Source organism: Enterocloster aldenensis, assembly GCF_003434055.1.
GTDB classification, from domain to species: domain Bacteria; phylum Bacillota; class Clostridia; order Lachnospirales; family Lachnospiraceae; genus Enterocloster; species Enterocloster aldenensis.
This window is the reverse complement of record NZ_QVEX01000005.1, coordinates 57672-173014: the sequence shown is the minus strand read 5'-3', so window position 1 is coordinate 173014 and position 115343 is coordinate 57672. Positions and strand designations below refer to the sequence as shown.

Below are 115343 nucleotides of genomic sequence, written 5' to 3'. Positions count from 1 at the left end.
GAGCGTTATGGCAGCGGGCATATTAATGATACATTTAAACTGGTGTGCGGCCGTCCCTATATCCTTCAGAGGATGAACGACGACATTTTTAAGGACCCCGTGTCCCTGATGAAGAACATTGAAGGGGTTACCACATTCTTAAGGCAGGAGGTTATCAGACATGGCGGGGACCCTGACCGGGAGACACTGAACCTGATAAAGACCAGGGACGGCGGTACATTCTATGTAGACAGCAAGGGGAATTACTGGAGGATGTACCTGTTCATCGAAGGCGCGACCTGCTATAACCTGGTGGAGAAGCCCGAAGATTTTTATCAGAGCGGAAAGGCTTTTGGCCACTTCCAGCGACTGCTGTCAAAGTATCCGGCCAGGGAACTGTCCGAGACCATCCCTGGTTTCCACGACACGCCAAAACGGTTTGAGCGGTTTAAGAAGGTGGTGGAGCAGGATATCTGCCACAGGGCGGCTGGGGTGCAGGAAGAAATCCGGTTTGTGATGGACCGGGGAGCCGACATGGGGCTGGCCATGGATATGTTGGAAAAAGGGGAACTGCCCATAAGGGTAACCCACAACGATACAAAGCTTAACAATATCATGATTGACGATAAGTCAGGCGAGGCAATCTGCATCATTGACCTGGATACGGTGATGCCCGGTCTTTCCATTTTTGATTTTGGCGACTCCATCCGGTTCGGCGCCAATACGGCAGAAGAGGACGAGACGGATTTAAGCAAGGTATCCCTGTCCCTGCCACTGTTTGAGATATATACAAAGGGATTCCTTGAAGGATGCGCGGGAAGCCTGACTGAGAAGGAGGTCAGGATGCTTCCCCAGGGCGCGCGGCTTATGACCCTGGAATGCGGGATGCGTTTCCTGACGGATTACCTTGAGGGCGACACCTACTTTAAGATTGCCAGGGAACAGCACAACCTGGACCGCTGCCGCACCCAGTTCGGCCTGGTGGAGGACATGGAGAAGAAGTGGACGGAGATGGGGCAGATTGTGGATTCCTTCTGCTGATGAAGCGGATTGTGTGGATAAAGCAGGATGTGCGGATGCAGCGGGATGCGCGGATAAAGCAGGATATGCGGATGAGACAGATCCTGCGGATGGACAGGATATGACAATTAAGGACGGCTGCCGGGACAATGGATGTGTGATTCCATCATCCCGGCAAGACCGTCTTTTTTTGTGTCATCACCCGGCCCATCACCCGGCCCATCACCCGTTCTCATCATCCGGCCCGGTAAGTTGCCGGCGTGATTCCCGTAAGCTTCTTAAACAGCACATAGAAGTACTTAATATTCGAGAACCCCACGTTCTGGGCAATCTCCTCCACCGACATGTCGGTCTGTCGCAGCAGGCGCATGCTTTCCTCCAGCCGGCAGGTATTGATATAGTCATTGATGGAACGGCCATAGGAATTTTTAAACATCCGTCCCAGATATGCGTTGTTCATCTGGATCATATCTGCAATGCGCTGGGAGTTAAGGCTGCTGTCATGGTAGTTCTCCTGGACAATGCCTTTAATCTGTTTTGCCAGTTCGGAGTATTTTTCCGCCTTTTTTTCACTATAATTCCCACAGATGGCCACAAATGCACGGTCAAATGCCTGGTCTATCACGTCCAGGTCCTTTATCTGCTCCAGGGACTCCGGCAGCAGTTTCTGGCTGTCCTTTAACAGGTCCGATGAAAATTCGTTTAATATACTGCAGATGGTATCCTCGGCCCGGTTAAGGACATACTGGAAGTCATCATACCTGTAGTTGACAATGGTGCTGCGGATTTCCTGCCATTTTGCCCTGCTTAAATCCAGGCTGCCGGACTTAAGACGCACAATCAGGTCCGTAAAATCCCGGGTGGTCACGGTGTTGGCCAAAGCCTTTGAGAAAAGCGCCTCCTCCGGGATTAGCCGCTCCTCCGGTCCCAGCACCAGGCTTAACCTGCGCAGTTCATGGAGGTTGGAGAAATGTAGCGGCAGGCTGTCAAAGTCCGTGAACAGGACGCTTTGAAACAGGCGGCAGTCCAGTGTTCCCGACAGGCATAGGGCCAGGCCGTGGTAATCCTCCTTGGACCGGTAGATGCCGATACACGCATAAATATGGGAGGATTTGGTGACTACCAGCTCAGGATGCTGCTTTTCCACCAGTCCATAGATGTCTTTTCTGTGAAGGGCATGTATCAGCATAAGGCCAAATGGGCCTTCCATATCCTTAAACAGCCGTGCAGAGGAAAGTGAGAGCTTACCGGCCAGCATGTCATAAAAAATCTGTTCCAGGCTGGTGCGCTCGGACTTGGACACCACGGCATCAATCTGCTCTTTCAGCGGAAGGGGAGGGGTGTCCGGGATATCCGCCTCATCCCCTTCCAGGAACTTGTTGATGGTGGTGATGGCATCCTTCATCTTCAGCATGGGCATCAGGGCGTAAATCAGGAGGACAAGCAGGGCACAGCCAAAGACAGAGATTAATGTAACCATAAAATACACAACAATCTGCCGGAAGTATAAAAGACGGGGCAGGGCCTTGGACAGGGAGGAGATCTTCATATAGGTGTGTCCGGTGGTCAGGGATTCATAATACATGCAGATTTCCTTTTTCTGCTTATTGATAAAATACCCGCTGTTTTTTTCCACTGTGATAAACGGATAATAGTCCAAATATTTTTCAAGGAGCGAATCACTTGCCGATACCAGCACATCCCCCCTTTTATTGATGACAATCAGGTCTGAGGCCGGATTGGAAGCCAGCAGGGCCCGTTTGTACCATTCGCTTTTTACGGTAATGATCAGGGTGCTGGGTTTGGGGGAGCCATCGGGATTGATTTCATAAAACATGAAGGTATAAAACTCCCGGCTTTCAGGTTCCTCCTCATGGCAGTAAATGGGTTTAAAACGGTTCTCATTGGTGCGGTTTGTCAGCAGTTCCCGGATCTGCGCGTTCCTGTAGGTATCAATGGACTGGTCCGGAAAGGACGGGTCCGTGGAGTAGACCCGGTTTGTATATCCGTTATGGATGATGATGGACCCGGCAAATTCCGTGGAACTCAGGGATGTATTCAAATCCCTGGTCATGTATACACGGTCCGTATTGGAAAATGAGGCAGCGCCCATCATGGTCTTAACTGCATTGGAATAGAAAAGCTGCATCCCATAGTTGACAATGGAGGAATTAATGGTCTCGGTCAGTGTATCAATCTGGATGGCAAAATCCCGGTTCAGGTCTGAAATGGAGTCATAGGTGATGCGCTCAAATATGCGGAACAAGGTAAAAAAGACAGCGGAAAGCATCACGATGAATCCTGTGCCAAAGGCCAGGATGCGGATTGCCTGTCTGACTTTTTTTGATTTAAACACCAATTTGTTCATATTTTTACCACTCTCAGTATAGTTTGATATTTGTAAGGTTTAAAAATTGTACATCGGTTGACTTCCGCATTTTTCATACTTTACATAGTTTAGCATAAAATTTACAATCAAATCAACTGCAAAACAAACAAATTGCACAAGGGAATGCACAAATTGTCCCAGATGCAAAAATTAAACGTATTGAGGGAGGTATTATCTATGAAGAAAAAATTAGCAGTTATCCTGGCATCAGCAATGGCAGTGTCACTGACAGCCTGCGGCGGTTCCAAAGCACCGGAGACAACGGCGGCAGCTGCAAAGACCGAGGCCCCGGCAGCGGATTCCAAAGCAGAAGACAAGGCAGAGGACACCCAGGCGGCCGGCGGGGATACCCAGGCTGCTTCTGAGGCATCCGGTAACGTCATGCTGTATTCCTCCATGCAGGAAGACCAGCTGATGGCCATTAAGGAAGGATTTGAAAAGAAGTATCCTAATATCAAGATGGATTATTATTTTGCAGGCACCGGCAAGGTCATCACCAAAATCGCAACCGAGCACCAGTCCGGGCAGGTGGCGGCAGACGTCATATGGGTAGGCGACCCCTCTGACTACATAGGGTTTAAGAATGAAGGCATACTTGAAAAATACTCCTCCCCGGAGGCATCCGCCATTGCTGATAAGTTTATTGATTCAGAAGGATATTACACCGGCGCCCGTATGATGAACATGTCCATTGGATACAACACATCCCTGGTCACGGAGGAGGAGGCCCCCAAGTCATGGAATGACCTGCTGGATGCAAAGTGGAACAACCAGATTGTCATGACAGACCCGTCTTCTGCCGGAACAACCAAGTACTTTGTAGGAGCGCTGCTTTCCAGCCCTGACTACGGCGAGGAGTATTTCCAGAAATTAAAAGACAACGGATGCGAGCTGGAGTCCGGCACAACCGCAACCCATAACCAGGTAGCGGCCGGGGCTTATAAGGTAGGCATCATGCTGGATTATGTGACGCAGAACCTGATGGATGAGGGTTCGCCTTTGGGCTTTACATATATAGATAAAGACCTGGTATCCATCTTCTCCCCCATCGGCCTGGTTGAAGGATGCGCCAATGAGACAAACGGAAAGCTGCTGTATGATTTCATCCTTTCCAAGGAAGGCCAGGAAATCCTGGTTGAGAACAACCTGCTCTCTGTAAGGGATGATGTTGACCAGAAGGGCGCAAGCGTGGAGGAGATTGCCAAGGCAGCCATGACCGTTGACCTTCAGTCCCTGTCCGATAACTCAGACCAGATCATCGAGACATTTGACAATATTTTCAAGTAAGGATTGGACCATGGATTCCGGCAGGGGTCCAGGTAAGGATTATAAGGGTATGGATGCGGGGCCGGAAGATGTTCCGGCCCTGTTAAAGTGTATTGGAATAGATTGGAATATAAGGGACAGGAGGGACTGGAATGGCCAGTATCAAATTTGACAACGTATCCTTTGCCTATGGGAACAATCAGATCTTAAGGAACTTTTCCCTGGAAGTGGATGACAGCCAGATCATGTGCCTGGTAGGACCGTCGGGATGTGGGAAGACCACATTGATCCGCTGCCTGCTGGGATTCAACAAGCCAAGTTCAGGAGAGATATGGATTGGGGACCGGTGTGTGTTCTCCCAGGCAAAACGTATTAACATTCCCCCGGAGCGCCGTGGCGTGGGCGTGGTGTTCCAGGATTATGCGGTATGGCCCCATATGACGGTCCTGGAAAATGTCTGCTACCCCATGAAAAAGCAAAGGATGTCCAAAGCTGAGATTAGGCAGAAGGCTGAAAATGCCTTAAAGCAGGTGCGCATGACAGAATATGCCAGTTACCTGCCCAGCCAGCTTTCCGGCGGGCAGCAGCAGCGGGTAGCCATTGCCAGGGCATTAGTGAGCTCGGATGCGGTCATTGTCATGGATGAGCCCATAACAAATCTGGACGCCAAACTTCGGGAGGAAATGCTGATTGAGATACGGCAGATCCAAAAGAACATAGGGACCACCATATTTTATATCACCCATGACCAGGAAGCGTCCCTGCAGCTGTGCGACAAGATGGCAATCATGGACCAGAATGGAAAACTGTGCCAGCTGGGGGCGGATGAGGACATCATCCTGAGGCCCTCCAACCGTTTTGTGTTTGAGTTCATCGGCGTGTCCAATTTCTTTACGCTGAGCAGACTGGGCGGTGACTGGTGCTTTGCAGGGAATAGGAATCTGGTGTTTGACGGGACGGTCCCGGCACAATTTGACAAGGCGGGGACGGTGGATATGGGCGTACGGCCCAACAACATTACCTTTGATCCAGCATCGCCTGTAAAAGCCAAGGTAAAGCGTTCCGTATTCCTGGGAAGTGAATACGATTATTTTGTAGAGTTTGACGGCAGGGAAGTCCGTGTCCAGAAAAATGCCTTTGACGCCATGCAGACAGGAGCAGTGGAGCAGGAGGGGGATACGGTGGGGCTTAAGTTCGTAGGTCCTGAATTTTATCCCACTGCAGGAAAGGAGGAAGCCGTATGATATTCAGGAGAAAACGTGCCATGACCAGCGGCTCGGAACTGGCTGCCATGGAGGGCAGGAAGTTCGGCCTGGACCAGGCCATGACAGGCCTGAGCTTTGTGCTGCTGCTCATCATTGTGGCAATTCCGATTTTCATGATTGTGTACAATGCATTTTTCTATGAGAATAAGTTTGATATCAGCCTGTTCGTCTCAGTCATAGGAAATGTAGATAACCTGAAGGCAATGTGGAATACCATTGTGATTGCCCTGGCAGTTACTTTGTTCGGCACCATTATGGGCCTGTTCTATGCATGGCTCCTGGGGCGGAGCGATATCCCGGCCAAAGGATTCATGAGGGCCATGTTCACGATTCCATATATGTTCCCCCCATTTTTCGGGGCCATGGCATGGGATCTGCTTTTTTCCGGCAGGGCCGGTTATGTGAATAAATGGCTGATGGCAACCTTCCATCTGGCCAATGCGCCCATTAACATTAACAGCATTGGCGGCATTATCTTTGTGGAGTGTTCCTATTACTTCCCATTTGTATTCATGCAGGTGGTCAGCGCGCTGGAGCGTATGGACCCCACGCTGGAGGAATCGGCCAGGATTGCGGGCGCAAAGCAGGGCCAGGTCATTGCGAAGATCACAATCCCCCTTGTAAAACCTGCCATATCCGCCGGCGCGCTGCTGATACTGATTTCCTCGCTGGCGCATTTCGGGGTGCCCTCCATTCTTGGCTTTTCAAAAAATATTTATACGCTTCCAACCATGATTTATGCCCTGATATATAAATCCTCGGGAAGCTTTGAGGGAATCCGCCAGGGCGCTGCCCTTTCCATCCTTCTGGTGGCGGTGGTGTCAGTGGCCCTGGTAATCCAGAAGCGGGTGTTAAGTTCCGGAAGCTACGATATCATCAAGGGTAAATCCATGCGGCCCACGCTGATTAAGCTGAGAGGCGCAAAATACCCCCTGCTGGCATTTGCCTGCCTGACATTGGTGGTGATCGTGGTGGTCCCGCTGGTGATGATATTCCTGGTAGCCCTTGTAAATGCATACGGACTGCCGCTTACACCGGAGAACTTCTCCCTGAAGAATTATCAGAAGGTACTGACCTCCCCGGCAACCCTGGATTCCATCAAGAACTCGCTGTTCCTGTCCGTAACGGCCGGAATCGTGTGTATGTTCCTGGGCGTTATGGTTGCATACGTAATCAACCGCATTAAGCCAAAGGGAAAAGGCGTCCTGGAGATCCTTTCCGTGCTTCCGTACTCAATACCAGGTACGGTGCTGGCAATCGGCGTCATCCTTTCCTGGTCCGGGTCCATTTTCGGAATCAAGCTTTACAATACCATCTGGATTATCCTGGTGGCATACATGGCAAGGTATCTGTCCTTTTCCATGAAGAGCGCGTCCGCCTCCCTGCAGCAGGTGAACTCGTCCCTGGAGGAGGCGTCCAGGGCCTGCGGCGCATCCCATACGGAATCCCTGAAGGACATCACGCTGCCCTTAATCCGGCCAGCCATGGTATCGGGCTTCTTCCTCATATTCCTTCCGGCCATGAGGGAGCTGACCACATCCATCCTCCTGTATGGGCCGTATACAAGGACGCTGGGCGTACAGATTTACTCCCTGCGTGACGCGGGCATGATACCCCAGGCATCGGCCCTGGCGTCACTGGCAATCTTAATCATTATCATATGTAATACAATTGTTACACAAATCACCAAGGACAGGAAGGGGGCGTAACGTCATGGCACAGGAACAGGTAATATTACAGCATGTTACAAAACGCTTCACAACCAGGACCATGGGCACGGTTACTGCGGTCGATGATTTTAACCTGGCCATTAAGGAAGGGGAGTGCTTCTCCTTCCTGGGGCCTTCCGGCTGCGGCAAGACCACTACGCTGCGTATGATAGCTGGATTTGAGGATCTGTCAGAAGGGGAAATCCATCTCTGCGGCAGACCGGTGTCGGTCAAATCCAGGAATCTGTATGTGCCGCCCGAGGAGAGGGGGCTGGGAATGGTGTTCCAGGCCTTTGCGGTGTGGCCTCATATGAATATATTTGACAACGTGGCATTTCCCCTTAAAATCCAGAAGGTCAATAAGACGGATATTGCAAAACGGGTGAAGGAGGCCCTGCACCACTGCAGCCTGGATGGGCTTGAGGAGGTTTATCCTTCCGACCTTTCCGGGGGACAGCAGCAGCGTATCGCCCTGGCCAGGGCCATTGTCACCAACCCCAAGGTCATGCTTTTGGATGAGCCCCTTTCCAATCTGGATCCCAAGCTTAGGGAGTCCATGCGTTTTGAGATTAAGGAACTCCAGAGGAAGTTTAACTTTACCATTATCTTTGTAACCCATGACCAGTCCGAGGCCATGGCCATCTCCGACCGGATGATGGTATGCGACATGGGACGGATCATGCAGATTGACACGCCTGAGAATCTTTACAGAAAACCAAACTCCAGGTTTGTCCACAGTTTCCTGGGCGAATCCACCTTTATGGACGTGGTCATAAAGGACGGCAGGGTGTATCCCAAGGGAGATTTTAGCCAGCCGCTTCACCTGGCTGTTCCGGCTGACGCGGCCAGCGAAATGGTGGTTGCCACAAGGCCCAACGCCATCCGGCTCACATCAGACCAGGGCTTTAGGACCCATGTGGAAAAAAGGATATTCCTGACGGACAGGACCGAGTACCTGGTGCCGGTGGGGGAACAGCTGGTGAAGGTGGAGACGCCTCACCGGGTGGTATTTTCCCCGGGCGAGGCCTGCTGTATTGATATCGCCGACCCCATGTGGTATCCGCTGGAAGATAAGAAAGCGGAGGAAGAGAGGATTAAGAGGCAGCTGGTATGATTTAATAATAAAGGCTGTACTGGTTCCGTCCTGCCTGTTTACGCCGGGCGGTACTAGGGGCTGTAAAATGCCGTCATGGGCCGCACCCTGTTTTGTATGGACAGGGTGCGGCTTATTTTGGTAGCCAAATGGTTTGTTAGGGGGTATAATGAGGAAAGACATTATAATTGCAGGAGGGGACAGATGACGGAAGATGATATGGTGGAATCCGTGCCCAGAAGGGTCAGGAAAACCGATTTAAAATTGCAGGTGGAAGAAGAACTTGTGCGTTTTATAAAACACATGGACCTGGCTGTTAACAGGAAGCTGCCAAGGGAGGAAGAACTGGCCCGGATGTTAGGCGTCAGCCGTATTACCCTGCGCAGTGTGCTGGATGATCTGTCTGCCAAGGGCATGATATTCCGCAAGCACGGGAAGGGCACGTTTGTCAACAGCAGCTTTTTTGAGATGAAGGCCAGCTTTAACCCGGTGATGCATTTTGCGGATATGATAAGGAACAGCGGCTATGAGCCAAGGGTGGAGATGATTGACCATCGGATCATGAAGGCGGACCGGGATGTGGCCGGGCATCTGGAGATAGAAGAGGGCAGTGACGCCCTGGTGTGCGACAAGATATTCTATGCGGACAAACAGATATGCGCGGTTACCAGGGACTTTATCCCTCTTTCATACCTGAAGGATGTGGATATGGCGGAACTGGACCATTATGTTAATTCCGTCTTCTATTTTATGTATAAGGCCAGCGGCAGGAAGCTGGAATGGGATAAGGTGGAGCTGAACGCAGTATACAGCCGGGATGACGCGCTGCTGGACCGGCTCTTAAAGGCTGCCGGGATTGCACCCAAGGCATTCCTGCTTCTTAAAGGGGTAAACTTTGACGAGGAAGGGACCGCGGCTGTGTATACATGGGAGTATGTGGATACGGAGATACTTAAATATAGCCAGATCCGTAAGAGGATTTTGCATTATGAGGATGTGTAGCGGAGAGGAGGTCATCAGATTCTGCATCTGATGACCCTTCTATTTTTCTTTTAAGTTAGGACTTGTTATTCCTGATTACCTGCGCCTGTTATCCGGGGTATGGGATACAGTGCTTATGTTTAAATCAACCTTTCAAGTCATAATTCCCACCCTGGTCTTCTTTATATATTCCCCAGGCATTTAATGCGGCCCCAAGTTCTTCATATTGCTTTCCGGCTTCTTCAAGGCCCTGTCCTGCCAGGACAGCATCAATACCCTGCCGGAATGCCCGGGCACCTGCTGCCGGGCCCATTGGGTGTCCGTGGATGGCACCACCGGCCGCAATGATTACATCATTTCCGAATTTATTCATAATATCTTCTATATGGCCCTGGGTGGTTCCGCCGCCAGGCATTGCAAAAATCGGTTTAATATTTCCCATAGGAATTGTCATGGCATATCCGCAGTCTATGAAGGTATCCATAAGCATTGGGAATTTGCCATATGGGCTCAGGGCAATGATCATATCCAATCCGGCCAGCCTTGGAAGCTTAGCGTTCATCAGTTTGGTAGATGTTCCGCACCATTCACATGCAGTACTGGCTCCCACATAATCTGAGTGCCCAAGAATTGGGACATCGATTTCCGGGTCTTCCGTAATCATTCTGGCAGCATCTAATCCAACTGTGGCATAATTCAGCATAAGGCAGTTAGCACCTGCTTCAAGTGCTTTGAGTGCATTTTCCTTAATGCGGTCGGCGCGGTCCGTGATGTTAAATGCAAATAAGGTCTTTTCGCCCTTTATCCTATCAGCATTCTGGATTGCCGGCATGACAGCTTTCACACGTTCTATCAGTGGACAATGGGGAGGATTGGCAACTAATTCGTCATCCTTAATGATATCTACACCACCCACAGCTGCCTGATAGGCAAGTTCAGCTGTCTTTTCCGGGCTGAGGCCTGTACATGGTTTAATCATGTTATTAAGGAGAGGTCTGTCATGTACCCCAAGAATACCACGGATTCCCTGAATCCCGAATTTAGGGCCCGGGAAGAACTTCAGGAACTCCTGTGGAAATTCAAGATCCAGCAGTTTAACTTTACCTGAACTGGAAATATTTCCAATAACAGTACTTAGCATCATAGAAAATTGAGGCCCGAAATTTTTCCAGGGATAAGCAATGCGGATGATGAAATGGCGTTCATTTACGTCATTGGGCATGGTTCCTTGATAGGATGGTGCCTCATATACGCCGACTACACGTCCCATGGTAAGTTCTCTGACTTCCGGGGTTTCTCCGGGAACTTTAATCCATGTACCGCAGGTCTGTTCCACAGCTAAGGCGGCTGCGAACTTTAGCATGTTGGTACTGCGCTTTGCGGCACAATAATAGGTTGCAATGATGAACCTCTCTTTTTCTAACCCTTCTGGTGCCTGTACTAAAATCGGATCAATATACATACTTTTAATCTCCTTTCAATGTTTATGAAGATAAATGAGTGGGTGATTTTGACATCATCATATACTTGATGCGGTTAGAGTACAATAAAGAAAGGTTTTTCAATATGGTATTTTGCTAAAAAACCATATTGAAAAAAATACCTATAACATATTTAGATTAATTCGGTCAGTCGTAATGCGAGGTCCTCACTGATTACCAGAACATTGGCAAGTCCGCCCTTTAAGGCGGCATTTAGGGTATAGGCTTTGTATTCACCGCTTGCAACAATGATTTTGCAGGGGATTTTTTTATAATCCTCAAAGGATATGGATAAAGTCCTATTTTTTAAACTTGTATTGCATTCCTCACCCTTTTCGTTAAAAAAACGCAGAAGAAGATCACCGTAAACATTTTCATCCTTTAGTTCCTGAAGTTCGTAGGCTGAAAGATAAGATGAATTGGCTAATGGGGATGTTGCCTCTGGATAAAAGGAACCTAATCCGCTTACGGTTATCGTAGTGCGGTCCAGCAGCTGGGATATTTTTACGATATCCGGTTTTTTATTAATGATATTTAAAATCTCTTCTGAGGCCTGCAGTCCGTCATGGTATAGTCCGGCTGTCTGACCTCCGCCAAATGCCATGGAGGCGCGGTGTACCAGGTTCTGGGCTTCAAGTTCTTCTAAATAATTTCCAAGGTTTCCATGTAACGTAACAAAAGAAGTACCTGCTTTTTGGCAGGGGTTTAAGTAATGGATTAAATAATACATGGTCCGGCCCCATGCCAATCCGAGTATATCATTATCTTTGATAATCCGCTGCAGGTAACGGGCTCCTTCCAGGGCAGTCAGCTGCTTTATGGACATGTTTTTATTGATTATATTCCTAAAATCCAGAGATACCACAATGACATCATTAAGGGAATATTGGTTCTTGATTTTATTCCCAAGAGTTAAAGCGGATTGGTATGCATCTGCAATGGAAAACTGGATGATTCCCAGGTCCTTTGCACGCTGAAGCATGCGTGAAACCGTTACGTTTGAGATGTTAAGTATAGATGCGATTTCTTTCTGTGACATGTTCTCCAGATAATATAGCTGGGCGGTTTTCAATGCCAGCCAGGTGGATGGCATATATGTTTCTCCTATCATAGTAATTCCTCCGTAAATAAAGAGACAAATTGGAATTGTCTGATGTTATGTTATCCATGTTGATATTTTATATAAGCAGTATATCAGGGCTTACTAAAAAGTATAAAAAATCCGCGCCTAAAAAGAATTATTGAAAATAATTTCTATACATATTATCAATAAAACGACTATTGAAATAAATTTCTTTATGGAAAAACCACAACTATTAAACTATGATTTTGGTAGACGCTTGTGCAGATGTACAAAAATATCAAGAGAGGGGGGAGGCTATAACACCAAAGAACTTTTAAGACCAGGGAACCTCTATGAATATTGCAACGTGGCACACAAATCCAGTAATTACGATTTGAAAGGATGATAGGTGAGGATATGAAAAAAATGTTATTAGTTTTGGTAAGCGCAGTAATGGTAGCGACAATGACAGCATGTTCTTCCGATAGCAAGACAACGGGCCAGCCACCACAGACAGAGAAACAGGTTCAGGCAGATTCGGATAATCAGGAAAAAGCCAAGGATACATCTGCGGCTGATACAGACGGAACAAAAGGAAGTGGCGCCAAGATAGATATAGCATTCTGTAACGTGGCCCCATCCAGCCATCCACAGAATATTGCATATAGGGCATTTGCAGATAAAGTAAAAACAGAGACAGATGGTAATATTACTATAACTGTTTATGACAATGCCCAGATGGGTAATATACTAGAATTATTTCAACAGACAATCGATGGTACAATCCAGATGTGTATTGTGCCAACATCTACATTGGGTTCATTTGATGAGGGACTGCTTGTCAGTGACCTGCCCTTTTTATGGCCGTCTGCCCAGATTGCCATTGATGTGCTGTTGGATGAATCCAATGGTATAGCAAAGGATCTGGTAGCGGATCTCTCTGCAAAAGGTACGGTATGCCTGGGGTGGCAGGACAATGGCTACAATTCATTCGCAAACAGCACCAGGCCGATTACATGTCCGGATGATATGAAAGGGCTGACAATGAGGGTGCCGGAGAACCAGTGTGACCTGGCCCTGGTGGAAGCCTGCGGCGCATCGCCTACTACAATGGCATCCAATGAGGTATATACGGCCCTGCAGACCGGAGTGGTGGATGGTCATGATTTTGGCGCAATTATTACAATGACCGGGGGATATGATGAGGTCACTAAATATTATACGGATGATAATCATCTGCTAAAATTAAATGCTGTTTTTGCAAATCAGTCCTGGTGGGATGGTCTTGATGCAGCGGATAGGGATTATCTTGCAGATGAGATATATACCATGTGCCGCCAGGCGGATAAAGGCTGCTGGGATTTGGAAGCCAGTATCCTGGATGAAATGGAAGCATCGGAAAGCATGGAACTGCATCGCCTGACAGATGAAGAGAGGCAGCAATTTGTTGATATTGGGGAATCCCTTTGGGATAAATTCAATGACAGGATTGATACGGACCTGCTAAAACGGATTCAAGATGAAATTGCTGAACGTAAATAGCAATGTATTGTAAGAAGGAAGGGGGATTACATGCAGCTATTACTAATGATATGCAGGATATTGGAAAGATTCATGAAGTTCTGTATAGGCTGGATGCTATTGTTCATGTCGGTTCTGGCTTTTACGGGTGTTCTTACAAGGTATTTCCTCTTTTATTCTATTACCTGGCTGGAAGAAGTGACACGCTATCTGATGGTTTGGATGACGTTTATTGTGGGGGCGCTGGCTGTTAACGATGAGTCTCATATTAATATTGATTTTGTTCCAAATCATTTAAATCATAAGTTTAAAAAATTTGACGCCAATATCATCTTAAATGTTTTTATATTGGCAGGAATGGCATGTTTTGCATACTATAACTTTTTTCAGATAAAAGCATCTATTAAAAGTGGGATGGTATCCCCTGTATTGCAGATACCCATGTGGATGATGTACTGTTCGACCATTGTCTGTGCCATCAGTTCTGTATTATTCTGTTCTAAAAATATAGCGGTTAAGGTTCAACGCTGCAGGAAAGGGGGAGATGAGTAATGGTACTGTTTGGTATATTCCTGGCTCTGGTGTTGCTGGGGCTTCCTGTAGCATTTTCATTTGTCGTGGGAGGATTGTTCTATCAAAGCTTCTTTACAGGGGTCAATCCCAATCTGATTGCTTCAACAACGTATGGAGGTATTGATTCATTTTCACTTTTAGCAATCCCCTTTTTTATCTTTGCCGGGGATATCATGCTTAAAGGCGGTGTCTCCAAACGTCTGGTGGACTTTGCAAAGCTGTTTTTTAAAGATTCTGTCAGTGCGTTTGGCACCATCTGTATTGTTGCCTGTGCATTCTTTGGGGCGATATCCGGATCGGCCGCAGCGGCAGTTGCGGCAATCGGAGGCCTGATGGTGCCTGAGATGATTAGGAATGGATATAAACGGGAATACGCCACAGCTTTGTCATCTGCTGCGGGATATCTGGGCATTTTAATACCGCCCAGTGTACCGATTGTATTGTACTGTGTCACGGCGAATGCATCGATAGGTAAAATGTTTATATCAGGTGTTGTACCGGGATTGCTGGCAACGGTAGCATTTGTCATATTAAATAAGATGCAGGTAAAAAAATGGTTAAATACAGCCGAAGAAATTGAAATGGAAGGAATAGAACCTGCCCAGGAGAACACAAAAACTCCGGTTCAGACTGTAATCAGCGTGATACCTGGTCTTATTATGCCGTTTATCATCCTGGGCGGAACCTATTCAGGTGTATTTACTCCTACGGAGGCAGCTGCAGTTGCCATTATCTATGGGGCTTTTGTAAGCATATTTATTTACCATGAGATAAAGTTCTCTGATCTTCCAAAGATAGCGGTTGGATCTGCCATGACGGCAGGAAAAATACTGGTAATAGTTGCTTTTGCAAGTTACTTTGGAAAGCTTCTTACATTGTTACAGATACCAGGGCAGATTTCGAGGGCCATTTTGGGCGTTTCGGATAATAAGTGGATAGTCCTTATGCTGATTGTAGTGTTGCTTCTTATCATGGGAATGCTGATGGACATGTCTGTATCCATTATACTTATGGTTCCAATCATGCTTCCAATTGCAACTATGCTTGGATTTGGGGAAACCCATTTTGGTATGATTGTTATCTTCTGTCTGGCAATTGGTCTTATTACCCCACCTATGGCATTGAATTTGTTCGTGGGATGTCAGATAGCAGACTGTCCCATGTCAAGAGTCATAAAGCCTATCATCCCCTTTGTGATTACAAGCATGGCTGTCCTGCTGATGATTATATTCATACCTGGGCTGTCTGTGTGGCTGCCATCAATGTTGGGATATAAATAAATATTGGGAGAAGGTGGATTATGGGAGAATGGGCAAATGTGGTATCAGAGAAGAATGTTCCGATGAGGCATACGCCATGGGGAGGGGAAATACATTGGCTGACTTTTCCTGCTGTAACGGATAGTCCGTATCTTACAAGTGGTATTTTAAAAATATATCCTGGACAGGGGCATGAACCGCACATCCATCAGGATTCAGAAGAAATCATTTTGATTCTGGAGGGGACGGGGATACACAGATATATCCTGGAAGATGGGGCGGAAAAGGCCTTTGAAGTTAATCCAGGGGATGTGTTATGGATGGACCGGGGGCAGCTACATTCCACAGGTAATTATTCCAATGGGATACTTAAAGTATTTGTTGTTTACACGCATCGGGATATTGAACCATTGTAGAAGGCAGGGGGAGATTTATGTACATATCAGAAAAGGCAGCCGAATTTGTCTGCCGTGACAGGCATTATGGCGAGGATATAATAAATGTTGCAATACGGTGTTTCCTGGATTCATTTGGCTGTATGCTTCTGGGATGTACGGAGCGTACTCCTCTCTCATCAATAAATTATGTAAGAAAGCTATCAGGTAAAAGCCAGTCTACTGTTTATTGCCGGGAGCCGTTTAAGGCAGATATGGAAAATGCTGCGTTTGCAAACGCCATATCAGCTCATGACTGTGATTTTGATGATATGGCTGCAGCGGGGGGAGGACATCCCAGCATACCGGTATTCCCGGTTATTTTATCGATAGGGGAAGCCATGCACAAATCAGGTGCTGAGATGCTTGATGCATATATTACAGGCATGGAGGTGTCTATGAGACTGGGATACGGCCTAGGCAGGGAAAATATGGGCCATGCCTGGAATCCAACCACTGTATTTGGAATATTTGGAGCCACAGCCGCCGCCGCAAGGCTGTTAAACCTGGATGTGGAGCGTACATGTTCGGCACTTGGGATTGCAAGCTGCGAAGCTGGCGGGACAAAAGGGAATTATGGGACAGGCGCAAAAAACATTACAACCGGACACCTGTGTATGAAAGGCATAAGATGTGCAGGTCTGGCCAAAGAAGGGATTATGTCTTCTCATGACGTTTTTGAATCCATGAATGGATTTGCCAGCTGTTTTACGAGGGAATTTAATGAGGATATGGTTTTAGGAGCTTTTGACTGTAAGGAAAGTTTCCTCCTTACACCAGGTATCATTCAAAAACCATATCCTACATGTAGAAGTAATCATAATGCGGTTGATGGTGCCATATGGATACACGGTATTCCGGGTTTTTCCCTTGATGATGTGGACTATGTGGAATGTTATGTGGATTCCGCGGCATGGAGGTTGGATGCTTACAGGATTCCGGAAAATACAGAACAGGCCAAATTCAGTACGGCTTACTGCGTCGCGCTTTCATTGATATATGGCGATATGAAAACTGAGTATTTCCTGGATGGGGCAGGGATAGATGTAACAGCCAGGAATTTTATAAACAGGATTTATATATATGAGAAAAGTGATTTCCATCCTGGCTCAAATTTTGCAAGTTGTCTGAAGGTATATTTTAAGGATGGTACTTATCAGGAATATATGGGGGAATATGCAAAGGGTGAGCGGGAGAAAACACTTTCACAATCAGAACAATATGCAAAGTTTTCAGAATGTCTGTCCCGCCTGTTTAATAAGAAAGAAATACAGGAGATTTATGATTGCCTTAGCAGACTCGGGGACTGTGCTGACTTTAATTCTGTTAAGGACATGTTTTGGGGGTATTTGGCTGTAGCCGAAAGGAGATAGGATGAAACCAGTTGTGGCAGTTTCGGGTATTTTAGATACAAAAGGAAAAGAGATTCAATATATGGCTGAAAGAATCCGTCTGTATGGCTGCGATACATTGGTTATTGAATTCAGCTTGGGAAAGCAGATTGACGAGCCATGGGTAGATATAAGCCTGTCGCGGCTTCTTGAGGAGGTGGGAAAGAAGCCGGAAGACATTTTTTCTTTAAGCAGGGGGGAGGCGGCCCTTGTTGTTACGAATGCAGCTGCAAAGCTGGTTGGCAATTTGTATAAGGATGGAAGGATACATGGATTTATATCATATTGCGGCGGGATGGGAAGTTCCATCTCGTCAAAGGTGATGCAAATACTGCCATTAGGCTTTCCCAAAATACTTTTATCAACCATGCTGCATAATTCTGCTGAGTACATAGGGGAAAAGGATGTTGCCATGATGTATCCGGTAACGGAATCCGGCCTGAACCGTGTATCCCGTCAGATTCTAAACACTGCTGCGGGTATTGTTGCTGGAGGTTCAAAAGCTTATTTTTCATATACGGATGAACAATCCAAACCATTGGTGGCCGTATCCATGCAGGGGGTTACGACTCCCTGTGCCCAATATATCATGAAACGTCTGGACGAGGATGGGGAAGTGGACGGTATGATTTTTCATGCAAATGGTGAGGGCGGAAAAACCATGGAAGCAATGATAAGCGAAGGATATTTTTCCGCTGTGGCGGATACAACGCTGGGTGAATGCAGCGCTCATCTTCTTGGAGGTATTAATAACGCTGGCCCAGGAAGGATGAGTTCGGCTGCGTCAAATGGGATACCCCAGATTATGTCTCCGGGAAGCGTTGATTTCTCCAGTTTCCGGAACCGGGGGGAAATGGGGGACAGGCTAAATAGTGAAATAGATGACGGCATACAGGGGAGAAGGGCACATTTTCATAATACATACTGTACGATATGTACAGTCACACCGGATGAAGCCTATGGACTTGGTATGAACTTTGCAAAGAAATTGAATTGTGCAACGGCCCCGGTATCCTTTTTCATACCCATGAGAGGCTGGAGTGCTTATGATATAGAAAAACCGGATATCAAGAAAGGCTGGGCCGGACCAGGTGCTGGGCCGTCCTGGATTCCATCAGAAAAAAACTCCAGATGGTCATTCCGGGCAGAACGGTTTACTGAGGGATTTCTTGGCAATTTGAAAAAGGACAATCAGAACATACAGGTGTATCAGGTGGATCTGCATATTAATGATCCGGATTTTAATGAACTTATGTACTGTGACCTAAGGGACATGCTTAAGGGAAAATGGCATAAGGGTAAATATGAAGCTGGAAATAAGATTAAAAGGATATTTTAGGGGGAGAAGGAATGGCTGAGATTTATACAAGGGATGAAGTGCTTGGCAGGTACTATGAAAAAATTTCTAAAAAGCAGTCCCTGTTGTTCTGCGGGGTTGGAACCGGGCTGATAGCCAGAATCTGTGACAGCAGCGGTGTGGATTTGATAGGCATATACAATTCAGGCCGGTTAAGGATGAATGGAATTGCCGCAATAGCAGGAAACCTTCCTGTAACAGACGCCAATGGGGTTGTTTTGGAAATGGGGGAGAAGGATATCCTTCCTCAGGTGAAGAACACCCCGGTCATAGCAGGGATATTTGGGGTTGACCCCACCAGGGATATGAGACGTTTTTTGCATAAACTGCGGGAGTTGGGCTTTTCTGGTGTCCAGGGATTTCCCACAGTTGGGAAGATTGGCGGTCAGCTCAGGGCGGAGCTGGAGCAGGTGGGACTGGGATTTAAAAAAGAATTATCTACATTGCAGATGGCCCGCGATATGGGAATGATTACAATGTCATATTGCTACAATGTTGAAGAAGCAAAGATGATTGCGGATGCAGGAATTGATATTATTGTATCACATATGGGTCTTACAAAAGGCGGCGATGTTGGTACCACAGAACAGAGTCCTTTGGATGTGGCTGCAGAAAAATCTGACCGGATTCTGCGTGCAGCAAAGGATATCAATCCGCGTATCATCACTATGTGCCATGGAGGTTCCATTACAAGCCCGGAAGATGCTGCGTATGTGATGGACCATTCAGCTGCCGTGGGCTTTGTAGGCGCATCATCTATAGAACGCATACCCACAGAGATAGCTATTAAACAGGTATGTAAGGATTATCTGTCAATTAAATTAAAGTAAACTGAGTTGCTTAGCAGATATGGATTTCAACATGTAAATCTGCTAAGCAAATTTTATAGGATACGATACCAGGTGAGGAGGGAAGATGGGTGAAGTGTAAAAGAATTGAGGTAAGAACTCTCAGAAGCAGATATATATCATTTCTGGCGGCAATTGCAGTATATCTTTTTATATTATATATACCTTTGAGCGATAGTGTTTTAAAAATAGACGGGGCGGCTCTGGATATGGCCGGGAGAAGGTCATTGGGGATTCTTGCATTTTGCCTGGTTTTATGGGTAAGAGAACCGGTTCCTTTCCATGTAACAGGATTTATTGGGATTCTCTTTATGTGCTTTGCCAGGGTTGATACATTTGCCAATCTAATAAGGCAGGGGTTTGGAAACGATACAATTGTGTTTTTTATTGGAGTATTGACACTATCTTCCGTGGTGACAAGGACAGGGATAGGAAAAAGGATTTCGGTTTACATTTTGTCAAAAACAGGAAACAGTACTTCCAGAATCCTGCTGGGATTTCTGATTGTGGGACCATTACTCTCCATGTGGATGACAGCCATGGCGGCGGCAGCTATTTTAATGCCATTGGCAGTTACCATTCTTCAGGAAGAAAAAATGGAACCGATGAAGAGTAATTTTGGCAAGGCTCTTATGATTGCGTGTGCATGGGGACCTCTTATTGGCGGTATCGGCACGCCGGCAGGAGCCGGCCCTAATCCCCTGGCCATAGGATTCATCAGTGACATAGCTGGCATAGATATTTCTTTTACACAGTGGATGATTTATGGGATTCCATCCGTTGTCCTTCTCATAATTCCTTCTTGGATTGTATTGCTTTTATTTTTCAGGCCTGAAAAAAAGTATTTAAATAAGTCTAAGGAGGATATGGAGAATGATTTTAGGAAACTGCCGCCAATTAGCAGGGATGAACGGCATACAATCATCATTTTTTTAATAACAGCATTTCTTTGGCTTGCTTCCGGGTGGCTGGGTGGAATCCTGGGGATTAAAATAGGCACCTCGGCTCCAGCGGTTCTTTGCCTTTGTCTGTTTCATCTTCCGGGTATAATTTCTATTTCGTGGAAGGAAATACAAAAGGAGATTTCCTGGGATGGAATCCTTTTGATTGCCTGCGGAATCTCCCTGGGACTGGCTGTATATAATACGGGAGCTGCTGAGTGGCTGGCCCTTCTTTTGTTAAAGGGAATTGTCCATATGCCTGTACTTGCGAGGATATTCATGATAATCTTTATTATCAGTATCCTAAAGGTTGGATTATCCAGCAATACGGTTACGGCATCCATCATTATCCCAATCATGATTGTTCTGGCTTCTACTTATAAACTTCCGGTTTTGGGAATTGTGATTCCTGCCTGTCTTACTTTATCCCTTGCTTTTATTCTGGTGACCTCAACTCCGACCAGCGTCATATCGTATTCATCAGGTTATTTCAGTATAGGGGATATGGCCAGGGCCGGTGTGATTATGACCATGGTTTCTTGTTTGATTTTAACATTTTCAATCTATTTTATAGGAATGTTAACAGGAATATATTAATGATTTGAATTAATTGTTACTAAATTGCCTGGGTTTCTGACAGGAAATAAGTGACTGCGGAAACTATTCCACCAATACGCTTGACATTTATTTAAGACAGATGTAGCATACAAGAAAGACAATTGTCTTAAAGGACCCGATTTTATGGAAAAAATAAAAAAACTGCCGGACGCAGAGTTTGACATCATGAAAGTGGTATGGGACAATGAGCCGCCCGTGACCACCACATTTGTTAAGGATCAGCTGGGAAAAGAAAAAGAGTGGAAGATACAGACCGTTGTTACCCTCATGCTCCGGCTTGTTGAGCGTGGTTTCCTGCGTTCTGAAAAACATGGAAAAGAGCGCACCTATTTCCCGCCTGTAAGTAAGGAAGATTACCTGAAGTTTGAAACCGGAAACTTTATGAAGCAGTATCACAACAGTTCTCTTTTTAACCTGATTAACACCTTGTATGATGGTGAGGCCCTTACTGACAAGGACATTGATGAGCTGTTAAAATGGGCCAAGGAACGGAGGGGATAATATGCAGGGTTTCCTGATTACGCTGGCGGCATGCTCTGTTACCATGTCGGCGCTTGCACCCAGGACCGCAGCCCCCAGGACCATTCGGAAGAGGCGGCGCAGGTTATGGCAGGCCAAACCAAATTTGGTTCATATCCCTCTTATGGTATTACTGTTTCGGCAGATAATCAGATATTATATTATAAGAACCAGCGTGTAAAGCTTTTTGCAGATGAACTCCCTGACGGTTCTTTTGAATCACTCTGGTATGACGAAGCCGGAACAGTCGGCTTATCAGCCATAAGGGACTCCGAAGGCAGGCTTACCGGCGTCAAGGGCGTCTCAGAAGAAACGGCGGAGGGATACCTTAAGAGGGCAGAGGCGGATAAACAGGATGTTTTGAGGGGACTGGATGAAAAGGTAGAAAACAGGATGAAGGAGTTATTTCCGGATGAATGATTGGTTGGGATGGGTTCGGAAATTGAGTTCCACCACGCCCCAGCGCTGTTCCGGTCCTGACAGAACCACAGGATAAAAAACAAAGGGGTTGCCGCAAAATGTATAATCTCAGCAAGATATGGTTTATGATTTACAAACCAGTACCATCTTGCACGAGAATCCATTTTGCGGCAGCCCCTTCTCATCAGTAATCTTCTGTTAAGGCAGCCGGATTTCCCATGGCGCCGCCTCTCTGTCCCTATTCAGTCCATACCTATGGCTGCCACCTGGAATATCCATATATCATAATCAGGATACTTACAACCAAAAGCGCATTTCCTGTGTTGATATAGACCGGATTCTCAGCCAGGCACCCCATAAAGGAACCAATTCCCATAATCACGGTGCCGATCAGCGCGCTTAATTTATATCTGTCCATCTGATATACCCCTTTCTATGCTTCTTCTGCCAGGTTGGTGGTTACGCGCTGTTTGCTTATGGCCATGAGCGCGGTATAGAGGACTGCCCCAAGTATGATTCCGTTTAAGGATGGAAGTCCAAAGGGAATCATGTACACCAGTGCAATGGAGATGGCCCAGGTAATCCATGGAACCGGATTCCATTTGCAGAAGCTGGCTTTATCGTAGGCAGCATAGTGGCCTTTATGTACCAGGAAGTAATCGGAAAGTATGATTCCTGATAAGGGAGGGACAACGGTTCCCAGTATGTTAAGGAAAGTGAACAGGAAGCCGATTTCATATGGCTTGGTCAGGGTTGCCAGTGCGGACAGTACCAGCAGGATTGCCAGCATTTTCTTGCGCTCCATCTTGAATGCATTGGAAAGGTTCAGGGAGGTGGAGTACAGGTTTGCCGCATTGGTGGTGAATATATTGGTTGTCATCAGGATAAGGCTTGGGATGACCAGGCCGAATCCCAGAAGGATGACCGTCAGGTCGCTGTTCTGCATGGCGATGGCTGCGATTGCGCCGCAGACAATCATCAGGATGTTGCCGCCCAGAAGCCCGGTAAGGGTGGCGGAGACAGCTGCCTTTGTGTCCTTGGCATAACGCATGATATCTGCAATACAGGTGGCGGTTGACAGGACCCATGTACCGATGACAGCCGTGATGCCTGTAAACAGAGGCATGTCAGAGGATGGAACGTAGGCAAACAGGGCCTCCATGCCGCCGATGACGCCCAGGGAGCGGATGGCAGTTGCAATGGACAGGAATACAATGGCCGGGATTGCAATGTAACCAAGGATGGTAATGGCGCCGATTCCGCACATGGCAAAGATTCCCATGACAATGGCGCTGACAGCCATGCAGATACCTTCTCCCACCTGTCCCATGTGGAACACCTGGGCCACAAAGTGACCATAGGTGGCAGCCTGGATGGTGTACCAGCCCAGGTTGACAACCGGCACAAAGATGGAAGCTGCCTTGGAACCGGTGGAGCCAAAGCTGTACCTGGTCAGCAGTGCAAAGGTAAGTCCTGTCTTACAGGCAATGATACTGATTAACACCGCAATGATGCTGAGGAAAATGTTGCCGCCCAGTGTGGCCAGTATGATATGTTTGAAATCCATGCCGGCCGCCAGCCCGCCGCCTGCCATCATACTGGTTATTACGAATACAAATCCGGTCCATACAATGGTAAGGCTGAAATAAGTCTTTCTCTGATTTAAAGGTACGGCGCAGCGGGAAAATTCCGTGTCCGCGGCCTGATTCTGATTCTGGTTCTGCTGTTCCATATCATGTCCTCCATTCCCAATCCATTATTTAATCTGCGGTCCTACCCTTAATTGTTCCAATATCCTTCATGTACGCCGGCAATCTCCTCCACCAGTTCCGGGAACGGCCCCACCACTTCAATCTTCTTCTGACCCCTTGCAAATACCTCACGGCAGGGCAGGTCAAAGGTTGGATTCTGGGGGTCGGCTCCTGTGTGCGCCAGCAGGTCCTTCTCAGACATGCCGTACACTACCCGGCCGATGCCGGCCCAATAAATGGCTCCGGCGCACATGGCGCAAGGCTCTGCCGTGGTGTAAAGGGTGCAGTCTTTTAAGAAATCCTTGGAATATTGCCGGGATGCCTTTTCTGCAACCTGTGTTTCTGCGTGTCCCGTGCATTTATTCTCAGTTATCTCCACATTCGGCTGTTCCAGCAGGATATTGCCTTCCTTGTCGGCAAGAAGTGCGCCGAAGGGAGTGTTGCCTCCTGCGCGTGACTGCCTGGAAATCTCGGCGCAGCGCTTTAAGTTCCTGATATCGATTGATTTGTCCATAGTATCCTCCATATTTCTCTTTTAGAGATAAAAGGTATTACCTCATATCTATTTACTGATATAAATTTATCATAATCTTATGGGGATGTAAATGTCTAATATGTATAAGGAAAATATAAAAAATTGTGCATTTTAGCCAAATGCCCATGGGCGCTGCGGATTTACATAGATTTTACAGAATCTATACCATACCTTGCTTTCAGCAAATGTAAAACTTTTGTATACTCCAAAATGTAAACGGAAATACAAAAAAGAAAATACGAAGATGACAGCGTATTTGAAATTCGCAGAAAAATCGGAGGCAGAGTATTATGAAGATGAACAGCAAAAAGATAATGGCACTTATGGGTTGCGCAATGCTTGTGATGGGGATGCTGGCAGGATGCAAAAGTTCTGCGGGAGAGCCAGCCACGGCGGCTTCCACCACTGCTGAAGGGGCGGCAGCAACAACCGGGGCGCCGGCCGGTACCAGTGAAGCGGCAGGCACATCCGCAGAAGACGGCTCCGGGGCAGCAGCAGACTTAAGCGGATCCATCAGCATGGTAGGTTCCACCTCCATGGAGAAATTCGCCAATGCACTGAGCGAATCCTTTATGGAAAAGTATCCGGATGTAACGGTCACGGCGGAGTTTGTAGGTTCCGGCGCAGGTGTTGAGGCGGTTTTGGGCGGCACGGCGGATATCGGTAATTCCTCCAGAAACTTAAAGGACGAGGAAAAAGCCAAGGGAGCTGCTGAGAACATCGTTGCAATCGACGGAATCGCGGTTGTGGTTGACCCGGCTAATACGGTAGGGGACCTGACCAAACAGCAGTTATCTGATATATATGAAGGAAAAGTGACAAACTGGAAGGATGTGGGCGGCAATGACGCGCCAATCGTGGTGGTGGGACGTGAGTCCGGCTCCGGTACAAGAAGCGCATTTGAAGAGCTGTTAAAGCTGGAGGACATCTGCAAATACAGCAATGAACTGGACAGCACAGGCGCTGTCATGGCAAAGGTTGCTTCCACACCAGGCGCCATTGGATACGTATCCCTGGACGTGCTGGATGATTCCGTAAAAGCCCTTAAGCTGGAAGGCGCTGAGCCTACAGAAGAAAACATCAAGGCAGGCAGCTATTTCTTAAGCCGTCCGTTCGTGATGGCGACCAAGGGTGAAATCAGTGAGCAGAACGACCTTGTAAAGGCCCTGTTTGACTATATTTACTCAGACGAAGGAACAGAAATCTTAAAGGCTGTGGGACTGATAGCAGTTGATAAATAAGAATGATGACAAATAAGGATGATGGATCATCTGGAATTGAAAGGAGACTTACCTGCATGAGAGCGGACACATTTTCCATACGTTCCCATCATAGCAGCAAGTCTGCCGTCGAAAAAGCAGCGCAGGCGATATTCACCGCCTGCGGCTTTTTCGCTGTGCTGGCTGTTGCTTCCATAACATTATATATGGTTATCAGCGGTACGCCTGCGCTGTTTAAGGTGGGTATACTGGAAATCCTGTTCGGGACAATATGGCAGCCGGCAGCGGCTTCCCCCAGCTTCGGCATCCTATATGTCATACTGACCTCCATTGCAGGAACCTTCCTGGCTATTTTAATCGGCGTTCCCATCGGGGTCATGACAGCCATTTTCCTGGCGGAGGTGGCGCCAAAGAGGGTGGCGGATATTGTACGGCCCGCAGTGGAACTGCTGGCAGGCATCCCGTCTGTCATCTACGGACTGCTGGGCATACTGATACTGAACCCCCTTATGTATAAACTGGAACTGATTATCTTCAAAGGTTCCGAAAGCCACCAGTTTACCGGGGGCGCCAACCTGATATCCGCGGTGCTGGTGCTGGCTCTGATGATTCTTCCTACCGTAATCAATATAAGCGAATCCTCCCTGCGGGCCGTGCCGGGCCATCTTAAGAGCGCGTCCCTGGCCCTTGGGGCAACAAGGATACAGACCATATTCCAGGTCATTGTGCCCGCGGCAAAATCCGGTATCATCACGGCAGTGGTGCTGGGAACCGGAAGGGCCATCGGCGAGGCCATGGCCATCAGCCTGGTGTCGGGAAGTTCGGTAAACCTTCCTCTGCCATTTAACTCCGTGCGTTTCCTTACAACCGCCATTGTGTCGGAGATGGGGTACGCGGCCGGACTTCACAGGCAGGTGCTGTTTACCATCGGCCTGGTCCTGTTCGGTTTTATCATGTTCATTAATATAAGCCTTACCAGGATTTTAAAGAAAGGAGACAGGAAAAATGACAGGTGACATAACTGGGAACATGGCTGGAAAAGCAGGGTCTGATATGGCGGTCCGGACCGGCCGCAGATCCGCGTCCCACGAAAGCATATACGGCAGGCGCGTGAGAAGCTCGGATGTGATCCTCACCGGAGTCATCTACGGGTGCGCAGCCTTTTCCATCCTGCTGCTGGCGGGAATCATGGGATATGTATTTGTGCGCGGGATACCCCATGTGACCTGGTCATTCCTGAGCACTGCGTCCAGCGCCACCAAAGGAACCTTCGGTATCCTGGGCAATATCATCAATACCCTTTATATCGTGACCATAACCCTGCTGATTGCAACACCCCTTGGAATCGGTTCGGCCGTATACTTAAACGAGTACGCCAGGCCCGGGAAAGCGGTGCGCCTGATTGAATTCACAACAGAGACATTGTCAGGTATCCCATCCATTATCTTCGGCCTTTTTGGAATGGTGTTTTTTGGAAATACCTTAGGCCTGGGATATTCCATCCTGACCGGCGCCCTTACCCTTACCCTGATGATCCTTCCGCTGATTACCAGGACCACCCAGGAGGCGCTTAAGACCGTGCCGGACAGCTACCGCCACGGCGCCCTTGGGATTGGCGCCACCAAATGGTACATGATACGCACCATACTCCTGCCAAGCGCCATGCCTGGGATCCTCACCGGGGTCATCCTGGCAATCGGCCGCATCGTGGGGGAATCCGCAGCCCTTTTGTTTACCGCGGGAAGCGGTTATTACCTGCCAAAGAGCCTGCTTGGGAAGATACTGGAATCAGGAGGGACCCTGACCATCCAGCTGTACCTGTTCATGCAGAAAGCAAAATATAATGAAGCCTTCGGCGTGGCCGTGGTCCTGCTTGTAATCGTGCTGGGAATCAACGGTCTGGCCAAATACCTGTCCCATAAGTTTAACGCGGAAAACCGTATCTGACAAAAGGATGCGGCGGGCGGCCGCGCAGAGGAGCAAAGGAGATAGATGATGGAAACAAAGACCAAGATATCCACCCAGAACCTGAACCTGTATTATGGTGAGAACCATGCCCTAAAGGATGTCAGCCTGGATTTGTATGAAAATAAGATAACCGCCTTTATAGGTCCCTCCGGGTGCGGCAAATCAACCTACTTAAAGACCCTGAACCGCATGAACGATTTGGTGCCGGGGGTGAAGATAGAGGGAAGCGTGCGCCTGGATGACGAGGATATCTACGATTCCCAGGTGGACACCACATTGCTCAGGAAGAAAATCGGCATGGTATTCCAGCAGCCCAATCCATTTCCCATGAGCATATACGACAATGTGGCATACGGCCCGCGGATCCACGGCATAAAAAACAAGGCGCAGCTGGATGCCATTGTGGAACAGAGCCTGAAAGGCGCGGCGCTGTGGGATGAGGTGTCGGACCGTCTGAAGAAGTCGGCCCTGGGCCTGTCCGGGGGGCAGCAGCAGCGTCTGTGCATTGCAAGGGCGCTGGCAGTGGAACCGGAGGTACTTTTGATGGATGAACCGACCTCGGCCCTGGATCCCATATCCACCCTGAAGATAGAGGACCTGATGGATGACCTTAAAAGCAGGTACACGGTTGCCATTGTCACCCACAACATGCAGCAGGCCGCCAGGATTGCGGATTACACTGCTTTCTTCCTGGTGGGGGAAGTGGTGGAATACGCTGCAACAGATGAACTGTTTACCATGCCAAAGGATAAGAGGACAGAGGACTATATCACGGGACGTTTTGGATGATTGCGCAGGACTGCCATTGCAGGGATTCATGCAATGCAGGATTGTGGGTGTGCATAGAAAGAAAGGAATCACAGATGAGTGTAAGGGTAACTTATGAACATGAGCTGGGAGAGCTTAAGCAGGATTTAAAGGAAATGGCCCACATGGTGGAAAGCGCCATTGAACAGACATTTACGGCATTTGAGGACCATGATTATATGATGGCGGAGGATGTAATCAAGGGCGACCGAACGGTTAATGACATGGAGCGGGCCATTGAGTCCAGATGCCTGTCCCTGATTCTCAGGCAGCAGCCGGTTGCCAGCGACCTGCGTCAGGTATCCACCGCCCTCAAAGTGGTGACGGACCTGGAACGCATCGGTGACCACGCATCGGATATCGCCGAGCTTATCCTGCGTATAAAAAGTGAACACGCATACCATATTGTAAAACACCTGCCGGTGATGGCGGCCTCGGCCCAGAAAATGGTCCATGATGCAATAGAGGCATTTATCGCCCAGGACCTGGAGTCCGCGCTGGAAATCATTGACCGGGACGATGAGGTGGATATGCTGTTCAATCAGGTAAAGACAGATGTCATCGAGCTGCTTAAATCAGCACCGGGCCAGGCAGACCAGGGAATTGACCTTTTAATGGTTGCAAAATACCTGGAGAGGATTGGCGACCATGCGGTGAATGTATGTGAGTGGACGCAGTTTTCCAAGACAGGGACGCTTAAGAATGTCAGGATCATGTAATGGATAAAAACACCCCTGGCCCTTCTTACACATGATGTGTGGGAAGGGCCAGGGGTGTTTTTTTAATCCGGAATCCCTATGTTTCATTAAGATTGTAATCTGCCAAATCCCACAATCCCGGCCCCGATAATCCCGTTTTCCGGCGAAGGCGCTGAAAAGAAAATCTGCAGATTATCTGCCGGGTAGGGTCTGCGCGCATTTTCCAGTATATATTGTACCAGTTTTTTCTTGGGGAAATCCTTCATCTGGACAATCCCGCCTCCAATGACAACCGCTTCCGGGTCCAGGATATTCACTTCCGCAACCACCGGCACGGACATATAATGGACAAATTCGTCCAATTCCCGGGTATCCCCCCACCTGGTAAACAGATCGGAGATATCCGTATCTGCAAAGCATGTTTTTTGCAGCTGTTCAAGGGCCTTGCCGCAGCAATACATCTCGATGCACCCCTGATTGCCGCAGCTGCAGGGGCGGCTGCTTAAACCTGTCTTTATGTGGCCCACTTCCGCGGCAGCCCCATTTTTGCCTGTAAAAGGCATTCCGTTTATATAGATTGCATTGCCCATTCCTGTGCCGAAATAAAAACCGGTTACGGCCCCGCTTAGAGGAAGCCGGAACTGGTGGATGTCATATGCCAGGAGGTAGTAGGCATCGTGGTCAATGATGGTTGGTATGCCCAGGTTTTTCTCCAGGAAGCCGACCATGTCCACGCCGTCAAGGCCGGGGAAATTGGTAGATGAATACAGGCGCCTTCTGCTTTTATCAACAACGGACGGGAAACCGGCCGCTATCATAAGGGGGCGTCCGCTGTCCGGATGCCGGTTTATGTAGCCCTCTATCACTGCGCTTAGGGCTTCAGGCGTATTATCTGACCGGTATACCTGTCTGGCAGGGATTACCTCCAGGCCGGACACGGACAGGGTTTCATCCACCAGGCCCATGCGCAGGTTGGTGCCGCCGATGTCCATACCGAGTATCTTTTTGTTTACCATAACCGCTCCTAATCCTTGGCAAGGATGTAATTGGCATGTTCTTTTAACAGTTCGGTCTCCTGTTCGGTTATGATTGTGCACTCAGACAGTTCCATGGCCTTGCACATGGTGCGTTTACCTGATTTGGAGCTGTCGGCCAGTACATATACTTCGGAGGAGTTTTCCTTGATGATCCTTTTTTTATTGGCTTCCCTGCTGTCAGGGGTGTTGATGCCGGACTGCAGGTCATATCCGGTTGCGCCGATAAACGCCTTGTCAAAAAACATGTCCTTTAAACTGTTATCCGTTATGCTGCCCACAATGGATGCTGTGGATTTTAATACATCCCCGCCAATCATGATTACATGAATATCTGTTTCCAAGATGCTGGGGACAACCATGGCATTGGTCGTAACAACGGTGATTCTTTTATTCTTAAGGTAAGAGATCATTTTCAGGCAGGTGGTCCCGGAATCAATGTATATGACTTCGCCGTCATGTACAAGTTTGGCCGCTGTCCTTGCAATTGCTTCTTTTTCTTTGATTTTATATAAGCCTCTGGAATGAATCGGGGTGTCGTAGGAGCCGGTTTTGATTTTGGCCGCGCCGCCCCTCAGAAGGACAATCTGACCTTCGCCCTCCAGAATTTTCAAATCCCTTCTTATTGTAGACTCAGATACGCCATGTAATGCCCTGGCAAAATCACTAAGGGTTACCATATCCTGTTTTTCTAATTCATTTAGCAATATCTGTCGTCTTTCGTATGGAATCATCAGACCCCTCCCCTGTATCATTCACGTAAATCTTCACTATAAAGTATACATGAAATGCCAAGATTGTCAATTTTACGATTGTTTCATTTTGAGTAGTTCCTGTAAAAATCCAGGACCGCCTGAATATCAGGCATGGAGTCCTGGGCGCCTGTGCCCTGGACCGTCAGTGCGCTGCAGCAGGTGGCGAAGTCCAGCATACTGCTTAAGTCCATATGATTCAGCACCCCGTATGCAAGCCCGCCCACAAAGGAGTCGCCGGCTCCTGTGGTTTCCACTGCTTTGACACAATAGGATTCCTTATAATGGAATCCACGGTCCCGGCATGCCATGGCTCCCTGTTTCCCCAGGGTGAAAATACATGTATTCCCCATTTTTCCTGCAAATTCAGTCAGTCCGGACCTGGCCGCAGGGACAGAGGTTAAGTCTTTTCCCGTATAAAACTGTGCTTCCACCTCATTCATGATAAGATAGTGGCACATTTTCATGTATGTCTCGTCAAACTCCATGGCAGGAGCCATGTTGAACAATATGGTGCACCCTGCGCCGGCAGCTGTCTGGATTGCATATTCAAGGACCTGTACCGGGATTTCCATCTGCAGGATCAGAACCGTATGTTCATCCAGAAGATGGGCTATTTCATCCACGTCCTTGTGCTTAAGTGTATGGTTCGCGCCCTTGGTTATGGTGGCAAAGACGCTTCCGTCCCGCAGGGTATGTACGATTCCCATGCCGCTGGCAGCAGATGTGCGTCTGACATAGGCGGTATCCACGCCGTATGCCTTAAGACCCTTTATCAATATATCCCCGTAGCAGTCATTTCCCACATGTCCGGCCATATAAGTGGGGATGCCTAATTTGGCACATTGTACTGCCTGGTTTCCGCCTTTTCCACCGCAGCAGCATTGTGAGCTTTCAGCGTTGTGGGTCTCACCCTTAAGCGGCATCCTGTCTGTTTTCAGGATTATGTCATAATTCAGGCTTCCTATAACAACAACCTTCCCATCCATTTGTCCTGTCTCCATTATCATGCTTGTGCCTTGGAAAATTTTGAGGACAGCTTGCTTTGGATTTCCTCAAAATAAGCGGCAATGACTATGATGATACCTGTTACGATATACTGCCAGAACGTACTTACGCCAGTGATGATCAGTCCGATTTTCAGCGCGGCAAGCAGCAGCGCCCCCAGAAAGGTCCCAAGGATACTGCCTTTGCCTCCGGCCATCCTGGTACCGCCAATGGCGGAAGCGGCAATGGCGTCCAGTTCATAACCCTGCCCGGTTGCCGGCTCCCCGGTCCCAAGGTTTGCCAGCATGATCATTCCTGCAAATGCAACACAGAACCCGCACATGGAATAGGCCAGGATTTTTGTCCGGTCCACATTGACGCCGGATAGTTTTGCGGCTTCTTCATTGCCGCCCACTGCAAATAAATAGTTTCCAAACCTTGTTTTCTTTAAGAGGATGTGGGCGATTACGGCAATTGCAAACAGTACGAATATGGAGATGGGGACATCGCCGATTACCTTTGCGCCAAGGGACTTCCTGTAGGCATCCGGTATGTTAAGGACCGGCCACCCGCCTGTGACCACATAGGCAATGCCGCGGAATACGCTCATGGTGCCCAGTGTTGCTATAAATGGCTGCAGTCTCATCTTGGTTACCAGCAGGCCGTTGATGGAGCCCATAAAAGTACCGAGAACGGCGCCTGCGGCAATGGCGGCCAGCGGAGGGATTCCCATAACCGTAAGCTGTCCAACCGCAACAATGACAATTGCAAAGGTGCTGCCCAGGGACAGGTCGATGCCGCCGGAAATGATTGCAAATGTAATGCCGATGGCCAGGATGCCGTTGATGGTTGCCTGCTTGACTATGTCCACAAAGTTCCCAACCGTCACATAGGAGGAATCAATCAATGCAAATATGATAACCATGATGATCAATGCAACGAAAACCCCTATTTCGCGGACAGCGCCGCCAAAATCCATGTGCGGCCGTGTCTTTTGCCGGTTATTATTTCCTTTCCCCATTGTCTTTTCCTCCCATCGCATAATTTAAGATTACCTGTTCTGCAAATTCTTCTTTCTGCAGTTCACCTGTCTTTTTGCCTTCACACATAATGACCATGCGGTCGCTGATTCCCATGACCTCAGGAAGTTCGGATGAGACAACGATGATGGATTTTCCGCTGTGGACAATGTCTTCCATCAGCCTGTATATTTCCGCCTTTGCAGCCACATCCACGCCTTTGGTGGGCTCGTCGAATATAAGGATATCCACGTTGGTGGACATCCATCGTGCCAGTATGATTTTCTGCTGGTTCCCGCCGGACATGTTCTGGGTCAGGTAATCCGGCTTCTTGGGGTTGATGTTCAGCTCATTTTCGTACTTTAGATAATTCTTCCGTTTTTTTCTGTCATCCACAAACCGGTTGGTAAGATATTTTTCAATGGACGACAGGGCAGTGTTGTCGATGTTGGTCATCATGTTCACGAAGCCCTGGGTTTTGCGCTCCTCGGGCAGAAGCCCGATTCCTAAGCGCAGGGCGTCCTGGGTGTTGCGTATGTTCACCTCTTTGCCCTTTAGGCAGATCGTGCCGGTATGTTTGGCATCCGCTCCAAAGATAGCCCTCATGACCTCGGTCCTGCCCGCGCCCACCAGACCGGCAAAACCTAATATCTCACCCTTTTTCAGTTCAAAGCTGATATCTTCAAATACTCCTTTACGGCCCAGGCCCTCTACCCTCAGCACCACCTCATCCTGTACACAGCTTTCCCTCATCCTGGATGCCACTGCATTTACATCGCGGCCCACCATGTGCCTGATAAGGGTCTCCCGGGTGATTTTCCCAACCTCCAGCGTGGTGATATAGGCGCCGTCCCTAAGAATGGTGGCCCGGTCACATATCTGGAATATTTCTTCCAGCCTGTGGCTTACATAGATGATCGTTATCCCGGATTCCTTAAGCTCCCGGATGATTTTAAACAGGGATGCGGTCTCGCCTGTTGTCAGGGAAGCCGTTGGCTCGTCCAGGGAGATGACCTGGGCGTTGTGGAAGAGCGCCTTGGCGATTGCCAGCATCTGCATTTCCCCCGCAGTCAGGCGGCTGGCCATGTCCTCGGCCCGGAAGCTGCATTTCAGCCGGTCAAGGATCTGATTCACGGACTGGTTAAGGGTGCGGTAGTCAACCATGATGCCACGGCGGGGTTCATAACCCAGGGTGATATTCTGCCCCACTGTCAGGTCGCGCACCACGTTCACTTCCTGGTGGACTTTTACGATATGGCCTTTCCGGATGGCCTCGTTGGGGTTCTTAAAGGATATCTGGTTCCCTCCCAGCCATATTTCACCTTCATATTCCTGATAGACGCCGTGAAGGATATTCAGCAGCGTGGATTTGCCGGCTCCGTTTTCCCCTAAAAGCGCATGTACCTCACCTTTTGCAACACAGAAGCTGATATCTTTTAACACCCGGACACCGGAAAATTGTTTGCCTATCTGTTTGAATTCTATGGAATTTTCCATTTGCATTCCTCCTTCGGCCATGGGGCCTTTGCAAAACCATAGTAAGCATTTTGCATCGGCCCCATGTTTGAATCCCTTATATTACTGTGCCTTATATTCGGTTGGAACCCAGTTGATGATTTCCTTTGCATCCATGTCCACGTTGGTGGAATCAATCAATGCCTGCGGTGTCCAGATGACTCTTGGAAGTTCCTGGCCCGCCAGTTCACGCAGCGCACATTCCAGGGCTATCTGTGCCTTATAGAATGGGAAGGAATCAATGGTGGCGCTTAATTCGCCCTTGCGGATGGAGTCATATGCCTCCCCGATTCCATCCACGCCTACAATCAGGATGTCCTTTCCTGATTCCTTTACAGCCTCCACAACGCCCAGCGCCATGCCGTCGTTGTTACAGAAGATGGCTTTTAAGTCAGGATAATTCTTAATCCATGTTTCTGTCAGCTCTTTTGCTTTGTTCCTATCCCAGTCCGCATTCTGTTTGGCAACAATCTCAATATCTGGTGAGTTGGCAGCCATCCAGTTTTCAAAGCCTTCGGTCCTCTGCCTTGCCGCAAATGCCTTTGGCATCCCGATTACAATCGCCACCTGCCCCTTGCCGTCCAGCTGCTTTGAAATCCACTCTGCGGCCAGTTCGCCGTTCTGGTCTGCCTTTGGTCCTACAAAGTTAGGCGCATTGGCAATCAGGCCGTCGTTTACGTTCAGTACGGGAATATTCTTCTCAACCGCGCTCTCCACGCCGGGAACCAGGTTGCCGTCAGAAATGGGGGACAAAAGTAAGACGGAGTATTTCTTATTAATCATGTTGTTGAGGATTGCCAGCTGGCCCTGTTCGTCGTTTTCATCCAGCGCTGCCTGGACATCCATCTTAATGTTAATCCCGGCTTCGGAAGCCAGCCTTGCGCCTTCTTCATAACCTTCCTTTAATGTACGCCAGTATTCGTTCTGGAACTGTTTTGCAACCGCGCCTGCAACAATTTCCTGGCTGCCATAGGGAACCTCGCTGCCGAACTGTTCACGTACGTCCTCAATGCTGACCCCGGCTTCCTTGTCCGGGTTAAAGCCTTCGCTGGTGACTGCCTCGGTTTCAGCTGCAGGGGTTTCCTGGGCGCTTTCCCCGGGTTTGGGATCCTGGGCTTTTGCGCTGTCTTCAACCGCGGCAGCGGGAGCTGCCGTGGTGGTTCCTTTGCTGCCGGAACCGCATCCCATTAACATGGTGCCTACAATTGCCGATGTGACTAAAATCCCCAATACCTTTTTTTTCATGTGTAACTCCTCCTTTTTATTAGTTGGTTTATATGTTCGAGAACATGTCCAGTATCAGCCGCTGGGCTTTTATACCGTCCTGTTCTTTCATGACATCCTCAATCCGGTCCATACCATACCTGTCAATGGCATCGGACAAGGCCATGAACGCCTGGATGTTGGCGCTGACCTCCTGGTCCGCTGCTTCGCGGATAGGAAATGAATCAAAGAATACAACCCCGTCATACTTATACTTTTTCAGGTAATACACAAACTCCAGGGCCTGCGGCAGGCTGACGGAAGCAAAGATCAGTCCGTTGTCCAGTTCCCCGTAACCGTCGTTCATGTGGAGACCGTACAGCTTGTTCTTGCGCGCGGCCAGCGCCAGTGAGTAAGCAGGATTCTCACGCTTCATGAGCATGTGGCAGAAGTCCAGGGTTACCCCGATATTGGGGCGGTCCACTTCATCAATCATCTGGAGGGTAAGTCCGATGCCGTCTATCATGGAAAATGCCCTGGGCTCGCATGGTTTATATTCAATGCTTACCTTTATGCCCTTTTCGCCGGCATAATCTGCGATTTCCTGAAAGGATCTGACTATTATATTCCAGTTTTTTTCATAGTCAACCTGGAACGGATAGTCGAATCCGTCAAATCCCAGCCATATGGTTATGACCTGGCCTCCCAGCGCCTGGCATGCATCTGCGGCTTCCTTACACAGCCGGACCGACTGCCGGCTTACAGCGCTGTCTGTTCCTGCAAATTCCCCCTCCATGAATTCATTTCCACGGAACCTGAGGGCAACGCCGTTGACTCCCAGGCTGCCCATATGCTGTCTCAGCTCTTTTAGGTCGTACCCCTTAAGATGCTCAGGATAGTTGAATTCCAGGTGGGTGATGCCGGGCAGGTTGCGGTAGGCGTCAATGGTCTGGAACAAATCATAGTTCCCTTTAAACATAAAGGAATTCATTCTTCCAGCAAATTTCAATTTCTGTCACCTTCTTTCATAATGTTAGTTTAAATATATATCTATTTTGAAAATTTGTCAATTATTTTAAAGTTTTTTCTTATTTTTTCATTTGTTTTCAAATACAACGGAGGAATATAAGGTGTATTGCCGTGTCCATAATAATGTGGACATATTTACAAAAGGCCCCCGCCTTAATTTTTCGCGGGCGCGTTGCTATAATTCTAATTAGTACATATGGATGGCAGGAATGGATTTTCAAACACGATCAAGGAGGAGGATGAATGAACAAAAGGCAGATATCATTTATGAATATGCTTTTATGCCATGACCAGGAGTTCCTGCCCATTGATTTTTACGCCGGTGAACTGGATACCTCGTCCAAGACACTGCGCCGGGATCTGGAACAGGTGCAGAAGTTCCTGGCCGGATTTGAGGCGGTCATAGATAAGAAAAGCGGTGTGGGCATCCGGCTCAGGATAGGAGGGGAACAGAAGGGGAGGCTGAATAACCATATTTCTTACCTGGCCTTTGCAGGACAGAATACGGGCGCACAGACCTGGGAAAAGGATTCCAGAAGGATGGATATTGCCCTGAACCTGCTTCTGTATTCAGATGAATATACGTCACTGGCATCCCTGGCCTATAAGTATTATGTCAGCAAGAGTACAATCCACAGTGATTTCATGCACCTGGAAAACATGTTCGGACATTTTTCGCTGCATATGAAGAAGACAATGGACGGAACCATTATCTCCGGTGAGGAGCGGGACATACGCCAGGCAATCGTGCACATCCTTTCCCGGATATTGAATCCCAACGCGGCCCTGGTAAGGAATGGGGAAATGACAGAAGACAGGAGCCTTCCCCACCCGGATACGCTGAGCACGATCCTGGATATATTCAGGGAGGACGACATCTGCTTTGTGAACCGGCTCCTTGGACGGATGGAGGAGGAACATGATTACAGGTTTGATGACAGTGAGTTTGTGCAAGTATCCTTAAATCTACTGGTGATGGTATACCGCCTGAAAAACAGCTGTGTCATGGAGCAGGACCCGGGGGGCATGGGCCCCGGGGACGGACTGGCCGGGCCCCTGGAAAATGAGGTGGAAGAGGTCTGTAACAGGATATGCGGGCATTATCACATGGAACTGCCTTTGGCGGAACGTGTCTGGCTTAAGAATATATTCCTTCTGACGCACCTGTTTGAGACGGCCGGTGAAGGCGGGAACGGGGATGAGGTATTCAGGCTGTTCTGTGAAGATTTCATTGATGCATTTACCACCATAACCAATATAAACTTAAGGGAAAACCCAAGCTTCTGCGAAAACGTGATTTCCCATATCAACCTTATGCTGAAGCGTCTGCTGGGCCGCACGCCTGCCAGCAACCCCCTTATGGAGCTTTTAATCAAGGATTATCAGAGCACCCTTAATGTGTGCAGGATCATCTGCTGCATACTGGCCAGGAAGTTCGGCCTTCCTGAGCTGAGTGTGGATGAGATTAGTTTTTTAATGTTATATATCCTGGGGGAAACCGTGAGGCAGTCCGAGCATGCCAGGGTGCTGTTTGTGACGGATATGACTAAAAGCATTGCAAACCTGACCAGACTCCGGCTGCAGCAGAGGTTCCCGCAGTGGAATTTTGATACCTGCGCCAGCAGCGGGTACCGTACGGCAAAACGGGAGTCATATGATTTCTGTATCTCCACGGCCATGCTGGATGGGGATGAGGGGTCCATACCCTATGTGTTTGTCTCACCCATACTGGAAAACAGGGACTTTAAGAACATCCAGGAATTATTCTGGAAGACCAGTGAGAGTACATCCGTGTACCACCTGGAGCTCATAAGGATCATCAATGACCTGCATGATATCGGGTGCCTCATCCGGGTTTCGGACAGCCCTTTTGATATTGCGGGCAATGAGCTGATCAGGATTTCCGCTTTAAAAGGAATCCAGTATATATATTCAGTGAATGAGCTGAAAAAGAATCACTGCGTCTTTGTCCTGGACAGCCCGGGTACCTGCATAAGGGAGGTACACATCGATATGTGCAATCTGGATTTCATGCTGTTTTCTTCAAAATTAGTGTATCTGCTGGACAACTGTCCAGATGATGTCATACCAGGTTTTATCAATTATTTAACGGGAGGAGAGGCAAATGTTTAAAATCATACTTTTCATGCATGGAAAGCTGGCAGAAGAATTCATAAGGGCATCTGCGCTGGTATTTGGTGAACAGAAGGAGATGGAGGCTTACGGCCTGGAACTTGGCTGTGATGTGGACGGGTTAAGGAACCGTATTAAAGAGTCTGTGCAGCAGTCGCAAACGCGGGGACAGGAGGTCCTTGTGCTGACCGACCTGATGAACGGGACACCCTTTAATACCATGATGCAGTTACAGGGAGAGTGCGCGTTCAGCCACTTCACGGGCGTGAATTTCCCCCTTCTGCTGGAGGTGCTTAACCGGAGGATGTCCCAGGACATGGCCGGAGCCGTAAAGGGGCTGGAGGATGTGGCAAAGGGCAGTATTTATGACTGTGACGCGTTCCTGCAGCAGATCGCGCTTTGATGCACGGCTGACGGAAAGCAATTTTCAGACACACCCTGTACTGCTTGTGAAAGGAGAAAGTTTATATGAAGAATATTTTAGTAACCAGGATTGACGACCGCTTAATCCACGGCCAGGTGGTGACGGCATGGATTAAACAGTATCCCATCAATAAGATCCTTATCATTGATGACGAGCTGTCCAGGAACAAGCTGATGGAGCGGATTTACAAGGCAGCTGCCCCTGTGGGGGTGGAGGTCATGATTATGGACCAGGAGCACGCGGAGATATTTTTAAAAGAGGCGCCCCTGGCCAAGGAACACATCATGGTACTTGTAAAGGTGCCGCAGGTGCTGGAACGCCTGCTTCAGTCAGGCGTGGGATTTGACAAGATCATCCTTGGAGGGATGGGGGCAAAGCCCGGCAGGAAGACATTTAATAAAAATGTTTCCGCCAATGAGGATGAGACGGAGTGCTTCAGGCGGATTATTGACAGCGGGGTGGAGATTTATTACCAGCTGGTGCCAAGTGAGAAGGAGGTTAACATCAGGAAACTCTTATCCTGAAGCAGGATGCCTGAAATGGGGGTCCGGACGTGGGATCCCTGATACTGAAAAATGGAAGGAGCAGATTATGAATGAATTTCCGGATTATTTAAAATCCTTTCCCAGAGAGGAATATGAAGCCCATATAAAAAAGCTTCAGGAGGAGATGGAGGCAGAGGGGCTTGATATGCTTCTGCTGTCATCGCCTGAAAATATATTTTATTCCACGGCTTACCGTTCATGGTATACCTCCAGCCTGTTCCGGCCTGTGCTGGTATTTGTCCCAAGAAAAGGGGAACCGGCTATTTCCTTACGTATACTGGAACAGTCAACAGTGAGGAATGTGGCGTGGTGTCCTGTCATTTATGCGGCAGGGACAAAATCCAGGGACCTGGGGCCCCTTAATTCCGAAGGACCCATTGATGCCATGAGACAGTTCATATCCGGTTTGGATTACCCGGTTAAGACAGTTGGGCTGGAAGCAGGGGACGGGCAGCATTATTTTTGGTCCCTTAATATTTTAAAGGAACTGGTGGATGCATTGGACGGCCTGCGCTTTGTGGATGGGACCGGGGCGATCCAGAAGGCCCGTATGGTTAAGACAAGTTGGGAGATTGACAGGATACGGACAGCCGGATATGTGACGGAACAGGCAATCCGGGATACCTTCAGCAAGATCCGTCCCGGCATCACAACGGAAAAGGAGATTGCAAGAGGCATAGCCAGCCGCATGACGGCTGGCGGGGTGGATAAGATTTCGTATCTCACCGTGAATTCAGGCAGGGATAAGTACCATACCTTTAACAGCTATGCCACGGACCGGATTGTTGATAACGGGGATGTCGTGCTTGTGGATATCAGCGGCCATATTGACGGTTACGCCTCTGACCTGACCCGGGTAATGTATCTGGGACATACGGCCCCGGGGCAGTATGTGGAGATGGCGGAAACAGCCAGGGAATGTGTGCATGCCGGTTTCCGCATTTTAAAGCCGGGAATTTTGGTATCTGATATTAATAAGGAAATAGAGGGGTATCTGAGAAAGTCCAGGTATGGAAGCCAGGTGGTGCATTCCAGCGGGCATTCCACTGGTCTGAACGTGACGGAGTATCCCAATATCAGTGATGACTGCTGCGAAACCGTGCGGCCGGGAATGGTCTTTGCCCTGGAAAACGGGGTTTATCCATATGATTTAGAAAAGGGGGCGGGAACGATATGGATATCCTTCCGTATGGAGGATGAGGCCCTGGTAACGGAACAGGGGGCAGAGTGGCTGTCCGGGCCGGGCAAGGCACTGTATACATTGGGAGATTTTTGCTGACAACAAAAGAAGGAGGTTACGAGTATGATCATTATCCAAGCTTTACTAATTGCTATTGCAGCCAACCTGGCCAGCGGCAGGGTCTGGAGCCCCATTACATGGCCCTTCTGTTATCCGCTTATCAACGGGACCGTGGTGGGACTGATACTGGGGGACCCGCTCCTGGGCCTTATGGCAGGAGCAACCATTAACCTGGCCTACATAGGCTGGATTTCCGCAGGCGGCACCATGCCGTCCAACATCGGTATCGCAGGTGTATACGGGACAGCCATCACCATACTGGCCAAGGCAACGCCGGAGCTGGCCATTACGCTGGCAATCCCCATCGGTCTTCTGGGCGTGCTGCTGTGGAACCTTCAGATGACACTGAATGTGTTCTGGGTACACCGTCTGGACGCCAATGCTGAAAAGGGTGAACTGAACAAGATATTCTTTAATGCATGGCTGTTTCCCCAGCTTACGTCCCTTGTGGTCAATGGCACCCCTGCTTTCATCCTTATGTTTTTGGGCGGGGATTTCTTCAACCGCCTGCTGGGCCGTATTCCCCAGGGCTTTGTCAATGCGCTGAGCGTGACCGGCAACCTGCTTCCCGCCCTTGGCGTTGCCATGCTGTTAAACTATCTGGGCAAGAAGAAAATGATTCCCTATTTCGTAATCGGGTTTTTCCTTACCACCTTCCTGGACCTTGGAATCATGGCAGTGGCCATCCTTGGGGCGTGTGTGGCTGTCATTGTCTACTATGCAGCAACGGAAAAAGCGGAAGAGGATTTTGTGGAGGCTGTGGAGGAAGCGCCAAAACAGGAATTGAAAATCAGGCTGCGCAAATCAGATCTGGTGAAGCACTGGCTTATCGGCCTTGGCGCTGAAGTTGGATACAACTATGAAAGGATGCAGGCATCCGGCAATGTGCTGGCCATGCTTCCTGTGATTAAACGGCTTTACACAGACCCTGAGGACATCAAGGCTGCATTAAAGCGTTACCTGGTATTCTTTAACACGGAACCGTCCTTTATCGGCAATGTGATTCCCGGCATCTGTGCTTCCCTTGAGGAAGAACGGGCCAATGGCGCGGACATATCGGATGAGATGATCAACGGACTGAGGACCGGCCTTATGGGACCGCTGGCCGGAGTCGGGGACAGCCTTGCAGGCGGCATCATCTATCCAATCGCGGTATCCCTTGGATGCGCCCTGGCCCTGAAGGGGAATTTTTCAGGCCCGATCCTGTTCTTTGTGATTTTTACAGGAATCATGCTGGTGCTAGGCTACAACCTGTATCAGATGGGATATAAGCAGGGAAGCGTGTCTGTCATGAATATCCTGGGTGAAGGATCCGGCTCCATCACACGGCTTACAGACGCATTCGGTATCCTTGGCCTGATGGTAATCGGCGCAATGGGCGCCCAGAAGGTATTGGTATATGTCCCTCTTCAGATTACCGTGGGACAGACAACGGTCATCTTCCAGGATGTACTGAACGGCCTGCTGCCCAATATGCTTCCCTTTGGCCTGATCATCGGCACCTGGATGCTGCTTAAGAAAAAGGTGTCTCCGGTCCTGGTTGTGCTGATACTCATGCTGGTGGGGATCATAGGATACTATATAGGGGTGCTTGGGATTGCGGCATAAGATATGTACTATAATAAAAGAAGGAATGGGGCGCAGGCATATCTCCTGCGTCACATTCCTTTGGCCTGTCAGTCTTTCCTTATTCCCCGAATACAGCCCTGTAATCAGCCTGGAACTTCTCAATACCCTGGTCTGTTAAAGGATGTTTTGTCATCTGCTCAATTACCTTATAAGGAACAGTGGCAATGTCGGCGCCTGCCTTAGCACAGTCGATTACATGAATCGGGTTGCGCACGCTGGCAGCGATGATTTCAGTCTCGATGTTGTGCATCTGGAAAATCTCGGTAATGTCGTAGATTAAGTCGATTCCAGGCATGGATATGTCATCCAGACGGCCCAGGAACGGTGATACGTAGGTAGCGCCTGCGCGTGCGGCCAGGAGGGCCTGGGCAGCGGTAAATACCAGGGTTACATTGGTCTTGATGCCTTCCGCTGTCAGCACCTTGCATGCCTTTAAGCCTTCAACGGTCATAGGGATCTTAACAACCATGTTGGGATGGATGGCGGCAATCTCGCGGCCTTCCTTAATCATGCCTTCGGCATCAACGGTGGTTGCCTTAACCTCGCCGCTGATTGGTCCGTCCACGATGGAGGTGATTTCCTTAATCACTTCTGCAAAATCCCTGCCTTCTTTGGCAATCAGGGATGGGTTGGTGGTTACGCCGCAGATGACGCCCATGTCGTTTGCTTTTCTGATGTCCTCTACATTGGCTGTGTCAACAAAAAATTTCATAGTAATTACCCTCCTAAAATATCCCGGACAGTGTCCCTGCCCTTCTCCAATTGTTTTCTAAGTGTATTATAGCGCATATATATATGATGTCAAGCAAAATAATGCAAGAAAATGCGTTAGTATGCGATTTTTGTGTAATTGCACTTAAGGAACACGTAAAAGGAAAAGAAAATGTCGCATAAATAACGCAAATTCCAGCAAAACGGCATTTCCCAGACCTTATATGAAATCCAACCCCTTATTCCGATAATCCACCGCCATCTCCCCGGACACATCGCTGTCCGTTATCAGGGTGGTAAATGCCTCAATCCCGCACACGTGATACCTGGATACGGTATTCAGCTTAAGAGGGTTGACAAGGGCAATGACCCTTCTGGAGGTCTGGATCAGCTGGCGTTTAATGCTTACCTCATCCGGGTAGGGGATGGTCATCCCATACTCGGGATGGATGGCGTATACGCCCATGAAGCATAGGTCCGGATGGTAAAGGGCTGCCTGGCTGGCGGCAATCTCGCCCACATTGGTCATGGATTCCTTTAACAGGGCGCCGCCCAGCACGATTACATCCACCTGTTCCTTCATGGAACAGGCGTGGGCGATCGAGTAGCTGTTGGTCAGCACGGTAAGCTTCAGGTTGTTCGGGATGCTTTTGGCAAACTGAAGGTTGGTGCTGCTGCCGTCAATGGCTACCAGCTGGTCCTTTTCCAGGAAATCCAGCGCCTTGGACGACAGCCGCTGTTTTAATTCCACATCCGTGGTTTCGCGGTCAAAAAAATTGATGACCGGCCGTTCCATGGGTATGGCGCCGCCGAATACCCGCTTTACCTGGCCCTTCTGGTCCAGATCCAGCAAATCGCGCCGGATGGTATCCTCCGATACATTAAGTTCCACTGCCAGCCGGCTGACCACCACCTTCCCCGAGGTGTGGAGTTTGTTGAGTATCAATGCCTGACGTTCTTCTTTTAACATATCATTCTGTCCTTTCCCCTGTATACGGACCTTGTGCAGCCCATTCCCTGACCAGGGTGGTCCAGCCCTGGCAGTGGGGCACCAGGCAGTCACCTGTATGGTCGGATACCTCCTCGGTGGCAAGGGACAGCCCATGGCATCCTTCCGGATAAATGTGCATCTCAAGGCTTACCCCGGCTTTTTTAAGGGCGGATGCAAAGAGCAGGGAATTTTCCACCGGCACGGTCTGGTCGGTCCAGGTATGCCACAGGAATGTCCGCGGCACATGGGGGCCTGCCTGGTGTTCCAGGGACACCAGCCTGCGCATGTCCGGATTCTGGACTGCCCCGGCCCCTAAAAGCTGGGAGAAGGAGCGCTGATGCCCGTATCCGCCGGATGTAATGACCGGGTAGCAGAGTATCATGCCTCCGGGCCGTATCTCTTCGGCGGTAAGGCCCAGGGGACCATAGAGGAACTCACGGTTCCACATGGTGCCCAAACATCCTGCCAGATGGCCTCCGGCCGAAAAACCGCAGACCATGATCCGGGACCTGTCAATGCACCATTCTTCACTGTGGTCCCTTATGAGCGCCACGGAACGGGCCAGCTCCATGAGGGCAAGGGGAAATATCTCAGGAGCCACATGGTAGTGGAGGACGAATACCTGGTATCCGGCGGCCAGGAACTCCATAGCCACGGGCTGGTCTTCCCTGGGGGATACAAAGCCATACCCTCCGCCAGGGCAGACGATGACTGCAGGGCGGAGCCGTCCCGGGGCCTGGGGCATGGAGGAGAGAAGATAGGCGGTCAGGTCCGCGGCGTCCTCTGTGGACCGCCGGTATCCGCATTCCTCTGATGTGACTGTGATTTTATAATGTTTCATATCCATATTGATCAACCGTACCTTTCTGGAAAATCCCGCATAAAAACGCAGAAAAAAGCAGCTTCCAGTTCCATTATACTGAAAACCGGCGCGCCCTTCAATAGACAATCGTATCTGCGTTTTAATTGGGCGGCAATATGGCGGGCCTGATACAAAGGTGCGCCGTACAGCCCATGGCATCCCGATATGCGCGGTGTACTGCACTGTTCCATGAGCAGCCAAGTATGGGCTTTACAGCCTTACAGGAACCAAGTATAATGGTTATGGAAGAAATTGAATTCGGAAGAGAGGTAACAAAAATGAAGAAGTTGGAAGAGTATGTAAGAAGCATACCGGATTTCCCGGAGCCGGGAATCATTTTCCGGGATGTGACCAGCATCCTGCAGGACGCAGACGGACTGTGCCTGGCAGTGGACAGCCTGATTGATATGGTAAAGGACCTGGATTATGACCTGGTGGTGGGACCTGAATCCCGCGGCTTTATTTTTGGTGTACCGGTTGCCTATGCGCAGCATAAGGGGTTTGTGCCTGTGCGCAAAAAGGGCAAGCTTCCATGTGAGACCATTTCCATGGATTATGACCTGGAATACGGCCAGGCCACCATTGAGATGCACAGGGATTCCATCAGGCCCGGCCAGAAGGTGGTGATTGTGGATGACCTGATTGCCACAGGCGGGACAACAGAGGCAATCATCAAGCTGATTGAGGAGCTGGGCGGAAAAGTGGTGAAAATCTGTTTTGTCATGGAACTGGCAGGGCTTAAGGGCAGGGAGCACCTGAAGGGATATGATGTGGAATCTTCGATTATCTATGAGGGTAAATAAAAGACAGGCAGACGGTCCAACAGATCACGGAACGGACAGCCGGTAACAGAAAAGCCTTATTCCTGATAAAGGGGAGGCTTTTTTTAAATTGTATACAGGAAAAGGGTGGATAATTCCTTGAACAAAGCCCCCTGTCGTAGTACAATAAGAATAATATTTTGCGGAAAAGAAAAGGAGTAGGCCAAATGGGACAGAGGAAAGCAAGATTCGCAGCAGCAGCATGTATGGTGTCCATTTCCCTTATGCTGGGGGCATGTAAAAGCGGTGTGCCCGCGGACAGCGCTCCGAAAGCAGCAGAAACAGGCCAGGAGGAATTAAAGCTGGTATTCTGGCATTACTATAATGATGCGCAGAAGCAGTACCTGGACAGGCTGATTAAGGAATATAACGAGACTGAGGGCGCGGGGAAGCATGTTGTGGTGGAGGCTTCCAGCCAGGGGTCCATTGGGGACCTTACGAATAAGATAGACCTGGCCCTTAACGGTTCTACCAATGATGTGGAGATGGCCAATATGTCGCTGGCCTACCGGGATATGATTGTGGGTGTTGTAAATAAACACGGGGAGAGGCTGGTGGATGCGGGTGATTACCTGTCTGAGGAGGATCTTGCGTGGTACAACCAGGCCTACCTGGACGAAGGTTACATTGGCGGCAAACTTTACATACTGCCCTTAGTCAAGTCCACGGAACTGCTTTTGATGAACCAGACCCGCCTGGACCAGTTCCTGGATGCCAATCCCCGGTATTCGGCTGACGGCATGTCTGACTGGGACAGCCTGGAGCAGATGGCCCAGGGGTATTTTGAATGGACCGACAGCGCCACCCCGGATGTTGACGGGGACGGAAGCCCTTTTATCGGCCTGGATAACCTGGCTAATTATTTTATAGCCATGAACCATGCCATGGGTTCCGATATCTACCATTATGACCAGGATGGGTCTCTTGTGGTGGATTTAAATGAAGAATACATCAGGCGGTTATTCCTGAATTATTATATTCCTTTTACTAAGGGATATTATGGGGCCAGCGGCAAGTACAGAAGTGATGATATCAAACAGTCCGTACTGGCGGGATATGTGGGTTCCTCCTCCAGCGTGCTGTATTTTCCCGATGAGGTTGCCGACCGGGACGGGAACATGGTTCCTGTGGAAATCGGGGTTTATAAGTATCCGGTGCTGTCCGGGAGCAGGGAAACCGCCATCCAGCAGGGCGCCGGCGTGGTGGTGTTCAACCGCAGCCAGGAAGAGAACCAGGCCAGCATGGACTTTATCCGCTGGCTGACGGTTGACAAGGGATTTGAACTGGCCTCCTCCATGTCCTATATGCCGGTGGACCATGAGCCCATGACCCAGGACCAGGAGAAACTCATTGAAAGCCCAAAGGTCTTAAAGGGGATTGAGGTCGGATTGGAGCAGAGCAGTACCTATCAGATGGTATATGGTTTTGATTTTGAGGATTCCTATGATGTCAGGACTGACCTGAATGATTGTTTCAGCACATTCCTTAAGGAAGGCCGTGCAGAATTCGTCGGATATCTGGATCAGGGGATGACCATGGAGGAAGCCGCACAAGCCATGGCATATGACAGCAAGGCTGAGGCGTTTTATGAGCAGGTAAATGAAATATTTGGACAGTAACATATGCCCGGCTTCCTGCTGGAATGGAGATTCGTCCTATGAAGAAATATTTGTTGAGCAACAGGGTGAGGAATGCAATACTGCTTGCCATACTGCTGCAGAGCGTCATATTTGGTATTGGCCTGTTGGTAACCGGCACATTTTCCGGGACGGTCAACCGTCCATATAAGGTAATGGAGTCCCAGGTATCTGAAAAGAATTCTCTTTTGTCCGGTTACATGAACAACGTACTCCTGCTGTCCAATACCATGGAAAAGGAACTGGGGCGGATGTCAGATAAGGAGGAAATCCAGAACCGGCTGATTGATAACCTGAACCATTCTTCATCAGCAGATGGGATATTCTATATTGATTTAGACAACCGGGAGGCGCTGGTATTCCACGATGGCGAACCGGATATCTATTCCTCCACCTACGGCGATATCAGCTGTGTGATCGGAAAGCCGGAGAGCAGCTACTCCATTGCCCTGGCCAGGAACTGGAGGCCTAAGCTGTCGGATGAGGACTGGGCCGATGCAGGACAGTTCTGGGATATGAGGGGCAGCGGCGGGACCTGGTTCTTTAACGATGAACGCATGTATTATGTCCTGACCCAGGAAAAGAAGGGGGACCGTCTGATCATGGGACTGGAAATCAGCAGGGATATGCTGGACACATATCTCAAGCTGGACAATCCCCCTTATGGGGGAATGGCTGTCCTGCTGCTTTCAGAGGACAATATAAGATACAGCGTTGACCCGGAGCTGGAGGGCACCGGATATACATATGATGAAAAGAGCGGCCACATTTCCCTGAATTATAAGGGCACGGCCTATGACGGGGTGCGCAGCGTGCTCCAGACCTATGGCTACATGGACGGCGGGGCTGTGTACGTGGCGGCCGTATGCCACCATTCGGAACTGGCGGCCCTTTCTTATTCCACGGTCATCATGGTGGCGGGGGTGTATCTGTTTTCTATTCTGATTGCCATGATTTTTTCCTATATCGCCATCTGGATCGTACTTAAGCCCATCCAGAAGCTTCAGGAGGATATAACGGACCAGAAGCCGGAGGAGGTCCATTTTAAGGAAAGCGGGATTGTGGAGATTGACAGGATTCACCAGGCCCTGAATGACATGGCTGCAAAGCTGGAGCAGAGTTATTCCAGATATTCCTTTGCCATGGAGTCCGCTGGGGATAATGTGGGAAGCTTTGAGTACCAGGACAAAGCAGGAAAGGTCAAACTGAGCCCGTCCATCTGGCACCTTCTGGATATCCGGCCGGACCGGAGGAAACCGGTGGGTGAGATGGATTATGGACAGTGGCAGGATATCCTTGGGCGTATGGAACGTATCCATGAGCTGGAGGACGGTTATTCCTTTGTGGACCAGAGCGGCAACAGACGGGCCGTGTCCATCCGGCAGAGGACCGAGGAAAACGGCGTGTTCGGCATGATGATAGACAAGACGGATGCGTACAAGGAGATTGTGCGCCTCAGGAACATTTCCCAGCATGACCAGCTGACGGGCCTGTACAATGCGGCTTATCTGAAAAAGGAAGGGCAGAAGATACTGGATGACAACAGGAACATGGTCAATGCCCTGGTGTTCTGTGACCTGGATAACCTGAAGTATATTAATGACAACTTCGGCCATGAGATGGGGGACCGGTACTTAAAGGCCATGGCGGACATGCTTGCGGACATGGCGGCCCAGGAACAGTGCGTTGCAGTGCGGCTGTCCGGGGATGAGTTCGTACTTTTCTTCTATGGGTACAGCGACAGGGAGACCATCCTCAATAAGGTGGAAGAGGGGTATGGGCAGCGTCCCCTCATACATCTGCCTGACGGGACCAATCACAGAATCAACGCATCGGTGGGTCTGGCCTTTGCCCAGAGGGAAACAGAGCGCATGGACGACCTGATCAACCGTGCGGACAGGGCCATGTACCGTGTGAAGCACGGCAATAAAAATGGGATAGCAGTGTATGATAAGTCAGATGAAGCGGGGCCGGCATAAGCCCCGCTTAGGTTTTTTCTATCCTACCCTTGCTTTTTTACATAAAAAAAATTATAATGTATCTTGACTATCCATAGGAAAAGGTGACCGCAGATATGGCAGAAAAGGGAACAAAAGAAAAACTGGATATTGAACTGGAAGCTCCGGCGGACTTTACCAGCCCTGAAGAACTGTATCAGGACCTGATTCATACCATCCGTAAATACCATCCGTCCGATGATATAACCATGATTGAAAAAGCGTACAGGATTGCCAATGAGGCGCACAAGGAACAGAAGCGCAAGTCAGGCGAGCCGTACATCATCCATCCGCTCTGTGTGGCCATTGTGCTGGCAGATCTTGAGATGGATAAGGAAACCATTGCCGCAGGGCTGCTCCACGATGTGGTGGAGGACACAATCATGACCCTGGACCAGCTGACCAAAGAGTTTGGTTCCGAGGTTTCATTTCTGGTGGACGGAGTTACAAAGCTGACCCAGCTCAACTGGGACAAGGATAAGGTGGAGATTCAGGCAGATAACCTGCGCAAGATGTTCCTTGCCATGGCTAAGGATATCCGCGTCATCATCATCAAACTGGCCGACCGCCTGCACAACATGCGCACGGGACAGTACTGGAAACCGGAGAAGCAGAAGGAAAAAGCCAGGGAGACCATGGAGATATATGCGCCCATTGCCGACAGGCTGGGTATTTCCAAGATTAAGATTGAACTGGACGATCTGTCACTTAAATTCCTGAAGCCGGATGTTTATTATGATCTGGTGGAAAAGGTAGACCTGCGCAAGGATGCCAGGGAGGCCTTTGTCCAGGAAATTGTGGATGAAGTTAAGAACCATATGAAGGAAGCGGGCGTGGACGCCACGGTCGGCGGAAGGGTGAAGCATTTCTTCAGTATCTATAAGAAGATGGTGAACCAGAATAAGACCCTGGATCAGATATATGATTTATTCGCGGTAAGGATCATGGTGGATAACGTAAAGGACTGCTATGCGGCCCTGGGCGTGATTCATGAGATGTATAAGCCCATACCCGGGCGTTTTAAGGACTACATTGCCATGCCCAAGCAGAATATGTACCAGTCACTGCACACCACCCTGATCGGCAGCAATGGACAGCCCTTTGAGATACAGATCCGCACCTATGAAATGCACAGGACCGCGGAATACGGTATTGCCGCCCATTGGAAGTACAAGGAGAGCGGCAGCGGGCAGGTGGCGGCGGGCAGTGAGGAGGCAAAGCTCAGCTGGCTGCGCCAGATACTGGAATGGCAGAGGGACACGGATGATTCCAAGGAGTTCCTGAGCATGGTCAAGGGTGATTTGGACCTGTTTTCGGACAGCGTATACTGTTTTACGCCATCCGGTGATGTGAAGACGCTTCCCAGCGGTTCCACCCCCATTGATTTTGCATACTGTATACATAGTGCAGTGGGCAACAAGATGGTGGGGGCCAGGGTGAACGGCAAGCTGGTGCCCATAGAGTACGTAATCCAGAACGGCGACCAGCTGGAAATCCTCACTTCCCAGAATTCCAAAGGCCCCAGCAGGGACTGGCTGAACATTGTTAAGAGCACACAGGCTAAGAATAAGATTAACCAGTGGTTTAAGAACCAGATGAAGGATGACAATATCGTCCGGGGCCGTGACTCCATTGAGCGCTATTGCAAGGCCAAGGGAATTAACTGGTCTGAGATAAGCAAGCCCGAGTTCATGGAAAAGGTCATGAACCGCTATGCGTTCAAGGACTGGGATTCCGTGCTGGCATCCATCGGGCACGGCGGCCTGAAGGAAGGCCAGGTCATCAACAAGATGCTTGAAGAGCGTGAGAAGAAATTAAAGCGCGAGATAACGGACGAGGATGTGCTGAACGGAATTGCGGATACGGCCGGGCGTTCAGGCGAGGCAACGGTGCGCAAGTCCAAGAGCGGAATCGTGGTTAAGGGCATCCATGACCTGGCAGTGCGTTTTTCCAAGTGCTGTAACCCTGTTCCGGGCGATGAAATCGTGGGATTTGTCACCAGGGGCAGAGGCGTATCCATCCACCGCACGGACTGCATCAACATGATTAACCTGCCTGAGGATGAGCGGGGCAGGCTCATTGACGCGGAGTGGCAGATGGCCGAAGGCGCTACCAACAACGAGCAGTATTCCACGGAAATCAAGATATTTGCCAATAACAGGATTGGCATGTTTGCCGATATATCCAAGGTGTTCACGGAAAAACAGATTGACATCACCTCCATGAATGTGAGGACCAGCAAACAGGGCAAGGCAACCATCATCATGACATTTGACATCCATGGCACGGAGGAACTGAACCGTCTCACGGATAAGATACGCCAGATAGAAGGGGTGCTGGATATTGCGCGTACTGCCGGATAATGTGGGCTGCTGTCTGGTGACGCGGGCTGCTGCCTGGTGATATTGGATGCCGCCTGGTATGGCCGGAGCCAGGCGGCTGATGCGGATATATAAGGTATGGACGGCTGCCATATGGAAAGGGGAACCGATATGAATGATATGCGTGTTAAGACATGTGTGCTGGGAGCGGTGAGCACCAATTGTTTCCTGGTCTATCATGATACTACAAAGGAGGCCGTGATCATAGACCCGGCCGACAATGCACATTATATCCTGAATAAATGCAGTGAACTGGGGATTTCACCCAGGGCAGTGCTTCTGACCCACGGCCATTTTGACCATATCATGGCGGCAGAGGATATACGGCGTACATTCCATATTAAGATATATGCTTCTGAGACAGAGGATGCCATGCTGGCAGACGGGGGGCTTAACATGTCCGGCAGCTGGGGCGGCATGCAGGTCAGCTTCCATGCAGACGTGCTGTTAAAGGACGGGGATGGGCTTGACCTGATTGGGTTTGGCTGGAAGGTGATAGGGACGCCCGGACATACATCCGGGTCAGTGTGCTACTATGTTCCTGAGGAAGAGGTGGTCTTTGCAGGAGACACCCTGTTCTGTGAATCCTATGGAAGGACGGACCTTCCCACGGGAAGCAGCAGCCAGATTGTGGATTCCATCATAAATAAGGTATTCCCGCTGCCGGATGATACCATGGTATATCCGGGACATGGGGAGCCAACCACCATTGGACATGAGAAACAGAGCAATCCCATTGCATTTTACAGATAATGAAAGCAGGACTTATATGATTGGATTATTAATACAGGATAATGCATATGAACAGGACATCAGAGAACTTCTGATGTCCTTTTATCCGGGGGAAACCTATGCCCATGAGGTTAGGGATGAACTGTGGTTTTACGTGGAGACAAGGCTGGGGCAGGGGGAAATCTCGGTCCTCATATGGGACAGGGACGGCGGCGGGGATGGCGGCAGGAATGGACTGGATCAGGGCAGGGGCGAGGATTGTCCGGCCGGGACAAGCCCGGAGGAAGAAGGACCTGTATCCTGGAAACTGGCAATGGCCCGTACCGGTGCCTCCGACCTGTCTGACCACTCAGCCACCAAGAATGTGGTTAAGAAGATGTTCTATCAGATGCTTATGGAGCGCACGGGAACCAGGCTTCCCTGGGGTTCCCTTACAGGAATCCGTCCCACCAAGATTGCCCTTACCAGGCTGGAGGAAGGCTGGAGCGGGGACGATATACGCTCCTTCATGAAAGAAACCTACATGGCCAGCGATGAGAAGATTAACCTGAGTTTGGAGATTGCGGCCAGGGAAAAGAAGCTGCTTGAACCCCTGGATTATGAGAGGGGATACAGCCTTTACGTGGGAATCCCGTTCTGTCCCACCACCTGCCTGTACTGTTCCTTTACCTCTTATCCCATCAGCAAATGGACGGGGCGCACAGGGCTTTATCTGGAGGCGCTGTTTAAGGAACTGGAATACACCGCAGGGAAGATGAAGGGACGCCCGCTGGATACCATTTATTTTGGCGGCGGCACGCCGACGTCCCTTCCGGCAGAAGATATCCATGCCATCTTATGTAAGCTGGAAGACCTGTTTGACACAGCGCACGCCCTGGAGTTTACCGTGGAAGCCGGACGGCCGGACAGCATAACTGAGGAAAAACTGCAGGTGCTGAGGGACCATGGGATTACCCGAATTTCCATTAATCCCCAGACCATGAACCAGAAGACCCTGGATCTGATTGGACGCCGTCATACCGTGGAAATGGTTAAGGAGCGGTTTTGGATGGCAAGGGAGATGGGATTTGACAACATCAACATGGACCTGATCATGGGACTTCCTGAAGAGGATATGGACGATGTGCGCCATACCCTTCATGAGGTAAAGAAGCTGGCGCCGGACTCCCTTACCGTCCATTCCCTTGCCATTAAGCGGGCTGCCCGCCTGAACATGTTTAAGGAACAGTACGGGGACCTGAAAATCAGCAATACGCCTGAGATGATTGACCTGAGCGCGGCATGCGCCAGGGAGATGGGGATGGAGCCATATTATCTCTACCGCCAGAAGAACATGGCCGGCAACTTTGAGAATGTGGGATACTCCCTTCCGGGCAAGGCCTGTATCTATAACATCCTTATCATGGAGGAAATGCAGACCATTGCGGCCTGCGGCGCCGGCACCACCACCAAGGTGGTGTTCCCATCTGAAAACAGGCGGGAACGGTGTGAGAACGTGAAGGAAGTGGAGCAGTATATCAGCCGGATTGATGAGATGATAGGGCGCAAGGAGAAAATCCTTGCCTAATTCCTATACCTTAAAGTAGTCCAGTATATAATCGATGAAATATCTGCTGGCAATGGGCAGCACCTTCTTATTTTTATATACCAGGGCCAGGGTGCGGGTGACTTGGGGATAGATGGGTTTGGTAACGATGTTCTGGTGATACCCCTCTAATACCAGGTCATAGAGACTGGAGACACCCAGGCCCTGCTCCACCATGGACATGATGGTGTAGTCATCCACTACCGTGTACTGTATGTTGGGGTTCAGTCCATGCCTGTAAAAGGCGGACAGGGGAACGCTCAGTTCCACTCCCTCATCCAAAAGGATATAGGGCAGGGACGCCAGGGTCTTCAGGGAGATGGATTCTTCCCCTGCCAGATAGTGGTCCGGCGGAAGGACGGCCTGCATGCGGTCCGTACACAGGGGGATGATGGTAAGCCTGGATGTGACGTCCGGATTGGTAAAGCCAAAATCAACGCTTCCCTCCGCCACCCACTGGCAGATGCTGGTGTAATCCCCCTGCCGCAGGATGAACTGTACGGAGGGATACATTTTCTTGAATTCCTTTATGAACCTGGGGAGCCAGGTACGGCTGACGCTGGTAAATGTCCCAACGCGTATCAGGCCCCGTTCAAGTCCCTGCATTTCCTGGCATTTTACGTCTAATTCACGTCTGGCATTGCTGACTGACTGTATGTAAGGCAGATATTCCCTGCCGTCCGGCGTCAGCTCTGCGCCGGTCTTGGAGCGCAGGAACAGGGTGGTATTCAGTTCGTGTTCCAATGTGCGTATCATCTGGCTTACGGCAGACTGGGTGTAACCTGACTCGGCCGCTGCCTGGGTAAAACTGCCGGTTTCCACAATCCTTATAAACACATCATATCGGTTCATGGCCATCTCCTTTCATCATTTCCTAAACATAAGTCAATCTAATGTATTCATTATAAACTTTCGTTTTTCTTATTTCAATCCCAGAGTTATAATAAAGCCATCACAAAATACAAGTGGGAAAAACAATGGATACAAAGAATTCATTTTGGCTGAAAAAGGGAATACATGACGGGATACCGATTGCCCTTGGGTATCTGTCCGTGGGCTTTACCCTTGGCATAACGGCCCGGCACGCAGGGCTTACGCCCTTCCAGGCAACCATTACCAGCCTGTTCATGAATGCCTCGGCAGGAGAATTTGCAGGCTTTACCATGATTTCCGGGAAGGCCGGATATGTGGAGGCCGGAATCATGATGCTGATCATCAATGCCCGGTATCTCCTGATGTCATGTGCCCTGAGCCAGAAGCTTGGAAGCAGTGCATCCGTGCTTCACCGCATGCTTATGGGATATGATGTTACGGATGAGCTGTTCGGCGCATCCATCCTGGTTCCGGGAAAGCTGGATCCCTGTTATTATTATGGGATGATGCTTATATCCATGCCCGGATGGGCGGCAGGCACATGCCTTGGCGTGGTTGCGGGGAATGCCCTTTCTGAGGGGCTTGTGAGCGCCCTGGGGGTAGGGCTTTACGGAATGTTCCTGGCAGTGATTGTGCCTCCGGCTGCCAGGGAACGGGTCCTGGGCGTACTGATTGCAGTTTCCATGGCTGCCAGTTATGCCATGTCCATACTGTGCAGCGGTATCTCACCGGGTACGCGGATCATGGCGCTGACCGTCATCATAGCCGGGGCGGCAGCCATACTGTTTCCGATAAAAGAGGAGAGGGAAAATGGAGCATAACGTATATATCTACATATTGGTCATGGGAGCCGCCACTTACCTGGTTCGGGCGGTTCCGCTGATTTTCATCCGGCATGAATTAAAAAATACAATGATCCGGTCATTCTTATATTATGTGCCGTATGTGACACTGGCGGTAATGACATTCCCGTCCATCCTGGAAGCTACCAGAAGTCCTGTATCGGCCCTGGCGGCCCTGATTACAGGAATCCTTGCGGCGCTGGCCGGGGGAGGACTCTTAAAGGTGTCGGCTGCCTGCTGCATTGTGGTTTATATAAGCGAGAGGGTTTTGAGCGTATTGTGAAAAACTACGGAGAAAAAGATGGAAAATGTGTCGCAAATAGTCGAAATGCACATAAAAAATTCCGAATATATTGAAAATTTCACAAGTATGTGATATTATTTAGAAATGAAAAAAGTATATTCGGTGAAATAAATATAAAGGAGTAAAGGGACGTGAAGAAAAGAGAGCGAGTTTTTGCGGCAATGAAGAATCAGCCCGTGGATAAGGTTCCCAGCTATTTTACCATGCATTTTCCAAGGGAAGTGGCATTTGGTGAAGCTGCCGTGGAGGAACATCTCAAGTTTTTTAAAGAGGTAAATCCGGATATCCAGAAAATCATGAATGAAAACCTGGTTCCCAATATGGGCTCAATCAAGACACCGGATGACTGGAAGTGCATCAGGAGCATTTCCCTGAATGACAAGTTCATGCAGGATGAAATCGAACTGGTGAAGCGGGTGCTGGACCGGTGTGACATGGATGCCTATAACATCGGCACGCTCCACGGCATTGTGGCGTCCACCATCCATCCCATTGAACCGGATTATGGATATATGCCTGTAAGGCAGCTGCTGGTAAGCCATCTGCGTCAGGATAAGGCGCCGGTGCTGGATGCCATGAAGCGGATTGCCGACGGGCTGTGCCAGCTGGCCGGGAAGTTTGTGGAACTGGGCCTGGACGGAATCCTGTATGCGGGACTGGGCGGTGAGCGTTTCCTGTTTACGGACCAGGAATTTGAAGAATACATAATGCCGTTTGATAAGCAGATCATGAATGCGTGCCTGGAGGCAGGCGGGAACAACATCCTGCACATGTGCAAGACCGATGTGAATTTTGACCGGTATAAGAGCTATAAGGGCCTTTATACCATTGCCAACTGGGGCGTGTATGAGGCCGGTTTAAGCCTGGCGGAGGGACGCAGGATATTTACGGACTGTGCAATCATGGGCGGGCTCTCCAACCATATGGGTCCGTTGATTGAGGGCACTGCGGATGAGATAAGGGAAGAGGTAAGACGCGTGGTGGCGGAGGCCGGAAGGACCGGGTTTATCCTGGGTACGGACTGCACCATTCCCACAGGAACATCCTATGACCGTCTCAGGACCGCGGTGGATGCCCTGGAAGGGCTGTGACCGTCCATGCGGCAGCCGGAATCCTGTAAGCAATATAATGTTAATATAAAAGCCATGGAAGACCATGGTGGGAGGGAGATTCTAATATGAAGAAACGAATTTTATCAGCAATCCTAATCGGCTCAATGGTGCTGTCGGCAACGGCCTGCGGCGGTTCCGGCTCTGACAAGCCTGCGGATACCGCGGCGCCAAAGGAAACACAGGCACCGGCAGCCGATGGGGGCAGCCAGGCGGCAGGGGAGGACAAGCAGGCCTATCCGGATGGCACCATGACCATTTACGCTTATGGACAGCCCCAGTATCTGCAGATTTACTTTGACAACTGGCTGGAGCGCAACCGTGATATCGCGCCGGGTGTAAAGATTGAGATTGTCCAGACCAAGGATGTCAATGACGCCCGTGAGAAAATCAGTATGACATACCTGTCCGGAGCCATGGACGACCTGCCAACCGCTACCATGATAGACCCGGTTAGCCTCATCGACCTGGCAAAGGGCGGTATTGTGATGGATGTGACAGACGACATCTCCCCGCAGGTGCCCAATATGGTTGACGGCGCCTGCAGCGACGCCACCCTTGGCGGGAAGATTTACGGATATCCTGATTCCGTACGTCCCCAGCTGCTGTTCTATAACCAGAGGATTTTTGACAAATACGGCGTTGACCCTGCTCAGATGGAAACCATCGAGGGCTGGATTGAAGCAGGACGCCAGTTAAAGGAAAAGAGCAATGGGGAGACATACCTTTCCTATATCGATCCCACAAGCCGTACCTGGCGTTATTATGGACGCCGCGGTCTCATGCCCCAGGCGGACGCCCATATCTGGGATGACCAGGGCAATGTGGTAATCGGAAGCGACCCAGGCGCCAAGCTGGCATTTACAACACTGGATACACTCTGCCAGGAAGACCTGCTGTTTAAGTCCGCAATCCTGGAGCCGCCCATGTATGATTCCATCCGGGAAGATAAGATTGCAACCTTCTATATCGGTGCATTCTGGGATGAGTTCCTGCGCCTGAACGTACCGGAGACGGCCGGGGACTGGCGTGTGATGAAGGCGCCTGTGTTCAAGGAAATCGGAACCGGGGGAGCGCCTGTCTCACAGTACTGGGCAGTCATCAACAATCCGGACGACCCATATACCTCCCTGTTCCAGAAGCTGTGGTATGATTTCCAGTTTGATAATGATGCCCGCAAGGAATGGGTCAATGAGGTTGAGTCACAGAACGGACCGTATGCGAACCCGGTATCCCTTTCCATGCTGGAAGACCCATTCTGGAAAGAACCATCTGATTTCTACGGCGGTCAGTCCTTTAGGGAAATGGAAGGAAAGGGACTTGAGAACAGTTCCAAGAACCTGGTGGTGACACCACAGGATGCGGAAGCAGACACCATTATAAGCGCTGAGCTGGAAAAGTATGTTGCAGGAGATCAGAGCATGGACGATGCGATTGCAAATATGCAGAAGAATCTGGAAGCGAAGATTGGAAAGGCAACAATCGAATAATCTTCTTGGATAGTTAATCTGAGGGGAGTCAAATGGCGCGGCACGGAGCAAGGCACTGAATCAATCCGTGCCGCGCCTGTTATATTTATATGAGAAGAAGGGGTGGCAAATCATGGCTAAATTTCTAAAACGGTACCGGTATCCTTATCTGTTCATCATGCCCTTTTTTATTCTGTTCCTGGTGTTTCAGCTGGTACCCAATCTCTGGACCGTGTATATCAGCCTGACGGAGTGGAACGGAATTGGGGAGCCGCGGTTTACCGGCGCGCAGAACTACCGCATGCTTTTTAAGGATTATATGTTTTGGGATGCGCTTAAGAACACGGTGATTTACTGGATTACAGGTGTCATACTGATACTGGCCCTGGGGCTTCTGATATCAGGGCTGCTCAATTATAACAGGCTAAGGGGCAAGGCATTTTTCAAAAGCGCCACCTATCTGCCTAATATCTGCGCAGTGATTGCCATGGGCATTATTTTCAGCATGCTGTTTGAGAAGAATACCGGCCTTATTAACGAGGTCATCTTTGCCATGGGCGGAAACAAGGTAGACTGGCTTACAGGCACCAGGTTTTCCAAGATTCCGGTCATTGCGCTGAATGTATGGAGGAATACTCCCTGGTTTACCATGATACTGCTGTCAGGACTGCTCAACATATCGCCTGAATATTATGAGGCGGCAAAGGTGGACGGGGCCAATGCATTCCAGCGTTTCTTCAAGATTACGCTGCCCTCCCTGTCCAATGTCATGTTTTTCTGCTTCATCACACTGACTGCTGACAGCTGGAAGATATTCAATGAGCCATTTATGCTGCAGGGGCCTGGTACGTCCAACGTATCCTTGTTCCAGTACATGTATGAATCTGGTTTCAATGTGTTTAAGCTGGGATATGCAAGTTCAATCGGCTGTATGCTGACCCTTATCCTGCTGATTGTTTCCGTTATCCAGTTTATCATCCGCATGAAACAGGGCGAAGTATAAGGGAGGTGGGTATATGGGTTACAGAACAAGAAGGCAGCTGGTGGATATACTGGTACATACGCTGCTTATCATCATAGTTATATTTTCCATGTTCCCAATCATATGGATGTGCATGATTGCACTGAAAGGAGCAGGGGAGAGCGTCAGCGGATTCAATTCCCTGATTCTTAAGAATCCTTCCCTGGGGAACCTGAAACGTCTTTTCGAACTGCTTCCTAACTTCTGGAAGAACTTTTATAACAGCGTGTTCACCACGTTTTTCGGCACGGTCACATCCCTGTTTTTTTGCTCCCTGGCTGGTTTTGCGTTTGCAAAATACAAGTTCCCGGGCAATAAGACATTGTTTTATTTCTGCGTGGCAACCATGCTGATCCCGCCTGAGGTGGGTTCAATCCCCATGTTCCTGGTCATGAGGAAGATGGAGCTGATTAACAGCCTGTGGTCCCTGGTCATCCCGAGGATGGCAACTGCAATCGGTATTTTCTACATGAGACAGTACATCATGGATGTGCCGGATGAAATCATCGAGTCGGCCCGCATTGACGGCTGCCATGATTTTAAGATTTACACCAGCATCGTAATGCCCATTATCAAGCCTGCGCTGGCTTCCTGGGGCATCCTGACAGTCATAGCCAGATGGAATGATTTCTTCTGGCCCCTGATTTTCCTCCGCAAGAGCGAGAAATATACCCTGATGGTGGCGATTACCATGCTTCCCTTCAGCGAGGGCATGTCAACGCCATGGCCTGTCACCATGGCCGGGACCGCACTGGCAACCCTGCCGGTCATTATCATCTTTATTGTGTTACAGGCCTTTATGAAGGATGGGCTGACCTTGGGGGCGGTGAAAGGGTAGGCGCGTACTGGTCAGGGATAGATTGAGGCTTGATGGATAATAAAGACATGGATATTGTGATTTTAGAGTGAGAAGCACTTCCTGCGGGAGGTGCTTTTTAAATTTAGTTTAAAAATTTTTGTATATTATGCTGCAAAAATCAGTAGCATATTTGCAAAATTTAGACAAAAATAAAAAATGCTCTTGTAAATGCACGTAAAGTATGTATATAATATAACCAAGTTAGATAGGTTATATGAGATGACTCATTAATTGCAATCTTAAGGTCAGGATATCTGACCGGCAAAGGAGGAAATGCTATGATAATTGACGCAGATGTGCATCTTTCGCCCCTTCGTGAGTATGAGACCAACATGAACGCTGAGATGCTCATGGAATCCATGGAAGAAGCGGGAGTTGACAAGGCCCTCTGTTGGGTACACAGGCCCTACATCCGGTCCATGCTGCCGGAGGTACAGCGCTACCTGTATGAATCATCCAAACGGTATCCTGGGAAAATCCTGGGTTTTGGCTGGGTTGACCCAAGGCTGGGACAGGACAATGCCAGGGATGAGCTTCACCGGTGCCTGTATGAGTATGGATTTTATGGTGTCAAATTTAATGGGGCACAGAATGAACATATGAATGATGATTCGGAGATGGTACTTCCGCTGGTAGAGGAGGTTGCCAGATGCAATGCGGTGCTGGCGCTGCATACGGGCGCGGATGCGTACGAGGGTACCCATCCTCACCGGGTAAGGAACATAGCAAAGCGGTATCCGGAGTTAAAAATCCTTATGGTGCACATGGGAGGAGCGGCCCTCTCAGACCTTAGCGCATCGGCCATCGAAGTGGCCAAGGAGTGCCCGAACGTAACAATCATAGGCAGCGATATAAGAGCCAGGTCCCTGCTGAAAGGAATCCGTGAGGTGGGCCCGGACCGGATATGCTTTGGAAGCGACACGCCATTTGAAGTAATGAGGGCGGAGGTTGCCAAGTATAAGGCCCTGCTGCAGGGCGTTGTGGGTGAAGAGGAAAAGGAGTTGATATTCCACAAAAATATAAGCAGGGTGCTGGGGATTGGATGATATATCCGGGAAACCGGATATGGTGTCTGCCAATCATGCTGAGCGGAGGGGGATTGGGTATATGGAGATTGGCTGTTGTGTATCGGTAGGGAATATTGAGAAGATTCCTGAATGTGGTTTTGATTTCGTGGAGCTGCCGGGAAGGGAACTGTTTCAGATGGAACCCGGCCGCATCGCCGCATTACGGCGCAGTCTGGATGACCGGGGCCTTAGGTGTAAGAGCCTGAATGCATATTGTCCGGATCATATCATCATGGCTGGGCCAGGACAGAACCTGGATGAGGCAAGGGCATACGCCAGGAAGATAGCTGCCTATGCCTCAGAGCTGTCTGTGTCCCAGGTGGGAATCGGATCGCCCGGATCCAGAAAGCTGCCAAAGGGATATGACAGGGCCCTTGCCAATCAGCAGATGGAGGAGTTCCTGCGGTATACGGTGGACGAGTTCGCAGCCTATGATATATATGTTTCCCTGGAGGCAGTGGGAGAATGCTACTGTAATTATATTAACCATCTGGAGGAAGCAAAGGATATGGTGGAAACAGTGCAACATCCTTTCCTGCGCCTGGTTCTGGACTTTTATAATATGGAACAGAGCGGGGAGGCCGATATGGACCTGAAGCAATATATACCATTTGCCGCACATGTACATATATCGGATGATGAGGGATGTCCGGACAGACGCGGTTTCCTGAAACCTGACAAATATGCCTGCCATGAAAGACGGCTTCATAATCTGATGGAGGCTGGATATGACGGGACCGTCAGCCTGGAGGTGGATGGTCCGCCGGATACCCAACTGTGTGTCCGGTCCTGTTATTTCCTGAAGAAGGTATTGAACTGTTAAAGGAGATGTTTATGAGAGATAGTATAGTGATTATGGGAGGCGGCCTCATGGGCAGCGGGATAGCAGCAGTCAGTGCACTGGCTGGAAATCCCACTATTATTGTGGATGTGGATAGGGATAAGGCAAAAGGGGGTGTGATGGATGCCTTAAAATGTGTGCGGGAGCTTTGTTCCAATGGTCTGGCTTCTGACCGGTCGGCAGAACAGGCAGAGGGACTGCTTGAGCCGGAGGCAGATATGGCTGCGGCATTAAAAAAAGCCAACATGGTAATTGAGGCTGTATCAGAAAATCTTGAATTAAAGCAGACGGTTTTTAAACAGCTGGATGAACTGCTTCCCAGGGAAATCCCTATCACCTCCAATACATCAGGACTTCGGATATCTGATATTGCAAGATATACAAAGTACCCGGAACGCACGGTTTCTACTCATTTTTGGTTCCCGGGACACCTGATTCCGCTGGTTGAGGTAGTGGTTGGGGAACACACGGATATCCAGGTGGCAAAACAGGTTAAGGAAAGGTTGGAAACATGGGGAAAGTCTCCTGTCCTTGTGAAGAAGGATCTGCCGGGCCAGCTTGCCAACCGGATTTATCAGGCAATCATAAGGGAAGCCATCCAGATCGTATCCATGGGACTGGCGGATGCAGAGGACGTTGACACGGCAATCAAGATGGGTATGGGGCTCAGGTTCCCTATCATGGGGCCGCTGGAACATATGGATACCATTGGCCTGGAATTGACAGCTTCTGTCCAGGACACGGTGCTGCCTGAGATATCGGCAGCCAGGTCGGCTTCCACGTATCTGGCAGGGCTCATTGAATCTGGCAGACGCGGTTATAAGGATGGTCAGGGGTTCTATGACTGGTCAGGAAAGGATATGGAGGAAATTACGGAAAAGAGGAACAGGTACCTGATGAAGGCCATACAGTTATTAAAAACAAGCAATGAAACACTATAATATCAATCAGATAAAGGAGTGGAATTATGAGGAAAAGAAGAATTGCCATATTATTGGGGGCAGCAGTCATTGCATCCACGCTTACAGGGTGTTCCGGTAAGGCGCCGGCCGGTACCCAGGCAGTGTCGGAAAACAACAAAGAGACAGACCCCAAAGCCCAGGCAGAAGCAGAGGGAAAGCCGGAGGCAGAGGCCCAGTCCGGTGAAACAGTGGTTATCAAGTTTGGGCACAACTATTCCGTGGATCATCCGGCAGAAATTGTAGGACAGTGGATGGGCGGCCAGCTGGCAGAAAAATCAGGAGGAAGGATTGTGCTGGAGACCTACCCGTCAGGGCAGCTGGGAACATCTAATGAATTGATGAACAGCGTTACCAATGGAACCATAGAGAGCTGTGTCACCTCCACCTTTGGTACTCTTGAAAAGAACATTTATACAGTGGAGCTTCCCTATCTGTTTTCCGGCTTTGACCATGTCAAGAAGTTCATGCACAGTGAGGAATCCGCACAGCTTCTGTCCCAGCTTGATGCAAAGGGGGTCCATGCAAATGGATGGTGGCCCGTGGGATGGAGGAACATAGGGAATAATAAACGTGAAGTCAAATCACCAGCCGACTTAAAGGGACTTTTAATCCGGGCATTTGATAATGAAATACTGATAGATACCTTAAAGGCCCTGGGAGCCAATACCACTGTGATGAATGTGAGCGAGGTGTATGTGGCACTTCAGACCGGCGCTTTGGACGGGGAGGAGAATCCATTCCTGAACACCTATACCATGAGCTTTTTTGAAATTGAGAAATACAAAACAGAGACCCATCATATGATGAACTTTGACGTGGTTGCATTTAACCAGAAGTTTTGGGATTCCCTGTCAGCCGAAGACCAGAAGCTGATTGATGAAGTGGTTGCCGAAGGCTGTGATATGTACGCTGACCTGGTTGCCGAATCGGACGATAAGTACCGTGGCCTGTTGGAAGAAGGCGGCGTGAAGATAACTCCCATTGAAGATTATGCGCCTTGGATCCAGGCAGTCAGACCTGTCTATGAAAAATGGGAGAAGGAGTTGGATGCTGACCTGATCCAAAACGTAAGGGACATGGGGTGGTAACCTGGTTAAAAGCTTTGTAAATAGGAGTACTTAAAATGATGAAAGTGTTGCAACGTATTAGTGATTTTTTAAATACCGTGACAAAGGTACTCGGGATCATCTGCCTTGCAGGAATGTTTGCAGTCATAATCGCCAATGCGGTGATGCGGTATGTGTTTAACACGGGTATCATATGGGCCTATGATGTGCTGAGGGTCCTGATGATTGCACTGGTATTCTTCTGCACATGCATGGTTTACCACGAGCAGGAACACGTAAAGTTCGTGGTGCTCTACGACCACTATCCCCCAATGTTGAAACGGATATTCCAGATACTGCTCAATGCAGCCGGAATCCTGTTCTTTGGGGTGTTAGGGTCAGAAGGATTAAAATTAAGTATCAGCCTGTGGGAAACCAGGCTGGCCTCCTCCGGCATATCAAATTTCTGGCTGTACATATTTTTTTCACTGAGTATGTTTGTGCTGATTGTCCATTCTGTCAGGTTTATATCTGAGGAGGTTTTGGGAAAGGAGGCGGAGACGTGAATGTAACACTTGTACTGCTTATCGTGCTGTTTGCTGTTCTGGCAGTGATTGGAGTGCCTCTGGCTTTGGCCCTTGGACTGTCAACCTTTGTTTCACTGGCCCTGACAACGGATATGCTGCTGGTTGTCATTGCGCAGAAGGTCCAGCTGGGTGCGGATTCTTACCTGATGATGGCGGTGCCGTTATTTATCCTGGCAGCCAATATTATGAATTATTCAGGCGTGACAGAACGTATCTTCCGCTTCGCCAGGGCCATTGTAGGAAGCATGCCCGGGGCATTGGGACATGCCAACGTGGTTGCCAGCGTGGTTTTCGCCGGTATCTCGGGCTCCGCCATCGCAGACAGCGCCTCCTTGGGGAATATCGAAATCAAGTCCATGGAGGACCAGGGATATCCCGCAGAATATGCGGCAGCCATTACCGTGGCATCAGCTACCATCGGCCCAATCTTCCCGCCCAGCATACCGTTGGTCATTTATGCAGGCATAGCCAGCGTTTCAGTTGGAAAACTGTTTATGGGCGGCGTGGTTCCCGGATTGATTATTGCCCTGGCGCTTATGGTGCTGAACCATATCCTGTCTGTTAAAAATAAATATCCAAGAGATGAGCGGATGACGCCCATACAGATATGGGACTGTTTCAGGGAATCCTTTCTTCCCATCCTGTCCCCTGCAATCATCCTGTTTGGCATAACATTCGGTTGGTTTACCCCTACCGAGGCAGCCGCAGTCATTGTGCTCTATGCATTTATTCTGGGTTTCTTTGTGTACAAGGAACTGAAACTGTCCTATCTTCCCAGGATATTTAAGGAAACCATGATGACCACAGGAATTGTCATGTTCATTGTAGCTGCTGCCAATGCTTTTTCCTATGTGCTTACCATTTGTAAGCTGGGAAACGTACTGACCGACATGGCGGCAGCCATGCCCAATGCCATTACATTTATAATTGTGGTCAACGTCCTGCTTTTAATCCTGGGCATGTTCATGGAGTCAACGGCAATCCTTATTGTCATCACTCCTGTGCTGGTGCCGGTTGCACAGGCCATGGGTATTGATCTTGTTTATTTTGGGGTCATGATGGTCCTGAACCTGATGATAGGGCTTGCCACACCGCCTTTTGGAATGGGGCTGTTTACTGTGAGCCAGGTGGCTAAACTGCCGGTAGAGAAGACGGTTAAGGCAATCCTTCCATTTATCCCCGTCCTTCTTGTGGTGCTGCTCATGATTATCTTCATGCCCGCCCTTGTTACCTGGCTGCCGTCAATTGTTATGTAGGAAATAAAAATATAATAAATAGAAATGGAGAGAAACTTTATGTCAAAGTATATTGATTGTACCATGCCGTTTTATGATTACATGCCTGTGGGGAATGTTTGGGCATGGGATGTACCCTTCCGCACGGAACCAATTACCACCCATGAAAAGAATTCTTATGAATTATGGATGATTACCATGCATTCTGAGACAGGAACCCGGCTTATGATCAAGGCAATGCAGGATCCCAACGCGCCTACTGTGGACAGGCTTCCCCTAAATGAATTCCTGAACCGTGATGCGGTGATACTGGATGTCCCATGCGGCATGGACGGCGCCGTGACAGCAGAACAGGTCCGCAGTGCGGCGGGGAATGCAGATATCAGGAAAGGGGATATATTCATCCTGAGGACAGGCTGGGGTGACGATGAGCGTTATCTTGAACTGGGTGATGCATATGCCAGGAGGGGACCCTGTATTTCCAAAGAAGGGGCAGAGGAACTTTGCAGGATCATGCACGAAAATGAATCCAGCCTGGCTGGTTCCGATGTTGCATACTGGGGCAGGGGTGATAAGTATCAGGGACCGCTCTGGGCCGACAGGCCGGCCTGGGAAAGAAACCCCTTCCCATCCATCGAGGCAAGACGTTTCCTGGCTCAGTATACGGCTGAGAAAGCCATTGAGGACTGGGAATCCCCCAATGTAATGACAACCAACAATATAAGCTTTATCGGCGCAATGGTGAATCTGAACCAGATATCCAAGATGAGGGTAAAACTTTCCGTTGTTCCCATGAAGTTAAAAGGCGCCAGAGGTGCGCCGTGCAGCGTGATAGCAGAAGAAATCTAAGGGCTAATCTTGTTTTATCCCCTGAATTGTGGTACTTTATAGGGAAGGGGATAATAAAATTTGAAGGATTTGAGGTTATAGATGCAGACTTCCAATACATTAGGGTTTGAACCCGCAGTAGTACAAAAAGCTTCAGAGGAAATTGTAAACCAGATTCAGGATTCGATATTAGCAGGAAAACTGAAACCGGGGGATTCACTGCCGCCGGAACGCGAATTGATTAAGATGTTTGCCAGAAGCAGGCCGACGGTCAGGGAGGCCCTCAGGGTCCTTGAGATGAAGGGGCTGATTTCCGTGACCGGAGGAGGGGGCACCGTTATATGCAGGCCCGAGACCTCACAGCTTGAGGAGACACTTAAGATTATGCTGGCCATGCATGATATTACCCCGGAGGAGATGTATGATGCAAGGAACATGCTGGAGCTGACCACAATCCGTTTCGCGGCAAGTAAACGTACGCAGGAGGACATCGGGGAGCTGAAGGAACTGATTGAACGGGAGAAAGCCTGTGTGGATAATATAGAACTGTTCACATCTCTGGACCGGGATTTTCATGAGCTGATTGCAAAAGCATCTAAGAACAGTATATTTGAGATTCTTGTCAGGGCATTGCGAAACCCCATGCAGAATACAATCGCACATAGTATCATGCGTATGGGGCCGGATAATTATAAGAAGGAGCAGGATATCCTGATTCAGTGCCATATGGAGATACTGCAGTGCATTATCGACCAGTCGGAGACAAGGGCGGTTGAATGCATGAAAGAACATATAGACCAGTTTAAGCGGATTAATAAGCAGTGACATGTAAAGAGACATGTGGCAGACAGATACATATTTCGAAGAATCATCGCATGGAGGGCCGCCTTGGAAATAGGTGGCCCTTCAATGAAACAGCAGGCCAAGGGTACACCGGATACTAAAATCATCCGGTGTCTTTTATTTTCAGGACCAAATCCCCCTCCCCATGAGGTCAGCCGGTTTTCCTCCTGCCATCCGTATAATCATTTTATTTTGGGCAATATAAGTATAAAATGGATTATTACGACAATGCAAAAGGAGGATTTATATGCAGGAAAATGAAATCGTAAGGGCTGATATACTTGGTTTTAGAACGTATCTGATTAACATGGAACGCTCGGCGCGGACCATTGACAAGTATTGCAGGGATGTTGGGGCATTTATACAATATCTTGCACCGGGGAAATTGGTGACCAGGGAAACGGTCATAGAGTATAAAAGTTATCTGCAGGGGGCGTACAAGATATCAAGCGCCAACTCCATGCTGGCTGCGCTGAACTGTTTTTTTCATTATAAGAACTGGGACAGGTACAGGGTAAGCCAGTTTAAGGTGCAACGCCGTCTGATGGGAGGCGAAGAGCGGAGGCTATCCAAGGAAGAGTACGCAAGGCTGGTGACAACGGCCCTGCATCTGGACAACCAGAGGCTGGCCATGATTATGGAGACCATAGGCAATACGGGGATACGCATAAGCGAACTGCCTTTTATCACAGTGGAAGCCCTGGATACGGGGCGGGTGGAGATATATAATAAAGGGAAATTCAGAACCATTTTCATGATTGAAAAACTGCGGTGCCGTCTGCGCGCGTATTGCCGTGATAACGGTCTGACTTCCGGTCCTGTGTTTGTCACGTCGGGAGGTATGTCCGTGAACCGCAGCAATATATGGGCGGAGATGAAGCGGCTGTGCATTAAGGCCGGCATCCCGGAACAAAAGGTATATCCCCATAATCTCAGGCATCTGTTTGCCTATACCTATTATGGGGTTGATAAGGACCTGGTCCATCTGGCGGATATATTGGGGCATTCAAGTGTTGAGACTACCAGGATTTATACTATTTCAACCGGGGAAGAGCAGCAGGAGGTCATGCAGAAAATGGAAATGATTATATAAAAAAGAAACGACATAATACATATTATGTCGTTTATGGATATAGGGACAAAAACACGATAAACATGATAATTAAGATATCATAGAAACATATCCGTTAGCGGATATGAAATAAATATTGTCTGACATTCATTTTGTGGTATAATGTGTATATGGATTTTTGTTTACGGCATAGGATATAGGCTGGTTTTATCTGATTTAAAACATAATATGTATTATGTCGTAAAACAGTCTGTCCGTCTGCTGGCGGCAGCTTGATGTATAAGCACACCCGAAAGGAAGGATTGGATTATATGGAGGATAGGGACAAAATGAATGGTAATGGAATGGAAAAAGGGACAATCGGACAGGACAGCCAGCTGCGGGGCGGAGGCGGTCTGCTGGAAGACCTGGCCGCAGGCCTTGAATGTCTGTACCTGTCAGACCTCAGGTACGGTTATTGCCAGTCTGCGCTGCGGTTCGTGCTGCCCTGCCTGGATCCGGGACGGTACAGCATTGAGGAATGGAACCGGGCGGCCGCATATATCATGGGAACGGAATGCGCCTATCCGGACAGCGCCAAGGCAAGGGAGGCCCTTGTGGCATTTTCAAGGGAAAAGGCTGAAAACGGTATATACAGAAGCCGGGAGGAATGGTATGGGAACAGATAATGATAAAATCCATGTGTGCGTCCGTTTAAAGAAGGATGAGGAGGATTATCTGTGCGGGATTGCCTCTGTCAGGATAAGCGACGGGATTACCATCTGCGGTATCAGGATTTATTACTGCCGGGGGAGGTTAAGCGTGGTTTATCCTTACCTGATAAAGGAAAATAAAAGGCTGCCGGTCCTTGTCCTTGGCAAAGAGGAAAAGGAACGGCTGACAGCCCTGATCCTGGATGCATTTGAATATGAACGCCTCAGATAAGAGGGAAGCATGCCAAAATTCTTCGATTTTATGGTAAATTTATGTGAAATACATCTTATTTCCCCAAAACACTTGCAAAATCGTGAAAGTTCATTAAAATATATGTATTGACTAAAATCAGAACGATAGAATGGGAGAATGCATATGGCATTGGCGAAGAAACCGGTTACCGGAATGAAGGATATCACTCCTGCGGAAATGCAGATCCGCGAATATGTGATGGACCAGATTAAGGAGACATACAGGGGATTTGGATTTTCACAGATAGAGACTCCCTGCGTGGAGCATATAGAGAACCTGACCAGCAAGCAGGGCGGGGATAATGAGAAGCTTATATTCAAAATCCTGAAAAGGGGGGACAAGCTGAACCTGGAAACCGCCGGGTGCGAGAACGACCTGACGGACAGCGGGCTGCGCTATGACCTGACCCTTCCCCTTTCACGCTATTATGCGAACAATGCGGCCAGCCTTCCAAAGCCCTTCAAGGCATTGCAGATGGGCAGCGTATGGCGTGCCGACAAGCCCCAGAGAGGGCGCTTCCGCCAGTTTGTCCAGTGTGATATCGATATCCTGGGCGATGCCACCAGCCTTGCTGAAATTGAACTGATTCTGGCCACCACCACGGCCCTGGGAAAAATCTGCCCGGACAACGGATTTACAGTGAGGATCAACGACAGGGAAATCCTGCGGGGAATGGCCCTCTACTGCGGGTTCCGGGAGGAATCCATGGACCAGGTATTCATTATCCTGGACAAGATGGATAAGATTGGATTCGAGGGCGTGGAAAAGGAACTTCTGGAGGCAGGACATCAGAAGGAAAGTGTTGACAGATATCTGGACATGCTTAAGAATGTGACAAAGGACGCGGCAGGCGTGCGCGCGCTTGGCGAAATGCTGGGGGAGGTCATGCCCTTGGAGGTAAGTGAGAACCTGGCCCACATCATGGACACGGTTACCGAGGTGGCCGAAGCCGAGTTCGGGCTGGAATTCGACCCCACCCTGGTACGCGGGATGTCTTATTACACAGGAACCATTTTCGAGGTATCCATGGAAGGGTTCGGCGGCTCGGTTGCAGGCGGCGGACGGTATGATAAGATGATTGGCAAGTTCACAGGCATGGAGACACCGGCCTGCGGGTTTTCCATCGGGTTTGAGCGCATTGTAACCATTCTTCTGGAGAATGGTTTTGAAGTGCCGGGCGCGTCGGATAAGAAAGCATTCCTCTTTGAAAAGGGTGTGGACAGCGCTGCATTGGCCGGTGTGATACGTGAAGCCATGGCAGAGCGTAGAAAGGGCGTCCAGGTCCTGGTTGCCCAGATGAATAAGAATAAGAAGTTCCAGAAGGAACAGCTCAGTAAAGAGGGATACACGGATTTCAAGGAATTCTACAAGGAAAGCCTGAAGAAATAAAAAGGAGATAATATCATGGCAGAATCAATGATGGGTTTAAAGCGGTCCCACAGATGTACAGAAGTAACAACCGCTGATATCGGCCGGGAAGTGACCGTTATGGGATGGGTCCAGAAGAGCAGGAATAAGGGCGGGATCATATTCGTGGATTTACGCGACCGTTCCGGTATCCTGCAGATTATATTTGAAGAGAGTGACTGCGGTGCAGAGGACTTTGCAAAGGCAGAGAAGCTGAGAAGCGAGTTCGTGGTTGCCGTTACAGGCCGTGTGGAAGCACGGTCCGGCGCTGTAAATGAAAACCTGGCCACGGGAGCCATTGAAGTAAGGGCTCATTCCATGAGGGTGCTGGCAGAGTCTGAGACGCCGCCTTTCCCCATTGAGGAGAACTTAAGGACCAAGGAGGAGCTTCGCCTTAAGTACCGTTTCCTGGACCTTAGAAGACCGGATCTCCAGAGAAACCTGATTACCAGAAGCAGGGTGGCGACCCTTACCAGGGCATTCCTGGCAGAGGAGGGGTTTCTTGAGATTGAGACACCGACCCTGATTAAGAGCACGCCGGAAGGCGCCCGCGATTATCTGGTGCCAAGCCGTGTGCACCCAGGTTCCTTTTATGCGCTGCCCCAGTCGCCCCAGCTGTTTAAGCAGCTGTTAATGTGTTCCGGTTATGACCGTTATTTCCAGCTGGCACGCTGCTACAGGGATGAGGACCTGAGGGCGGACCGCCAGCCGGAGTTTACACAGATTGACATGGAGCTTTCCTTTGTGGATGTGGATGATGTGCTGGATGTGAATGAACGTCTTTTACAGAAGCTGTTCAAGGAAATCTGCAACTTTGATGTACAGCTGCCCATCCAGCGCATGACCTGGAGGGAGGCCATGGACCGCTACGGCTCTGATAAGCCGGACCTTCGTTTTGGCATGGAGCTTAAGAATGTGTCCCAGGTTGTGAAGGACTGCGGATTTGTGGTATTTAAGGGTGCTCTGGAGAACGGCGGTTCTGTCCGCGGCATTAACGCAGAGGGACAGGGCCATATGCCAAGGAAGAAAATTGACGCCCTGGTGGAATATGCCAAGGGATTCGGGGCCAAGGGCCTTGCCTATGTGGCTCTTGCAGAAGACGGTTCCTTTAAGTCCTCCTTTGCCAAGTTCATGACGGATGATGAGATGAGGGCCCTGATTGCCGCCATGGACGGAAAACCAGGCGACCTGCTGCTGTTTGCCGCTGACAGGGACAAGGTTGTATTTGATGTGCTGGGCAGCCTGCGTCTGGAACTGGCAAGACAGCTGGACCTGTTAAAGAAGGATGACTTTAAGTTCCTTTGGGTAACTGAGTTCCCGCTGCTTGAATATTCGGAAGAGGAAGACCGCTATGTGGCCATGCACCATCCATTTACCATGCCCATGGATGAGGATATACAGTATATTGATACGGATCCGGGACGTGTGCGCGCCAAGGCTTATGATATCGTGCTGAACGGTGTTGAGATGGGCGGAGGTTCTGTCCGTATCCATCAGGCGGATATCCAGTCCAAGATGTTTGAGGTGCTGGGCTTTACGCCGGAACGTGCCAATGAGCAGTTCGGCTTCCTGTTGAGTGCGTTTAAGTACGGTGTGCCGCCCCATGCAGGTCTGGCTTATGGCCTGGACCGCGTTGTCATGCTGATGGTGGGTGCTGACAGTATCCGTGACGTAATCGCATTTCCTAAGGTTAAGGACGCGTCCTGCCTTATGACGGAAGCGCCGGGCGAGGTGGATGAGAAGCAGCTTCAGGAGCTGGGTATAGAGATTGCGGCTGGGGAAGCGGAGGCTGAAGGAAACGGGGCAGAATAGCCCCGGGCTTAAAGGACCCGGAATCAATAGTCCCGGGATTGACAGCATATAGAAATGATCTAAATTTAGATGAGGATGTCCGGATGGTTAGATGATAGGCCAGGGGACATCCTTATTTTTATTATAGTACCAGGTATTGTTGATGTCCTGCCAGCTGTTAGTCACGCGGCCGTTAAGACAACCTTTACCCTTGGCTTATCGCCTAATGACCATTTCTCTGCCTCATTGATGTATTCCGCGCTTTCAACCGTGTATTCCCTGCTGGTGGTGCTGGCGGTTACGGTCCCCGGGGCTTCCCCGGCCTTAGGCGCTTCATCATAGGAAAATGTCAGCTTTACCGTATCAATCTTTTCCGGGAAGCGCTGTTATCCGCGGCTCATGAGGATTCCCAGTTCCGTGGCCTCACACCCGCCCCTGGTGCGGTGGACCTTGATATATCCCGCATCTGCCAGCTTCCTTAAGACCGTGCGTATTTTTCCCTCCGTCAGGCTGACACCCTGCTTTTTCAGCTGCTCCATTACCGTGCTCCGGCCGATGCGGGGATGGGAGATGATCAGGGAAAGGATATGCTTTTCTGTTACATCAAGGGAGGTCTGTCGGCTCAGTATCTGGTTTAATATGTAGCCGGGCAGGTCGCCCAGGGGAATGGGCTCCCGCTGGTAGATGCAGGAGAAGTAATTGCTCAGGTTGCGTATCTCCTGCGCATTCCCGGGCCAGTCATATTGTTTTAGGAAGGCGGCCAGGTTGCTGGTGAGCACATCCTCCATGACAAGGGATGGGTCCTTAAAGGCATCCCTTAGAAAGGTATTTAACAGGAGGGGGATATCGTCCCTGCGCTGCCGGATCGGCACTGTATTCAGGGAAAATGTGTTCAGGAGAAAGAACAGGTCGTCTAAAAAACGCCCTTCCAGCACCAGGCTGTATAAATCCGTTGTGGTGGTTGCTATCATCCGCACATCCAATGACAATGGCACGGAACTGCCCAGGGGCATATAATACCCGTTCTGAAGCACGTTCAGCAGCAGCTGCTGGGTCTGCAGGGCAGTGTGCTGGATTCCGTTAATAAGCAGTGTTCCCCGGCAGGCGGCCTGAAAGGCCCCCATATGCCGTCTGGTTCCAAGGGATGGATTTTCCTCTGTCCCCAGCAGCTCCGCCTCAATGCCGGATGGGTTCAGGGATGAGAAGTTCAGGGATATAAAAGGGCCGCCATGCCGTCTTGAATTGCGGTGGATGGCCTGGGCCAGCATTTCCTTTTCCGTGCCGCTTTCCCCCTGGATGATGACCGGAAAATCATTGAGGGATATCCTGCGGGCCGTGTCAAGAAGATGGGACTGGGTGGGATTCCTGGTAATCATGTTGTTGAAGTCATACAGGGTCCTGGCGCGGAAAGGAAAAGCAGCGTCCCCGGCCCCGGGTCCCTGCTCATCACAGACAGAGGCGTGCATCAGATATAACTCGGCCTTGGGATTCAGGCTGAACTTCTGGAACCACAGGCGTATGCGCCCGTGTCCCGGCTGGCTGATGATGGTTTCCCTCTTGTTGGGGAAATCGTAATCAATCCCGTAGGACCGCAAAAGCGCACAGAAGTTACAGCCGGACAGGTTCTTTTCCTTAAATCCTGTCAGCTTTTGGAAGGGCTGGTTCACCATCTTGATCATCCCGGTTTCATCCAGAAGGCAGAAGCCTTCAGACACATTGTCAAGGATCATCTGGGTAATCTGTTTCATGTCCAGGGCGTGGCTCAGCTGCTGGTTGGAGAGCTTTAATACCTGTACAATGTGGCTCATATAATTCCTGGTCACCTCATCGGCCAGGCTGGTGGGCAGATGGAAGCAGGCGATGATCTCATTGATGGTGGAGATATCCACCACCCGGTTGCCAATGTCAATGACCGTGGTGAGGGTGGAAGGGACCAGATGCAGCTCCCCGGGGGTAACCCCGTAATGGATGCTCTCATCCGGGTTAGTGCAGCCAGGATACCAGGGAAGGAAACGGTATTGGGAAAAACCGAATTCCTGGAGCTGCAAAATGACCTCGTGGGCATTGTTTTCCGTATCATTAATCAGATAGACGGATGAACCGGGAGGAATCTGGAGGATTTTGTGGAGATAGGTATGATTGAATGTGCGCATACAGACCAACTGGTATACATGTTCGGGAATCGGATAAGGCAGATTATCCTTTATGTTCTCCGTGGAAAGCAGGATACAGTCCGCATGGTCCAGGATTTCAGGGGTGATATCAGCGCCCCGGGCAGACTGGATGGTCAGGTACTGATTAAAAATAGAGGACAGATAGGATGAAATGCCTATTTTTGCCACCGGATTATTGGTTAATATCAGTAATTTCTTTTTCATGAATACGCCTCCTGTATATTAGGTTGATTATATCGCATAAAAACCATATAAACAACCTAATACATTAATAAAATAAGAAATATAAGAAAGTAAAAAGGTTTTTACCTCATAGGATTTGACAGCGGTACGTTAATTCATTAAAATTTAAGGAAAGCAAGGCGCTTTTTCGTACGATACAAGTGCGCCCTTGCTTTTTCTTTATCATCCGTTCGTGACGGGGACATGAAGAAAAGGCAATTGATTTTCAGAAAAGGAGGAGTATCAGAATGAAAAAAAGAACAATATCGTTATTGGTTGCGGCAGCGATTACAGCAGGATGTCTTGCCGGCTGCGGCGGGGGAACCACAGGCACCACCACGGAAGCAGGGGCAGGGGGGACAGAGGCAGATGCAGGCAGTCCGCAGGACAGCGCTTCAGGAAAGGACAGCCTGGTGATTGCCATGGCCTCGGATATCCTGTCCATGGATCCATATAAATATGATGAGGGGCCAACCAACCAGGTAATGCTCCATATATATGAGGCAATGCTGATGCAGGACGCGGACATGAAGTTCCAGCCATGTCTGGCTGAGAGCTGGGAGACTTCCGACGACGGCCTGACCTGGACCTTCCACCTGAGAAAAGGCGTTAAGTTCCATGACGGCGAGGAGATGGACTCCGCTGATGTGCTGGCTTCCATAAAAACAGCCATGAATCCGGATTCCCCATCAGCCTTCAGCGGCTACACCAGTACCTTTTCCAAGGTTGAGGCGCCGGATGCATACACAATCACCATTACAACCGAGACACCCAATCCCCTGATGCTGTTCCATGTGGCTCAGATTTATGTGCTGAAACAGGAAAATGTAGAAGGAAAGACAGAGGAAGAGATTTCTGATGTGGTAGTGGGCACAGGACGCTATAAATTTGTGGAGCAGGTAAAGGAAGACCACCTGGACCTGACCGCCAATGAGGACTACTGGGGCGAGGTGCCGGAGATTAAGAATGTACGTTTCCGTCCCATTACCAATGAGGCCACCAGGACAGCCACCATGCTGACCGGGGAGGTGGACTTTACCATTGATATTTCCGTACGCGATATTGACAGGCTGGATGGCACGGACGGTATCAGCGTTTTAAGACAGCAGGGCCTGAGGGAGATTTACCTGAACCTGGACAGCCGTGAGGACTCTCCGCTGTTTCCGGGACAGAAGAACCCCATGTCAGACCCCAAGGTCAGACATGCCATGTACCTTGCCATTGATGAGGATACCATCATCAAGAATATCATGAACGGGTGCGCCTTTGAAATGAACTCCATCATCCCGGAGAACTATGTGGGATATACTCCGGTGGAGCGTGAGGCATATGACCCTGAAAAGGCAAAGCAGCTGTTGGCCGAGGCCGGATACCCGGATGGTTTTGAGGTGACCCTGGATGCATCCAATGACCGCTATATGAACGATGAACAGATTGCCCAGGCGGTTGCCGGCTACCTGGAGAAGGTGGGGATTAAAGTAAACCTGAACCTGATGCCGAAATCTAATTTCTTTACCTACATCAAACCGGCGGAAAATAAATCCATGCTGCTTCAGACCGGATGGTCCGATGCTTCCGGTGATGGCCTGTCACTGCTGCACGATATGCTCCGTACATATAACAGGGAAGCCGGGCAGGGCACTGTTAACAGGGGACACTACTCCAATCCGGAAGTGGATGCCCTTATCAGTCAGGCATTTACGGAATTTGACGATGCCAAGAGGGGCGAACTGGTGGCAGAGGCAGATAAGATTGCAAGAGATGATTATGCGTACATCCCGCTGCATTTTGAGCAGGATACCTATGCAATCAAGGATACCCTTAACTATACCCCAAGAATGAACAAATATGTGCTGGCTTGGGAATTCTCCTACAAATAAGGTACCTGGCACTGCCGGCGCTGCGTTAGGATTAAGACGGTAAGAGGGACTGCTGCAAAACAGGAAACCTATTTTTTGCAGCGGTTCCCTTTTTGTAATCCGGCCCAAGATAAAGACGAGGTGAATCAGAGTGTTAAAATATATTGTTAAGCGATTTGTGCAGATGATAGTGGTTCTGTTTGTGGTTTCCATACTGGTATTCATGCTGACGAATTTCATCGGGGACCCTGTGGACATGCTGGTGCCGGAAAATGCAACAGTGGAGCAGGTGGAATCAGCACGGGCAAGGCTGGGCCTTAATAAGCCCCTTCCCGTACAGTATGGTATTTTCTTAAGGGATGTGCTGCACGGTAATTTCGGCAAGTCCTATACCTATGGAAAACCAGCCATGGGCCTGATTATGGAGCGTATGCCGGCAACCCTTGAGCTGGTTGCCATAGCAGCCCTTCTGGTGCTGTTCATTGCCATCCCCCTGGGCGTTTATGCGGGCGCATATCCCAAACGCAGGAGCAGCAAGATCATCATGTCGGGGTCCATATTGGGGATTTCCCTGCCCTCCTTCTGGGTGGGCATGATGATGATTTATATTTTTGCGGTCATGCTGAGGGCGCTTCCGGCATCGGGGCGCGGGAACACGGTAAATGTGCTGGGGGTTAATTTAAGCATATTCGCACCCGGCGGCCTGCGTTTCATCATCCTTCCCGCCGTGACGCTGGCCCTTACCAATGTGGCCACCACCCTGCGTCTGACCAGATCCGGGATCATGGAGAACATGCGGCAGGATTACATTAAGTTTGCAAGGGCCAAGGGAGTGTCCTCCAGAAGCCTGCTCTTTGGGCATGCCCTGAAGAACGCCCTGATTCCGGTCATCACCATCTTTGGGATGGATCTGGGCAATATGATTGCGTTCACCACCATCACGGAGACCATCTTTGCCTGGCCCGGCATGGGGAAACTGCTGATTGACGCCATCAATAAATCAGACCGCCCCATAATCGTGGCCTATCTCATGACGGCCGCCTGTATGTTCGTGGTGCTGAACTTTGTGGTGGATCTTCTCTACACACTGGTTGATCCGAGAATAGAATTGAGGTGATGACATGGAACATGAAGTACGTGCAGAAAAAACAAGCTGGTGGAACCATTTTATAAAATCTGAGTTTTTCTACCATTATAAAAACAATCTCCCTGCCATCATCGGCAGCATCCTGGTTCTGTTTGCCATACTGACCGCGGTTGCAGGCCGTTTCCTGGCGCCCCAGAATCCATATGACCTGACCCAGATAAGCCTGATGGACTCCTATCTTCCCCCGGCCTGGCTGGACGGCGGCAAGCTGTCATTCTTGCTGGGCACGGATGAGCAGGGAAGGGATATTTTAAGCGCCATCATCTACGGCAGCGCCAGCTCCATCATGATTGGCCTGGTGGGCATGGCTGCCTCCTGCTGCATCGGCACAACCCTGGGACTGATTGCCGGTTATTTTGGGGGAAAGGTGGATGCTGTCATCATGAGGATTGCGGACATCCAGCTGTCATTCCCCTCCATGCTCATTGCGCTTTTTATCATGTCCGTGTTCGGAAGGGGCGTGGGAAAGCTTTTAATTGCCCTTACCATGGTGGGGTGGGTCACCTATGCCAGGACGGTAAGGGGCGAGACCCTGTCTGTTAAAAAGATGGAGTATGTGGAGGCGGCCAGGACCATCGGACTGCCCAACCGCATCATCATACTGAAACATGTGCTGCCCAATGTAATTAATTCCATCATTGTGCTTGCAACCATACAGATTGGCAACTTTATCCTGACAGAGGCCACCTTAAGCTTCCTGGGAGTCGGGGTTCCCATTACGGAACCGTCCCTGGGTCTTTTGGTAAAGACCGGATTCGATGTGCTGTTTTCCGGCCTGTGGTGGGCTTCCGTATTCCCGGGCCTGTATATCATGCTCATTGTGTTCGGCATAAACCTGCTGGGGGATTTCCTCAGGGATGAGCTGAACCCCAATCTGAAATAAGCGAGGTGGCTTTGATGGAAAATAATATTTTACTTGATGTTAAGGGCCTGAAAACCTATTTCCACACATTTAAGGGAGTGGTAAAGGCCGTGGATGACGTAAGCTTTTCCCTGAAAGAGGGGGAGATACTGGGAATTGTGGGGGAATCAGGCAGCGGGAAATCCGTGACCAGCTTCTCCATCCTTAAGCTGGTGGAAGAACCCGGCGTGGTGGAAGCGGAACAGATCCTGTTTGACGGCAGGGATTTGAGCCGGGCCAGTGAAAGGGATATGATAAAGATAAGGGGCAAGGACATTTCCATGGTGTTCCAGGATCCCATGACATCCTTAAACCCGCTGTATACCATTCAGAGACAGATGGAGGAGGTTCTGATCCTCCATGAACCCCAGATGAACGCGGCCCAGAGAAAGGCCAGGTGCCTGGAACTTCTATCAGCCGTGGGCATCCCCAATCCCCAGGAGCGGTTAAAGGAATACCCCAACCAGTTTTCCGGCGGCATGAGGCAGAGGGTGATTATTGCCATTGCACTGGCAACCAATCCCAGGCTTCTGATTGCAGACGAGCCCACCACTGCGCTGGATGTGACCATCCAGGAGCAGATACTGGAGCTGATGAGGAAGCTTGTGAAGGAGCATAATACGGCCCTGATCCTGATTACCCATGACCTGGCTGTGGTGTCCCAGATGGTGGACCGCATTAATGTCATGTACTGCGGCAAGCTGGTGGAGACAGGCAGTACAGAGGACATTGTGGCGTTTAACGCACACCCCTACACGGAAGGGCTGTTAAACTCCATCCCCAAGCTGTATGAGGACAGGGGCCGCCTGGATTACATACCGGGCATGGTGCCGAATATGTTTGAACTGCCGGAGGGCTGTTACTTTGCGCCCCGGTGCAGATACTGCCAGGATATATGCAGGCATCAGCAGCCGGTCATGCGGGAGGTGGGACCGGGACACCTGGCTGCCTGCCATTTCCCGTTAAACAAGAAGGCGGCGGCCAAAACGGAGGAGGGTAAATGATGGAACCATTGATTGAAGTCAAAGATTTAAGCCAGGAATTTCATCTGACCAAGGGCCTTCTCCAGTCACTGCGCCTGGAAAAGGGCAGGATCGTGAAGCAGGACAAGGTGGTCCATGCGGTCAACCAGGTGAGCTTCCAGATGGAAAAAGGAGAAGTGTTCAGCCTGGTGGGGGAATCCGGCTGCGGCAAATCCACCACGGCCAGGACCATCATACGGCTTCTGGAGCCATCGGGCGGCCAGGTGCTGTATAAGGGCACGGATATCAGCCATTTAAGCGCCCATGAGCTTTTGCCTTACCGCAAAAGCATGCAGATGATTTTCCAGGACCCCTATGCCTCCTTAAACCCAAGGCAGCGTGTGGAGGAAATCATCATGGAACCCATGCTGTTCCATGGGATTGCAAAGGATAGGAAGGATGCAAGGGAGCAGTGCATGGATATATTGAACCGGGTGGGGCTGCGGCCTGAACAGGCCGGACGGTATCCGCACCAGTTTTCAGGAGGACAGAGGCAGCGTATCGGCATTGCCAGGGCGCTGGCGGTAAAGCCGGAGTTCATTATTGCGGATGAACCGGTGTCTGCCCTGGATGTATCCATACAGGCCCAGATCCTGAACCTGCTGATGGATTTAAAGGATGAATTCCATTTCTCATGTCTGTTCATTGCCCACGACCTTTCCGTGGTGCGCCATATCAGCGACCGGCTGGGAGTGATGTACCTGGGGTCCATTGTGGAGGTGGGGGACAAGCACACCTTGTTTGGGAATCCCCTGCACCCATACACCAAAGTGCTGTTTTCAGCTGTGCCCACGGTGGGGGAGAAACCGCTGGTAGAGCACATTGACGCAATGGGGGAAATCCCCAGCCCGGTAAACCTTCCGGAAGGCTGCTTTTTCTGCGACCGGTGTCCGTACGCCATGGACAGGTGCAGCAGGGAACGTCCGGCGCTCAGGGAAATCGAACCCGGGCATAAGGCGGCCTGCCATATATTGTAAGTCTGGCTCTGCTTTAAAATGACACGTAAGGAAGAAAAGAGGACAATGAGATGGGATCAGTGCAGTTGAGCGGGGAAAAGAAGGCCATATCTGATAAAATAGACAGCATGCGGGAAGGGCTGGTCAGCCTGTCACATGATATCCATGGGCACCCGGAAACAGGATTTCAGGAATATCACGCAGTGGAAGCAATCGAGGCATTTTTAAAGGGACAGGGGATGGTGATGGAGAGGGATTACTGTCAGATCCCCACCGCGTTCCGTGCTGTGAAGAAGGGAAGGGGAAAGGGACCGGTGGTGGCGTTCCTTGCTGAATACGATGCGCTTAGGGGAATCGGTCATGGCTGCGGCCACAATGTCATTGCCGCCTGCGCCGTGGGTGCGTTTTTAGGGCTGGCTTCCCGGATGGAGGCCCATGACGGGGAAATATGGCTTATTGGAACCCCGGCAGAGGAGGGCGGTGCCGGCAAGGTGCTGATGCTGGAGCGGGGAGGGTTTGACGGCGTGGATTTTGCCCTTATGATGCATCCCACGGGCGGCGGGGAAGCGTATAACTATATGAACCGGGGCGGCAGGGCAAGCGGCTCCGTAACGGTTTCCTTCCATGGAAAGGCAGCCCACTCATCCACGCCGGCTTCCGGCATCAATGCGCTGAACGCGGCCATCAGTGTTTTTAACCAGATTGACATGCTGCGTCCCGCCTTCCAGATCCAGGATAACATAAACGGGGTCATCCTTGACGGAGGGACGGCGGGGAACATCATACCGGAGTTTTCCAGATGTGAGTTCTGTATACGCGCGGAAACCATGAAACGGGCAGAGGAACTGATCGGCCTGATTAAGGGATGTGTGAAGCGGGCAGAGGAACTGACAGGCGCATGGGCTGAGACAGAGACAGAACCGATTTACGCGGAACGGTATCCATGCCTTCCCATGTGCGAGGCCTTCAGGGACAACATGGGGCTTTTAGGAATCAGCATGTGCGAGCCCCGGCCGGGTGAGCTGTTTGGTTCATCGGATATAGGCAATGTATCCATCCGGATTCCGGCCATCCATGACTATCTGTCCATCACGGATGACGCTTCCATCGAAGCGCATTCATCTGGATACGCCAGGGCGGCAGCCGGGCCAGAGGCAGACAGGATCTGTATCCTGGGGGCTGAGGGGCTGGCAATGACAGGGCTGGATTTGCTGGAGGATAAAGGCTTAAGGGAGAAAAGCATTGCATACCATAAAAAGACAGTCCCCTCCTTTTATGGTAAAATAGAGAAAGGGAATTACAATTAAGGAGAGCAATCATGATAATAATAAGACAGGCCGAAGTGTACAATCCTGAATACCTGGGAAAGCAGGACGTACTCATATGTGGAGGCCGGGTAGAAGCGGTGGCTGACCATCTGGAGATAGGATATGGCTGTCAGGAGATAGATGCCAGGGGTTGCCTGCTTGTTCCTGGATTTATTGACCAGCATGAGCATATTATTGGCGGCGGGGGAGAGGGAAGCTTTTGCACCAGGTCGCCGGAGATACAGCTGTCCTCCCTGATTGAAGCAGGAATCACCACTGTCCTGGGACTTCTTGGAACCGATGACATGACAAGAAGCGTGGAAAACCTGGTGGCTAAGGCCAAGGCCCTGAAGGAGGAAGGAATCAGCGCGTATGCCCTGTGCGGGGCTTATGGATATCCCTCCCCAACCATCACAGGCAGTGTGAAGAAGGACATTGTTTTTGTGGATGAGGTCATAGGCGTGAAACTGGCGCTTTCCGACCACCGGGCGCCCAATATATCCACGGAGGAATTAATCCGGCTGGCAAGTGACGTGCGCACGGCCGGCATGGTCAGCGGAAAACCTGGAATCATAGTGGTACATATGGGTAGCGGCTTCCGGCGCCTGGAACCGATTTTTGACGCCCTTAAGAGGACGGACATACCGGTAAAGACATTCCATCCCACCCATATGTCCCGGACAGAGGAACTTTTGGAGGATGGGTTCCGGTTTGCGAAAATGGGCGGATATGTGGATATTACCTGTGAGGATATACAGCGCATCCCGGAAGGAAAGCTGGGCACAGGGGCAATGCTCCGGCTTCTGGAAAAGGCCGGGCAGGAAGGGGTGCCCATGGACCGTCTGACATTCAGCTCGGACGGACAGGGAAGCTGGTCCAGCTATGACGAATCCGGCCATTTAAAGGAAATCGGGGTAACGGATGTGGGGAACCTGTTCCGGCAGTTCCGGCATCTGGCGGTGGATGGCGCCATGGACCTGACGCAGGCGCTTTCCTTCTTTACATCAAATGTGGCAAAGGCGCTGGAGATTTACCCGAAAAAGGGATGTATTGCCGGAGGCGCGGACGCGGATATGCTGCTGCTCCGTCCGGACCTGACCCTGGACACGGTGATTGCCCGGGGCGCAGTCATGATGCGTGATGGAATTGTACTGAAAAAGGGGACATATGAACATGATTGATATTGACATGATCAGGGACCTGACCAACGCCTTTGGCCCCAGCGGGTTTGAGGAAGAGGTGGTAAAGGTAATCGGGAGATACTTAAAGGACATGGAAGTGGAGAATGACGCCATGAACAATGTCTATGCATGGTTCAGGAATTCCGGCGCGCCGGACACGTACGGGACCGGGAGCGGGTTTCCCGGAAACGCTGGTTCCAGGAGAAGGCCTGTGATCATGCTGGACGCCCACACGGATGAATGCGGTTTCATGGTGCAGGGAATCATGGATAACGGCCTGCTATCCATGGTCATGCTTGGGGGGATGGACCTGGCCAGCCTGCCGGCCCACACAGTCCTTGTGCGGACAAGGAGCGGAAAAAAGGTAAGGGGGATTATCACATCCCGCCCCGTACACTTCATGACGGAAAAAGAAAAGAATGCGCCCCTGGACATAGAAGGCCTCTATATTGATGTGGGGGCGTCCAGCAGGGAGGAAGCTGAGGAAACATACGGCATCCATATCGGGGACCCGGCCGCTCCCGAGGTGGCCTTTGATTATGACGGGGACCACGGTCTTTGTTTCGGCAAGGCCTTTGACAACCGTTTGGGCTGTGCCTGTGTCATCCAAACCATGCGTGAGCTTAAGGATGCCGACCAGGAACTGGCTGTGGATGTGGCGGGGGCGTTTGCTGCCCAGGAAGAAGTGGGCATGAGGGGCGCGGGCGTGACCGCGGCCAGGATACAGCCGGATTTAGCCATTGTCTTTGAGGGTTCCCCTGCAGATGATTTTTACTATGGAAGGGAGAAGGCCCAGGGCGTCATGAGGGCAGGGGTGCAGATACGGTGCATGGATAAGAGCTATATAACCAATCCAGCATTCCTGAGGTACGCCCATGAACTGGGCGGGGAAAAGGGAATCCCCTTCCAGGATACAGTGAGAAGGGGCGGCAGCACCAATGCCGGTAAAATCAGCCTGGCAGGCCGCGCGGTCCCCACCCTGGTGCTGGGAATCCCCAGCCGTTATGTGCACAGCCACTATAACTTCTGCGCAGAAGAGGATATCGGGGCTGCAGTCAGGATGGCTGTGGAGGTAATCCGTAATCTGGACAGCCGGAGGATTGGGCTGCTGATGCATAAGGATATCCTGGAATAATGGATAAAGTCAATAGAAGTGGATGAATAAGTGCCCTGTATGGCTGGAACAGCCATACAGGGCACTTATTCATATTCATTGTGATGCATATGGATGATCTGAAGTCCCATCTCAATCTCCAGCCGTATATGGCTGTCATTATAATCACAATCCAATATCTGGGCAATGCGGTCCAGCCTGTTCAGCATGGTCTTATAGTGGATGAACAGCGATTTGGCTGCCCGGGCCGCATTACAGTTGGACGAATAATAGGCGGTAAGGGTGTCCACCAGATTGGTGTTGTATTTCCTGTCATGGCCCTGCAGGTGCTTCAGGCAGGCGGGGATATAATTTTCAGCGGCTTCCCTGGCAGGTATGTTGCCCAGCAGGCGCAGGATTCCCAATGTCTCATAGCATATGATGGATTCATCCGTGGTGTGGGCGATTTTCAGCGCCTTCAGCGAATCCTCATAGCTTTTGCTGATATCGGAAATCTGCTGCTGTGTGGTTCCGATTCCTGAATACATTTTCTTTACGATTGATTTTGTCTTCAGCAGATGCTCTATCTGCTGGCAGGTGACAATGGCTTTCTTCTGGGCTGTTTCCGGAGAATCGGGTGGAAACTGCCCTATCATATAAAGGCTGTCAGAGGAAGAACGCAAAAAGTAATAATCATCAGGATGGTAATAATGGATCATGAATTCCAGTATCTCATAATAGACAGCCGTCCCTATCTTTTTCTGGCTGCCATACGCAACAAAATCCAGGTAAATCACAATATACAGGCGCTTGTCCTTAAAGCCCAGCAGGCCCGCCCATTCTGATATGGTTGCAGGATTCAGGCGGCCTGAGTTTGTAATGGCGTCCATCAGCCCGTTGCGGCTCCGGTTCACGACCGTGAACACAGACTGGCGCATCTCATATTCAATGGCCAGCGCGGAGATGACTGTCTTTAATGCGCAATAAAACAGGGGGTCCGGCAATTCCCTGCAGTTTCCCACAATCAGGAACTCGATTATCTCCCCGAATCTGTACAGGGGTATGATAAGGCAGGTCCCCATATCCTTTTTCAGGATTTTCCCCATGTACACAGGGCTTTGGTCCAGATGACCGATGACCTGGGAATGTTCCGGAAGCTGGTCAAAGAAATCCGATGATGACATCATATCGGTTGGGTTCATAGTGGGCTCAATCACCAGTACCTTTTTTTCCAGATTTGAGGTGATTGCCTGAAGCAGGTCCCTCATCCGGATGTGATAGCCGTTCTGAAGGGTTTCCAGGAAACGCTGGGTTAAAACAAGCTGGTACTGGGATTTAAGGATTGGATAAAGATCCGGACAGGATTTTGTAAGCTGGGTAAGAATATGACATAAAGAGCTTAAACCGACATCCACATAGGATAACATATTAAAGCCGTCAGGAATCTGGCCGGTTTTCCGCATGGAGGGGCCTTCGGCATAATCATAGAAAATAAACAGGCAAAGGTCTGCTTCCTCCATATCCCCGGGGAGCTGGACGGGTTTTCTCAATATGCAGATATGATGGAAGGTCTTCTCTGATGCGGTTAACGGATATAGGGATGAATATATGGTAAATTCTGCCAATAGCTTTTTAGCTGTGTGAGGAATAATGGAAAAATTCAACGAAAGGTCTCCTTTATGTCCGGGCATCCGGCAATGCCGGGCAGTCCTGTATCCTGTGGGTCATTATCGATGGTAAGGGCCGCGGCTGCGGCCGGTTATTTTACATACTATTATTATGATACTAAATTAATAATGAGAAAAGAATATCCAACTAGGATAATAATATGTACATATTTATAGAATAGTGTTCCATTCTCGCCAAAGTGACTATATGGTATTATAAAAAAAACGAAGAGGAAAGGCGGTAAGTAATTAAAATGGCTAAGAAAACCCTAAGGGAATATATGGATCAGAATGAATTCTTTTATGTCCCGGAAATTTATGATTGTATCTCCACAAGAGCAGCTGAAATGAATGGGTTTCAGATGGTTATGATTTCCAGCAGCGATTTTGCGTGTTCCCAGACCGGTATACCGGATTTGAACCTATTGTCCGTGGATGAGTACTGCCATATGATAGAGCGGATTACTTATATGACGGACATGCCCCTGTTTGTGGATGCGGATGAAGGTTTTGGACGGCCGCTGCAGACCTATCACGGATGTAAACGCATGGCCAGGGCAGGCGCTGACTGCATACTGATTACGGACGGCAACGACCTAAGCCGCCCGGGCCTGGCCTCCATTGAGGATGCCTGCAGGCGGCTGCGGGCTGCAAAGGACGGAATGGAGGGGACCGACTGCCTTTTGATGGCCAGCTGCAAGCATGAGGTGGATGAGGACTTTGACGGCTTTGTAGAGCGGTGTGAACGGTATATAGAAGCGGGCGCGGATATCATATGCCCCCTGGAAATCAACCGTTCCAGGAAGTACGGAGGCAAGCTGGGCGCTGCCAGGAAGGTGGCGGAGCATGTTAAGATACCGTTCTGGTACCCGGACCTGGATCCGGGTGATAAGGCGGAGGACGCAGGAGACCTTCTGAAATGGGGGTATCATTTTACAGGCATCCACTATTCCTTCCGCTCAGCCATGTACGCCATGCTGGATACGGGGCGCCATGTGTTTGAAACCCGTACCAATGATTATGTAATGGAACACTATGACTATACCGGATATCATTTTTACTATTCACCCATGACCTGTTTCCTCAGTGATGGGAAGTGGGCGGACCTGGAGTCCAGGTATGTGGATAAACCGGAAGACGCGTTGGCAGTGCGCAAGCAGAAGGGGTTCTGCGGACCCACTGACAAGCTGGTGCCGGATAATGAATAAACGGAAAAGTAGAGAAAGGGAGGATTAGGATGAGAAAGTGTATTTCGTTGGTAGTAGCGGCAGCATTGGCCGCAGGTCTGCTGGCTGGCTGCGGGGGCAGTGCTTCCGGCGCCAAAGGACAGGAAGGCACAACAACGGCTACAGGCGGGGAATCAGCAGAAAGCGCGGCAGGGCAGATGGAAGCGGCCTCTGATGCAAAGGCAGGGGGAACATTGAAAATCGGTGTCAACACGGAATGTGTACATACCATGCTGAGTTTTGACCTTACCGGCGCAGGGGTGGATTACTATTATTCCTGGCCCGTGTACGAATCGCTGTTTAAGCCAAACGCAGAGGGAACCGTGGACTCATGGCTTTTAGAGGATTATTCATACGACCCCGAGGCCTTGACTTATACGTTCCATGTGAGGAAAGGGGTTACCTTCTCGGACGGCACTGTCCTGGACGCGGAGGCGGTTAAGTGGAACCTGGACCATTACCTGGAGGTGGGCGCTAAGGTAGAGGCGCTTCTGTCTTCCATTGAATCCGTGGAGGTGGTGGACGGGTATACGGTCCAGTTGAACCTGAACAAGTGGAGTTCCATCCTGCCATATGCATTTTCAAGGGAATGCGGTTATATGTTCTCACCGGACTTCTTTAAGAAGAACGGGGAGGAGTATTGCAAGGAACACCCCTGTGGTACGGGGCCCTACGAATTGACAAGTTGGGATTACGATGTATCCAAGACCTTTACCAAGAGGGACGATTACTGGGGCGGGGACGTAAAGCTGGACAGTGTGGAGTATATTATTTACAAGGATGCCCTTGTATCCAGCGCCGCCCTCCAGTCCGGTGAGATAGATGCAATCCTTGCACTGAACGCAGAGAGTGCGGATGCGCTTGCGGCCTACGGTTACGATATTAAGACCTGCTCTGTAAAATCACATTCCTATCTCCTGTGTTTCAACTCCCTGAATAAGACCGGGGATGACCCCACAGGGGACCTGAAGGTACGCCAGGCCATCTGTCATGCAATTGATGCGGATGCGCTGGTCCAGGCGGTCTGGGGGGATTACGGGGATGTGAGGAATCAGTTTGGCGTCGGAACCCATTATTATAGTGAGGATGTAAAAGGATACGGCTATAATCCTGAAAAGGCAAAGGAACTGCTGGCTGAGGCAGGTTACCCGGACGGTTTTGAGATATCCCTGAAAACAGAGGAAACCTCCGCACTTAAGAATGCCGCGACCATTATCCAGTCCTATCTGGCGGAAGTGGGGATTAAGGTGAACCTCAGCATTTTATCCGGCGCGGACGCCAATACGGCTGAAGCCGGATGGGGTGAGGGAATGTGGCTCCACGGTTCCAGCGTGTATGTCAGCGTTCCTATGCAGATGGCCTCCATGTTCCGCCAGAACCTGACCGGCCATGTCCTTGGAATCAACAACCTGCTCCGTCCGGATGATGTGGAGGCGGCCCTGGCCACTTCTGTCATGGCGGCAGACGAGGACGAGGCAGTGAAATCGGTGGGTGAGGCCAACCGCCTGTTAACAGATGAATACTGCATCGTATATAATCTGGCAGAGGTTGCGACCCTCTTTGCTGTGAATGATTATGTGAAGGATTCAGGAATCGGCGAGGTGTTCTATTCAGTTGCGGACCTGGGAAATGCCTGGCTGGATAAGTAAACAGGATATGATGAAAATACTGCCGGCCGGGAGCAATCCAGACCGGCAGTTGAATAATAGGAAAGATATTTGATGAGGGCGTAGCATGATAAAATATGTTGGTAAGAAAATCGCCACAGCGGCAGTCCTGATCCTGCTGGTTTCACTCCTGGTATTCATCCTCATGCAGAGACTGCCGGGAGACCCGGCAACCATTGCATTGGGGGATGCGGCCAGTGCTGAGGCAATTCAGGATTACAGGAACTCCTACGGGCTTAATGACCCGGTTTTAGTCCAGTACTGGAACTGGATAACGAATATATTTTTAAAGTGGAACTTCGGCAAATCCATACTGAATGCAAGGGATGTGACTACTTATATCAATGAACGGCTTCCCAATACAATCTCCATCGGGCTTCCGGGACTTGTGTTTGGCGTTCTGGCCGGTATTATAGTTGGTATTATCTCTGCCGTAAAAAGGGGGACCTGGATTGACCAGGGGCTGACCCTGATTGTTAACTTTTTTCTGGGCGCACCCCGGTTCCTGGTTGCCATATTCGGAGTCATCATCCTGGGACTGCAGCTGCACCTGATACCCCTTCAGGGATACACGGCGCCCTGGGTGGATTTTGGGGAATATGTACATAAGGCATTTTGGCCTGTGGTGGTCAATGCCATCTACACCACAGCCATTCTTGCAAGACAGACCCGCTCCAACATGCTGGAGGTGATTAACCAGGATTATGTAAGGACGGCAAGGGCCAACGGACTGTCGGAGCCTAAGATTATTTTCAAGTATACCCTTAAAAATGCGCTGATACCTGTAATCACCATCATAGGGCTTCAGATGCGCAATATAGTTGCAGGCGCGGTTATCATTGAAAATGTGTTTAATATACCTGGAATCGGACAGATGCTTGTATCGGGCATCCAGCAAAGGGACTATTTTATTGTCCAGGGCTGTGTGCTGATCATATCCATGGTTACTGTATTCTGCAATCTGTTTGTGGATATCGCATATGGGTTTATTGACCCGCGGGTAAGAAAGTCAATGGGGTGATGAAAATGGATAATGATTTCGCAAAACTACAGCGGGAGACACGGAAACGGAACAGGAAGCAGGCCATGGGCATCTTTTTCGGACGTGGTATCATCGTGAAACTGTGTACGGTTGTGGTGGTAGGTTTTATTTTCATGGCTGTATTCGCGGACTGGATAACGCCCTATGACCCTGCTGCCCAGAACCTGGTGGAAAAACTGCAGACCCCGTCGGCCAGCCATTGGCTGGGCACGGATTTCCTTGGAAGGGATGTGCTGAGCCGCGTCATATACGGGGGCAGGGTGTCCATGTATGTAAGTCTTCTGTCCGGCTCGTTTGCAGCTGTCATCGGCATCGGCCTGGGACTGGTGGCCGGATACGTAACCGGTATCGTGCGCAGGGTAATCATGGGAATGACGGACATCATACTCAGCATACCTGGAATGGTGTTCACACTGATAATAGCGGCAATCATGGGGACCGGCGTCATGAGCCTTACGCTGGCAATCGGAATCGGCATGATACCCACCTATATCCGCATGGTGAACGGACTGGTGCTTTCCCTTAAGGAAAACGATTATATCGTGGCATCTAAGCTGGTGGGAAGGTCGGAAAGCAAAATACTGCTGAAACATCTGCTTCCCAATGCATTCCCATCCCTGATGGTACTGTATACAATTAACCTGGGCAATGCCATCATGACGGAGTCGTCCCTGAGTTATCTGGGGGTTGGCATTAACCCGCCCACAGCCACCTGGGGCAACATGGTCTCCGACGCCTATGCTTATCTTTTACAGGCGCCGTGGCTGGCAATGATTCCGGGAATCTGTATTATCATACTGATTATTTCATTTAATGTTGTAGGAGATGGCCTCCGTGATGCGCTGGATCCTCGGTTAAGGGGGAAGTTGTAAATGCCTGAAAAATTATTGGAAGTGAATCATTTAAGGACCTCTTTTTTTACGGCTGAGGGAGAGGTTAAGTCGGTAAGTGACGTGTCCTATCATGTAAACCGGGGAGAAGTCATTGCCATTGTAGGTGAAAGCGGCTGCGGCAAATCAGTGACACAGATGTCGGTAATGCAGCTGGTCCAGACACCGCCGGGAAAGATAATCGGCGGGGAGGTCATGTTTGACGGGAAAAGCCTTCTGGAGTACGATGCAAAATCAAAAGAAATGCGGGCTGTCCGGGGCGCGGGGATATCCATGATATTCCAGGAACCCATGACCTCCTTAAATCCCGTGCTGACGGTTGGGGAACAGCTGTCGGATGTCATATGCACCCATTCCCACCTGAGCAGAAAAGAGGCGTGGAAAAAGGGCGTAGAGGCCCTGGCTGCGGTTGGCATACCTGAGCCTGAGGCCAGGATGAGGTGTTATCCCTTTGAGATGAGCGGCGGCATGCGCCAGAGGGTAATGATTGCCATCAGCGTGGCCTGTGATTCCAAACTGATTATTGCGGATGAACCCACCACTGCCCTGGATGTGACCACCCAGGCACAGGTCATGGACCTGCTGATTGACATGGTCCATAAATATAATAAATCCCTGATCATCATCACCCATAACCTGGGGCTGGTGACCCGGTATGCCCAGAGGGTCTATGTGATGTATGCCGGGAAGATTGTGGAATCCGGTACAACGGAAAAGATATTGACCCATCCGGAGCATCCGTACACGCTGGGCCTTCTCAAATCCGTCCCAAGGCTTCAGGATGACAAGGATGGGGAACTGGTTCCTATCATGGGAGCGCCGCCTGTACTTTCAAAGTTAACCCAGGAGTGCGCCTTCCTGCCAAGGTGTGTGTATGCCTGCGATACATGCAGGAAGGAAAAGTGTCCGGAGTTAAGGCAGGTGGGGGATGGACACTTCGTGGCCTGCCATATAAACGTGGGGGATAAAGAAAACAGTGGGCCGGGCGCCCCTAAGACATCCGGGAAGGCCAAGGATGGTGCCAGGGAAAAGGGCGGGGTCCTTCTGAAGATTGAGGGGCTTAAGATGCATTTTCCTGTTACCAAAGGGGTGTTTGGGGTACATGCGGGAACAGTGAAGGCTGTGGACGACATATCCTTTTCAATCAGGAAAGGGGAGACATTTGGACTGGTGGGGGAGAGCGGATGCGGAAAAACCACCACGGGAAAATGTATCCTGGGAATCAATAAGCCCACGGACGGCAGGATTTACTATAAAGGGAAGCAGATAGGGGGTGTGTCCGCCCGTGAGTTTGCGCCGTACAGAAGGGAGATACAGCTGATTTTCCAAGACCCCTACAGCTCCCTGGATCCCCGTAATTCAGTTTATTCCATTTTAAGGGAGGCCATTATCTGCGACGGGGTCAATAAGACCCAGAAGGAAATATCGGAACGCATCCATGAACTGTTGCGGATAGTAGACCTGGATCCAGGTATGAGCCAGAGGTTCCCCCATGAGATGAGCGGGGGGCAGAGGCAGAGGCTGGGTATTGCCAGGGCGCTGGCCTGCAACCCGGAAGTCATTGTGTGCGATGAGCCTGTATCGGCCCTGGATGTATCCATTCAGGCCCAGATCATTAACCTGTTCAAGAAAATCCAGAGGGAACTGGGGATTACCTATCTCTTTGTGGCCCATGACCTGGCGGTGGTCCGCCACATAAGTGACAATATCGGTGTAATGTACCTGGGACACCTGGTAGAGGTCACAAAGTCCTCCGACCTGTATGCCAATCCCATACATCCATATACCCAGGCCCTGCTGTCGGCAGTGCCCATTACGGATTATTATGAAGAACAGAAGAGGGAGAGGATCATTCTTCAGGGCGAGGTCCCAAGTCCCATGAACATGCCGGAAGGCTGTCCCTTCCACCCAAGATGTGCGTACGCCACCGGACAGTGCAGGAAGGAAGTGCCAAGGCTGAGGGAGGCCGGCAAAGGCCATCTGGTCGCATGCCACTGTGCAGTGTATTAAAAAGCAGGAAAACAAGGAGAAACAATTATGGCAGAAGCAGTTACATTGCTGGTTTTTGTGCTTATGCTTCTAGGATGTGTCTTGACAGATATTTCCGTGATATATGCATTGATAGGAGGGCTGGCTTGTTTTAGTATTTATACCTTATACAATAAATATCCGGTTTCCCAGCTTGGAAAAATGCTGTGGAAAGGGGTGAAGGATTCAAGGACCATACTTGTTGTATTTGTACTTATCGGTTTTCTGACCGCTGTCTGGAGGGCGTCCGGCACCATACCATGTATTGTGTATTATTCAGCGTCATCCATGGCGCCCAGATACTATCTGGTGCTTACATTCCTGCTCTGCTGCGGGATGTCTGCGCTGACCGGCACTTCCTTCGGGACCGCGTCCACCATGGGGGTAATCTGCGCAAGTATCGGCAGGGCCCTTGATATACCATCCGTGTACATTGGCGGCGCGGTCATGTCGGGTATTTATTTCGGGGAACAATGTTCCCCCATGTCCTCCAGTGCATTGCTGGTGTGTGAACTGACAGATACGGATATATATGTGATTATTGTAAAGGTTTTAAGGCAGGTGCTGGTACCGCTCCTGGTTACGGCCGCATTATACCTCTATCTTGGCAGGGGATGGGGAAGCGGGGCCGCAGAGGTGGAGAGCACAAGGATATTTACCTCCACTTTTTACCTGGCTCCTGTTACGCTGCTTCCCGCTGGAATCATCATCCTATTTTCCATGTTAAGAATCAGGGTGGAACTGACCATGCTGGTCAGTATCGTGGCAGCAGCAGCCATCTGCGTGGTATATCAGGATATGGGGATCATCCAGGTCATGGATGTCATGGTCCGGGGGTATCATGCCCGGGATTTGCAGCTGGCGGCGCTGATTGACGGGGGAGGGCTTAAGTCCATGGTAAGCATTGGGGCCATTGTGGCAATTTCATCCGCCTATTTTGGGATTTTCAGCGCCACCAACCTGCTGTCCAACCTGAAACAGTGGGTGCTTGGACTGGCAAGCCGCAGCAATGTTTTTTTTGTGACCGTGCTGGTATCCTTCATTACCTGCGCCATCAGCTGCAATCAGACCCTGGCAACCATGCTTACCTGTGAAATGACCAAGACCCTGACGGAAAAAAAGGAGACGCTGGCAGTAAACCTGGAGATGTCGGTTATTGTGATTGCCGGTCTCCTTCCCTGGAGCATTGCATGTGCATTCCCTCTGTCAGTGGTGGAGGCGCCGAAAGAAAGCCTGGCATTTGCAGTGTATCTGTATTTAGTGCCCTTGTGGATGGTCCTGAAGTCTTTTTTCTTAAAACGCAGCAAATAATATAATCATCGGTTAAAGGCGCATTTCTATATGGAGTGCGCTTTTTTAATATGTCTGAAAGGCTGTCTGGTGCCTGTGGGAAGCGGATGGGAAATACTTGTCATGTTGATTCATAAAAAAGGGTTGACATTTTCAGGATTATGAATATAATGTAGATATAAACATATGAACAATCATTCATATGAACAGATGTCAAAAAAGAAGGGGGTTAACCGCATGGCAATGAATGACGTGGAGTGCTGTGACTTTTACCAGGTCCATGAGGATGTGGTGAAGGCGGTCACGGCTAAGATGCCGGATGAAGATGAACTCTATGACCTGGCTGAGATATTCAAGGTATTCGGCGATTCTACCAGGATTAAGATCCTGTATGTGCTCTTTGAGTCGGAGATGTGCGTGTGTGACATTGCGCAGCTTCTCAACATGAATCAGTCAGCTATTTCCCATCAGCTGAAGATCCTCAAGCAGAGCCGCCTGGTAAAGAGCCGCAGGGAAGGCAAAGCTGTATTTTACTCCCTGGCAGACGGACATGTAAGGACCATTATCAACCAGGGTCTGGAACACATTGAGGAATAGGAACTATTTTTATAATAATATGATGAATGGAGGATATGATAATGAAAAAGAAATTCAAATTACAGGACCTGGACTGCGCAAACTGTGCAGCTAAGATGGAGGAAGCAATCAAGAGGATTGAGGGCGTGGCAGATGCCAATGTAAGCTTCATGACCCAGAAGATGACAATCGAGGCAGAGGAAAGCAGGTTCGATGAAATCATGAAGGAAGTCGTGGCTGTGTGCAGGAAGGTTGAACCGGACTGCATCATCCAGATGTAAGGTCTGTCAGGCGGCGCCTACGCTTAATAAAAGGGAGCAGGCCCTGCCTGTTCAGGAAAGGAAATCATTATGACAAAGAAACAGAAGGCAATGCTTTTCCGTATCATAGCTACATTCATTGTATATATCCCTCTGGCTGTGGCGGACCATATGGGTACGCTGCCCGCAGGACCAGGTATCTGGGGCAGGCTGGCAGTATATCTGGTTCCCTATGTGCTGATTGGTTGGGATATTGTATACAAAGCATTCCGAAACATTAAGAACGGCCAGGTTTTTGATGAGAATTTTCTCATGACAGTAGCCACCTTTGGCGCATTCGGAATAGGGGAATATTCTGAGGCAGTGGCAGTCATGCTGTTCTATCAGGTGGGCGAACTGTTCCAGAGTTATGCGGTGAACCGCTCCAGGCAGTCCATCACGGAGCTTATGGACATCTGTCCTGAATACGCCAACATAGAGGAGGACGGACAGCTTAAGCAGGTGGACCCGGATGACGTGGAGGTGGGCGATATCATCGTGGTAAAAGCCGGGGAGAGGATTCCTCTGGACGGCAGGGTGGTATTTGGGGATTCCATGGTGGATACCTCGGCCCTTACCGGGGAGTCGGTCCCAAGGAAGGCCGGCGTGGGTGACGATGTCATCAGCGGCTGTGTCAACGGGAGCGGGCTGCTCAGGGTACAGGTCACAAAGGAATTTGATGATTCCACGGTTGCCAAGATCCTGGAGCTGGTGGAGAATGCCAGCAGTAAGAAAGCGCAGGTGGAGAATTTCATCACCCGTTTTGCCCGGTATTATACGCCTATTGTTGTGATTGCCGCCGTGGTACTGGCAGTCCTTCCGCCCCTGATGCTGGGGCAGTCATGGGCCGAGGGCATAAGAAGGGCATGTACCTTTCTTGTGATCTCCTGTCCCTGCGCCCTTGTCATATCCGTGCCCATGAGCTTTTTCTCAGGAATCGGCGCTGCGTCCAGAAGAGGCGTGCTGGTTAAGGGAAGCAATTATCTGGAAGCATTGTCCCAGATGGATACCATTGTATTTGACAAGACAGGCACCCTGACAAAGGGTGAGTTTAAGGTGACGGAGATTCATTTGGCGGATAGGGGTGTATCTGGCGGGAATGCACCTGCAGGAACGGTGCCTGCCGGGAATATATCTGCCGGAAATACAGGGGCCGATGACCTGTCCGGGGAAACTGCCGGCCTTCTGGAACTGGCGGCCCTGGCGGAAAGCTATTCCGACCACCCTATTTCACGCTCAATCAAGGATGCCTGGGGCAGCGCCGTTGACATGAACCGGGTGTCTGACACGGAGGAGATTTCCGGTCATGGGGTTAAGGCAGTCATAGACGGTCATGTGGTCCTGGCAGGAAACAGTAAGCTGATGAAGGAAATGCAGGTGGACTACAAGGAGTGCCCGAGCATCGGCACCGTGGTTTATGTGGCGCAGGACGGTGTGTTTAAAGGTTCCATCGTGATTTCGGATACAATCAAGGAAGAGGCATATAAAGCCATCCGTGACCTTAAGAAGGTAGGCGTCAGAAGGACCGTCATGCTGACCGGTGACAAGAAGGAGGTTGGCGAGGCAGTTGCAGCCCGTCTGGGACTGGATGAGGTTCATGCAGAGCTTCTGCCCGATGGGAAGGTGGCCAAGGTGGAAGAACTTCTGGCAGGCCTTCACGGTAAAGATAAGCTGGCATTTGTAGGGGACGGCATCAATGACGCTCCGGTGCTCTCCAGGGCCGACATAGGGATTGCCATGGGAAGCATGGGTTCCGATGCAGCCATTGAAGCAGCGGATATTGTCCTTATGGACGATGACCCGTCCAAGATATCGGATGTGGTCCGCATATCCCGCAGGACCATGTCGATTGTCAAACAGAACATCATTTTTGCATTGGGAGTCAAGGCCATCGTACTTTTGATGGGAGCCTTTGGAATGGCAAACATGTGGGAGGCCGTGTTTGCGGACGTGGGCGTGTCTGTAATAGCAATCCTTAATGCAATGAGGGCTTTGTCACTAAAATAGTATGACAGGGAAGTGCGTGTATTGTGAAGCAAAAAGCAGGGCTTTGCAATGCGCGCACTTTTTTGATAAGATGGTCCGGATGATAGTTGGTGGGAGATGATGTTTCCTCCTGACCATGCAGCTAAATCAGGATATCATCCAGGCTGCGTTTTGGTACATAGTGAATCTGGTTATTGTCCCTGTAATAGGTGGTGCTGCCATCCTCGCCCAGCGGAACCAGCACAACCTCTTCTTTTGGCTTTCCAAGGGCCAGGACCAGGCTGACAAAATACTGTTCCGGGTTCAGGTCCAGAAGCTTTAAAAGCTCGGCGCGGCGGCAGTTTCCAATGATACAGCCTCCGTAACCCTTTTCCACGGCGCTGAGCATGATGGTCTGGGCCGTGATGCCTTCATCCCACTGCCGGTTCTTCCCGATGGAAAGGTCGCAGACCATGATGATATATGCGCTGGGCCGTTCACCTGGCGCCGGTCCGTCCCAATCCGTTAAGGCAGCAGCCCATCCGATGGTTGGGAAAATCCGGGCGCATTCTTCCCTGCGGCAGATGATTTTATACTTTAATGCCTGGGAATTGGCTGCGCTGCCTGTAATCCTGGCAGTATCCACCATATCCTTCAGTTCCTCATAAGGTATGCGCTCCTCCTCATAAAACCTCCGGTAGGAACGGCAGCTGGCAACAAGATCTTTTATCATGGCATTGTCCTCCTTGCTTGGTATGCTGTATTATCTGCGGATGGGCTGCAAAAACCGTATCCGCTAAATATCCTCCGGCAGTTCGTGCCCCTGGGTAATATGGCGCTTAATTGCCTCGAACGTGTCTGCGCTCAGTACATGCTCCATGCGGCATGCGTCCTCGGCCGCTGTCCTGGCGTCCACGCCAAGATAAATAAGCCAGTTGGAAAGCATGGTATGCCGTTCGTACATGGTATCCGCAATGGACTGGCCCGCTGCGGTAAGGGTGATATATCCATGCTCATCAACCAGGATATATCCGTTCTCACGCAGGTTTTTCATGGCCACACTGACACTTGGCTTGGAGAAATTCAATTCATTGGCAATATCAATGGAACGTACATAGGGCTTCTTCCTGCCAAGCATTAGTATGGTTTCCAGATAATTTTCTGCTGACTCCTGTATCTTCAATGCGTAAACACCCCCGTAGTTTTGTCTGATGCCGCAAGGCGGCACCAGCTGATTATCCTTAAGTGTAACATATAAAAAAACGATTGACAAGAGAGTTAGAAAGTGCTAATCTGAGTATAAAGTTAGAAATACCTAACCAAAAGCGTTTTAACGGCTGCACAGATGTTTTTCCGGGCGGCCGGGGGCGGATAACAGACCAGACGGAAAGGAGAATGGATATGAATCTTCCAACCTTTGTAATATTACTTATATTGGCCGTGGCTGTAGGCGCGGTGGTGCGCAAGATGATAAAGGATAAGAAGGCGGGCAAGGGATGCTCCGGCTGTTCCGGCTGCAGCAGCGGTGGCTGCTGTGGAGCGCATCAGGATACGCATATGGAGCGTAATTAGGAAGTACAGACGGGGGATGGACAGATAACGGGATTGAATCCGGCAGGCGTACGTATGGTATGCGTGACTGCCGGATCCAATCCCATTATTTATACACTGTTTTTATCTGTCCGTGAGCCATTTTGCCAGATTACAGAAGATTTTCCCGTACCCGGGCCATTGGCAGAACCCAGGAGGGGCCCAGTGAGGAGAACAATCCGTTGTAAAAGCAGCAGAACGCCCTTTTCCATATTCGCCAAGCGCGATAAAGGGGTTGTCCTCAACCTTGACCGGGATGACTGCTTCCGGTTTGGCAATGGTTTTGTTGTAGCCCAGTATAAGCGGCCATTCCGTGTCAATCCCGTCTAAGACTGCATGGTCCGCCGCCTTGACCGGGCGGACACCCTCGCAGTGTTCCATCCGGTCGTCCGTTGGAAGGATCCGGACAGGGAGTACGTCCTGGACAGGGGTATCCTGCCATTTTCCCTTGGCATCCACGCCGGAAAATGTAAGATAGCCTCCAATCATTAAGAGCGCCCCTCCCTCAAGCACGTAATTCTTTATAAGGCTGCACCGGTTGGGCTGGATTTGGCTCCTGGTAAAGGTAAGGGTGGGCAGGAGCAGCGTGTTGGCGCCTATATCCGATAGTATGATAAGGTCATATTGCCTCAGTCCATCCATGGTAAATGGAAATTCCTCTGTGGCAAGATGGTTGGGCAGGAAGGTAAATTCATACCCTCCTTCTTCCAGCGCTGCCTTCAGGTACTTTTCGCCTGTTTCATATACTGATGTATAGAAAGCGTCAGCCCCCTTTACGTGGGTTGTATAGCTCATCCATGATTCTCCTGCAAGCAGGATGCGTTTTACCATTTTACACCTCTTTTCTGCCCTGCCCTTCCGTATTTTTTAACATCCGGAAAGGGCAGGGGGTTATTTACACCAATTGATGATCATTGCTGCAAGCATTTTAATACTGGTGATGTATTGGTCCAGTTCGATGTATTCGTCTGCCTGATGGGCAATAAGAGGGGAGCCTGGGCCGAAATTGATGGTGGGAATCCCCTGATGTACGTACCAGCCCATGTCTGAATGGGCGCCTAAACCGTTTATAACGACCGGGGACTGGACTCTTCCCGCGCCATCGGCCATGGCTTTTACGAACGCCCCGTCTGCAGGCGTCTCAGCGCAGTCCGCGTCCAGAAGCCACTGTACATGGGGCCTGTTTTCCCTGAGCCATTCATCGGTGTCAGCCACCTTATCCACAAAGTCCTCGATTTCCTTTTTTATCCGGCTTCCCCGGTATCGTTCATCCAGATCTTGGGGCAGGTACTGGGCGTCGAAGATGATTTCAGCGCTTCCTGCGTAGGCTGACGGATATTCCCCTGCATGCACGCCTGCCACCAGAAGCTGGCAGGGAATCTTCATGAGAGGGTGGGTTTTCCTGGCAGCCCAGTACCGGTTGAAGTTGTCAATTGCATTCAGATAAAGCTGCAGGAGTTTTACGGCGTCCACACAACCGCCCTGTGACCAATGGGACTGTGCCATCTCAATATGTCCTGCCCTGCCGGGGATTGTGATTTTGCCCCACAGTATGCCCCGGCACATGGGACCGATTTCAAGGTTAGTGGGCTCTGTCATGATGGCGCCGTCGGAATGGATTCCCCTGTGTACATAATCCAGGCTTCCCATTCCGCCTGCCTCTTCATCCGGCACCGTGTTTATCTGGATGTCTCCCCTAAGTTCAATCCTGCACTCGATAACAGCCCTTGCAGCCATGATCATGGCTGCAATACCGCCTTTCATGTCAACGGTACCACGCCCATACATCCGGTTTCCTTCAATAGCGCCTTCAAACGGGTCCCGGGTCCAGCCTTCGCCGGTCTTTACCACATCGGCGTGTCCTGTCAGGAGCAGGGAGCGGCCGTTGCCGGTTCCCTGGTAACAGGCATAGAGGATGGGCCTGTCATGCATGGGGCGCCCTTCATAATAGCCGGGGTAACCCTTGTAATCCTTAAGCAGGCCGGCATCTGTTTCCCAGAGCCGGACGTCAAATCCCAGTTCTTTCAGGTTCCTGGCAATAAACTCCTGGACCTCTTTTTCCGTGGTATATTCCTTATAGTCAGAAAACCATGGATTAATACTCGGTATCCTTATTAACTGCTGCAGGAAGTCTACTGCCAGTCCCTTATTTTCATCTATCCAGGTTTCAACCCGTGAAAATGTATCCATATGTAGTATCCTCTCAGTATTCTGTGCTGCAGGGCCCGGTTAAAGGATGACATCTACGCAGCCGCCTTCCACGGGCTGGAATACCGCCTTTTCATCTGTTTCAAGGGAAAGGAAATAGTAGTAACAGGAATCGCCGTCCGCACATCTGCATGCATCATGCCAGATTCCCCGGTCCATCACGACCAGCTCTCCGGGGGAGACGATGAATGCCTTTATATCCTGGGCCTTGGCATGTCCCTGAGGGTCTGAATCCGCGACTGCCAGTACAAGGGGCCTGTCCCCGCATACAATCAGCTCTGTTGTTTTTGTGTGGCGTTCCATAGTGTCAACTGTAAAGGGCATTCCCTTTACCATGGTAAAACCAAAGTGGGCCACATCATCCATACATACGCCCGGGGTCATCCAGGCCTTCCAGCCACCGGTCCCTGTCCTGGGAGCGCCGTCCATTACTTTGTAATATGTCCCAAAAGGCTTAAAATTCGTGCTGTTTACCGGAACTGCTTTTATTTTCATATGGCGCCTCCTTGGTGTACGAGAACATGTACCGGTTCGGGGCTGACCTGGACCCATTCGGTTTCCCTTGAATCCGGCGCTTTGTTGGTGGCCATGAAATAATACATGGTGTCCTTGTCAATTCCGTGGTTTGCATCGTGCCAGATGCCCTTTGCCAGGACCGCAAGGTCTCCCGGTTTCAAGATGAATGCTTTCACATCCCCGGCCTTAGGAGCGTTTTCGGGGTCGCTGTCCGCCACGGTCAGGACCATGTCGCCATCGCCGCAGAACTGGGGTTCTTCGGTGAGGAAATGGCGCTCCATGCTGATGCTGTCAAAGTCCCCTGCCTTACAGATGGTAATGCCAAAGTTCATGGGTTCATCTGTATGGAGTTCCCTGAGCATATATGCTGTAAAATCTTCACTTTCTGTTTTGCGTTCCTCAAATACATTGTAATATCTTCCGTAAGGCGCAAAATTATCTTTGGTAATCCGTTCAGCCTTGATTGTTTTCATAGGGCACTCCTTTATGAATAGTCATATTCATCAATGTTTTCAGGGGTCAGCAGGATACAGCCGTGATATACTTTGGTTCCGTCCTCGATTTTTAGGTCAACTCCTTCGATTGTAAAGGTGGCGTCAATGGGTTTTCCTTCCGCCATGGCTGCAAGCACATAGCAGGCCACCTTACCTGTTTCCGTGGGGTTCCAGCTGAGGACCTGTTTTAACACGCCGCTCTTTATGTAGGGACGGCACTGATTTGGGAATCCGATGCCTGTGACTGCAATCTGTCCTTCCTTCACTTCACCGTTGCTGATGGCCTGTGTAATCGCCTCTGCTGCCTGAGGGGCTTCTGCGCCTGCAAATCCCAGGATGCCCTTTAAATCAGGATAGGTGGTCAGCAGGGTCTGTGCATTGGCAAAGGCGGTCTCGTTGTCATCGTCTGAGTTGACCGTGGTCACGATTTCAATATCAGGGCAGTTCTCTTTCAGATAATCGGTTGCGCCTTCCACCTTGGACACCTGATTTTCGGCGCTGAAGGAAGCGACCATGAATGCCAGCTGTCCTTCCTGCCCCATTTCCTCAGCAATCATTTTCCCCAGTTCCTGTCCCATGGAGTAGTCGGAATCCGGGCATACAAGGTAAGACCTGGTAGAGTTGGGGGCGTCTGTGTCAAAGGTGATGGTATTGACACCCTTGTCCTGTGCCTCTTTAATAGTTGCACTGATTGCCTCCGCATCATTGGGGGCAATTGCCAGACCGCCGATGCCCTGTGCCAGCATATCCTGGATCATGCTGATCTGCTGGGCTGAGTCCGTGGTCGCAGGACCGTTAAACACAGCATCATAGCCAAGGGTTTTGGCTGCTTCCATAATACCCTTTTCAGCGGAGGTCCAGTAGTCAAAGCCCACGCTTTTTGGGCAGAAGAACAGCTTCCTGTTTATTTCGGAAGCCCCGCTGCCGTCCTGGGTATCGGAAGCCGCCGTATCTTCAGTCCCTTTTTCGGTTCCGGCCTGGGAAGACTGGGGGGCTTTGGCTGCTTCGGTGGCAGCTGTCCCGCTGCTGCATCCCGCCAGGAGCGCACCTGCGAGTACCATGGCTGTCATTGTTGCTAAATGTCTTTTTTTCATGTTGTACCTCCTTATGATAGGTTAATTAGTTTTTCTTTTTAAAGTTAACAGCAGATACTATGATAAGTACTCCAAGGATGACGGTCTGGAAGATTGCGGATACTCCCAGATGGTTCAGACCGTTCCTCAGGGTTGCAATGGTTATGAATCCCAGGAGCGCGCCGATCATGTTGCCGGAACCGCCGGCAATGCTGATTCCTCCAATCAGAAGGGATGTAAGGGTGTCGGTGTCATAACCGCTGGCAAATTTAGACTCAGCGCTGGCAAACCTCATCAGCATGAAGGCCGCTGCAATGGCGGCAACCGCGCCGGACAGGGTAAACATGATGAACTTAATCTTGTCGGACCCAAGCCCTGAATAGACACTGGTCTTGGGATTATATCCAATGGCATGTACCCGTATGCCAAAGCTGGTTTTCTGCATGATGAAGATTGCTATCATGAAGATAACCACCATGAAAATAAAGCTGACAGGCATACCCAGGATCCGGATATTTGCACAGGACAGGAACTGCTGGGGAAGGCCGCTTACCGGCCTGCCGCCGGTGAGGATGTTGCACACGCCTCTTAACATGACCTGTGTTCCAAGGGTTGCCACAATGCCGGCCAGATGCATCCTGGCCACCAGGAAACCGTTAAGGCTTCCGATTGCGGCTCCGATTAATATGGTTATCAGTACTGCCAGCCAGATGTTCATGCCGGTCTTTAACAGCCTGGCCAGGGAGATGGCGCAGACTCCCATCACGGAACCGATGGACAGGTCGATATTGCCTGTCATCAGTATGATTGCAAGAGGGATTGTCACCATCCCCAGTTCCGCGGTCTGGCGCATCAGGTTCTGGAAGTTGGCCGCGGTGATGAAGAATGGAGTCAGCATGGCAAATACACTGGTCTGGATGATGAGATATACAGCCAGCAGGACAATGTTTTTATTGCCATCCTTTTTGGAGTAATTCTTTATGCCTGTAACAATAGAGTTTACTGCCCCCATCAGTTATCCCCCTTTCTTTTCTCGCGGGCGTTGAGGACATTGAGTACCAGGGCAATCAGGATAATGGCTCCTGTAATTGCGTCAACCCAGTATTCCGATACCTTAATCTGGATAAGCCCGTTGTTGATGATAGTAATCATCAGCATGCCGATGGCCCCGCCCAGCAGGGTGCCCTTTCCGCCAAAGTTCACACCGCCGGCAAGGGCGGCTGCCAGAACCGTGGTCCCAAGGGTGGTGCCTGTGGATGACGGGTTGATTGCCCCATAGGAGGATGCATACATGACCCCGGCAAAGCCGATAAGGGCGCCGCAGATGGTATAGCCAATAAGCTGTATCCTGTCGGAACTGATGCCGCTTAAGTCGGCTCCCTGGGGATTGGTGCCCACCGCGTATATCTTCCTGCCTGTGTTGAAATATTTCATGAACACGGTCATCACAATCAGCAGGAGCATTGCCATCCAGAACAGGTTTGATATGCCAAACAGCCTGCCGGCGCCAATCCTGGTGAATGCTTTGGGAAACTGGTTCACCCAGTATCCTCCGGTTATGACCACAATCAGCCCGCGGAACAGGTAATTGGTGGCAATGGTGGTAACGATGGCAGGAACCCTGCATTTTGTTATGATAAGCGCATTGATAAAGCTGAACAGCATGCCCAGCGCCACGCCTGCCAGTATACAAAGAATCACGGGGACGCCTGATTTTACCATGGTGCCGGATACTGCCCCGGCCATGGCAAGGATTGCCCCTGCAGAAAGGTCAATGCCATTAAGGATGATTACAATTGATATTCCCAGAACACAGATGCCGTTTACCGCATACTGCTGCAGGATCAGCCTCAGGTTGGTGGGAGTGTAGAAGTTGTCTGAAAACAGGGAAAAGAAGATGAATACCAGCAGTGAGAAAGCCGCAACGATAAACTCCTGTCTTTTCACAATCTTCAATATTTTAGCCTTATCCATGTGGTTTCCTCCCCTAAATACGCCCTGATGCCGCTTTCAGCAAAGTATCCTGTCCGATTTCAGCTTTTGTGAAGCTGCCGGTAATATGGCCCCTGCACATGACCGTGATGGTGTCGCTTACCCCCATGACTTCCGGAAGTTCGGAGGATATGAATAAAATTGCCAGATTGTTGTTTGCAAGGTCGTCAATCAGTCTGTAAATCTCACTTTTGGCGCCCACGTCCACACCTCTTGTGGGCTCGTTTAAAATCAGCACCTGGGGATTCCTGTCCAGCCATTTTGCCAGGACCACCTTCTGCTGGTTTCCGCCTGAAAGCCGCATGACTTCCTGGGAAGATGACACACATTTAATCTTCAGGCTTTCAATGGCAGCCGCCACACGGGTCTCTATCTTTTTGTAGTTGAGCATGACCCTGCCGTCATAGGAATCCAGGTTGGCCAGGATGGTGTTCTGGCTGATTGGCATATTTACAATGATTCCTTCCTGCCTTCTGTCAGACGGAACATATCCGATTCCCGCATTCATGGATTCGTTGATGTTTTTCATCAGAAGTTTTTTGCCGCCCATAAACACGCTGCCCTGCAATGGCCGCAAAAGGCCCATAATCATTTCCGCTGTCTCAGTAGCGCCGGACCCTGCAAGGCCGTAGAGCCCGAGGACTTCCCCGCGGTGCAGTTCCAGGGATACGTCATGGACCCCGTGTCCGCTCAGGTTCCTTACCTCAAGGATTGCTTCGCCGGCCGTGCGCTGGGAGTGGGTGTAATAGTTGGTGATGCTTTTTCCTATCATCTGGGAAATGACTTCGTCAATCCGGCCAGCTTCCATTTCCAGGGTGCTGACCTTTTTCCCATCCCGCAGCACGGTCACACGGTCACAGATCTGTTCGATTTCCTTCATCCTGTGGGAGATATAGATGACCGCAACCCCCTTTTCCTTCAGCACCCGGATGACTTCAAACAGCTTACCTACCTCGTTCTCCGGCAGGGCGGCCGTGGGCTCGTCCATAATAAGGACGCGGCAGTTGGATGAAACAGCCTTAGCTATTTCCACCAGCTGCTGTTCCCGCACGGACAGAAGCCGTTCCGGCATTTCCACATCAAAGGAAGCGCCCAGATCCCCAAGAACCTTCTTGGCATCATCCCTCATTTTTTTCCAGTTGACAAACCCGAGGGAATTGCGGTATTCTTTCCTGTCCAGGAAAATATTTTCTGCAACAGACAGATTGGAAAACTGGTTAAATTCCTGATGTATGATGGAAACACCTGCAAGCCGCGCCTTGCCCGGGTCGGAAAAATCAACCTCCCTGCCATCAAGGAAAATCTGTCCGCTGTTTTTTGTATAGACACCGGTTATGATTTTCATCAGTGTTGATTTACCGGCGCCATTCTCGCCTACAAGTCCATGGACCTCACCGCTCAGTACATCGAGGTCCACGCCCTTTAAGACTTCATTGCCAAAGAAGCTTTTCGTAATCCCCTTTGTCTTTAGGATTTCCTGTCCCATAGCATTTTCCTTCCATTGTCCTGATAGTACCTGGTTACCAGTTCTTCTATAAAGCTTAAATCATTGACACCGCCCTTGGGCCCATATTGCGTAACAGAATAACCTCCCGCGGCATTGGCGAACAGGGCTGCCTCCCGTATGCTTTTTCCCATAAGGAGATAGGTGATGAATGAACTGTTGAACGTATCCCCTGCACCGGTTGTGTCAACGACCTGCTGTTTGACGGCAGGTGTCCGGAAGGTTTCGTTTTTTGTGGCTGTAAAGCTTCCCTTTTCTCCCAGGGTGATGGTAGCTATTTCCACACCGTTTTCAAACATTTCTGAAAATGCTTCCTCTTCACCGCGGTTTCCCTTTATTTTTTCAAACCCGAATTCATTAAAGAAAAGAACATCACCCTTATAAATCAGTTCTTTGTCGCAGGCATCCACGGTTGAGGCTTCAATATCAAAGGCCAGCTTCACGTGGTGGTTTTTCATGTCATCCACGAATTCCATGTAGTTCCTGATGTTTTTAAGTTCAACAGGAGTTGTGTAGATGTAGGATGCTTTTCTGAATATGTCCAGTTCACAGGCTTTTATATCGAGTAAAGGCTTGTGGGGTTCAACTACCAGTATGGTACGCTCCCTGTGGGTCAGTATGATGATGGTCCTGGCGTCCGGGATATCATCCTGGTAGCGGAGCAGTCCTGTCTTCACACCGTGGGCCTTTAAGTCACTGACAATCATATCCGTCTTTTTGCTGTTGTTTTTCAGTGTGTCCACCAGATATGTATGGACGCCGTATCCTGCAAATACACAGGCTGCATTGGGAATCATGCCCCCAATCATATCTTCCTTATAGTCCACCATTGCCTTGCCGCCTTCTGACGGCCAGGTATCCGCTGTATAGTACTCGTCCAGGGCGGCTGCGCCAATGGCAATGACATATCTGCTGTCAGGTTCCGTATTACAGGCCATCAATAAAACTCCCTTTCAATATCACGTGCCAGTCCTTCGAGGTCAAAGTCATTTACTTTATTAATCAAAGATATATACTCGTCTGGTATGTTGCCCATTCCGTAAAGCGCGCCCGCAACAGCGCCTACCATGGTAGCAACCGTATCCGTGTCGTCACCGATATTAACACCCATTTTAATGGCTGACATGGGGTCGCCGGGCGTGGCTGCAAGAATGCCGAATACACATGGGATGGCTTCGGTTGCCATCAGCCCCGCGCCTATGATATTCCTTAATTCAAGCATGGCGCCCTCCCAGTCAGCGCCCTTCCTGCCGATTTCCACTGCAAGGCCGATTCTCTTTTCCACGGACGGGGTGGCCAGCCTGTGGGCAATTCTTGAACTGTCCTCAAAGCCCTTATGGGCCCCGTAGATTCCTGCTTCAATCACATCCTCCAGGGTGGCGTTGTCCTCCATTGCCTTTGCAACGGCCGCCGATATGGCTGCTGCGCCGGAGATGGCCACGTTATTGTTGTGTGTGGGCATACAGATGGTTATGGTATCCTGAACGGCCTTGTCCAGATTGCCCGGATTAATCAGGCCTACCGGGAATATCTTCATGCCGGACCCATTGGTGGCCCTTAAATTATCAGCGGCAATATAGGCTTTGGGATTCACGGTTTCCTCGCCTTTCAGTTTCTTGATGGCGGCTTCCGTGGTGGGGCCGGCAAACCGGAAGAATTGAGGATAGGAGGCCCAGGTGAAAAGTGCTCTTTTGGCTGCCTCCGCATCCACATTGCCCTTGGAAGCCACCAGTTCCTTTGCCGTAAAATAAGCAAGGCTGAAGTCGTCCGTGACCGTGCCGGCATCGTATCCCCGTGCAAAGCAGTCTGAAGGCGGGGTGATGATTTTATCCACATAGCCCCCGAAGTCCTCTTTGATCCTTTCGGCGCTCCGGGTCTCTGTTGCGGCTCCCATGGCATCCCCTACGGCAGCGCCCATGATACTTCCTAAAATTTTGTTGTACTTACTCATTATTTTTTCCTCCTGATATAATAAATTGATATTGCTTTTTAATTTTTTGTATACTATATTTATGGTATGTCTAAGAGCACACGTATATCGGAAATCGAAAAACTATTATTCGCAGTTGGTTCTGTTGAGGTTTCGCACCTGAGCAGTCTTTTTCATGTCTCGGAAATGACCATACGCAGGGATATTAACATGCTGGTGTCCCAGGGAAAGGCTATCCGCACCCACGGCGGGGCCACCATACCCACTGAAAAGTATATTGACGGAGTGGCGTTTACTTCCCGTGCAAAGGAGCATATTGCAGAAAAAAGGGCCATTGCCATGGAAGCGGTCAAATACCTGAATCCAGGAGATAACGTGTTCATTGACGACAGTTCCACCTGCCTTCGGATGGCGGAGTTCATACCGTACAGTAAGCCCCTGATCATAACAACCACCTCGTTGACCGCTGCCCTTGAATTTAACAAATGCACAAAGTGCACCGTGTTTTCGCTGGGCGGGGAACTTCATAAGACGGCCCATTCCTGTTTTGGTCCCATAACACAGAACCTTATTAAGTCAATGTACTTTAAGACTGCATTCCTTGGTTTTTACAGCATTACCAAGGACGGGCTGATTACCACCAACAGTGTGAACGACCTGGAGATAAAGAAACTGATCATGCAGCATTCAGAAAAAACAATTGCTTTGATTGACAGCAGTAAAATCCATGAACCAAGGTTTTTCCAGCTGGGTACCATTGCTGAAATGGATGCAATCATTACAGATGCAGGTATCTCCGGGGACTTTGCGGACTGCTGCAGGGAGAACCATGTGGGACTGACTGTTGTGAATGTTTGAATAGTGCGATTTATGTTTGAATTATAATCGAAAAAAGGAATATAGTCAAATAAAATATAGGTAATATTGCGACATTAGAAGGGGGATTTTAAGAATAAATTAGTATATAATGCATAAAAAATGTCTGATTAGATAGAAGAAAAAGTTTTTATATTCATTATTACATGTAAAAAATGTTTGTTCGAACATTATAGAACAGAAATTTCTCTTGCAAGAATGGATGCGGAAAAAAGAAGAGCGGCAGGGAATGGGAAAACCATCCGATGCCGCTCTTCCATATTTACTTATTCAGACTTAATTTCCTTCCACATATCATTATAAATCATATCCACATCATCCCCAAGATACTTGATGATTTCACAATTAGGCAGGCTGTTTATATCCGGGAACAGGGCCTTGTTGTTCTTCAGGTCGTCGTCCAGCAGGTCATAAGCGCCTTTGTTGGGGGTTGCGTAGGTGATGTATTCAAAGTTTTTCTTGGCAATGTCGGGGCGGCACAGGAAGTCAATCCATTTTTCTGCATTTTCCTTGTGCTCGGCATTGGCCGGGATGACCCAGGAGTCAATCCAGTAATTGGTTCCCTCCTCAGGAATCACATACTCCAGGTCATAGTCCAGGCCCTGGTCAGCAACAGCTTCCTGGATATAGAGCATTTCCCCGGAATAGATGACACCCACAGCGGCCTCGCCGCCAATCATCTTATCCCTGACCTGGTCAATGACATAGGCCTGGACCAGGGGCTTCTGCTCAATCAGAAGGTCACGGGCCTTGGCCAGTTCATCCGGATTGGTGGAGTTTAAGGAGTATCCCTCCATCTTAAGGGCAACGGTAAATGCATCCCTTACGCTGTTCTGCATCAGGATTTCGCCGCTCAGGCGCTCATCCCACAGATCGGACCATTTGGTGGGCGCGGGTACGCCTAATTCCTCCAGGCGCTTGGTGTTGTAGAGGATTCCCATGGTGCCCCAGCAGTAAGGCACGGAGTATTTGTTCTCGGGGTCAAAGCCCTTGGAGATGTCCAGGTACTCCTGGCCGATTTCCTTGTAATTAGGTACATTGTCAAAATTAATCTCAGACAGCAGGTTGTTCTGGGCCATGCGCTGGATCATGTAGTCGGACGGACATACCACGTCGTACTTGACTGCGCCGGCCTCAATCACAGGATACATTTCCTCGTTGGTCTCAAACACATCGTAGACAACCTGGATCCCTGTCTCGTCCTCAAACTGGGAAATGACGTCCTCGTCAATGTATTCGCCCCAGTTGTAAACATTAAGCTTGTTGTCTTCCTTGCCGCCTGATGCGGGTTTGCCGCAGCCTGTCATCAGGGCGGCGCTGAGCGCTGCCAGGGATACTGCGGCAAGGGTCATTGTCATTTTCTTTTTCATAATCATTCTCCTTTAAATATAGATGGGATGTTGCTAAGCAGGTTAAGCATGTTCCGGCTTCTTGATGGACCGGAAGTTGACAAAAATCAGAAGAATCAGCACTGTCAGGAAAATAATGGAGGACAGTGCATACATGGACGGCCGGATGCCGCGCCGCACCTCGCTGTAAATCAGGGTGGACAGGGTGTTGATGCCCGCGCCCTTAGTGAAGTGGGTAATGATGAAGTCATCTAAGGACATGGTAAATGCAAGCAGGAAACCGGAGAGCACCCCCGGCATGATATCCGGGAACACTACCTTGAAGAACGCGTATATGGGCGGGGCGCCCAGGTCCAGGGCTGCTTCGTACGTGTATCTGTCGGTCATCTTCAGCTTTGGCATGACGCTTAATATGACATAGGGTATGTTGAATGTGATATGGGATATCAGCACGGTCTTGAATCCCAGGGATATGCCAAAGGCAATGAACGCCAGCATCAGGGAAATACCTGTGACGATATCAGCGTTCAGCATGGGTATGTTGGTAATGCCCATCACAACGGTTTTTGGTACCGCCCTCATGGAGTTGATGGAGATGGCGGCGGCCGTGCCGATGATGGTTGCTATGAGCGCGGATACAAAGGCAATGACCAGGGTGGTGGTCAGGGCGCTCATGATGGAGCGGCTGTCAAACATCTGGGTATACCACTGCAGGGTAAACCCGCCCCACTGGGTCCTTGACTTGGACTTGTTAAAGGAAAGCACCATCATGGTCAGGATGGGGGCGTACAGGAAGATAAGTATCAGCACCATATAAAAATCAGATACGATTTTGCGCAATGCTTTTGAACCTTTTGTCATCAGAATGCAGTCCCCTCTCCGTTTTTATCGTATTTGGCAATCATGGCCATGCTGATTAAGATGAAGACCATGAGGACCAGTGAAAGGCCGCTGCCCAGGTGCCAGTTGCTGCCCCTTGTGAATTCCTGCTCAATGACGTTGCCAATCAGCAGGATCTTGCTTCCGCCCAGCAGGTCCGAGATGACGAAGGTGGTTAAGGAAGGGACAAAAACCATGGTAATGCCGCTTATGATCCCAGGAATGCTTAAGGGGAACCATATCCGGATGAAACGCTGGAAGCTGTTGGCCCCCAGGTCCATGGCAGCGTTTATGATGTTGTCATCTATCTTGGACAGCACATTGTAGATGGGCAGTACCATGAAGGGCAGGAAGTTATAAACCATGCCCAGCACAATGGCGGCCGGGGTATTGATAAGGGACTGGGCGGGCAGGTGCAGCCAGCCCAGTATCCCGTTGATGACACCGTTTTTCTCTAATAATGTCTGCCAGGCCAGGGTCCGGAGGAGGAAGTTCATCCACATGGGAAGGATGAATATGAACACAATGAAGCCTCCGGCGGCAGCACCCCGTCCCCGGAGTATCATGGCCAGGGGATAGGCCAGCAAAAGGCAGAGCACCGTGCTGATCAGGGACAGGCCCAGGGACAGCCACAGCGCCTTGGCGTGGTCTGGTGATGCAATGGCAATGATATTGGACATGGTCAGGGAACCGCCCTTATCCGTAAGGCCGTACCATACAATCATGGCCAGCGGAATCAGGGTGAAACCCGCCATCCAGAGCAGATATGGTCCGGATAACAGCGCCTTGCCGATGGCGGCGCCTTTTTTCTCACTATTCATTGACTCCCAGCGCCTCCTCATCTTCAGAAGCAGGCTTATTCATGATCTGGATCTCAAATGGCTCCACATGGATGCCAACCTGCTGGCCTACTGGGAACATGTCGGTGGAATGTACCAGCCACTCAAAGCCGTCCGGCGTGGTCACTTCCATCTCATAGTGGACACCCTTAAAAATCAGATGGGTCACAACGCCCTGGAGCGTGCCGTCCTCGGGCTTTACAAGGTCAATGTCCTCGGGGCGGATCACAACGTCCACAGGTTTATTATTGCCAAAGCCCTTGTCCACACATACAAACCTGGCGCCCAAAATTTCTACCAGCTCATCCCTGACCATGGTGCCGTGCACGATGTTGCTTTCGCCGATAAAGTCGGCCACAAAGGCATTTTCCGGCTCATTGTAAATCTGTTCAGGGGAACCCATCTGCTGGATATAACCCTGGTTCATGACCACGATGGTATCTGACATGGTCAGGGCCTCTTCCTGGTCATGGGTAACGTAAACAAAGGTGATGCCCAGCTCGTTCTTAAGGCGGATTAACTCATACTGCATATCCTGGCGCAGCTTTAAGTCCAGGGCGCCCAGGGGCTCATCCAATAAAAGCACCCTTGGCTCGTTCACAATGGCCCTTGCAATGGCTATGCGCTGCTGCTGGCCGCCGGACAGGGAATCCACGGTACGTTTTTCGTAGCCGGACAGATTGACCAGCTTCAGGGCGTATTTAATCTTGTCGTCAATATAGGACTTGGACTTGTTCTTGATTTTCAGGCCAAAGGCAATGTTTTCCGCGATATTCATATGGGGAAACAATGCATATTTCTGGAATACGGTGTTAAGCTGGCGTTTGTTGGGGGGGATCCTTGTGATGTCCTGCCCTTCAAACATGACTTTTCCCGTATCCTGGGTGATAAAGCCGCCGAGTATACGCAGGGTGGTGGTCTTGCCGCAGCCGCTGGGGCCCAGCAGGGTGACGAAGCTGTTTTCCCGGATGGAAAGATTTAAGTCGTCCAGTACCAACTCACCGTCAAAACTTTTAGATATATGCTGTAAATCAATCAATGGCTGGCTCATGATAAATTCGTTCTCCTTTTATCGTAATAGTAATCAGAAACTGGGCGGTGAGCTTACCCACAGCAGCAGCGCGCCGTTCTTGCTTGTAAGATAATGCTTTTTATCTGAGGTGAAATAAAAGGATTCACCTTTTTTGGCCTTGTATGTCTTGGGGCCGATGTGGATGGAAATGCTTCCCTGGAGCACATAACCGAATTCCTCGCCTTCATGGGGATTGTCCGGATAAGTGGAGCCGCCTGCCTTCAGCGTCAACAAGATGGGTTCCATCATGTTCTTCTGTGCGTTGGGTATGATCCATTTGATTTCATTATTCAAGTCTGTGTCGATTTTCTCAAAATAATCCTGTTTTCCGAATACAATCTGTTCATCCGGGGTTTCGGTGAAGAAATCGCCGATGGTGGTGCCCAGGCATTGAAGGATATCTATCAGGGTGGCGATGGATGGGGAGGTCAGGTCGCGCTCCAGCTGCGAGATGAAGCCCTTGGAAAGCTCTGCCCGGTCCGCCAGTTCCTCCTGGGTCAGACCCTTCAGCACCCTCAATTCCTTTAATTTACTTCCAATATCCATGGAAAACCTCCCTGTCTGAAAGAAGTATGCCCGCATATTGCCGCCGTGGGCATCCCTTAAATATATGAACAAAAAGTTTACAAATACTAACTGACTATAAAAATAAGCAAAAAGTTTAGTAATAATAAACAAGCGCGAATTTCATTATACATTAAATTGATGGTATGTCAATACCTTTTCGCAAAGTTATGGGCAACAAATTCATAAATATCCAGTTAACAAATTCACAAAATTATGTTATGATAACTTTAGTTTGAAAATGGACGCGAAACAGGGAGGTACAGACAGGTATGAACGGCAAATATATGGCATATGTAGGTTCCTATTCCTATACCGGAAAAGCAAAGGGAATCACGGTATATGATGTAGATGTGGAGAACGGTGTATTTAAGGAGCGTTGTGAAATGGAAGTGGACAACTCTTCCTATGTGATTGCCAGCAGCGACGGCAAGACCCTGTATTCGATTGC

General features: G+C 50.0%; 107 protein-coding genes (2 of these 107 cut by a window edge). 71 read left to right on the top strand and 36 right to left on the bottom strand.

Annotated features, from left to right (window positions below; all coding sequences use genetic code 11):
• Positions 1-1020, top strand: partial view of a phosphotransferase enzyme family protein gene (locus DWX59_RS12580; protein WP_117559577.1) — the 3' portion only. Its footprint begins 78 nt before the window's first position; 1020 of the gene's 1098 nt are visible here — the last part of the coding sequence; its start codon lies beyond the left edge, outside the window; its stop codon occupies positions 1018-1020.
• Positions 1021-1234: 214 nt separating this feature from the next.
• Here DWX59_RS12580 and DWX59_RS12575 read toward each other — a convergent pair whose 3' ends face one another.
• Entirely contained in the window at positions 1235-3367 is a 2133-nt protein-coding gene (locus DWX59_RS12575; RefSeq protein WP_117559576.1) for a helix-turn-helix transcriptional regulator, read from the bottom strand.
• A 198-nt stretch (positions 3368-3565) separates the two neighbouring features.
• On the opposite strand from DWX59_RS12575, the gene DWX59_RS12570 reads away from it, so the two are divergent.
• The 5 genes from DWX59_RS12570 to DWX59_RS12550 all read left to right on the top strand — a co-directional run bounded on the left by DWX59_RS12570 (position 3566) and on the right by DWX59_RS12550 (position 9723).
• Complete coding sequence (locus tag DWX59_RS12570; protein ID WP_117559575.1) at positions 3566-4675, top strand: ABC transporter substrate-binding protein; 1110 nt, start codon at positions 3566-3568, stop codon at positions 4673-4675.
• Between the two features lie 131 nt (positions 4676-4806).
• Positions 4807-5898 (top strand): ABC transporter ATP-binding protein, encoded by a 1092-nt coding sequence (locus tag DWX59_RS12565; protein WP_117559574.1) that lies wholly within the window; start codon positions 4807-4809, stop codon positions 5896-5898.
• Positions 5895-7628 carry an ABC transporter permease gene (locus DWX59_RS12560; protein WP_117559573.1) on the top strand — a complete coding sequence of 578 codons (1734 nt, stop codon included), beginning with the start codon at positions 5895-5897 and terminating at the stop codon, positions 7626-7628. Before DWX59_RS12565 ends, DWX59_RS12560 begins: the two co-directional genes overlap by 4 nt.
• Positions 7629-7632: 4 nt before the next feature.
• On the top strand, positions 7633-8742 hold the full coding sequence (locus DWX59_RS12555) for an ABC transporter ATP-binding protein (protein ID WP_117559572.1): 1110 nt from the start codon (positions 7633-7635) through the stop codon (positions 8740-8742).
• Positions 8743-8925: 183 nt separating this feature from the next.
• Positions 8926-9723, top strand: coding sequence for a GntR family transcriptional regulator (locus DWX59_RS12550; RefSeq protein ID WP_117559571.1), 798 nt, complete (start codon positions 8926-8928; stop codon positions 9721-9723).
• A 124-nt stretch (positions 9724-9847) separates the two neighbouring features.
• On the opposite strand, the gene DWX59_RS12545 is transcribed toward DWX59_RS12550, so the two are convergent.
• Positions 9848-11164 (bottom strand): RuBisCO large subunit C-terminal-like domain-containing protein, encoded by a 1317-nt coding sequence (locus tag DWX59_RS12545; protein ID WP_117559570.1) that lies wholly within the window; start codon positions 11162-11164, stop codon positions 9848-9850.
• Positions 11165-11316: 152 nt separating this feature from the next.
• Positions 11317-12294, bottom strand: coding sequence for a sugar-binding transcriptional regulator (locus DWX59_RS12540; protein ID WP_117559569.1), 978 nt, complete (start codon positions 12292-12294; stop codon positions 11317-11319).
• A gap of 369 nt (positions 12295-12663) precedes the next feature.
• Between DWX59_RS12540 and DWX59_RS12535 the strand changes: the two genes are divergently transcribed.
• The 10 genes from DWX59_RS12535 (at position 12664) to DWX59_RS12490 (ending at position 22127) form a co-directional block, all read left to right on the top strand.
• Complete coding sequence (locus DWX59_RS12535) at positions 12664-13788, top strand: TRAP transporter substrate-binding protein (RefSeq protein ID WP_207660428.1); 1125 nt, start codon at positions 12664-12666, stop codon at positions 13786-13788.
• Between the two features lie 30 nt (positions 13789-13818).
• Entirely contained in the window at positions 13819-14319 is a 501-nt protein-coding gene (locus DWX59_RS12530; protein ID WP_117559567.1) for a TRAP transporter small permease, read from the top strand.
• Complete coding sequence (locus tag DWX59_RS12525; RefSeq protein ID WP_117559566.1) at positions 14319-15620, top strand: TRAP transporter large permease; 1302 nt, start codon at positions 14319-14321, stop codon at positions 15618-15620. Before DWX59_RS12530 ends, DWX59_RS12525 begins: the two co-directional genes overlap by 1 nt.
• Positions 15621-15640: 20 nt before the next feature.
• Positions 15641-16015 carry a cupin domain-containing protein gene (locus tag DWX59_RS29985; protein WP_117559565.1) on the top strand — a complete coding sequence of 125 codons (375 nt, stop codon included), beginning with the start codon at positions 15641-15643 and terminating at the stop codon, positions 16013-16015.
• Between the two features lie 17 nt (positions 16016-16032).
• Positions 16033-17406: an MmgE/PrpD family protein gene (locus DWX59_RS12515; RefSeq protein ID WP_117559564.1), complete on the top strand. Its 1374-nt coding sequence runs from the start codon at positions 16033-16035 to the stop codon at positions 17404-17406.
• Position 17407: 1 nt separating this feature from the next.
• A complete protein-coding gene (locus DWX59_RS12510; RefSeq protein ID WP_117559563.1) occupies positions 17408-18763 on the top strand; it encodes a Tm-1-like ATP-binding domain-containing protein in 1356 nt (451 codons plus the stop codon).
• An 11-nt stretch (positions 18764-18774) separates the two neighbouring features.
• Positions 18775-19611, top strand: coding sequence for a phosphoenolpyruvate hydrolase family protein (locus DWX59_RS12505; RefSeq protein ID WP_117559562.1), 837 nt, complete (start codon positions 18775-18777; stop codon positions 19609-19611).
• Between the two features lie 89 nt (positions 19612-19700).
• Positions 19701-21167: an SLC13 family permease gene (locus tag DWX59_RS12500; protein ID WP_166460209.1), complete on the top strand. Its 1467-nt coding sequence runs from the start codon at positions 19701-19703 to the stop codon at positions 21165-21167.
• 144 nt (positions 21168-21311) lie between these two features.
• A complete protein-coding gene (locus DWX59_RS12495) occupies positions 21312-21689 on the top strand; it encodes a BlaI/MecI/CopY family transcriptional regulator (RefSeq protein ID WP_117559560.1) in 378 nt (125 codons plus the stop codon).
• 105 nt (positions 21690-21794) lie between these two features.
• Positions 21795-22127, top strand: a complete 333-nt coding sequence (locus DWX59_RS12490; RefSeq protein WP_207660427.1) for a hypothetical protein — start codon at positions 21795-21797, stop codon at positions 22125-22127.
• 253 nt (positions 22128-22380) lie between these two features.
• Here DWX59_RS12490 and DWX59_RS28710 read toward each other — a convergent pair whose 3' ends face one another.
• Genes DWX59_RS28710 through DWX59_RS12480 form a run of 3 tightly spaced genes read right to left on the bottom strand, consistent with a single transcriptional unit; the run spans position 22381 to position 24392 of the window.
• Positions 22381-22545: a hypothetical protein gene (locus tag DWX59_RS28710; protein ID WP_165642744.1), complete on the bottom strand. Its 165-nt coding sequence runs from the start codon at positions 22543-22545 to the stop codon at positions 22381-22383.
• A gap of 15 nt (positions 22546-22560) precedes the next feature.
• Complete coding sequence (locus DWX59_RS12485) at positions 22561-23859, bottom strand: cytosine permease (protein WP_117559559.1); 1299 nt, start codon at positions 23857-23859, stop codon at positions 22561-22563.
• 47 nt (positions 23860-23906) lie between these two features.
• The gene (locus DWX59_RS12480) at positions 23907-24392 is read right to left on the bottom strand and encodes a nucleoside deaminase (protein WP_117559558.1); all 486 of its coding nucleotides are present in this window, start codon (positions 24390-24392) and stop codon (positions 23907-23909) included.
• 311 nt (positions 24393-24703) lie between these two features.
• On the opposite strand from DWX59_RS12480, the gene DWX59_RS12475 reads away from it, so the two are divergent.
• The 5 genes from DWX59_RS12475 to phoU all read left to right on the top strand — a co-directional run bounded on the left by DWX59_RS12475 (position 24704) and on the right by phoU (position 29127).
• On the top strand, positions 24704-25654 hold the full coding sequence (locus DWX59_RS12475) for a phosphate ABC transporter substrate-binding protein (protein WP_117559557.1): 951 nt from the start codon (positions 24704-24706) through the stop codon (positions 25652-25654).
• A 56-nt stretch (positions 25655-25710) separates the two neighbouring features.
• Positions 25711-26649, top strand: a complete 939-nt coding sequence (gene pstC / locus DWX59_RS12470) for a phosphate ABC transporter permease subunit PstC (protein WP_117559556.1) — start codon at positions 25711-25713, stop codon at positions 26647-26649.
• A gap of 37 nt (positions 26650-26686) precedes the next feature.
• The gene (gene pstA, locus DWX59_RS12465) at positions 26687-27580 is read left to right on the top strand and encodes a phosphate ABC transporter permease PstA (protein WP_334304805.1); all 894 of its coding nucleotides are present in this window, start codon (positions 26687-26689) and stop codon (positions 27578-27580) included.
• 48 nt (positions 27581-27628) lie between these two features.
• Positions 27629-28390: a phosphate ABC transporter ATP-binding protein PstB gene (gene pstB, locus DWX59_RS12460; protein ID WP_117559554.1), complete on the top strand. Its 762-nt coding sequence runs from the start codon at positions 27629-27631 to the stop codon at positions 28388-28390.
• A 74-nt stretch (positions 28391-28464) separates the two neighbouring features.
• Positions 28465-29127: a phosphate signaling complex protein PhoU gene (gene phoU, locus DWX59_RS12455; protein ID WP_117559736.1), complete on the top strand. Its 663-nt coding sequence runs from the start codon at positions 28465-28467 to the stop codon at positions 29125-29127.
• 86 nt (positions 29128-29213) lie between these two features.
• Here phoU and alsK read toward each other — a convergent pair whose 3' ends face one another.
• From alsK to DWX59_RS12420, 7 genes are all read right to left on the bottom strand, one after another.
• Complete coding sequence (gene alsK, locus DWX59_RS12450) at positions 29214-30122, bottom strand: allose kinase (protein WP_117559551.1); 909 nt, start codon at positions 30120-30122, stop codon at positions 29214-29216.
• Positions 30123-30130: 8 nt separating this feature from the next.
• Complete coding sequence (locus tag DWX59_RS12445; RefSeq protein WP_117559550.1) at positions 30131-30874, bottom strand: DeoR/GlpR family DNA-binding transcription regulator; 744 nt, start codon at positions 30872-30874, stop codon at positions 30131-30133.
• Positions 30875-30957: 83 nt separating this feature from the next.
• Positions 30958-31881, bottom strand: a complete 924-nt coding sequence (locus DWX59_RS12440; protein WP_117559548.1) for a ribokinase — start codon at positions 31879-31881, stop codon at positions 30958-30960.
• 17 nt (positions 31882-31898) lie between these two features.
• Positions 31899-32900 (bottom strand): ABC transporter permease, encoded by a 1002-nt coding sequence (locus DWX59_RS12435; RefSeq protein WP_117559546.1) that lies wholly within the window; start codon positions 32898-32900, stop codon positions 31899-31901.
• The gene (locus DWX59_RS12430; RefSeq protein ID WP_117559544.1) at positions 32884-34395 is read right to left on the bottom strand and encodes a sugar ABC transporter ATP-binding protein; all 1512 of its coding nucleotides are present in this window, start codon (positions 34393-34395) and stop codon (positions 32884-32886) included. The genes DWX59_RS12435 and DWX59_RS12430 overlap by 17 nt, the downstream gene beginning before the upstream one ends.
• An 81-nt stretch (positions 34396-34476) precedes the next feature.
• Positions 34477-35658, bottom strand: a complete 1182-nt coding sequence (locus tag DWX59_RS12425; protein WP_117559542.1) for a sugar ABC transporter substrate-binding protein — start codon at positions 35656-35658, stop codon at positions 34477-34479.
• A gap of 28 nt (positions 35659-35686) precedes the next feature.
• Complete coding sequence (locus DWX59_RS12420) at positions 35687-36595, bottom strand: sugar phosphate isomerase/epimerase family protein (RefSeq protein WP_227117067.1); 909 nt, start codon at positions 36593-36595, stop codon at positions 35687-35689.
• 293 nt (positions 36596-36888) lie between these two features.
• Here DWX59_RS12420 and DWX59_RS12415 point away from each other — a divergent pair, with 293 nt between their 5' ends.
• The 5 genes from DWX59_RS12415 (at position 36889) to DWX59_RS12395 (ending at position 42655) form a co-directional block, all read left to right on the top strand.
• Positions 36889-38778 carry a BglG family transcription antiterminator gene (locus DWX59_RS12415; protein ID WP_117559538.1) on the top strand — a complete coding sequence of 630 codons (1890 nt, stop codon included), beginning with the start codon at positions 36889-36891 and terminating at the stop codon, positions 38776-38778.
• The gene (locus tag DWX59_RS12410; RefSeq protein ID WP_117559536.1) at positions 38771-39181 is read left to right on the top strand and encodes a PTS sugar transporter subunit IIA; all 411 of its coding nucleotides are present in this window, start codon (positions 38771-38773) and stop codon (positions 39179-39181) included. Before DWX59_RS12415 ends, DWX59_RS12410 begins: the two co-directional genes overlap by 8 nt.
• A 65-nt stretch (positions 39182-39246) precedes the next feature.
• Entirely contained in the window at positions 39247-39726 is a 480-nt protein-coding gene (locus DWX59_RS12405; protein ID WP_117559534.1) for a PTS sugar transporter subunit IIB, read from the top strand.
• Between the two features lie 67 nt (positions 39727-39793).
• Entirely contained in the window at positions 39794-41026 is a 1233-nt protein-coding gene (locus DWX59_RS12400; protein ID WP_117559532.1) for a M24 family metallopeptidase, read from the top strand.
• Positions 41027-41050: 24 nt separating this feature from the next.
• Positions 41051-42655, top strand: a complete 1605-nt coding sequence (locus DWX59_RS12395) for a PTS system mannose/fructose/sorbose family transporter subunit IID (RefSeq protein ID WP_117559530.1) — start codon at positions 41051-41053, stop codon at positions 42653-42655.
• A gap of 79 nt (positions 42656-42734) precedes the next feature.
• On the opposite strand, the gene fsa is transcribed toward DWX59_RS12395, so the two are convergent.
• The 3 genes from fsa to DWX59_RS12380 form a co-directional block, all read right to left on the bottom strand.
• The gene (fsa, locus tag DWX59_RS12390; protein ID WP_117559528.1) at positions 42735-43388 is read right to left on the bottom strand and encodes a fructose-6-phosphate aldolase; all 654 of its coding nucleotides are present in this window, start codon (positions 43386-43388) and stop codon (positions 42735-42737) included.
• Between the two features lie 219 nt (positions 43389-43607).
• On the bottom strand, positions 43608-44357 hold the full coding sequence (locus tag DWX59_RS12385; RefSeq protein WP_117559526.1) for a DeoR/GlpR family DNA-binding transcription regulator: 750 nt from the start codon (positions 44355-44357) through the stop codon (positions 43608-43610).
• A gap of 1 nt (position 44358) precedes the next feature.
• Entirely contained in the window at positions 44359-45225 is an 867-nt protein-coding gene (locus DWX59_RS12380) for an alpha/beta hydrolase (protein WP_117559735.1), read from the bottom strand.
• Positions 45226-45518: 293 nt separating this feature from the next.
• Between DWX59_RS12380 and DWX59_RS12375 the strand changes: the two genes are divergently transcribed.
• The 6 genes from DWX59_RS12375 to hemZ all read left to right on the top strand — a co-directional run bounded on the left by DWX59_RS12375 (position 45519) and on the right by hemZ (position 54375).
• Positions 45519-46043 (top strand): adenine phosphoribosyltransferase, encoded by a 525-nt coding sequence (locus DWX59_RS12375; protein ID WP_117559734.1) that lies wholly within the window; start codon positions 45519-45521, stop codon positions 46041-46043.
• Between the two features lie 185 nt (positions 46044-46228).
• The gene (locus tag DWX59_RS12370) at positions 46229-47680 is read left to right on the top strand and encodes an extracellular solute-binding protein (protein WP_117559524.1); all 1452 of its coding nucleotides are present in this window, start codon (positions 46229-46231) and stop codon (positions 47678-47680) included.
• A gap of 38 nt (positions 47681-47718) precedes the next feature.
• The gene (locus tag DWX59_RS12365) at positions 47719-49677 is read left to right on the top strand and encodes a sensor domain-containing diguanylate cyclase (protein WP_117559522.1); all 1959 of its coding nucleotides are present in this window, start codon (positions 47719-47721) and stop codon (positions 49675-49677) included.
• 95 nt (positions 49678-49772) lie between these two features.
• Positions 49773-52058 (top strand): RelA/SpoT family protein, encoded by a 2286-nt coding sequence (locus tag DWX59_RS12360; RefSeq protein WP_117559520.1) that lies wholly within the window; start codon positions 49773-49775, stop codon positions 52056-52058.
• Positions 52059-52187: 129 nt separating this feature from the next.
• Positions 52188-52829 (top strand): MBL fold metallo-hydrolase, encoded by a 642-nt coding sequence (locus DWX59_RS12355; protein ID WP_117559733.1) that lies wholly within the window; start codon positions 52188-52190, stop codon positions 52827-52829.
• A 16-nt stretch (positions 52830-52845) separates the two neighbouring features.
• A complete protein-coding gene (hemZ, locus tag DWX59_RS12350) occupies positions 52846-54375 on the top strand; it encodes a coproporphyrinogen dehydrogenase HemZ (RefSeq protein WP_117559518.1) in 1530 nt (509 codons plus the stop codon).
• Between the two features lie 3 nt (positions 54376-54378).
• On the opposite strand, the gene DWX59_RS12345 is transcribed toward hemZ, so the two are convergent.
• Positions 54379-55245, bottom strand: coding sequence for a LysR family transcriptional regulator (locus tag DWX59_RS12345; RefSeq protein ID WP_117559516.1), 867 nt, complete (start codon positions 55243-55245; stop codon positions 54379-54381).
• A gap of 125 nt (positions 55246-55370) precedes the next feature.
• Here DWX59_RS12345 and DWX59_RS12340 point away from each other — a divergent pair, with 125 nt between their 5' ends.
• The 19 genes from DWX59_RS12340 (at position 55371) to aspS (ending at position 73515) form a co-directional block, all read left to right on the top strand.
• Positions 55371-56087 (top strand): AzlC family ABC transporter permease, encoded by a 717-nt coding sequence (locus tag DWX59_RS12340; protein WP_180215752.1) that lies wholly within the window; start codon positions 55371-55373, stop codon positions 56085-56087.
• On the top strand, positions 56077-56391 hold the full coding sequence (locus DWX59_RS12335; RefSeq protein WP_117559512.1) for an AzlD domain-containing protein: 315 nt from the start codon (positions 56077-56079) through the stop codon (positions 56389-56391). The genes DWX59_RS12340 and DWX59_RS12335 overlap by 11 nt, the downstream gene beginning before the upstream one ends.
• 152 nt (positions 56392-56543) lie before the next feature.
• The gene (locus DWX59_RS12330) at positions 56544-57503 is read left to right on the top strand and encodes a uroporphyrinogen decarboxylase family protein (protein WP_117559510.1); all 960 of its coding nucleotides are present in this window, start codon (positions 56544-56546) and stop codon (positions 57501-57503) included.
• A gap of 86 nt (positions 57504-57589) precedes the next feature.
• Complete coding sequence (locus DWX59_RS12325) at positions 57590-59011, top strand: ABC transporter substrate-binding protein (protein ID WP_117559508.1); 1422 nt, start codon at positions 57590-57592, stop codon at positions 59009-59011.
• A 112-nt stretch (positions 59012-59123) separates the two neighbouring features.
• Positions 59124-59993 carry a carbohydrate ABC transporter permease gene (locus tag DWX59_RS12320; RefSeq protein WP_117559506.1) on the top strand — a complete coding sequence of 290 codons (870 nt, stop codon included), beginning with the start codon at positions 59124-59126 and terminating at the stop codon, positions 59991-59993.
• Between the two features lie 13 nt (positions 59994-60006).
• Entirely contained in the window at positions 60007-60849 is an 843-nt protein-coding gene (locus DWX59_RS12315) for a carbohydrate ABC transporter permease (protein ID WP_117559504.1), read from the top strand.
• Between the two features lie 299 nt (positions 60850-61148).
• Complete coding sequence (locus DWX59_RS12310) at positions 61149-61916, top strand: amidohydrolase family protein (RefSeq protein ID WP_117559503.1); 768 nt, start codon at positions 61149-61151, stop codon at positions 61914-61916.
• 61 nt (positions 61917-61977) lie between these two features.
• Positions 61978-62760 carry a sugar phosphate isomerase/epimerase family protein gene (locus DWX59_RS12305; protein ID WP_166460208.1) on the top strand — a complete coding sequence of 261 codons (783 nt, stop codon included), beginning with the start codon at positions 61978-61980 and terminating at the stop codon, positions 62758-62760.
• Positions 62761-62771: 11 nt separating this feature from the next.
• Positions 62772-63719 (top strand): 3-hydroxyacyl-CoA dehydrogenase family protein, encoded by a 948-nt coding sequence (locus DWX59_RS12300; RefSeq protein WP_117559499.1) that lies wholly within the window; start codon positions 62772-62774, stop codon positions 63717-63719.
• 26 nt (positions 63720-63745) lie between these two features.
• Entirely contained in the window at positions 63746-64828 is a 1083-nt protein-coding gene (locus tag DWX59_RS12295) for a TRAP transporter substrate-binding protein (RefSeq protein ID WP_117559497.1), read from the top strand.
• A gap of 35 nt (positions 64829-64863) precedes the next feature.
• Positions 64864-65352, top strand: coding sequence for a TRAP transporter small permease (locus DWX59_RS12290; protein WP_117559495.1), 489 nt, complete (start codon positions 64864-64866; stop codon positions 65350-65352).
• On the top strand, positions 65349-66629 hold the full coding sequence (locus DWX59_RS12285) for a TRAP transporter large permease (RefSeq protein ID WP_117559492.1): 1281 nt from the start codon (positions 65349-65351) through the stop codon (positions 66627-66629). The genes DWX59_RS12290 and DWX59_RS12285 overlap by 4 nt, the downstream gene beginning before the upstream one ends.
• 39 nt (positions 66630-66668) lie before the next feature.
• Positions 66669-67457, top strand: a complete 789-nt coding sequence (locus DWX59_RS12280; RefSeq protein WP_165642761.1) for a cyclase family protein — start codon at positions 66669-66671, stop codon at positions 67455-67457.
• A gap of 81 nt (positions 67458-67538) precedes the next feature.
• The gene (locus tag DWX59_RS12275) at positions 67539-68261 is read left to right on the top strand and encodes a FadR/GntR family transcriptional regulator (protein ID WP_117559488.1); all 723 of its coding nucleotides are present in this window, start codon (positions 67539-67541) and stop codon (positions 68259-68261) included.
• A gap of 265 nt (positions 68262-68526) precedes the next feature.
• Positions 68527-69372 carry a tyrosine-type recombinase/integrase gene (locus DWX59_RS12265; RefSeq protein ID WP_117559484.1) on the top strand — a complete coding sequence of 282 codons (846 nt, stop codon included), beginning with the start codon at positions 68527-68529 and terminating at the stop codon, positions 69370-69372.
• A gap of 308 nt (positions 69373-69680) precedes the next feature.
• A complete protein-coding gene (locus DWX59_RS12260) occupies positions 69681-70019 on the top strand; it encodes a hypothetical protein (protein WP_147325808.1) in 339 nt (112 codons plus the stop codon).
• The gene (locus DWX59_RS12255; RefSeq protein WP_117559480.1) at positions 70006-70275 is read left to right on the top strand and encodes a hypothetical protein; all 270 of its coding nucleotides are present in this window, start codon (positions 70006-70008) and stop codon (positions 70273-70275) included. Before DWX59_RS12260 ends, DWX59_RS12255 begins: the two co-directional genes overlap by 14 nt.
• Positions 70276-70419: 144 nt before the next feature.
• Positions 70420-71685 (top strand): histidine--tRNA ligase, encoded by a 1266-nt coding sequence (hisS, locus tag DWX59_RS12250; RefSeq protein WP_117559478.1) that lies wholly within the window; start codon positions 70420-70422, stop codon positions 71683-71685.
• A gap of 15 nt (positions 71686-71700) precedes the next feature.
• Positions 71701-73515: an aspartate--tRNA ligase gene (gene aspS, locus DWX59_RS12245; protein WP_117559476.1), complete on the top strand. Its 1815-nt coding sequence runs from the start codon at positions 71701-71703 to the stop codon at positions 73513-73515.
• 365 nt (positions 73516-73880) lie between these two features.
• On the opposite strand, the gene DWX59_RS12235 is transcribed toward aspS, so the two are convergent.
• Complete coding sequence (locus DWX59_RS12235) at positions 73881-75872, bottom strand: sigma 54-interacting transcriptional regulator (RefSeq protein WP_117559474.1); 1992 nt, start codon at positions 75870-75872, stop codon at positions 73881-73883.
• 266 nt (positions 75873-76138) lie between these two features.
• Here DWX59_RS12235 and DWX59_RS12230 point away from each other — a divergent pair, with 266 nt between their 5' ends.
• The 8 genes from DWX59_RS12230 to DWX59_RS12195 all read left to right on the top strand — a co-directional run bounded on the left by DWX59_RS12230 (position 76139) and on the right by DWX59_RS12195 (position 85398).
• The gene (locus DWX59_RS12230) at positions 76139-77770 is read left to right on the top strand and encodes an ABC transporter substrate-binding protein (protein ID WP_117559472.1); all 1632 of its coding nucleotides are present in this window, start codon (positions 76139-76141) and stop codon (positions 77768-77770) included.
• A gap of 130 nt (positions 77771-77900) precedes the next feature.
• The gene (locus tag DWX59_RS12225; RefSeq protein WP_117559470.1) at positions 77901-78866 is read left to right on the top strand and encodes an ABC transporter permease; all 966 of its coding nucleotides are present in this window, start codon (positions 77901-77903) and stop codon (positions 78864-78866) included.
• 4 nt (positions 78867-78870) lie between these two features.
• Positions 78871-79779: an ABC transporter permease gene (locus DWX59_RS12220; RefSeq protein ID WP_117559468.1), complete on the top strand. Its 909-nt coding sequence runs from the start codon at positions 78871-78873 to the stop codon at positions 79777-79779.
• Between the two features lie 14 nt (positions 79780-79793).
• On the top strand, positions 79794-80801 hold the full coding sequence (locus DWX59_RS12215; protein WP_117559466.1) for an ABC transporter ATP-binding protein: 1008 nt from the start codon (positions 79794-79796) through the stop codon (positions 80799-80801).
• Positions 80798-81796 (top strand): ABC transporter ATP-binding protein, encoded by a 999-nt coding sequence (locus tag DWX59_RS12210; protein ID WP_117559464.1) that lies wholly within the window; start codon positions 80798-80800, stop codon positions 81794-81796. Before DWX59_RS12215 ends, DWX59_RS12210 begins: the two co-directional genes overlap by 4 nt.
• 50 nt (positions 81797-81846) lie before the next feature.
• On the top strand, positions 81847-83082 hold the full coding sequence (locus DWX59_RS12205) for an amidohydrolase (RefSeq protein ID WP_166460207.1): 1236 nt from the start codon (positions 81847-81849) through the stop codon (positions 83080-83082).
• Positions 83083-83093: 11 nt separating this feature from the next.
• A complete protein-coding gene (gene iadA, locus DWX59_RS12200; RefSeq protein ID WP_117559462.1) occupies positions 83094-84263 on the top strand; it encodes a beta-aspartyl-peptidase in 1170 nt (389 codons plus the stop codon).
• Positions 84256-85398: a M42 family metallopeptidase gene (locus tag DWX59_RS12195; protein WP_117559460.1), complete on the top strand. Its 1143-nt coding sequence runs from the start codon at positions 84256-84258 to the stop codon at positions 85396-85398. Before iadA ends, DWX59_RS12195 begins: the two co-directional genes overlap by 8 nt.
• A gap of 65 nt (positions 85399-85463) precedes the next feature.
• Here DWX59_RS12195 and DWX59_RS12190 read toward each other — a convergent pair whose 3' ends face one another.
• A complete protein-coding gene (locus DWX59_RS12190; protein WP_207660426.1) occupies positions 85464-86876 on the bottom strand; it encodes a PucR family transcriptional regulator in 1413 nt (470 codons plus the stop codon).
• A gap of 428 nt (positions 86877-87304) precedes the next feature.
• Here DWX59_RS12190 and DWX59_RS12185 point away from each other — a divergent pair, with 428 nt between their 5' ends.
• The 9 genes from DWX59_RS12185 to DWX59_RS12145 all read left to right on the top strand — a co-directional run bounded on the left by DWX59_RS12185 (position 87305) and on the right by DWX59_RS12145 (position 98048).
• Entirely contained in the window at positions 87305-88231 is a 927-nt protein-coding gene (locus tag DWX59_RS12185; protein ID WP_235845035.1) for an isocitrate lyase/PEP mutase family protein, read from the top strand.
• 29 nt (positions 88232-88260) lie between these two features.
• Positions 88261-89898, top strand: coding sequence for an ABC transporter substrate-binding protein (locus tag DWX59_RS12180; RefSeq protein ID WP_235845033.1), 1638 nt, complete (start codon positions 88261-88263; stop codon positions 89896-89898).
• 85 nt (positions 89899-89983) lie between these two features.
• Positions 89984-90937: an ABC transporter permease gene (locus tag DWX59_RS12175; protein WP_117559454.1), complete on the top strand. Its 954-nt coding sequence runs from the start codon at positions 89984-89986 to the stop codon at positions 90935-90937.
• Positions 90937-91830 carry an ABC transporter permease gene (locus tag DWX59_RS12170; RefSeq protein ID WP_235845032.1) on the top strand — a complete coding sequence of 298 codons (894 nt, stop codon included), beginning with the start codon at positions 90937-90939 and terminating at the stop codon, positions 91828-91830. The genes DWX59_RS12175 and DWX59_RS12170 overlap by 1 nt, the downstream gene beginning before the upstream one ends.
• On the top strand, positions 91831-93858 hold the full coding sequence (locus DWX59_RS12165) for a dipeptide ABC transporter ATP-binding protein (RefSeq protein ID WP_117559450.1): 2028 nt from the start codon (positions 91831-91833) through the stop codon (positions 93856-93858).
• A gap of 27 nt (positions 93859-93885) precedes the next feature.
• Complete coding sequence (locus DWX59_RS12160; protein ID WP_117559448.1) at positions 93886-95187, top strand: Na+/H+ antiporter NhaC family protein; 1302 nt, start codon at positions 93886-93888, stop codon at positions 95185-95187.
• Positions 95188-95403: 216 nt separating this feature from the next.
• On the top strand, positions 95404-95763 hold the full coding sequence (locus tag DWX59_RS12155; protein WP_117559446.1) for an ArsR/SmtB family transcription factor: 360 nt from the start codon (positions 95404-95406) through the stop codon (positions 95761-95763).
• Positions 95764-95804: 41 nt separating this feature from the next.
• The gene (locus DWX59_RS12150; RefSeq protein WP_117559444.1) at positions 95805-96023 is read left to right on the top strand and encodes a cation transporter; all 219 of its coding nucleotides are present in this window, start codon (positions 95805-95807) and stop codon (positions 96021-96023) included.
• Positions 96024-96092: 69 nt separating this feature from the next.
• Positions 96093-98048, top strand: coding sequence for an HAD-IC family P-type ATPase (locus DWX59_RS12145; protein WP_117559442.1), 1956 nt, complete (start codon positions 96093-96095; stop codon positions 98046-98048).
• Between the two features lie 121 nt (positions 98049-98169).
• On the opposite strand, the gene DWX59_RS12140 is transcribed toward DWX59_RS12145, so the two are convergent.
• Positions 98170-98739, bottom strand: a complete 570-nt coding sequence (locus DWX59_RS12140) for a nitroreductase family protein (RefSeq protein WP_117559440.1) — start codon at positions 98737-98739, stop codon at positions 98170-98172.
• A gap of 63 nt (positions 98740-98802) precedes the next feature.
• Positions 98803-99189 (bottom strand): metal-dependent transcriptional regulator, encoded by a 387-nt coding sequence (locus DWX59_RS12135; RefSeq protein ID WP_117559438.1) that lies wholly within the window; start codon positions 99187-99189, stop codon positions 98803-98805.
• A 218-nt stretch (positions 99190-99407) separates the two neighbouring features.
• Between DWX59_RS12135 and DWX59_RS12130 the strand changes: the two genes are divergently transcribed.
• Positions 99408-99578 (top strand): FeoB-associated Cys-rich membrane protein, encoded by a 171-nt coding sequence (locus DWX59_RS12130; RefSeq protein ID WP_117559436.1) that lies wholly within the window; start codon positions 99408-99410, stop codon positions 99576-99578.
• A gap of 102 nt (positions 99579-99680) precedes the next feature.
• On the opposite strand, the gene DWX59_RS12125 is transcribed toward DWX59_RS12130, so the two are convergent.
• Genes DWX59_RS12125 through DWX59_RS12080 form a run of 10 tightly spaced genes read right to left on the bottom strand, consistent with a single transcriptional unit; the run spans position 99681 to position 109334 of the window.
• Positions 99681-100427, bottom strand: a complete 747-nt coding sequence (locus DWX59_RS12125) for a glutamine amidotransferase (RefSeq protein ID WP_117559434.1) — start codon at positions 100425-100427, stop codon at positions 99681-99683.
• Positions 100428-100487: 60 nt separating this feature from the next.
• Positions 100488-101786 carry a M20 family metallopeptidase gene (locus DWX59_RS12120; RefSeq protein ID WP_117559432.1) on the bottom strand — a complete coding sequence of 433 codons (1299 nt, stop codon included), beginning with the start codon at positions 101784-101786 and terminating at the stop codon, positions 100488-100490.
• Between the two features lie 39 nt (positions 101787-101825).
• Complete coding sequence (locus DWX59_RS12115; protein WP_166460205.1) at positions 101826-102299, bottom strand: ureidoglycolate lyase; 474 nt, start codon at positions 102297-102299, stop codon at positions 101826-101828.
• The gene (locus tag DWX59_RS12110; RefSeq protein ID WP_117559428.1) at positions 102296-102793 is read right to left on the bottom strand and encodes an ureidoglycolate lyase; all 498 of its coding nucleotides are present in this window, start codon (positions 102791-102793) and stop codon (positions 102296-102298) included. Before DWX59_RS12110 ends, DWX59_RS12115 begins: the two co-directional genes overlap by 4 nt.
• An 11-nt stretch (positions 102794-102804) precedes the next feature.
• A complete protein-coding gene (locus tag DWX59_RS12105; RefSeq protein WP_117559426.1) occupies positions 102805-103908 on the bottom strand; it encodes an autoinducer 2 ABC transporter substrate-binding protein in 1104 nt (367 codons plus the stop codon).
• 25 nt (positions 103909-103933) lie between these two features.
• A complete protein-coding gene (locus DWX59_RS12100) occupies positions 103934-104899 on the bottom strand; it encodes an ABC transporter permease (RefSeq protein ID WP_117559424.1) in 966 nt (321 codons plus the stop codon).
• Positions 104899-105861, bottom strand: coding sequence for an ABC transporter permease (locus DWX59_RS12095; protein ID WP_117559422.1), 963 nt, complete (start codon positions 105859-105861; stop codon positions 104899-104901). The genes DWX59_RS12100 and DWX59_RS12095 overlap by 1 nt, the downstream gene beginning before the upstream one ends.
• Positions 105862-105874: 13 nt before the next feature.
• Positions 105875-107365 carry a sugar ABC transporter ATP-binding protein gene (locus tag DWX59_RS12090; protein ID WP_117559420.1) on the bottom strand — a complete coding sequence of 497 codons (1491 nt, stop codon included), beginning with the start codon at positions 107363-107365 and terminating at the stop codon, positions 105875-105877.
• Positions 107347-108321 carry a carbohydrate kinase family protein gene (locus tag DWX59_RS12085; protein ID WP_117559418.1) on the bottom strand — a complete coding sequence of 325 codons (975 nt, stop codon included), beginning with the start codon at positions 108319-108321 and terminating at the stop codon, positions 107347-107349. Before DWX59_RS12085 ends, DWX59_RS12090 begins: the two co-directional genes overlap by 19 nt.
• Positions 108321-109334, bottom strand: a complete 1014-nt coding sequence (locus tag DWX59_RS12080; RefSeq protein WP_117559416.1) for an ADP-ribosylglycohydrolase family protein — start codon at positions 109332-109334, stop codon at positions 108321-108323. Before DWX59_RS12080 ends, DWX59_RS12085 begins: the two co-directional genes overlap by 1 nt.
• A 66-nt stretch (positions 109335-109400) precedes the next feature.
• On the opposite strand from DWX59_RS12080, the gene DWX59_RS12075 reads away from it, so the two are divergent.
• Entirely contained in the window at positions 109401-110171 is a 771-nt protein-coding gene (locus tag DWX59_RS12075; protein ID WP_117559414.1) for a DeoR/GlpR family DNA-binding transcription regulator, read from the top strand.
• Positions 110172-110455: 284 nt separating this feature from the next.
• Here DWX59_RS12075 and DWX59_RS12070 read toward each other — a convergent pair whose 3' ends face one another.
• Genes DWX59_RS12070 through DWX59_RS12050 form a run of 5 tightly spaced genes read right to left on the bottom strand, consistent with a single transcriptional unit; the run spans position 110456 to position 114874 of the window.
• Positions 110456-111559 carry an ABC transporter substrate-binding protein gene (locus DWX59_RS12070; RefSeq protein ID WP_117559412.1) on the bottom strand — a complete coding sequence of 368 codons (1104 nt, stop codon included), beginning with the start codon at positions 111557-111559 and terminating at the stop codon, positions 110456-110458.
• A gap of 42 nt (positions 111560-111601) precedes the next feature.
• Positions 111602-112399 carry an ABC transporter permease gene (locus DWX59_RS12065; protein WP_117559410.1) on the bottom strand — a complete coding sequence of 266 codons (798 nt, stop codon included), beginning with the start codon at positions 112397-112399 and terminating at the stop codon, positions 111602-111604.
• Positions 112399-113238 carry an ABC transporter permease gene (locus DWX59_RS12060; RefSeq protein WP_117559408.1) on the bottom strand — a complete coding sequence of 280 codons (840 nt, stop codon included), beginning with the start codon at positions 113236-113238 and terminating at the stop codon, positions 112399-112401. The genes DWX59_RS12065 and DWX59_RS12060 overlap by 1 nt, the downstream gene beginning before the upstream one ends.
• Positions 113231-114307 carry a spermidine/putrescine ABC transporter ATP-binding protein gene (potA, locus tag DWX59_RS12055; protein WP_117559406.1) on the bottom strand — a complete coding sequence of 359 codons (1077 nt, stop codon included), beginning with the start codon at positions 114305-114307 and terminating at the stop codon, positions 113231-113233. Before potA ends, DWX59_RS12060 begins: the two co-directional genes overlap by 8 nt.
• A 33-nt stretch (positions 114308-114340) precedes the next feature.
• The gene (locus tag DWX59_RS12050; RefSeq protein WP_117559405.1) at positions 114341-114874 is read right to left on the bottom strand and encodes a helix-turn-helix domain-containing protein; all 534 of its coding nucleotides are present in this window, start codon (positions 114872-114874) and stop codon (positions 114341-114343) included.
• A 290-nt stretch (positions 114875-115164) separates the two neighbouring features.
• Here DWX59_RS12050 and DWX59_RS12045 point away from each other — a divergent pair, with 290 nt between their 5' ends.
• On the top strand, positions 115165-115343 hold the start of the coding sequence (locus DWX59_RS12045; RefSeq protein WP_117559403.1) for a lactonase family protein. It continues 880 nt past the right edge of the window; the window shows 179 of its 1059 coding nt (coding positions 1-179); it begins with the start codon at positions 115165-115167; its stop codon lies beyond the right edge, outside the window.

Excerpts from the sequence above, each read along its gene's own strand:
- DWX59_RS12205 (WP_166460207.1), top strand. The coding sequence starts at position 81,847 with ATGGGATCAGTGCAGTTGAGCGGGGAAAAGAAGGCCATATCTGATAAA.
- pstB (WP_117559554.1), top strand. The coding sequence starts at position 27,629 with ATGGAAACAAAGACCAAGATATCCACCCAGAACCTGAACCTGTATTAT.
- DWX59_RS12300 (WP_117559499.1), top strand. The coding sequence starts at position 62,772 with ATGAGAGATAGTATAGTGATTATGGGAGGCGGCCTCATGGGCAGCGGG.
- alsK (WP_117559551.1), bottom strand. The coding sequence starts at position 30,122 with ATGGTAAACAAAAAGATACTCGGTATGGACATCGGCGGCACCAACCTG.
- DWX59_RS12145 (WP_117559442.1), top strand. The coding sequence starts at position 96,093 with ATGACAAAGAAACAGAAGGCAATGCTTTTCCGTATCATAGCTACATTC.
- DWX59_RS12070 (WP_117559412.1), bottom strand. The coding sequence starts at position 111,559 with ATGAAAAAGAAAATGACAATGACCCTTGCCGCAGTATCCCTGGCAGCG.
- DWX59_RS12535 (WP_207660428.1), top strand. The coding sequence starts at position 12,664 with ATGAAAAAAATGTTATTAGTTTTGGTAAGCGCAGTAATGGTAGCGACA.
- DWX59_RS12110 (WP_117559428.1), bottom strand. The coding sequence starts at position 102,793 with ATGAAAACAATCAAGGCTGAACGGATTACCAAAGATAATTTTGCGCCT.
- DWX59_RS12425 (WP_117559542.1), bottom strand. The coding sequence starts at position 35,658 with ATGAAAAAAAAGGTATTGGGGATTTTAGTCACATCGGCAATTGTAGGC.
- DWX59_RS12265 (WP_117559484.1), top strand. The coding sequence starts at position 68,527 with ATGCAGGAAAATGAAATCGTAAGGGCTGATATACTTGGTTTTAGAACG.
- DWX59_RS12075 (WP_117559414.1), top strand. The coding sequence starts at position 109,401 with ATGTCTAAGAGCACACGTATATCGGAAATCGAAAAACTATTATTCGCA.
- DWX59_RS12170 (WP_235845032.1), top strand. The coding sequence starts at position 90,937 with ATGAAAATGGATAATGATTTCGCAAAACTACAGCGGGAGACACGGAAA.
- DWX59_RS12125 (WP_117559434.1), bottom strand. The coding sequence starts at position 100,427 with ATGGTAAAACGCATCCTGCTTGCAGGAGAATCATGGATGAGCTATACA.
- DWX59_RS12230 (WP_117559472.1), top strand. The coding sequence starts at position 76,139 with ATGAAAAAAAGAACAATATCGTTATTGGTTGCGGCAGCGATTACAGCA.
- DWX59_RS12050 (WP_117559405.1), bottom strand. The coding sequence starts at position 114,874 with ATGGATATTGGAAGTAAATTAAAGGAATTGAGGGTGCTGAAGGGTCTG.
- DWX59_RS12220 (WP_117559468.1), top strand. The coding sequence starts at position 78,871 with ATGGAACATGAAGTACGTGCAGAAAAAACAAGCTGGTGGAACCATTTT.
- DWX59_RS12065 (WP_117559410.1), bottom strand. The coding sequence starts at position 112,399 with ATGACAAAAGGTTCAAAAGCATTGCGCAAAATCGTATCTGATTTTTAT.
- DWX59_RS12130 (WP_117559436.1), top strand. The coding sequence starts at position 99,408 with ATGAATCTTCCAACCTTTGTAATATTACTTATATTGGCCGTGGCTGTA.
- DWX59_RS12260 (WP_147325808.1), top strand. The coding sequence starts at position 69,681 with ATGAATGGTAATGGAATGGAAAAAGGGACAATCGGACAGGACAGCCAG.
- DWX59_RS12105 (WP_117559426.1), bottom strand. The coding sequence starts at position 103,908 with ATGAAAAAAAGACATTTAGCAACAATGACAGCCATGGTACTCGCAGGT.
- DWX59_RS12305 (WP_166460208.1), top strand. The coding sequence starts at position 61,978 with ATGGAGATTGGCTGTTGTGTATCGGTAGGGAATATTGAGAAGATTCCT.
- DWX59_RS12415 (WP_117559538.1), top strand. The coding sequence starts at position 36,889 with ATGAACAAAAGGCAGATATCATTTATGAATATGCTTTTATGCCATGAC.
- DWX59_RS12165 (WP_117559450.1), top strand. The coding sequence starts at position 91,831 with ATGCCTGAAAAATTATTGGAAGTGAATCATTTAAGGACCTCTTTTTTT.
- DWX59_RS12440 (WP_117559548.1), bottom strand. The coding sequence starts at position 31,881 with ATGGATGGGAAGGTTGTTGTTATAGGAAGCCTGAATTATGACATAATC.
- DWX59_RS12550 (WP_117559571.1), top strand. The coding sequence starts at position 8,926 with ATGACGGAAGATGATATGGTGGAATCCGTGCCCAGAAGGGTCAGGAAA.
- DWX59_RS12405 (WP_117559534.1), top strand. The coding sequence starts at position 39,247 with ATGAAGAATATTTTAGTAACCAGGATTGACGACCGCTTAATCCACGGC.
- DWX59_RS12480 (WP_117559558.1), bottom strand. The coding sequence starts at position 24,392 with ATGGACAAATCAATCGATATCAGGAACTTAAAGCGCTGCGCCGAGATT.
- DWX59_RS12525 (WP_117559566.1), top strand. The coding sequence starts at position 14,319 with ATGGTACTGTTTGGTATATTCCTGGCTCTGGTGTTGCTGGGGCTTCCT.
- DWX59_RS12325 (WP_117559508.1), top strand. The coding sequence starts at position 57,590 with ATGAAGAAACGAATTTTATCAGCAATCCTAATCGGCTCAATGGTGCTG.
- DWX59_RS12360 (WP_117559520.1), top strand. The coding sequence starts at position 49,773 with ATGGCAGAAAAGGGAACAAAAGAAAAACTGGATATTGAACTGGAAGCT.
- hisS (WP_117559478.1), top strand. The coding sequence starts at position 70,420 with ATGGCATTGGCGAAGAAACCGGTTACCGGAATGAAGGATATCACTCCT.
- iadA (WP_117559462.1), top strand. The coding sequence starts at position 83,094 with ATGATAATAATAAGACAGGCCGAAGTGTACAATCCTGAATACCTGGGA.
- DWX59_RS12095 (WP_117559422.1), bottom strand. The coding sequence starts at position 105,861 with ATGGATAAGGCTAAAATATTGAAGATTGTGAAAAGACAGGAGTTTATC.
- DWX59_RS12385 (WP_117559526.1), bottom strand. The coding sequence starts at position 44,357 with ATGTTAAAAGAAGAACGTCAGGCATTGATACTCAACAAACTCCACACC.
- DWX59_RS12420 (WP_227117067.1), bottom strand. The coding sequence starts at position 36,595 with ATGTTTAAAGGGAACTATGATTTGTTCCAGACCATTGACGCCTACCGC.
- DWX59_RS12430 (WP_117559544.1), bottom strand. The coding sequence starts at position 34,395 with ATGGAAAATTCCATAGAATTCAAACAGATAGGCAAACAATTTTCCGGT.
- DWX59_RS12210 (WP_117559464.1), top strand. The coding sequence starts at position 80,798 with ATGATGGAACCATTGATTGAAGTCAAAGATTTAAGCCAGGAATTTCAT.
- DWX59_RS12335 (WP_117559512.1), top strand. The coding sequence starts at position 56,077 with ATGGAGCATAACGTATATATCTACATATTGGTCATGGGAGCCGCCACT.
- DWX59_RS12545 (WP_117559570.1), bottom strand. The coding sequence starts at position 11,164 with ATGTATATTGATCCGATTTTAGTACAGGCACCAGAAGGGTTAGAAAAA.
- DWX59_RS12100 (WP_117559424.1), bottom strand. The coding sequence starts at position 104,899 with ATGGGGGCAGTAAACTCTATTGTTACAGGCATAAAGAATTACTCCAAA.
- DWX59_RS12435 (WP_117559546.1), bottom strand. The coding sequence starts at position 32,900 with ATGGGGAAAGGAAATAATAACCGGCAAAAGACACGGCCGCACATGGAT.
- DWX59_RS12365 (WP_117559522.1), top strand. The coding sequence starts at position 47,719 with ATGAAGAAATATTTGTTGAGCAACAGGGTGAGGAATGCAATACTGCTT.
- DWX59_RS12375 (WP_117559734.1), top strand. The coding sequence starts at position 45,519 with ATGAAGAAGTTGGAAGAGTATGTAAGAAGCATACCGGATTTCCCGGAG.
- DWX59_RS12575 (WP_117559576.1), bottom strand. The coding sequence starts at position 3,367 with ATGAACAAATTGGTGTTTAAATCAAAAAAAGTCAGACAGGCAATCCGC.
- DWX59_RS12445 (WP_117559550.1), bottom strand. The coding sequence starts at position 30,874 with ATGATTCCATACGAAAGACGACAGATATTGCTAAATGAATTAGAAAAA.
- DWX59_RS12275 (WP_117559488.1), top strand. The coding sequence starts at position 67,539 with ATGCAGACTTCCAATACATTAGGGTTTGAACCCGCAGTAGTACAAAAA.
- DWX59_RS12540 (WP_117559569.1), bottom strand. The coding sequence starts at position 12,294 with ATGATAGGAGAAACATATATGCCATCCACCTGGCTGGCATTGAAAACC.
- DWX59_RS12320 (WP_117559506.1), top strand. The coding sequence starts at position 59,124 with ATGGCTAAATTTCTAAAACGGTACCGGTATCCTTATCTGTTCATCATG.
- DWX59_RS12185 (WP_235845035.1), top strand. The coding sequence starts at position 87,305 with ATGGATCAGAATGAATTCTTTTATGTCCCGGAAATTTATGATTGTATC.
- DWX59_RS12345 (WP_117559516.1), bottom strand. The coding sequence starts at position 55,245 with ATGAACCGATATGATGTGTTTATAAGGATTGTGGAAACCGGCAGTTTT.
- DWX59_RS12235 (WP_117559474.1), bottom strand. The coding sequence starts at position 75,872 with ATGAAAAAGAAATTACTGATATTAACCAATAATCCGGTGGCAAAAATA.
- DWX59_RS12090 (WP_117559420.1), bottom strand. The coding sequence starts at position 107,365 with ATGGGACAGGAAATCCTAAAGACAAAGGGGATTACGAAAAGCTTCTTT.
- DWX59_RS12570 (WP_117559575.1), top strand. The coding sequence starts at position 3,566 with ATGAAGAAAAAATTAGCAGTTATCCTGGCATCAGCAATGGCAGTGTCA.
- DWX59_RS12085 (WP_117559418.1), bottom strand. The coding sequence starts at position 108,321 with ATGGCCTGTAATACGGAACCTGACAGCAGATATGTCATTGCCATTGGC.
- DWX59_RS12380 (WP_117559735.1), bottom strand. The coding sequence starts at position 45,225 with ATGGATATGAAACATTATAAAATCACAGTCACATCAGAGGAATGCGGA.
- DWX59_RS12120 (WP_117559432.1), bottom strand. The coding sequence starts at position 101,786 with ATGGATACATTTTCACGGGTTGAAACCTGGATAGATGAAAATAAGGGA.
- DWX59_RS12190 (WP_207660426.1), bottom strand. The coding sequence starts at position 86,876 with ATGGAGGAAGCAGACCTTTGCCTGTTTATTTTCTATGATTATGCCGAA.
- DWX59_RS12295 (WP_117559497.1), top strand. The coding sequence starts at position 63,746 with ATGAGGAAAAGAAGAATTGCCATATTATTGGGGGCAGCAGTCATTGCA.
- DWX59_RS12150 (WP_117559444.1), top strand. The coding sequence starts at position 95,805 with ATGAAAAAGAAATTCAAATTACAGGACCTGGACTGCGCAAACTGTGCA.
- DWX59_RS12290 (WP_117559495.1), top strand. The coding sequence starts at position 64,864 with ATGATGAAAGTGTTGCAACGTATTAGTGATTTTTTAAATACCGTGACA.
- DWX59_RS12255 (WP_117559480.1), top strand. The coding sequence starts at position 70,006 with ATGGGAACAGATAATGATAAAATCCATGTGTGCGTCCGTTTAAAGAAG.
- DWX59_RS12400 (WP_117559532.1), top strand. The coding sequence starts at position 39,794 with ATGAATGAATTTCCGGATTATTTAAAATCCTTTCCCAGAGAGGAATAT.
- DWX59_RS12115 (WP_166460205.1), bottom strand. The coding sequence starts at position 102,299 with ATGAAAATAAAAGCAGTTCCGGTAAACAGCACGAATTTTAAGCCTTTT.
- DWX59_RS12510 (WP_117559563.1), top strand. The coding sequence starts at position 17,408 with ATGAAACCAGTTGTGGCAGTTTCGGGTATTTTAGATACAAAAGGAAAA.
- DWX59_RS12280 (WP_165642761.1), top strand. The coding sequence starts at position 66,669 with ATGTCAAAGTATATTGATTGTACCATGCCGTTTTATGATTACATGCCT.
- potA (WP_117559406.1), bottom strand. The coding sequence starts at position 114,307 with ATGAGCCAGCCATTGATTGATTTACAGCATATATCTAAAAGTTTTGAC.
- DWX59_RS12080 (WP_117559416.1), bottom strand. The coding sequence starts at position 109,334 with ATGAGTAAGTACAACAAAATTTTAGGAAGTATCATGGGCGCTGCCGTA.
- fsa (WP_117559528.1), bottom strand. The coding sequence starts at position 43,388 with ATGAAATTTTTTGTTGACACAGCCAATGTAGAGGACATCAGAAAAGCA.
- DWX59_RS12565 (WP_117559574.1), top strand. The coding sequence starts at position 4,807 with ATGGCCAGTATCAAATTTGACAACGTATCCTTTGCCTATGGGAACAAT.
- DWX59_RS28710 (WP_165642744.1), bottom strand. The coding sequence starts at position 22,545 with ATGGACAGATATAAATTAAGCGCGCTGATCGGCACCGTGATTATGGGA.
- DWX59_RS12215 (WP_117559466.1), top strand. The coding sequence starts at position 79,794 with ATGGAAAATAATATTTTACTTGATGTTAAGGGCCTGAAAACCTATTTC.
- DWX59_RS12180 (WP_235845033.1), top strand. The coding sequence starts at position 88,261 with ATGAGAAAGTGTATTTCGTTGGTAGTAGCGGCAGCATTGGCCGCAGGT.
- DWX59_RS12495 (WP_117559560.1), top strand. The coding sequence starts at position 21,312 with ATGGAAAAAATAAAAAAACTGCCGGACGCAGAGTTTGACATCATGAAA.
- DWX59_RS12560 (WP_117559573.1), top strand. The coding sequence starts at position 5,895 with ATGATATTCAGGAGAAAACGTGCCATGACCAGCGGCTCGGAACTGGCT.
- DWX59_RS12530 (WP_117559567.1), top strand. The coding sequence starts at position 13,819 with ATGCAGCTATTACTAATGATATGCAGGATATTGGAAAGATTCATGAAG.
- DWX59_RS12505 (WP_117559562.1), top strand. The coding sequence starts at position 18,775 with ATGGCTGAGATTTATACAAGGGATGAAGTGCTTGGCAGGTACTATGAA.
- DWX59_RS12160 (WP_117559448.1), top strand. The coding sequence starts at position 93,886 with ATGGCAGAAGCAGTTACATTGCTGGTTTTTGTGCTTATGCTTCTAGGA.
- DWX59_RS12395 (WP_117559530.1), top strand. The coding sequence starts at position 41,051 with ATGATCATTATCCAAGCTTTACTAATTGCTATTGCAGCCAACCTGGCC.
- pstA (WP_334304805.1), top strand. The coding sequence starts at position 26,687 with ATGGCGGTCCGGACCGGCCGCAGATCCGCGTCCCACGAAAGCATATAC.
- DWX59_RS29985 (WP_117559565.1), top strand. The coding sequence starts at position 15,641 with ATGGGAGAATGGGCAAATGTGGTATCAGAGAAGAATGTTCCGATGAGG.
- DWX59_RS12310 (WP_117559503.1), top strand. The coding sequence starts at position 61,149 with ATGATAATTGACGCAGATGTGCATCTTTCGCCCCTTCGTGAGTATGAG.
- DWX59_RS12340 (WP_180215752.1), top strand. The coding sequence starts at position 55,371 with ATGGATACAAAGAATTCATTTTGGCTGAAAAAGGGAATACATGACGGG.
- DWX59_RS12370 (WP_117559524.1), top strand. The coding sequence starts at position 46,229 with ATGGGACAGAGGAAAGCAAGATTCGCAGCAGCAGCATGTATGGTGTCC.
- DWX59_RS12155 (WP_117559446.1), top strand. The coding sequence starts at position 95,404 with ATGGCAATGAATGACGTGGAGTGCTGTGACTTTTACCAGGTCCATGAG.
- DWX59_RS12140 (WP_117559440.1), bottom strand. The coding sequence starts at position 98,739 with ATGATAAAAGATCTTGTTGCCAGCTGCCGTTCCTACCGGAGGTTTTAT.
- aspS (WP_117559476.1), top strand. The coding sequence starts at position 71,701 with ATGGCAGAATCAATGATGGGTTTAAAGCGGTCCCACAGATGTACAGAA.
- DWX59_RS12490 (WP_207660427.1), top strand. The coding sequence starts at position 21,795 with ATGGCAGGCCAAACCAAATTTGGTTCATATCCCTCTTATGGTATTACT.
- phoU (WP_117559736.1), top strand. The coding sequence starts at position 28,465 with ATGAGTGTAAGGGTAACTTATGAACATGAGCTGGGAGAGCTTAAGCAG.
- pstC (WP_117559556.1), top strand. The coding sequence starts at position 25,711 with ATGAGAGCGGACACATTTTCCATACGTTCCCATCATAGCAGCAAGTCT.
- DWX59_RS12555 (WP_117559572.1), top strand. The coding sequence starts at position 7,633 with ATGGCACAGGAACAGGTAATATTACAGCATGTTACAAAACGCTTCACA.
- hemZ (WP_117559518.1), top strand. The coding sequence starts at position 52,846 with ATGATTGGATTATTAATACAGGATAATGCATATGAACAGGACATCAGA.
- DWX59_RS12475 (WP_117559557.1), top strand. The coding sequence starts at position 24,704 with ATGAAGATGAACAGCAAAAAGATAATGGCACTTATGGGTTGCGCAATG.
- DWX59_RS12410 (WP_117559536.1), top strand. The coding sequence starts at position 38,771 with ATGTTTAAAATCATACTTTTCATGCATGGAAAGCTGGCAGAAGAATTC.
- DWX59_RS12175 (WP_117559454.1), top strand. The coding sequence starts at position 89,984 with ATGATAAAATATGTTGGTAAGAAAATCGCCACAGCGGCAGTCCTGATC.
- DWX59_RS12485 (WP_117559559.1), bottom strand. The coding sequence starts at position 23,859 with ATGGAACAGCAGAACCAGAATCAGAATCAGGCCGCGGACACGGAATTT.
- DWX59_RS12515 (WP_117559564.1), top strand. The coding sequence starts at position 16,033 with ATGTACATATCAGAAAAGGCAGCCGAATTTGTCTGCCGTGACAGGCAT.
- DWX59_RS12195 (WP_117559460.1), top strand. The coding sequence starts at position 84,256 with ATGATTGATATTGACATGATCAGGGACCTGACCAACGCCTTTGGCCCC.
- DWX59_RS12315 (WP_117559504.1), top strand. The coding sequence starts at position 60,007 with ATGGGTTACAGAACAAGAAGGCAGCTGGTGGATATACTGGTACATACG.
- DWX59_RS12060 (WP_117559408.1), bottom strand. The coding sequence starts at position 113,238 with ATGAATAGTGAGAAAAAAGGCGCCGCCATCGGCAAGGCGCTGTTATCC.
- DWX59_RS12355 (WP_117559733.1), top strand. The coding sequence starts at position 52,188 with ATGAATGATATGCGTGTTAAGACATGTGTGCTGGGAGCGGTGAGCACC.